Here is a 115,343-nt window from a genome sequence, read left to right on the forward strand (position 1 = left end):
GACAAGCTGAATTGATCTGACAATCGGGCGCCGTCAAAACGGGAGACTGTCAGATAAAGTCTGAACTTCTACAAATTAAATCAAAACGACCCAATGAAACCACAAAACAAATCATTCCTTTTCTCGTGACCTCTTTTCCACCAGACGTTCTGCAATTTCGATATCAATACCTAAAGCCTGTCTTGCCTGTCTTGCCTTGATCTTTCTTCCACGAAGATAACTTTTATACTCACCCACTAGCAAAGTCCACACTATGCCTACTCCAGAGAGAAGCAACAAAATGAGCATCATATTTCCATATACAGCACTGGCATGCTCATTCCAAAAATAGCCATAACCTCTCAAACCAGCAAAAAAAGCCCCAAGCTCAACAAATATCAAAAAGCAGTAGAGCACAGAAAAATGCACACCCGGTGCTCGCCCCATTAACTTAAAAGCCAGCCCTCCCCCTATCAAAGCAAGGAGCCCTATACATGATCGCATCAGAACGCTTTCAAATTTAGAGCACACCCAACCATTTCGTATGGCTGAGTAACTTTCACAATAAAGCCCCTCAGGCATATTAAGCGCCCAAGCACGAGGTATCGAAATCAATTGCTCCTGAAAAACCAAAAAAGCCAACAACCACAAAGCACACAACAAAATTATAAAAATATTTCTTTTCATAGATTAGCCAGGCAAACTTATTAACCACATGGACAAAAAATGACCTTCGCACTCGCTACCAAACCACAAAAGCCCAAGCATTAAGTACTAGCTCACGAATACATCTACGGAGAGCTTTAGTGACAACCAACCAGTTTGCATGACACATCAATCATCACATCCAAGCTGATACCGCATTTATAAAAATAGCATTAATCCATAATCAAACACAGCACACATAGCCTTACAACAACCATCAAGCTACTCTACAGCACTCCCTGACCTGCCATCAAAGCTTCGCTCCATTGGCAGATGAACTCGCCACGAGGTATAGGAGTGTAGTTCGACTAGCCGCCAACTAACGTCGAGGGCTTCAAGTTCTCTGCCTCCAACACCCACCCCTTTTTATTTCCGCACACCACCGCCGTATACGCATCGGCTTTGCCGAATGAGGTATTGCCCACTCGGCAAGATGTTCCCACTTGAATCATGAAGGCCGGCCTGTCTCTTGCATCGTTTACGGCAGCGTAAGCGAGGGTGTCACGGCTTGCGATGGCTGCCACCAGCGGATCAGAGCAGCCAGTCAGAGCGGCGATGACTGTCATAAAAAGAGGTCGTTTGATCATCAGGCTTATTTCAGCTCCCGTAGCGCTTCCGGGTGCTGCACCGCCACCCGCAGCAAGGTCTGCGCCGCGCCGGTGGGCATGCGCCGGCCTTGTTCCCACTCCTGCAGCGTGCGCTTGCTAACATACGGTAACTCCATAAACTCCGCTTGGGCTATTTATCTTGCGACTCTATCTGCGCGCTAGGCATAGAGAAGACTGCTTTTCGGCCATTGCGTTGCAGCCATCCACTCCTTAGTCCTACGCATCCGCTCAGGGCCACATTCCTGCCATTTTCCTTAGACGCAGCCAAGGAGCAGCTTTCTAGCAAGGTAAACTCCTACTTATAACAAGCTAGCCTCTGCAAGCCAGCCTCTCTTCCGTTTTAGCGAACTAATTGACAGGTTGGCTCAAGACCACGCCACTGATTAGGTTGCAAACCATCGCAATTCAAAGGACACACACATATGATATAGGCATGCAACGGAAACTAGTATAGCCTATACACCAGACCTAAGAGCCTCGATGGTACTTTTCTATGCATTTGCAGCCACAGTTCTGCTGATGGGTGCCACCGTCACTAAAACACAGCATTTAATTGGAACTCGCAATGAAAATCATTGAGACCCTTGAACTCTCGAATTTTGCTTCACAACCTATCGAAGGAAAATGTCGAAAGAATGTGGCAGGAAATATTGTTTGGTCGGATATATCTGGGCCGCTTAGTGGGACTCTAGGTAACGATAAAATTTGGATAAAGGCCGTTCCTCAGGATCACACATACAGAATTGCAAATGAGGCACTTGCGGTTCTACTGGGTCACGCCTTCGGCGCGCCGGTTTTAAATAGAGCAGCCATAGTAAAAATACAGAGCAACAGCAATCTCTATCGTTTTATTGAGGAAAGAAGATTAGAGCCTTTCATTTGGGTTTCTCCGGACGCAGGCAACACTCTAGACGGAAACCTTTTAAAATACAAAATTAGCACTCTCGCAATGAAAGATTGCGGCATTATTCTCACTTTACTAAATTCACTTCTTAATAATTGCGACAGAATCAATATTCTGACCAAAGGCTCAACATCAGAAACCGTCATTGACTTTGACAAATCATTTATTCATCAGAATTGGATTACTAATCTTGAAATTAAAAAATCAGAAGACTCTAACTGGATAGCCCCATTAGCACTAGGAGGGCAGAGTGCACTTAATTTATTTAATGAGAACTCACCAAAATATTCAAAACCAATAATAGATCACATCGACTCTATTAAAGATGATTTTTTACAATGCACTTCGTTTCTTAAAATACACCCCCATCGTGCAGAGAAATTAATCGAGCACTTAAAGGACCGAGCCATTAATCTTCATTTAAATTGTTCTAATGCCATCAAATCCCACCCCTATTTTCAAGAGTAAAGTCACTTACAAGCGGATGAATTGCTCTGTTACAGTGCTCGTTTTATTTAGAATACCAGGCACTACCTTGATTGGACTCGAAAGCCTGCTTTAGCTGCGAAGCAGACTCCATCACCCGAGCCATCATCCAAACTGCAGCCTCCCCACCCCCTCAAAAAACCCCAGCGCCCGCGCATCGCCGGCATAAGCAACATTGATCCGCAGCCAGTCATTGTCCTCGCCGCCGGGCATGAAGCCGCTGCCCGGCGACAGCAGGATGCCTCGCTTGGCGGCTTCCGCCTGCATTTCCTCAAAGCTATGGCGGCCGGTGCGCGCCCAGACGAACATGCCGCCCTGCGGCTCCGCGAACACTTGCCAGCCGTTGGCCTCCAGCGTTTGCAGCGTGGCGGCCATTTGCCGGTTCAGCCGCAGCCGCAGCCTTTGCGTCAGCTTGCGGTAAGCGCCGCTGGACAAGAGCTGGGCCACCACGCATTCGGCAAAGCGCTGGGTGCCGATGCCGGTGTACATCTTGATATTGGCCAGCTGGCGGATCAGCTCCGGCTGGGCCAGCACATAGCCGACGCGCAGCGAGCAGCTGAGGGTTTTGGAGAAGCTGGACACGTAGATCACCCGCCGCAGCGAATCCAGCGCCGCCAGGCGCACGCCGGGGTGGCTCTGGAAATCCGCGTAGATGTCGTCTTCCACAATCAGAAAGTCATGGGCCTCGGCCAGTTGCAGCAGGCGATGCGCCACCGCTGGCGCCAAACAGGTGCCGGTAGGGTTGTGGAACAGGCTGTTGATGAACAGGCATTTGGGCCGCTGCCGGGCGAGGATGGCTTCCAGCGCCGCCAGGTCCGGCCCGTTGCCGGCACGCGGCACCGCCAGCATGTCTATGCCGTGGAATTTCAGCAGATTGAACAGATTGTAGTAGCCAGGGCTTTCCACCAGCACGGTGTCGCCGGGCTTGAGCAATGCGCGCGCCAGCAGGTCCAGCGCGTGGCTGCCGCCGTTGGTGGTGAGGATTTGCTCTTGCTCCACATGGATATCGATCTGGCGCAGCCGCTGTTGCAGTTGCCGGCGCAAGGCCGGCAGGCCCAGCGGGGTGCTGTAGTCGAACAGGTCCGCCGGCTGACAGCGGGTGATGTGGCGGATGGCGTAGCCCAGTTCCTCCTGGTCCCGCCAGCTGTCCGGCACCCAGCCGCAGCCCAGTTTCAGTTGCTCGCCGCTGTCGCTGAACTGGCCCCAGGCCGGTTCCATGGTTTCCCGCCATTCGCTTTCCTCGCGGCCCGGCGGCGCGGCCACGAAGAAGCCGGCGCCGTGGCGCGATTCCAGCAGGCCCAGCGCCACCAGCCGGTCGTAGGCGTCGATCACGCAGGACTGGCTGAGCTGCTGCTCCTTGGCCAGTTGACGGATGGAGGGCAGCCGGGTACCGGGGCGGACGCGGCTGCGCCGTATCCAGGCGCGCAGTTGATCTGCGATTTGCTGCGCCAGCGGCTGCCGGCTGGCGCGGTCGAGTTCTAGCCGCATGGCGGGCTCACTGTTTGCTGATAACGAGCAAACAGTTAAGCGCAAATGGCCGCCGCTGTCACTTGTTGCCGTCATGGAGCGGCCGGATAGTGGCGTGTCGCGCCCTTTTCATCGCCAGGCCATAGCTTATGACTGTTCCACTGTTCGCCCATACTGTTTGTCCCGCCGTGTCTCTTTTATTCCCGGAGGCGGCATGAACACACGCCACCCTGCCCGACTGGCCTTCGGCCTGTGCCTGATCACGTGCGCGGTGAATCTGCAAGCGCCGTTGTACACCGCTTACGCGCAGTTGGCCGGCCAGGGCGCGGCGGCTACCGCCACCGCGTTTTCCGCCTATGTACTGGGGGTGTTGCCGGTGCTGCTGGCGCTGGGCGGCCTGCCGGACCGGCTGGGGCGCAAGCCCTTGATCCTGGCGGCGCTGACTCTGGCGATGCTGGCCACCGCCGTCATGGCCTTGTGGCCGCGGCTGGAGGCCTTGGCCGTGGCGCGCTTTCTGCTGGGCGCCGGCACCGCGCTGGCTTCCGCCGCCGGCGCCGCTTATATGGGGGAATTGATGGCGGAGCAGGATACGCGCCGCGCCACGCTGTGGGTGACGGCCAGCACCTCGCTGGGCTTTGGCCTGGGCGCGGCGCTGACCAGTGTGTGCTTGCTGTGGCAGAGCACGCTGACGCCGGCCAGCTTTTGGCTGCATCTGGCGCTGGCCGGCGCGGCGCTGCTGGCGGTGGCCGGGCTGCCGGACCCGGCGCCGCGCGCTCGTCACGCCTCCATGCTGCGCCCGCCCTATTTCCCCGCCGGCAGCCTGCCCTTCGGCTTGGCCATTCTGCTGGCCTGGGCGGCGGTGGGGCTGGTGATCGCGGTATTGCCGTCGGTGCTGGCCGCGCATGGGCTGGCGCGTTGGTCCGGGTTTTCCACTTTCACCGTGATCAGCTGCGGCCTGCTGTTCCAGCCGCTGGCCCGCGCGATGCCGCCAGGCCGCGCGGTGCGCTTGGGCTTGCTGGTGCTGCCGCTCAGCTATGCGCTGCTGGCCTGGGGCGCGACTCAGGGTTCGCTGGCGGCGGTGTTGTTGGGCGCGCTGGGCGCGAGCAGTTCTTGCTACGGCTTCACTTATCTGGGCGGTTTGTCCGCGGTGAACGCGCTGGCCGGCGCGGAGAAGCCGCGCGCCAGTGCTGGCTTCTTTCTATTGGCTTATATCGGCTTCAGCCTGCCGGTGATTTTCACCGGTCTGCTGGTGGACCGCCTGGGCGCGCCCACCGCCCTGCTGCTGTTCGGCCTGGCGCTGGCCGCCGGCGCGGCCATGGTGGCGCCGGCGATTGGACGGGGAACGGCGATGACGGGCTTGCCCGCCATCGCCGCCGCCAGCCGGCGCGATTAGCCGACTAGCCCAGCCAGACTACTCAATTCACCGGATAGGCGGTCAGCAAAATCCAGTTGCCTTTCACCACTTCAAAATCCAGCTGCACGCTGGAGAACTGCGAGCGGGTCTGCGCATTACATCTGCCCGCTGCGTCCGCCCCGGTGCAGCTGTAGCCGCCGATCTTGTCTTTCTTCAGCACGCTGTAGACGGTGACGCTCTGGCGAGCGTGGTTGCCGGAGCACTGAACCGCGACGCCAGTGTATTTCTTGGGGTCCACGTAGTTGTTCCAGAAGCCAGTGTATTCCTCCACGCTGGTGAACAGGGTCTTGCCCACCTGGCTGGTGCCGGCCGGCGGCGTCGCGCCGTAGATATGCTGGTTGAGGTGACCGCCCGCCGCGTTGTTGCTAGCGGATACGCCGCTGCTCTTGACGCTGGGGATGGCGCGGCACTCAACGGCGTGGGCCAGGCTGGCGGCCATCAGCAGAGCAAGCGCGGCGGACAGGCGGACGAGGGGTTTGCAGATGCTTTGACGCATGGAGTTTCTCCTGTTGGTAGATGAGGCGCTTGAAGTCAGGGCCGCCAGACACGCGGCTCAGGCAGCATGGCTGATGTGCATTCGGCGCATAAAAATGCTTTATGCATTTTTATAGACCACAAAAAAACAATGTCAAATCATGAGATGAAATGACGTGACATCAGCATCAATATCAAGCCTTGCAGCCTAAGAATCTGTTCAAGGTCTGCCGCGCTTCGTAAAGCCTTGCATGGCGAGTACAAGCTCAAAATGCTCATGTACCACCGGTACACTCCTCTTTTTCGCTCGTCTTCACCTTGTCTTGCTCTTGCTCGCGAGACTTGAAACAGGCTCTTACCCCCAAGCCATGCATCTCAAAAACCAGCCCACCGAAATCATTCCAACCAGCTTCCTTCCATAAAAACCCAAGTCCAGATCAAATCCAGCAAAACAGATAAACGCCACTCTTTGAAATCCAGTTCCAAACAAAACTGAAACAGTTCACATCGTCAATTAATAACGCCTTATTTAAAATCATCCTGTCTTAACCAAGACAGCAGTCTCCAAGCAACAATTTAGATAAGAGAAAATAATGCAAGACGATTTGATCACCCCACCCATATTGATTTTAGACTCAGTGGATTTCGGAGCTGCCGCCCCTGCCTCTTCATATGGCTACACCATTCCGGCATGCTTCGCCGACTATGTCCGTGACTATCAGGACAATCAAGGCGTTTGCCCAGAGTGCGGCAAAGTACGGTGCGTGATATTCAGCAACGCCGCCAAGCATCTCAATCAAGGTCGAGATGAAAGAAAATTATTGGCCTTGAGCGGACCCAACTTCCCCAGAATTGCAAAAGACAATTACGATAGCTTTGATCAATTCTCCAAGCTTATTTTGAAAAACTACGAAATAAATGGCAATCAAATCACCCGCGGTTTGATCTCAAAAGTCTACCGGGATGATCTAGCCATCAATAGACAGCTCATAGACCCAACCCCCAACCGTACCTCGCGACAACCGCCTCCTCAAGACATCAATGTCACCAACAAACTTGAGCACGACTTAAGAATGTGCCTACACGCGCTAAATGCGGACAACTCTTCAAAGGGCCTGAAGAGCAACCCCGACATCGCAACGCACTGCAAGAACAAACGCTATGACCTTGCCGCACTGGCGTTTTCAAAACAGATGGACCTCTCCGAGCGGGATCTGAAAATATTTAACACCTTTTACGCCGCACAATCTCGAATCGGTCAAGTATCGCCGGATGCGCAAGAACTCAAGGCCTCATTGCAGTACATTGCCACCGCCGGCGACATTACTTCCAGAGAGTTTGGAAAGCACTTCAACGGCTTATCAAAAATCCTGCGTAGCAATATTAAAAATGCAAACGCAATTCCATTTGATCAAGCGATGAAAACGCTGGGCAAAATGCAAAACCACCCGCAGATGAAAATTGCGCCTCATGAAATCGACGCCATCAAGAAGGCGGCACGTTCCATTGACTACAAGGACATTGGCGATAGAATGCAAAAAATGTCCAAAGGTTTTGGCTACGCCGGCAAGGCATTGCAAATAGATTCCATTCATGACAAAATTCTAAGCGGCATTGATACCGGTGATTGGAAGCCGTTGCTATTGGAATTTGAAAGCATGGCCGCTAGCGCCGCCGCCGCGTACGCACTCTCATTTGCTTACTCTCTGGCGGCAGGAGCTTTTGCCCTTTCAGGCGCCGGCACCATCGCCCTTATAGCCGCTTACGTGGCTGCCGCCACTTACTTCACTCCTGAGAGGATGGACAGCATCAATAATGTTGTTTTCAAGTGAGAACGCTCAGGATTAGATTTAAAAAACACCAGAGCCAAATTTAACCCACGCGTGCCTTAGACAAAACGAAATTCAGCTCTGGCTTGCACATTGGCTTTTACCAAAAGGAGGGCATGCCCTCCTTTTTTCAGCACCCACCCGTATCATCAATCACACCGCACTCAAGCAAACACAATGACGATTAAGCAAAACTCCATTCACTCCTGTAGAGGAACCTTCTTTTAACCTTACGGTTCAACCCTCAGGAAAATCATGCAAGACTTGGAAAGCAAAACCCCAAACATTCCCATGCTTCACCCTTTAATTATTTTCAGCTTAGCCCCCATAGTGCTTATAGGCATCATTTCCCAACACATGGGCGATGCTTTCTTGGCTCCGGCTCGAGCTTGGCTGTTTGATATCGGCTTAGTCAGCCAGGGCGGCATGCAATCCAGAACGCTCGCCAATACCGCCGCGGTCATTTTTTCTTATATCCGGCTTAGCACTCCATTCTATTTTCTTGGTTTTATTTATACATTCAAAAAAGACTTCCACTTTTATATAAAAAACCTAAACACCCCCAATTGGAAACGATTTTCGCTTTCTCTGGCGCTCATCAGCGGAATGCTCGCTTTTATGGTATATATCACCTATTTTGACGGTTCCAATCTTGAGTCCGGCAGGCATATCATTCGAGCAGCAGCCACCAACCCGATACTTTATTCAATCTTGGCGTCATGTCATGTAATGATGTTCTATTTCATTGCGCATTTGACTTTCATCAGCCTCATTGTTCAGCCGATTTACTTGATAAAAACCCGCTAATTTCCCAACGGCGGGGGTCATCCTGAAACCTCCGCCAACACCATTCACCCGGCATGCCCTCGCCACCCGCTCGCCCTCTTCGACCGCTCCCATTCTTCCACCAGCAAAAAATTTAAGTGCTTGATTAAGCATGGTTTGATCTAGCCCAATCCGGCAACTATGTTTCAGCAAGAGGCCGCCGCCCTGGCAGGCGCGCCGCTGCACAAGACACAATCCGTTCGGGGGAGCGCTCCATGCTGCACCAGTTGACCGTCAAGCAAAAACTCTTGGCCGGCTTTGGCCTGCTGATTCTGTTGATCGCCATCATCGTGGCGGTGGCGATGATGAAGTTGAACACCATAGACGCCAAGATCCGCGATGTGACCGAGGACCGCTATCCCAAGATTGTGTTGGCCAACAAGATCAGCGTCACCACGCTGGATATCGGCCGCTTCATCCGCAACGCCATCATCGTGCAGACGCCGGAGGAGACCGAGACCAATATCAAGAAGGTGGAGGATCTGCGCGCCGCCAACGCCGTCAATATGGACCAGATGGAAAAGCTGCTGTCCACGCCCAAGGGGAAGGAGCTGTTCGACAAGCTCAAGACGGCCAGCTCCAATCTGGGCGCTCAGTTTGAACCCTTGTACGCCTTGGCGCGCGCCAACAAGAACGAGGAAGCCAAAACCTTTCTGATGAAGACTTTCGCACCGGCCAATAATAATTTCATCAAGTCGCTGAAGGAGATGTCGGATTTCCAGGAAGACTTGATGCAAAAATCGATTGCGGACAGCAAGACCGCTCAGAGCGAAGCGGTGACGGTGTTGATCACCGTGGCGGTGATCGCCCTGCTTGTGGCGGTGGCGGTGGCGATGTTCATCGCCAATCTGGTGACGGTGCCGCTGAAGAAATCCGCACAGTTGGTGCGCAATATCAAGCAGGGCGATTTGTCCGGCCATGATGAGCCGATTCCGGAGGCGCGCGACGAGGCCATCGCCATGGCCAAGGATATTCAGGAAATGCGCCAGGGCCTGCGCGAGGTGGTGGCCAATATCCAGAAAAACGCCAACGAGGTGTCGGACTCCGCCCATGAGCTGGCCAGCATGTCCGAGCAGGTGGCCCATGGCGCGCAGCGCCAGTCCGAGGCCACTTCCGAGGCTGCCGCCACCATCGAAGAGCTGACGGTGAGCATCAACCATGTGGCGGACAATTCCAACGAGGCTTCACGCCAGGCGGCAATGGCCGGCGACTTGGCCAGCCGCGGCGGCCATGCGGTGAAGGCTTCGGTGGGCAATATCGAATCGGTGTCCACCTCGGTGGCGGCCACTTCGGATCAAATGAAGGGCCTGACCCAGGAAGTGCAGAAGATAGGCAATATCGTCACGGTGATCCGCGACGTGGCGGACCAGACCAATCTGCTGGCCTTGAACGCGGCGATCGAGGCCGCGCGCGCCGGCGAAATGGGCCGCGGCTTCGCGGTGGTGGCGGACGAGGTGCGCAAGTTGGCGGAACGCACCACCAGTTCCGCCCAGGAGATCACCCAGATGATAGGTTCGATCCAGGGCAGCGCCAACCGGGTGGTGGGCAGCATGGAGCAGAGCCTGAGCAGCGTGGGCACGGTGTCCGACGGCGCCGGCCAGGCCACGGATTCCATGCAGGAGATCGAAGGCAGCACCCACTCCATCGTGCAGTCCATCGGCAATATCACCAGCGCGCTGAGCGAGCAGCGCACCGCCAGCCTGAACCTGGCGCAGAGCATGGAGCGGGTGTCGCAGATGGCGGAGGAAAACAGCGCCACGGTGGAAGAGCTGGCCACCACCTCCAGCCAGCTCAACGCGCTGGCGCAGAATCTGCAGGGCGTAACCGCGCGCTTCCGCTTGTAACCGCCTCCGCAAGGATGCCGGCCGCCGTCAGGCGGCTTTTTCGCGTCGGCTACTCGCGCCGGCGGCTTTGGTGCAGAATGCCGGTTTCCCTCTCTCACCGCCGGCCATGACCTATCCGCGCGCGCTGTCGCTGCTGTCCATCCTGTTGCTGCTGCCGCAGACCTGCCTGGCCGATATGGCCGGGCTGGGCTTGTTCCTCATCAATCTGCTGCTGATAGGCGCGGCGGTGTGGCTGCTGCTGAGCGGCCTGCTGTTTTACGCGCTGCGCCGGCACAAACCCCGCGCCCGCTTCGGGCTGAGCTTATTGTTCTTGCTGGCGCCTTTGCTGTGGCTGGGCTTGCAGCTGGCGGCCGGCTTCTTCATCGAGCGGCTGAACCCCGTCGGCGGAGAAACCGCCGATAGTCCGGTGACGCTGGCCGGGGTGTCCTTCCCGGCGGGCAGCCATATCGTTTACGAGCAAGACAATGGAAGCCGCCAGCCGGTCAAGGCGGAAAGCAGCGCGCCGCTGGCGCTGGGGCCGCTGAGCATCGTCAGCCTGAAGCAGGAACCTGGCTCACGAATGCTGGAAGCCGGCTTGAGCGGCGCTCAGGAGATAGAAGGCTGGCCCTGCGCTTCCGCCGAGGTGATGCCGACCACGCTGGAGCCGACCCCGCAGGGGCCACGGCTGCAAGGCTGCTGGCTGGGCAGGCCGCGCGAACTAGGCGCGGTGCGCTGGCCGCCCGGCAGTGTGCTGAGCCGGGATGGCCAGGGCAATTGGTCCTTGTTCTGGCAGGCGGATCAGGCGGGCGAGGCCTTCGGCCTGCCAGTGGACAATATGACTGCCAGCTACAGCCAGCGGCTGAGCCTGCTCGGCTGGGAGGGCTCGGTGTATGGCATTGAGTTCACGCTGGGCGATTACCGCTTTTCCGGGCTGCAAAGCTCCGTCAAAGCCAAATGGCAAAGCGATGGCAGCCTGCGGCTGAGCGGCGACATCCATCGCCGCGGCCAGCCGGTGTCTTGCGTGATCTGGCGGCCGGAGCGCGGCCAGGCGCGCGCCTGCTGACGCACCCTGCCCGGCCACATTCCGCTCAAGCGGAGCAAAAAGTCTCCTGCAAATGCCGCCAGCGCAGCGTGCCGGCCGCGTCGCGCTCAAACACCACGGTGGCCAGCCGCAGATTGCTCGGTTGGCCACCCAGGTATTGCGCTTCACGATACGCCACCGTCGCGCCGCCAGCATGCTGGTCCAGCAGCGTCAGTTGATCCACCACAATCTCCAAACCCGGCTTGCCGCCGCCGGCCTTGGCGAACAGCCGCCGCACGGCGTCCAGGTCCAGCTGCGCGCCGCTGGGCACCACCATGGTGAAGCGCGGCGAGAAGCGCGCCATCAGCTCTTTCAGCACGGCGGCGTCCGCCGGGCCGGAAAACCATTGCTGGATGGCGATATGCGCGGATATCACTTCGTCGAAATAAGGCTTGTTGTCAGTCATGAGTTTCTCTCTGAGTGGCTGGGCCGCAGCAGGGCCAGCACCGTTGGGGTGTGGATGCGCAGCACCGATAAGGCCGGCACCAGGGTCAGGCCGGCGGCGATGAAGAAACAGGCTTGATAGGCCTCGGCGGCCGCGGACACGCCGCCGCCCAGGATGTTGAGCAGCATGCTAAGCGCGGCCACACCCAGGCCAAAACTGAATTGGCGGTTGATATTCCACAACGCGCTGGCCTGCCGCAGCTCGGTCTCGGCCACGTCCAGGAAGGCCGCGCTTTGCGCGGTGCTGCTGCACAGGCTGCCGCCAAAGCCCATCAAGCCGTAAACGGCCATCAGCGCATCATAGCGGCTAACGCCCAAGGCCAGCAGCAGGATGCCGGCGCTCTGCGCCGCCATGCCCAGCAAGAACAGGGCTTTGGGGCCGTGGCGATTGAAGCCGCGCCGAGTCAGGCCTATGGCCAGCGCGGAAGCCAGCGCCCAGGGCAGCATCAAGGCGCCGGTCCGCGCCGCGCCGAGGCGGAGCACATCCTGCAGATACAGCATCGCCGCCAGGCTGACGCCCATGAACACGCCGGGCACAAACAGATAAACCAGCATGGCGGCGCGCAGCAAGCGCCCGCGCAGCAGCGCCAGTTGCAGCACCGGCTCGGCCTTGCCGGCGGCGCCGCGCGCATAGGCCGCCAGGGCTAGCGCCGCCACCGCCAGCGCGGCCAGGCCGCGCGGCCAATGCCCGCGCTCGCCCAGCCAGCCCAGGGCCAGCAGCAGCGCGCTCATGCCAAGCGCCACCAGGATCAGGCCGGAGCCGTCCAGCGCGCCAGGCCGCGCCGCCGTGTCCTCGCGCGGCAGCCAGGCCGCCGCCAGCAGCAAGGTCAGCAGCGCCAGCGGCAGGCTGGCCAGCAACACCCAGCGCCAGGACAGCGCATCCACCAGCACGCCGCCCAATGCCGGCGACAACGCCGGCACGATCAAGGCCACGCCCATGATCCAGGCGGTGAGCCGCGCGCGCTGCGCCGGCGGGTAGTGCCGGTAGACCATGGCCTGGCCGATGGGGATCAGCAGGCCGCCGCCCAGGCCCTGCAAGGCGCGCCAGGCGATCAGCGTTTCAATGGATGGAGCCGTGCCCGCCAGCGCGGCGCCGGCGAGAAACAGCGCCAGCGATCCCAGCAGCACCCGCCGCTCGCCGTAAGCGCCGGCCAGCCAGACGCTGAGCGGAATCACCAGGGTCAGCCCCAGCATATAGGCGTTGCCCACCCAGGCCAGTTGCGTCAGCGAGGCGCCCAGGTCGTGGCCGATGTCGGGATAGGCGACGCTGACGATGAACATATTGATCAGGTCCAGCGCAAAGCCCAACAGGTACACCAGGGGCAGTTTCAAACGGAGCGGCATCGGCGCTCTCCACGGTAAAGCGGCCGAGTATAGTCAGCGCCTGACGATGGAAAAACCACGCAGCCACGACTAAACTGTCAAACCATTTTTGACAATGACGGGCAATGCCATGGTCAGTCTGGATCGCTTTGAAACCTTCAAGGCCGTGGTGGATGCCGGCTCCTTCACCGCCGCCGCCGCCGCGCTGGGCCAAACCCGCGCCGTGGTCAGCTTCAATATCAAGCGCCTGGAGCAGGAAATCGGCGTCGCGCTGTTGATCCGCAATACCCGCAGCCTGGCGCTGACCGACGCCGGCGCGCGTTTCTACCAGCGCTGCGCCGACATGCTGGAACAGGCGCGGCTGGCGATAGACGACGCCCGCGCCGAACATGGGGAATTAAGCGGCGCGCTACGCGTGACCGCCACGCTGGAATACGGCCTGGCCAGGATTGCGCCGGCAATCGAGATCTTCGCCCAACGCCACCCGGCGCTGCGGCTGCAGTTGTCCACCTCCTCGCTGCACGCCGATCTGATCGCAGAGCGCTTCGACGTCGCCATTCGCCTGGGCCGCCTGCCGGAAACCGATCTGCACGCGGTGCCGCTGGCCCAGTTCGATATTTTCCCGGTGGCGGCGCCGGCCCTGCTGGCGCAGCGGCCGGACGGAGACGTCCGCGACCTGGCCGCGCTGAGCCGGCTGCCCTGGCTGGGACATAGCCGGCTCAAGCACGCCCAGCCCTGGCTGGTGGACACGCCGGACGGCGGCCAAGAAGCCTGGCGCCAGCATGGCCAGCCGCGACTGAGCTCGGACAGCGCATCCATCCTGCGCGCCTACGCGCTGGCCGGTCTCGGCGTCGCCCTGCTGCCGGATTGGCTGGTCAAGGCCGATCTGCGGTCCGGCCGGCTTTGCCGATTGCTGCCTGATCACGGCTTCCCGCAGCAGGGCATCCACGCGCTTTACCCGCGCACCCGCCATGTGCCGGCCAAGGTGCGCGCCTTCATCGATTTTTTGCGCGAGCGCGAGACGGAGAACTAGGCCGCCCTCAACGCATTTCGTCGCGACCCAATGACATAAAGTAGGCAAGGCGACGGCCATCATGCAGAATGCCAGCTTCACTCAAGAAGAAAACACTCATGTCCTATTTGCGCGCCATGCCGCTCTTGTCCGTCCTCTTGCTGCTACCCCAACTTTGCTTGGCCGATATGGGTAGCATGGGCGCCTTCATGGTCAATCTGGCGCTGTTCGGCATCGTATTCTGGCTGGCGCTGACTTGCTTGGTGTTCTGGAAGCTGCGCCGGCGCACGGCCGGAGCCCAGTTCGGCTTCACTCTATTGTTTCTGCTGCTTCCCCTTTTGTGGGTGGTGAGCATGGGGCGCTGATCCGCCTGCTACGGGCAAAGAAAGGACGGCGCCGCAAAGCGCCGTCCTAGCCTATCGTTTCACTCCCGGCCACAAGCCGTTCAGAAGCCCACCGCCAGCAACAGCCCCGCCGCCGCCAGCGTACCCAGCGCCGCCACCCCATAGGTGCAGGCCTTGGCCAGCGGCCCGCCGTGGATGCCGACATCGTGCAGGCTGTGGTAGATGCGGTGCGCCGCGTGCCACAGCAGCAGGGCGATCAGGCCGAACAGCAGCGCCTTGCCGATCAGGCTTTGCGCCAGCGCCTGCAGCGTGGCGTAATCGGCGGCGCCGTCCGGCAGCCAGCCCAGCGGCGCGGCGATGCCGGTGATGAACACCAGCATCGGCCCGAACAGGGCGGCCAGCATGCCGCCGGCGCCGAACAAGCCCCAGAAAATGGGCGCGTGAGAACGTTTCAATCCCGGTTTCATGCCGTCATCCCCCATACCAGCATCAAGAGCGCGGCGCTGCACACCACGGCGGCGGCCAGGCCGCCGGCGGTGATGGCCAGGGCGGACACTCGCCGTCCGGCCAGGGTCAGCGGCGGCAGCGTGCGCGGCATGATCTTGAACCAGGTGTAGCTGTGGTAGGCGATCATCGCCAGCGCCGCCGCGTGCAGCAGCAAGGCCGGCGCGCTTTGCAGCGCGGAGATGTAGCCGCTCCAGGCCGCCTCGCCCTGGCTCAACCGCCACAGCCCGCACAGCAGGGTCAGCGCGTAGCCGGCGACGAACAGCGCCGTGCCTTCGTGGATCATGTACTCGATGAAGTAAGGATTCTTGCGCCACCAGCCTTCCATTGGCCGGACATACGGTTTGCGCTTGCTCATTTGCACTTCCCCTTGGGCCGGGCGAAGCGCAGGAAGTAATCCCTGGCCACCGCCGTCTTGTTGAGGTTGACCGCATTGGCCGGGTCCACCATCTTGGGGCAGACCTCGGAGCAATAACCCACCGCGGTGCAGTTGAACACGCCTTCCTGCGCGGCCAGCAGTTCCATCCGTTCTTCGGCCGCGCCGTCGCGGCTGTCCATGTTGTAGCGGTGCAGCAGCGCGATGGCGCCCGGCCCCAGGAACTTGTCGTCCAAGCCGTACTGCGGGCAGGCGGCATAGCACAGCAGGCAGTTGATGCAGCTGCTGAACTGGGCGTACCAGTCCATCTGCGCCGGGGTTTGCAGGTATTCGCCGTCGGACAGCGGCTTGTCTTCCTTGGGCACGATATAGGGCTGGATGCTTTCCAGCTTGGCGATGAAGTCGTCCAGCACCACCACCAGATCGCGTTCTATCGGGAAGTGGTTCAGCGCCTCGATGCGCACCACGCCGGGGTAGTCGCGCAGAAAGGTCTTGCAGGCCAGCTTGGGCACGCCGTCCACCATCATGCCGCAGCTGCCGCAAATCGCCTGGCGACAGGACCAGCGGAAGGCCAGGCCGCCATCCAGGTAGTCGCGAATGTATTGCAGCGCCTGCAGCACCGACATGTCGTCGCGGTACGGCACTTCAAAGTGTTGCAGCCACGGCTCGCTGTCCTGCTCCGGCCGGTAGCGCATCACCGCTATGGTCTTGGTCTGTTCCGTCATAGTCTGTTCGCTCATGCCTTGCCCTCCTTGGCCGCGGCTTCCGCCGCCAGGCCGGCGGCGCCGTAGGCGCGCACCGCCGGCTGCGATTTGGTGATCTTCACCGCGCCGTAGTCTATGCGCGGCGCGTCCGCGCCCTGGTAGACGGCGAGGCTGTGCTTGAGGAAGTTGACGTCGTCGCGCTGCTCGCAGCCGTCCAGCCGCTGGTGGGCGCCGCGCGATTCGCGACGTTGCAGCGCGGAATGCGCCATCGCCTCGGCCACGTCCAGCTGGTAGCCCAGTTCGATGGCCAGCAGCCAGTCGCTGTTCCAGACGCTGGATTTGTCTTCCACGTGCACATTGCGGAAGCGCTGCTTCAGCTCCGCCAGCTTGTCGCAGGTAGCGCGCATCGAGGCTTCCAAGCGGTAGATGCCGCAGCCGGCTTCCATGGTTTCCGCCATTTCGCGACGCAGTTCGGCGATGCGTTCACCGCCTTCGCGCGCGCGCAGCGCGTGCAGGCGCGCCTCGGCGGCCTCGGCCTGCTGTTTCAAGGCCTCGCGCCGCGCCGGACGGCGCGATCGCGCGCAGCGGGCGGCTTCTTCGCCGGCCACCTTGCCGAACACCGACAGTTCCGCCAGCGAGTTGGAGCCCAGGCGGTTGGCGCCGTGGATGCCGACGCTGGAGCATTCGCCGGCGGCGAACAGGCCGGGCATGGGCGCGGCGCAGCGGCCGTCCACCAGGATGCCGCCCATGGTGTAGTGCACCGCCGGCCGCACCGGAATCGGCGCCTTGGCCGGATCTATGCCCAGAAATTCCTCGGCCAGCTCGCAGATTTGCGGCAGCCGTTCGCGCAACTTGGCATGGCCCAGGTGGCGCAGGTCCAGATACACGGCGGAGCCCCACGGGCCTTCCACGGTGCGGCCCTGTTGCTGTTCGTACCAGAAGGCCTGGCTCAGGCGGTCGCGCGGGCCCAGTTCCATGAATTTATTGCGCGGCTTGTCCTCGGCCGGCCCCAGGCCGTAGTCCTGCAGATAGCGGTAGCCGTCCTTGTTGACCAACAGGCCGCCTTCGCCGCGGCAGGCCTCGGTGAACAACAGGCCGGTGCCGGGCATGCAAGTGGGGTGGTATTGCACGAATTCCATATCGCGCAGCGGCACGCCGTGGCGGTAGGCCAGCGCCATGCCGTCGCCGGTGACGATGCCGCCGTTGGTGTTCTCGCGGAACACCCGGCCGGCGCCGCCGGTGGCCATCACCACCGCGCCGGCCTCGATCAGCAGGCTGTCGCCGCTGGCGATGTCTATCGCCAGCACGCCGCGCGCCTCGCCGTCTTCCACGATCAGGTCGGCGCAGAAGTATTCGTCGAAGCGGTGGATGGACGGGAAGCGGATCGAGGTCTGAAACAGGGTGTGCAGCATGTGGAAGCCGGTCTTGTCGGCGGCGAACCAGGTGCGCTCTATCTTCATGCCGCCAAAGGCGCGCACATTGACACTGCCGTCCTCCTTGCGGCTCCACGGGCAGCCCCAGTGTTCCAGCTGCACCATTTCCTCCGGGCACTGGCTAACGAAGTATTCCACCACGTCCTGCTCGCACAACCAGTCGCCGCCGGACACGGTGTCGTTGAAATGGGCGTCGAAGCTATCGTGAGCCTGTTTGACCCCGGCGGAGCCGCCCTCGGCCGCCACGGTGTGGCTGCGCATCGGGTAGACCTTGGACACCAGCGCGATGCGCAAGGCCGGGTCCGCCTGGGCGGCGGCGATGGCGGCGCGCAAGCCCGCCCCCCCCGCTCCCACGATCACGATGTCTGCTTGGTAAGTTTCCACAAGCTTTCCTCACTTAGAAGTACAAATGCGTCAATCCGTACGCCGCCAGCGTGGACACTCCCACCCCTATCAGCCCCGGCATCATGAAGCTGTGGTTGAGCAGGTATTTGCCGATGCGGGTGGTGCCGCTGCGGTCCATATTGATGGCCGCCAGGTCGCTGGGATAAAAGGCGAAGAAGAAATAGGCGTAGCAGGAGGGCATGATGGCCAGCAGCTGATGCGGGCTCAGGCCCAGCGCCAGGCCGAAGGGCACCATGATGGTGAGCGTGGCGGCCTGGCTCTTGACGAAGGCGGATACGGCGAACATCGCCAGCGCGAAGGTCCACGGCGCGTAGGCCACCATGGCCTTGATATTGGCCACCAGCAGCGGCTCGTTGGCCTTGACGAAGGTGTCGCTCATCCAGGCGATGCCGAAGATGGACACCACGGCGATCATGCCGGCGGTGAACACCTCGGAACGGGCGATCACCGCCGCCTTGGCATTGGAACGGAACAGGATGAAGGCGCCGAAGGCCAGCATCACGAACTGCACCACCGTGGTCATCGGCACCGGCTTACCCTGGCTGACCGGCAGCCATTGCGGAAACAAGGCCAGCAGCACGATGACGAGGATGCCGGAGAAGAACAGCGCCACCGATTGCCGCGCCGCCGCCGGCAGGGTCTTGTCCAGGGTGGTGACGGATTTTTCCACCGAGGCGCGGAAGTCCGGGTCTTGCATCCGGGCCAGGAATTCCGGATCGCGGTCCAGCTCCACGCCGCGGCGCAGGCTCCAGCAGGCGGCGGCCAGCACGCCCAGCAGGCCGGACGGCGCGGTCACCATCAGGATTTGCCACAGGGTCAGCGGCTGACCGCTGTGGGCGGTCATCGCCAGCAGCGAGGTCACCGCCGCCGCCGCCGGGCTGGCGGTGATGCCCATCTGCGAGGCCACGCTGGCCATGGCCATAGGCCGTTCCGGGCGGATGCGGGTTTTCAGCGACACGTCGGCGATCACCGGCAGCAGCGAATACACCGCATGACCGGTGCCCACGCACATGGTGAGCAGGAAGGTGGACAGCGGCGCCAGGAAGGTGATTTGCTGCGGATGGCGGCGCATCAGCCGCTCCGCCTGCTGCACCAGGAAGTCCAGGCCGCCAGCCACTTGCAGCGTGGCCGAGGCGGTGACCACCGCCAGGATGATCAGCATCACGGTGATGGGCGGCTCCGCCGGCGCCACGCGGAACACGAAGCACAGCACCGCCACGCCCAGCCCGCCTATCATGCCCAGGGCCACGCCGCCGCGGCGTATGCCCATCAGTATCGCCGTCAGCAGCAGCGCGAATTGTATCCAGAAAACCCACATGATCTTGTCCCTATTAGCCATTGTTTTCCGCTGTTATAGGGGATTAACAGCATCTGCTAATAGACCTTGATCAAGTCTGGATCACAACGATTTCAAAACAGACCATTGGCATTGAAAAGCGGCTGTTTTCAAGCCCTCCAGCCTGCTCCACTGACCTTAATAATGGCTAACCATGATATTCCGTATGGCTATAACTGGGCAGCATGCGGCTTGCGCATGCCGAATTGACGCCAACACCAGGGCAGAGGCCAGCGGCCTCCCCGCCCAGTTGAAGACCCCGTTTGGAGATCTCGTGATGAAACGCCATGAATTGTCCCTGCTCGCCGGCCTGCTGCTGACAGGCTACGCCGCCGCGCAGCCGGTGCCGCTGCCCAATCCCGGCATCCCCGGCTACCAGTTCCCGGAACCGGAGTCCACGCTGATGCAGTGGATCAATCAGCCCAGCGCCGCCCATGCCCGCAATATCCACCGCCACGGCTGGGGCTTGTGGGCCGCGCTGACCACGCCCAGCGGCCAGACCGAGTACGGGCTCGCCAACGCGCCGGTCTACCTGACCTGGCTGACGCCGGACGAGGTGGCCGCCCTGCCCGCGGACGCGGCGGCCAACGCGACATCGGCCGTGGCGGCGGCTCCGCGCCAGATGCGGCTGCGCGTGCCGCGCCAGTTCATGCGCATTCCAGGCTTCATGGAGAAGTTACAGGCGCGGCTGGCGGCGCTGAGCCAAAGCCAGGACCAATCCGCCCGCGGCGTGCGCGACACCTCCTCGTTTGAAATGGTGGGCTACGATCCGAGCGCCGCCGCCTTCGCCAGCAAGAACCAGCTGTTTTCCAAGACGGCGCTGACCAAGCTCTACCAGGCCGGCAACGCGTCGATTCCGGCCTTCCCAAGCACCGCCGTCACCGTCAAGCCGGTATACAAGCTGGTCAGCAAGGCCAATATGATTCCGGGCACCTCCTTGTATGTGATGCCGGCCTGGCCCGGCACGCCCAAGCCGACGCCGGCGATGCAAGGCGGCGGCTTTCCGGAGGAGGCCTGGCCCGGCTGCGTCTACATCGACGCCAAGAACCCAGGCCGCTCCGCGGCTCAGAGCGTGGATGCTTCCTGTAGCAGCCCCAGCGCCGCCAATACCTTCGGCCTGGGCGACTTCATCCGCATCCCGATCACCGCCGCCAACGCCGCCCTGTTTTCCAGCCTGGCGCAAAACCAGTTGAAACAGCCGGTGGAGCCCGGCGACACCCTGATCCTGATAGCGATGCACGTCACCTCGCGCGAGATGACGGAATGGACCTGGCAAACCTTCTTCTGGACGCCGGCCCCGGCCAAGCCGCCGCTGCCCAGCTCCGTCGCCGTGGCCCAGGCGCGTCCGGCGCAACTGCCCTGGCCGGCGGCGCATTACGCGATGTCCATCGGCTACCAGATGGTGGCGCCCAACCAGCCGGTGAACGGCGGCAAGAGCGTCGGCTCGCCGGTCACGGTGTACAACCCCTATCTGGAGGCCGGCTTCGACAGCAGCGTCTTCCAGCCCCCGCCGCCGCTGAACGTGGGCATTTACAACCCCAAGACCAAGGCCACTTTCAGGGGCACCCTGGGCATACAGAGCAATTGCATGACCTGCCACTCCGGCGCCTCGGTGAAGATGGACAGCGCGGTCAAGCGGATAGGCTACGCCACCAATTTCTACATCCCGCGCAATGCGCCCATGTTCAAGGGCAATCTGCAAACCGACTTCCTGTGGTCCATCGCGGACGGCGTGGAATAAGCGGCATGGCCTGAAAGACGAACGCCCATCCTCCTGGCGGGGGATGGGCGCAGGCCGCGGCTTCGAGCCAGTTTTTAAGGCGTTTTCTGCGCCTGCACCGCGGAAAAATGGCTGACCACCTCGCTCAGCTGGGCGGTGCTGCTGCGGATCTGGTCGATGGAGGTGCTGGCCACGCCGGCGTGCTCCTCGCCCATCCTCGCCTTGATCTGCATTTCATGGATGCTCTCGCTGGCGGAGGAGGTGCCGTTGCGGATGTCGTCTATCATGCCGGCCACTTCCTTGGTGGACGCATTGGTGCGCTCCGCCAGCTTGCGCACTTCGTCGGCCACCACCGCGAAGCCGCGGCCCTGCTCGCCGGCGCGCGCCGCTTCTATCGCCGCGTTCAGCGCCAACAGATTGGTCTGGTCGGCAATCTCGTGAATGGTGTTGACGATGGAGGTGATGCGCAGGGTCTTGGCGTCCAGGTCCTCGATGATCTTGACCGAGCGCTCGGCGCTGTCGGCGATCAGGCTCATCTCGCCTATGGTGTCCTTGATCACCGCCAGGCCGTCCGACGAGGCCGCGTCGGAGGCGGCGGACAAGCGGTGCGCTTCTTTGACCAGGCCCAGATCGCGCTGCGCCGCTTCTTCTTCCTCGGTGATGTCCAGCGCGAACTTGATCACCTTGTAGACCTCGCCCTCGTCATTGACGATGGGGTTGTAGCTGGCCTCCAGCCAGATGGGCCTGCCCTGCTTGTCGCGGCGCTCGAACTTGCCGGCGATGAAGATGCCCTGGTTCAAACGCTGCCACAGTTCGGCATAAGCCGGGCTGTTGACGAATTCCGGCGCGCAGAAGATGCGATGGTGCTGGCCGATGATTTCCTGCTCGCCATAGCCCACCGTGTTCAGGAAATTGCTGTTGGCGCGCAGCACGATGCCGTCGATGGAGAACTCGATCACCGCCATGGAACGGCTGACCGCCTTCATGGTGTTGCGCGCTTCCAGTTCGGTCTGCACCGACTTGGTCACGTCCAAGGCGAACTTGACCACCGCCACCACTTGGCCGGTTTCGTCGCGCACCGGGTTGTAGCTGGCTTCCAGCCACACGATGTCCCCATTCTTGGTCACCCGCTTGAAGCGGTCGCTGACGAAATGCCCCTGTTTCAAGCGGCTCCAGAAATTGGCGTACTCGGCGCTGCTCACATAGTCCGCCGGGCAAAACAGGCGGTGATGCTGGCCAACCACTTCATTGGCGCGATAGCCCATCGCCTGCTCGAAGTTGGCATTGACCGAGCGGACCACGCCGTCCGGCGAAAACTCGATCACCGCCATCGAGCGGTCTATCGCCTGCAGCACGCCCTGCTGCTTATGTAGTTCCGCCACCGTATCCTGCAATTTACGTTTCAACGCCATATTGAACATGCAGCAACCTTTCCACTCGTGTCATCCACTTGCCATCGGCGCGCCCGCCCCCTAATTATTTATGGAGGCCGTCATACCCATGTCAAACCGTAGAAATACCTAGCGCGCGCAAGCAGATACATTCACAACCCGCGCGGGCATGGCCCGAAAAAAGACAAGGCCGCCTTGCGGCGGCCAGTGGCGAGCGGCTTCGAGCTCCTGGTCTGGTTCAGGATTGCTTGGCATCCGGCGCAGGATCGCTGGCCAAGCGCGAGAACATCAGGAAATCGCCCGGCTTGTCTCCAAGCTGGCGGTAAGCGCGCAGCAGGCCTTCTTGTTGAAAGCCGCAGGCGCGCAGCACCTGTTGCGCACGCGGATTACCGTCCCATGCCACCGCTTGCAGCCGGAACAGACCGCAGGTGCTCAAGGCCCAGCCGGCCACGGCCCGGCACGCTGCCGCGGCCAAGCCGCGCCCGCGGTAGGCCGGCGCCAGATCAAAGTCCAGCTCCGCGCTGCGATTGCGCTGTGAAACCGCCCCCAGGCCTATGGTGCCGGCCAGGCGGCCAAGTTCATCATCGACGATGGCCAGGCGCAGCGGCGCGTCGGGCGCCTCGGAACGACATGCCTGTATCATCGGCGCCAGGTCTGCCGCCGAGCACACTTGCCAGCCCTGATATGCCATCATCTCGGGCGAACGCAGATATTCGTACCAGTCCGGGATGTCCAATACTTCGATTGGCCGCAGGCTAAAACCCTGCTGCCCAAAAAACGGCGGGTTTATCACATTCATCACGAGTACCAGAATCAGGCTGCCGGCTGTGAGTGCCGCGCAGAGTGTCAACGGGTGGAGTCTGTACTCATTCTAGAAGAAAGTCCGTCAATAAAAAGCGAATAAGCGACGCCGCGACGCGGCCGTTGCGGCCTGCGTTCACCGTCATCGCCTTTCAACGCCAACACCCTGCCAAACACGCCTCCATCGTCAAACCATGTGCTTTCCTCGCTCCGAATATCGCCAGCGCAAACCCCGGACAGCGCCGACAGTTGCGATATAGCGCGGCAGCTTACATTCAGCAAAACCGGAAAATACTTAGCAGCCATTCAAAATCCGGGGCTCGTCGATTATCTCCCACGTCAACGCGGGCATTTTTGGCGGGCCATTTTTATGCACCCTCGATATTGCTATTAAGTAGTTGGCCTTTTTGAAATCCATATCTAAAAATGAATCAGTGACTGGCCGCATCCGCCTTGGGCGCGAGCGCAGTGAGGAAGCCATGCCGACGACCAAAAAACCCGCCGCCGTAAGCGGAAGCGCCGCAGGCAAACACCAGCGCCGTCTCCGCGATTTGCTGAAACGCTACGATGCCGCTTTCGCCGCCGGCGCGTCGCTGGACAGCCTGCTGCGGCAACTGGAACAGCTGCGCGAATACGCATTGCGCCACGCCATCGACGAGACGCAAATGCTGTCCGCGCTGTCCGCGCGGCCGGAACCGCCGCTGGATTCGGCGGCCGGGCGGCAGGCGCGGCAGTGGCTGACCGACATGACCCGCGGCCTGGGCACGCAGTTGAGCCAGGCCTCCGCTCCGCCGCAAGCGCAGGCGATGCTGGAGCAGTTGGAAGACGCGGTGCTGCTGCTGGACCACGCCAGCCAGCAAGTCTTGTACGTGAACGCCTCGCTGATGGAACTGCTGGGCGGCGGCAGCGCGCCGCCCTGCCCGCTGCCGCTGGCGGCGCTGGCCCCGGACAGCGGGTTGACCGAGGCGCTGCGGCCGCTGCTGACGCTGCCCGCCGACAAGCCCAGCCAAATCTCCGCCACCCCGCTGCGCCGTCCGTCCGGCGACGCCGGCCATATCGACATCCGCTCACGGCCGCTGCGCATCGACGCGCGGAACTGCCTGCTGCTGACCCTGCGCGACGCCACCGACCGGCTGGCCTCGGAACGGATGCTGACCCGCCATCTGGACATCCTGGCGCAGCTGGCCGGCCTGTCCACCGAATTGGCCAGCCAGCCGGCGGAAACATTGTGGTCGCGCATGAGCGCCCTGCTGGAACGAGTGGGACGCTTCCTGGACGCGGATCGCTGCCTGCTGGCCCTGGTCGACGCCGATGGCCGGCAGTTGAATATTGTCCGCGAATGGCGGCGCGACGCGCAGCCCGCCGGCCCTCCCGCCGCCATCGCCCGCACCCGGCTGTGCTGGCTGGAACAGCAGTTGGGACAGCAGCGCACCCTGTTGCTGAACGACGGCGCCGAGTCCCCGGAAGCCGCCGACGCGCTGGAGCGATTACTGGGCGTCGACGGCCACAGCGCGCTATTGGCCACGCTACGGCCGCGGCAATGCTGGCGCGGCGTGCTGGCGGTCAGCGCGCCGGCGCCGCACAGCTGGCTATGGATAGAGCAGCATATGCTGCAGTCGGTGGCGGACATGCTGTCCAACTTCCTGGAGCGCAGCCAATTCCACGACGACGCCCAACGTCGTCAACGCGAGGCCTTGGCCCTGGCGCGGATTGGCTATTGGGAATGGCGGCGCGGTGACGCCGCGCCGCACTGGTCGGCGGAACTGTACCAGCTGTGCCAGCGTGAACCGGCGCAATTCCAACCCGTGGCCGCGCAGTTGCCTGCGCTGCTGCCGCCCACGGACTGGCCGCTGCTGCGTCGGGCCCTGCGTCAGGCGCTGCGCCTCCGCGCGGCCGCGCAACTGGATCACCGCCTGCTGCTGCCCGACGGCCGCGAGCGCTTCGTCCGCCATCACATCGCGCAGGAACGGGACGCCGGCGGCCGCCTGCTCCGGCTGAGCGGCACGCTGCAGGACATCAATGAATTCAAACGGCGCGAGCAAGCGTTGCAACAGGCCGCCGTCGTCTACGAACACACGCTGGAAGGCGTGGTGATCGCCGATGCCGACAAACGCATTCTCGACGTCAACCAGGCCTTCTGCGCCATTACCGGCTACCCGCGCGCCGAGCTGCTGGGCCAGATGCCCCGTCTGCTGCATTCCGGCCATCACGATGCCGGCTTCTACCGCCAGCTGTGGCAGAGCGTGGAAGAAAGCGGCCGCTGGCAAGGCGAAATCTGGAACCGCCACAAAGATGGCAGCGCGGCGCCGGCCTGGCTCACCGTCACCGTGGTGCGCGACGAGAACGGCGCGGTGCGCAACTACGTCGGCGTGTTCTCCGACATCGCCCAAATCAAGAAATCGGCCGCCGAGATGGCTCAGCTGGCGCATTACGACTCCTTGACCACCCTGCCCAACAGGCTGCTGTTCCTGTCGCGGCTGGAACACGCGATCGAAACCGCCAAGCGCGAGCGCCGCCGCGTGGCGGTGCTGTTCATCGACCTGGATAATTTCAAGCAGATCAACGACACCCAAGGCCACGGCGCCGGCGACCACTTGCTGGTGGAAGTGGCCGCCCGGCTCAAGGACTGCCTGCGCGCCAACGACACCGTGGCGCGCATCGGCGGCGACGAATTCCTGATCCTGCTGGAGAACCAGAAGGCCGACAATCCCGTCATCGATATCGCCAACAAGATCGTCAAGGCCTGCGCCCGGCCGTTCCAGCTAGAGGGCCAACCGGTGACGGTGGGTTGCAGCGTGGGCATCAGCATCTACCCGCGCGACGGCCAGGATGCCGAAAGCCTGATGCGCAACGCCGACGCCGCCATGTACCAGGCCAAGAACGAGGGCAAGGGCGCCTTCCGCTTTTACACCGAAGAGCTGACCCAGCGCGCGCGGCTGCGCGTGGAGCAGGAACAGGAGCTGCGCCTGGCGCTGGAGCGGCGCGAGCTGTTCCTGGTGTTCCAGCCCAAATACCGCCTGCAAGATGGCGTGCTCACCGGCGCCGAAGCGCTGCTGCGCTGGCAGCACCCGACGCAAGGCCTGATCGGGCCGGACGCCTTCATCCCGCTGGCGGAGGAAACCGGCCTGATCATTCCCATAGGCAGTTGGCTGATCCGCCACGCCTGCGGCGTTCTGCGCCGCTGGCTGGACGCCGGCCTGTCCCCCGGCGTGCTCAGCCTCAATATCGCCGGCGCGCAGATCCAGCGCGCGCCCATTCTGCAAACCCTGAAGCAGGCGCTGCGCGACTGCCGCATCCCGGCGCGGCAGATCGAACTGGAAATCACCGAGCGCTTCGTGATGAGCAATCCGGACGCTCATCTGAAAGTGCTGCGCGAGCTGCGCCAGCTGGGCGTCAGCCTGTCGATAGACGACTTCGGCACCGGCTACTCCTCGCTCAGTTATCTGCGGCAATTGCCGGTGCAAACGCTGAAGATAGACCAATCGCTGGTGCAGGGCCTGCCCGACCGCGAACACGAAACCAGCATCAGCCTGGCCATCATCTCGCTGGCCAAGACCTTGCGGCTGGATCTGGTGGCCGAGGGCGTGGAAACCGAGGCCCAGCGCCGCTTCCTGCTGGACGCCGGCTGCGAGCACGGCCAGGGCTATCTTTATGCCAGGCCGATGCCGGAGGACAAACTGGCCGAATTGATGCGTAGCAGCCGCGCCAGCGCCGCCGACAGCTGAGTTTCCGCCGCGAAAAACCCGCTTGCCGATGAGATTTTCGACACAGCGGCCAGCCTGGCCGGCCAATCCATCTCCCTGATTTTTTTGTGAAAACCGCCACGCCATGCTGGCTTATGAGCGCCCTGGCCGAGATATTCTTGTATTTTTCTGACAAATCAGTGCGTTAGATATATAATACCGTTCGCCTCAGATTTTCTGATCGTTCCGGCAGCTGCCTGCTGGACGCTCCGCCTTGCCTGAGGGCTGCCTGTGAAGCCAGCCCCTCCCTAGCTTGGTTACCGAATAGACGCGCCAATAGCTCCTGCTCGCGGCAGTCCATGTGACTGTCGCTGTGGCTGTTGGCCTACCGCATTAGAAAGGAATCGTAATGTCCAAAGAAGACATGATCGAACTGGAAGGTGTTGTCATTGAAATGTTGCCCGAGTCCCGCTTCCGCGTGCGCCTGGACAACAACGTCGAAATCCTGGCCTATGGCTCGGGCAAGATGAAGATGCACCGTATTCGCGTACTGGTAGGCGACCGCGTCACTGTAGAGATGTCGCCCTACGACTTGACCAAGGGCCGCATCAATTTCCGTCATCCGACGGCGCCGGCCGGCGGCGGCACGCCTCGCCCCCATCACAACCGACGCCGTTGATCTGCCGGCATGGCCCGCTATCGCGGTCATGCCCAGGAGCAACACTTGCGAGTCAATGAACTCAAACCTGGCGATTACATCGCCGAGCAGCACGATAGCGCCGCAATTACCTTTACCGTAATTGCGGTCAGCGCGGTGGGACGACACTGCCACGTTACTTTCTCGTCCGAGCTGGGCCTGGATTCCGCCAGTTACCCGCACGACGCCTGGATCAACGCCAACCGTCCCTGAAGCCTCTCGTCCAGCAGTTCCGGACCCTTAAAGCCGCACCCGCCCGGGATCTCACCCCGGCGCCTAGCGCGGCCTCTCCCCAGTACTGCCCGACCCCGACCCCGACCTTGCCGTGCCCGGCATTGGCGCGCCGTCGCTTCGCGGCGAAAAAGTCATTTGACATATCAAAAATTGGTTCCATAGTGGTATCTATGCCGCGCGTTGCGCGTGGCAGAAAACCACGTAAGGGAGCCTCGAAAAACCATCGCGAGCCGTTCGAGAGCTAGACGCGTCCATCAGGACCGAGATAGCGCACACGCTATAGCGAGGAAACCCGTGGCCAAGCGAGGCTGTCGGACCGCGCGGCGGGTTTATCGAGGCCCCTATAAATGGCTGCCATGATTGCGCGCGGCTTATATCCCGCAGGCAGCCTGACAACAGGAGCCAACATGCACAAACCCCTTTCCGCCCTGCTGCTGGGCCTGGCCTGCCAGGCCGTCCTGGCCGCGCCCTGGAATGCCGCTACCGTCTATCAAGCCGGACAGAAGGTCCAATGGCAAGGCCAGGACTGGCAAGCCAAATGGCGTACCCGCGCCGAGACGCCGGCCGCCAATCCCAGGGGCAGCTGGACACCGGCCGCGGCCAAGGCCGCCGCGCAGACCGCCACCGCCCAGGCACAGCCGCCCACGCTGCAACAGGCACTGCAATACGAGGCCAGTCTGACCGACACCCCCTTCTTCCGCAGCGTCAAGGCCTCGATCCGCACCCTGCCCAACGCCCAAGTGGAACAGGTGGCGCCCGGCCGCGCCGCCAACCCGCTGAACGTGCGTCGGGTGGAACGCCTGCTGCCGGCGGCCAAATGGGAGTATTACTTCTCGCGCCGCGACGCCAGCTACAGCTACCAGCGTTTCCTGCAAGCCATCGCCAAGTTTCCTGCCATCTGCGACGACTACGGCGACGGCCGCGACGGCGACGCCATCTGCCGCCACAGCCTGGCCACCATGTTCGCCCACTTCGCCCAGGAAACCGGCGATCACAACCGCAGCGACACGGTGCCGGAATGGCGGCAGGGCCTGAAATACCTGCGCGAGATGGGCTGCGCCGAAACCGGCCCCGGCTGCGGCTACAACACCGAGTGCGCCGATCCGGTATTCAACAAGGTATGGACCTGCGGCAAGAACGCCGACGGCAGCTGGAAAAAATACTTCGGCCGCGGCGCCAAGCAGCTGTCCTACAACTACAACTACGGCCCCTTCTCCCAGGCCATGCACGACGGCGACCAATCGGTGCTGCTGCAGAACCCGGACCTGGTGGCCTCCACCTGGCTGAATCTGACCTCGGCCACCTTCTTCTTCGTCTACCCGCAGCCGCCCAAACCGTCGATGCTGCACGTGCTGGACGGCACCTGGGTGCCCAATGCCGCGGACAAGGCGGCCGGCGCCGGCAACAACTTCGCCACCACCATCCAGATCATCAACGCGGAATGCGGCGGCGGCACCGAGCGCCAGGCGGCGCAGAACCGCATCGACTACTACCGCCAGTTCGCCAACGATCTGGGCTGGGACTACGGCAACGAGCAATTGTCCTGCGCCAATATGCAGCGCTTCAGCGCCGCCAGCTCCGCCGCTTACAATATTTACTGGGAGCAGGACTGGAAATGGGGCAATGACTACAAGTGTCAGTTGGTGAGCTATCAGACCCCGTACAGCGCGCTGCAAGCCGGCAACTACCAGCGCTGCGTCGAGGACAACTGGAAGATCAAGCTGAAATGAAATTGGCCGGCCCCGCGTGAGCGGGGCCGGCCTCGCCAACGACTCTTGTTCACCCGTGCGTCACCTCCCCGTCCATTGGCCTTGTCTCCGCTCAACGATAAGCCATCGCGGCTAAACACCGCGTCAATCCGGCGACGTCCTCGCTAAAAATCGCATCAAGATTTCCCTTGGGCACGGCGCTTGCTTCAGCGAATCCATCCCTTTCCATCGGCATTGCAATGTCCGCCCCTCCGCCGCTGCGCCTGCTGCTGGTCAACGACCACGCCAAAACCATCGCCTCGCTGCGCCAGGCGCTGGCGCGCGCCGGCTACGCCGTCATCGCCGAAGTGGATAGCGCCGCGGCGCTGCTGCAGGCGGTGGAGCGGCTGCGACCGGACGTGGTGATCGTGGACACCGAATCGCCGTCGCGCGACACCCTGGAACAACTGGCGCTGCTGGGCGAGATCGCGCCGCACCCGGTGGTGATGTTCGCCGATCAGGGCGATCTGCCCACCATAGAAGCCGCGGTCCACGCCGGCGTGGCGGCCTATGTGGTGGATCAGGCCGACGCGGCGCGGCTGGCGCCCATCATCGACCTGGCCCGCGCCCGCTTCGCCGAGGACGCCCGGCTGCGACAGCGGCTGGCGGCGGCGGAACAGCAACTGGCCGAGCGCAAGCTGATCGAGCGCGCCAAGGGCATTCTGATGGACAAGCGCCGGCTCAGCGAAAACGACGCCTACCAGGCGCTGCGCCGCCAGGCGATGCGCGAGGGCCTGCGCATCGCCGACCTCGCCCGGCAACTGATCCAGGCCGCCGAACTGCTAGGTTGAACCGCAAGGAAACCCTCATGACCATTCCGCACCGCCTGCGCCTGGGCTATCTGCCGCTGACCGACAGCGCGCCGCTGATCGTCGCGCGCCAGCTTGGGCTGGACCGCCGCCACGGCCTGGAACTGGAATTGCTGCGCCAGCCTTCGTGGAGCGCGGTGCGCGACAAGCTGCTGGACGGCCGCCTGCACGCCGCCGCGGCGCTTTACGGCCTGGCCTACGGCATGCAGCTGGGTCTGGCCGGCCCGCAAGCGGACATGGCGCTGCTGATGACGCTGAACCAGAACGGCCAGGCCATCACCCTCAGCCATCCGCTGGCCGACGCTCTGGCCGCAGCGCCGCAGCAGGCCTTGCCGCGCCGCGTGCGCCAGGGCGGCGCGCCGCTGACGCTGGCGCACACCTTTCCCGCCGGCACCCATGCGCTATGGCTCAACTACTGGCTGGCGGCTCAAGGCCTGGACCCGCTGCGCGACGCGCGCCTGGTGGTGATTCCTCCGCCGCAGATGGGCGCGGCGCTGGAGGCCGGCCAACTGGACGGCTTTTGCGCCGGCGAGCCCTGGCACCAGCAGGCGGCGGCGCGCCAGGCCGGCCGCATCGCCGTTTCCAGCGGCGACATCTGGCCCGGCCACCCGGAAAAAGCCCTGCTCTGCCGCCGTGAGTTCGCGCACAAAGAAGCCGCCGCCGCCCATGCGCTGATCATGGTGCTGTTGGAGGCCTGCCGCTGGCTGGAACACAGCGATCACCGCCGCCAGGCGGCGCGCTGGCTGGCGCGGCCGGAACACATCGCCCTGCCGGAAACGCTGATCGCCGCCACCCTGCCCTCGGCCGCCGCCGGCGCGTCGGCGCTGCGCTTCTTCGATCAGGGCCGGGTCAACTACCCCTATCCGTCCGACGGCGTCTGGTTCATCGACCAGTTCCGGCGCTGGGGCTGGCTGCGCGGCGACGAGGACGCGCAAGCAGTCGCAGCCACGGTGAGCCAGACCCGGCTCTACCGGCAGGCGGCGGACGCGCTGGGCCTGCCGGTGCCGGCACGGCAGCTGCGCCATGGCCGGCTGTGCGACGGCGTGGAATGGGACGGACGGCCGCGCTACCAAACGGCCGTGAAGCAGCCAGGCTGAACCATCTCATGCTGCAACGCACAAACTCAGTGCGCGGCCGGCTATTTTCGCACCAGCGCGGTGCGTTTTCTTCGCCGCAAACCTAGATAAAACCAGGCTTTCAGCCGCCGCGCGGCTGGCACGGCGTTTGCATATGTCAAGCCGGGCCTGGCACAAAGACGTGCCGCGCCCGCCTCAAATGCTTGTCCGGCCAATGGCGGCCGGGACGGCAACGGACAACGGCGTCCGCTCCTGCTATCACCGAGGAGCGAACGCCGTTTTTATTTTGGCCGGCCCCCGGCCGCTCGCGGCACAGGAGTTTCGCATGGACCGTTCCTTCTGGCAGACCGGGCACAAGCCCACCTTGCTGTCCGCCTTCCTCTATTTCGACCTCAGCTTCATGGTCTGGTATCTATTGGGCCCGCTGCAGGTGCCCATCGCCGCCGCGCTGGGCCTGGACACCCGCGAGCGCGCGCTGATGGTGGCCACCCCCATCCTGGCCGGCGCGCTGCTGCGGCTGGCCGCCGGCATGCTGGCGGACCGCATCGGCGCCAAGCGCACCGGGCTGATCGCCCAGATCGTCGTCATCGCCGCCCTGTTCCTCGCTTGGCGCGCCGGCCTGTCCAGCCTGGGCGGCGCGTTGCTGCTGGGCCTGTTCCTGGGCGTGGCCGGCGCCTCCTTCGCCGTGGCGCTGCCGCTGGCCTCGCGCTGGTATCCGCCGGCGCATCAGGGCACGGCGCTGGGCATCGCCGGCGCCGGCAACTCCGGCACCGTGCTGGCGGCGCTGTTCGCGCCGGCGCTGGCGCTGCAGTTCGGCTGGCAGAACGTGTTCGGCCTCGCCTGCCTGCCGCTGTTGCTGGTGCTGCTGCTGTTCGCCCGGCTGGCCAAGGAGGCGCCGGGCGCGCCGCCGCCCAAGCGCTGGGCCGATTACCTGGCGGTGCTGGCCCAGCGCGACGCCTGGTGGCTGATGCTGTTCTACGCCATCACCTTCGGCGGTTTCGCCGGCTTCGCCAGCGCGCTGCCCGGCTATTTCCACGATCAATTCGGCTTCGACGCCAAGACCGCCGGGCTCTACACCGCCGCCTGCGTGTTCGCCGGCTCGATGATGCGGCCGCTGGGCGGCGTGCTGGCGGACCGCATCGGCGGCACCCGCGCGCTGCTGGGCGTCTACCTAGCGGTGGCGGCACTGCTGTTCGCCGCCGGCCTGGAACCGGGCGGCGCCGGCGGCGCGCTGCTGTTGTTCATGCTGGCCATGCTCTGTCTAGGGGCCGGCAACGGCGCGGTATTCCAACTGGTGCCGCAGCGCTTTGGCGGCGAGATCGGCGCGGTCACTGGCTTGATCGGCATGGCCGGCGGCGTCGGCGGCTTTCTGCTGGCGGCCGGCCTGGGCGTGATCAAGCAGGCCAGCGGCGGCTACGCCATCGGCCTGTGGCTGTACGCCGCGCTGGCGCTGACGGCCTGGGCGGGCCTGGCCGGCTTGCGCCAGCGCTGGCGCGCCGGCTGGAACCTGGCCAGCACCCGAGTCTGACACGCGAGGACATCCATCATGACGAAACCCAAACTGGTGGTGGTCGGCAACGGCATGGCCGGCATCCGCACCGTGGAAGAGCTGCTGGCGCTGGCGCCGGACCTATACGACATCACCGTGTTCGGCACCGAGCCGCACCCCAATTACAACCGCATCCAGCTGTCGCCGGTATTGGCCGGCGAACAGACTTTCGACGACATCGTGCTCAATCCGCGCGCCTGGTACGCCGAACACGGCATCAGCCTTCACACCGGTAAGACCGTGGTGGAGCTGGACCGCGTGCGTCGTCTAGTGCGCGCCGACGACGGCAGCGTCGCCCATTACGACCGGCTGCTGCTCGCCACCGGCTCGCTGCCGGTGATGCTGCCGCTGCCGGGGCGCGATCTCACCGGCGTCATCGGCTACCGCGACATCCGCGATACCGAAACCATGCTGGCCGCCAGCGTCGGCGGCGGCCAGGCGGTGGTGATAGGCGGCGGCCTGCTCGGCCTGGAAGCCGCCTACGGCCTGAAGCAGCGCGGCATGGAAGTCACCGTGGTCCATCTGGCGGACTGGCTGCTGGAAAGACAACTAGACCCCGCGGCCGCCCATTTGCTGCAAGCCTCGCTGGAAGCGCGCGGCCTGCGCATGCTGCTGGGCCGCCAAACCGCCGCGCTGCTGGACGATGGCCATGGCGCGGTGACGGCGGCGAAGCTCGCCGATGGCGAAACCCTGCCGGCCAAGCTGGTGGTGATGGCGGTGGGCATACGTCCCAATATCGCGCTGGCCGCCAGCGCCGGCCTGCACTGCGAGCGCGGCGTGGTGGTCAGCGACGCGTTGCAGACCTTCGACCCGCGCATCTACGCGGTGGGCGAATGCGTCAGCCACCGCGGCGTCTGCTACGGGCTGGTGGCGCCGCTGTTCGAACAGGCCAAGGTCTGCGCCAACCACCTGGCGCAGCTGGGCAGCAGCCGCTATCAGGGTTCGGTGATGGCCACCAAGCTCAAGGTCACCGGCATCGATCTGTTCTCCGCCGGCGACTTCATCGGCGGCGGCGATTGCGAAGAGATCGTGCTGTCCGACCCGGCCGGCGGCCTGTACAAGAAATTGGTGTTGCGCGAGGACAAGCTGGTCGGCGTCTGCCTGTACGGCGACACCGCCGACGGCGCCTGGTACTTCAAGCTGCTGCGCGAACAGCGCGCGATAGGCGATCTGCGCGAGCGGCTGATTTTCGGCGAAACCGCCATCGGCGACGTCGGCGTCCAAGGTCAGAGCCGCGCCGCCGGCATGCGGGACGGCGACGAAGTCTGCGGCTGCAACGGCGTCAGCAAGGGCGCCATCGTCAAGGCGATCAAGGAAAACGGCCTGTTCACCCTGGACGAGGTCAAGCGATGCACCAAGGCCGGCAGCTCTTGCGGCTCCTGCAGCGGCCTGGTGGAGCAGATCCTGATGAACACGGTGGGTTCCAGCTTCCAGGAGACCCCCAAGACCAAGGCGGTCTGCGGCTGCACCGAGCACAGCCACGCCGAGGTGCGCAAGGCCATACGCGACCACCACCTGCTGGACCACGCCGCGGTCTACCACTTCCTGGAATGGCGCACGCCCAACGGCTGCGCCAGCTGCCGTCCGGCGATCAACTACTACCTGCTGTCCACCTGGCCGCGCGAGGCGGTGGACGATCCGCAAAGCCGCTTCGTCAACGAGCGGGCGCACGCCAATATCCAGAAGGACGGCACCTTCTCGGTGATCCCGCAGATGAAGGGCGGCGTCACCAACGCCGCCGAGCTGCGCCGCATCGCCGACGTGGCCGACAAATACCAGGTGCCCATGCTCAAGGTCACCGGCGGCCAGCGCATCGACCTGCTGGGCATCCGCAAGGAAGACCTGATCGATGTCTGGAAAGACCTGGGCATGCAATCCGGCCACGCCTACGGCAAATCCATCCGCACCGTGAAAACCTGCGTCGGCAGCGAATTCTGCCGTTTCGGCACCCAGAACAGCACCCAGATGGGCATAGACCTGGAAACCATGCTGGCCAATATGTGGGCGCCGCACAAGGTCAAGCTGGCGGTGTCCGGCTGCCCGCGCAACTGCGCCGAAGCCGGCATCAAGGACGTGGGCGTGATCGCGGTGGATTCCGGCTGGGAGCTGTACGTGGGCGGCAACGGCGGCATCAAGACCGAGGTGGCGCAATTCCTGTGCAAGGTGAAGACCGCCGAGGAAGTGAAGGAATACAGCGGCGCCTTCCTGCAGCTCTACCGCGAGGAGGGCTATTACCTGGACCGCACCGTCCGCTACATCGCCCGCGTCGGCCTGGACTACGTCAAGGCGCGGGTGGTGGACGACGCCGCCAACCGCCAGGCCTTGTACCAGCGGCTGCTGTTCGCGCTGGAAGGCCTGCCCGACCCCTGGGCCGCCCGCATCGCCGGCGCGCAGCGCCAGGAATACATCCCCTTGAAAGTCATCGCCTGAGGCCGCCATGGAACCCATCCTGCCCCCCTCCTCCCGCTGGCTGCGCATCTGCGCGCTGGACGATATCCCGCTGCTGGGCAGCCGCGTGCTGGCGCGCGACGGCGGCGACATCGCCCTGTTCCGGCCACAACCGCAGCAAGTGTTCGCGCTGTTGGACCGCTGCCCGCACAAGGGCGGCCCGCTGAGCCAGGGCCTGGTGCACGGCAATGTGGTCACCTGTCCGCTGCACGGCTGGAACATCCAGCTGGCCAACGGCGAGGCGCTGGCGCCTGACCGCGGCTGCGCGCGCCGCTTCCCGGTCAGCCTGCGCGACGGCGACGTCTACCTGCAACTGTGAACCCGGGAGCGGACGCCATGGCCATCACCCCCTCCACCTGCTGTTACTGCGGCGTCGGCTGCGGCGTGCTGATCCACAGCGACGGCGCGCGCGTCACCGGCGTGGAAGGCGACCCGGCCCACCCGGCCAACCACGGCCGGCTGTGCAGCAAGGGCCTGGCGCTGGCGGACAGCTGCGCCAGCCAGTCCGGCCGCGCGCTGCACCCCGAACTGCGGCTGACCCGCGACGCCGCGCGCCGGCGCGTGGACTGGGACAGCGCGCTGGACACCGTGGCCGAGCGCTTGGCCGACGTGATCCGCCGCCACGGGCCGGACGCGGTGGCGGTCTACGCCTCCGGCCAATTGCTGACCGAGGACTACTATCTGTTCAACAAGCTGACCAAGGGCCTGATCGGCAGCAACAACATCGACACTAATTCCCGGCTGTGCATGTCCAGCGCGGTCAGCGGCTACAAGCTGGCGCTGGGCGCCGACGGCCCGCCCACCTGCTACCAGGACCTGGACCTGGCCGATTGCGTGCTGCTGGCCGGCAGCAATATGGCCTATGCCCATCCGGTGCTGTTCCGCCGGCTGGAAACGGCCAAGGCGGCGCGGCCGGACCGCAAGTGGATCGTGGTCGATCCGCGCCGCACCGACACCGCCGCGCTGGCGGACCTGCATCTGCAGATCCAGCCCGGCAGCGATGTGGCGCTGTTCAACGGCATGCTGCACCACCTGATCTGGGAAGGGCTGATCGACGAGAGCTATATCGCCGCCCACACCGAGGGCTTCGACGCGCTCAAGCGCCTGCTGCGCGACTATTCGCCGCGCCAGGCCGCCGGTCTGTGCGGCATCGCCGAGGCCGATCTGACCGCCGCCGCCGAATGGTTCGGCCGCAGCCCGGCCAGCCTGTCGCTGTACTGCATGGGCCTGAACCAGTCCAGCCACGGCACCGCCAAGAACCTGGCGCTGATCAATCTGCACCTGGCCGCCGGCCAGATCGGCCGCCCCGGCGCCGGCCCGTTCTCGCTCACCGGCCAGCCCAACGCCATGGGCGGCCGCGAAGTGGGCGGCATGGCCACGATGCTGGCCGCCCACCGCGACATCGCCAATCCGCAACACCGCGCCGAAGTGGCCGCCCACTGGGGCGTGCCGCCGGAACGGCTCTCCGACCGCCCCGGCCTGCCCGCCATCGCGCTGTTCGACGCGCTCAAGAGCGGCCGGGTCAAGGCGGTGTGGATAGTCTGCACCAACCCGGCTCACTCGCTGCCGGACCTGGAACAGGTGCGCCAGGCGCTGGCCCAGGCCGAATTCGTCATCGTCCAGGACGCCTATGCGGACACCGATACCGCCGCCTGCGCCGACGCGCTGCTGCCCGCCGCCAGCTGGGGCGAAAAAGAAGGCACGGTCACCAACTCCGAACGCCGCATCAGCCGGGTGCGCGCCGCCGTGCCGCCGCCGGGCGAGGCGCGCGCCGACGGCTGGATCGCCGCCGAAGTGGGCCGCCGGCTGGAACGGCTGCTCTACCCGGACGCGCCCAGCCTGTTCGAACACAGCGAACCGGCGGCGGTGTTCGCCGAACACGCGGCGCTGACCGCCGGCCGCGATCTGGACCTCAGCGGCCTCAGCCACGCGCGGCTGGAGCGGGACGGCCCGCAGCAATGGCCGTTCCCGGCCGGCGCGGCCGCCGGCCAGGCGCGCCGCTACCAGGACGGCCGCTTTGCCACCGCCAACGGCCGCGCGCTGTTCCAGGCCACGCCCTACCGGCCGCCGGCGGACGCGGTCAACGCCCACTATCCCTTCCGCCTGCTCACCGGCCGGCTGCGCGATCAATGGCACGGCATGAGCCGCAGCGGCCGGGTGGCGCGGCTGTTCTCCCACGCGCCGGAACCGACGCTGGACATGCATCCGGCCGACGCCGCCCGCCGCGGCCTACAGGCCGGCGAGCTGGTCAAGGTGGAAAGCCGGCGCGGCGGCCTGGTGCTGCCGCTGGCGCTTTGCGAGGACCTGCCCGGCGGCTGCGTGTTCGCCGCCATGCACTGGAGCGGCCAGCATCTGGACAGCGGCGGCGTCAACCAGGCCTGCTCGCCGACGGTGGACCCGCAATCGTTCCAGCCCGAACTCAAGCACGCCGCGGTGCGGGTGGAACGCGCCGAACTGCCGTGGCGGGTGCGCGCCGCCAGCCGCCACTCGGATCTGCCGGCTCTGCGCGCGCGGCTGCAGCCCTTGCTGGCCGGCTGCGGCTACGCCGCGCTCAGCCTGCGCGCGCCGGACATCCTGGTGCTGAACGCCGCCCACGCCCAAGCGCGGCCGGACTGGCTGGCCGAGCTGACTTGGCTGCTGGACCTGAACGGCGGCCCGCAGTTGCAAGTGTTCAGCGACGCGCGCCGCGGCCTGGAACAACGCATCGCCTGGCGCGACGACGCGCCCTGGGCCTTCGTCTTCGCCGGCGGCCAGGACGACGGCGCGCGGCTGCTGGCCGCGATGCAAAGCGGCCAGCCCTGGCCCGGCAGCCGGCTCAGCGCGCTGGTTCCCGGCAGCGCGGCCGCGCCGGCCGCCGCGCGCATCGTCTGCAACTGCCTGCAAGTGGACGCGGCGCGCATCCAGGCGGCCATCGCCGATGGCGCGGACCTGGCCGGGCTCAAGGCGCGGCTGGGCTGCGGCGGCGTCTGCGGTTCCTGCGTGCCTGAGTTGCAGCGCATGCTGGCGCGACAGACGGAACGGGAATATTGAAACCCCGGCGCGGAACTCTATGCTAAGGAGGTCCGGCGCTGTTACCCTCTGCGCAGGCGATAGCGATGGATGCGTGGATTGAGCTTGAAACAAATAGGACTGCTGGCCGCGGCGCTGAGCGCGCAAGCCGCGGCGGCCGCGCCGACGCTGGACATGGTCTATGGCGCGGTGGCATCGGACCCCTATATGAGTGGCGAGGGCGCCGACATGCCGCCCCACCCCGGCGCGGTGGTGGAGATGGCGCGAGCGGCGGCCAAGGCTTGCGGCGTGACGCTGAAGCTGTCGCGCCTGCCCGGCAAGCGCCTGCTCACCGAGATGCAGCACGACCAGCACGACGCCGCCTTCATGTTCTCCCACAGCAAGGAGCGCGAAGCCTATTTCGACTATCCGCTGCGCGGCGGCGCGCCGGACCCACACTACCGTCTGACCACGCTGGCCTATTCCTTGTACGCGCTGAAAAACACACCGCCGGCCTGGAACGGCGGCAATCTGCCCGCGCTGGGGGCGATAGGCGTCAACGCCGGCTGGTCCATCGCCGACGATCTGCGCGCCAAGGGCGCCAAGGTGGAAACCGCCAAGGACAGCGAGATGAATTTCCGCAAGCTGCAAGCGCGCCACATCGTCGCCTTCGCCACGCAAAACCATATCGGCGACCGCTATCTGGAAGACCACCCGCAAGCCGGCATCGTCCGCCTGCAGCCGCCGCTGTCGCGCAAGGACTACTACCTGGTGTTCGGCAAGCGCTGGCACCGTGACAATCCGGCGCTCGCCAGCTGCCTGTGGCAGCAAGTCGGCGTCTTGCGCGAGAGCCTGCTGCCCACGTTGCTGCGCCGGCCCTGGTACCGTCAGCCTTGAAACAGCCTTCACAGACCAAGCCGGTTCAATCACTTGCGAGCAAGGCCGAGGCAAGACCTTGCAGCGGGAAAAACGGAATGCGCCAATAGCGCGCCTCATTCCAAATGTGGTTTTCACCGCCCCTTTCTATCGTCCGCCACCGTATGGCAGATCATGAAGAGGTTCTAAACGCCCCTTGATCACATTAGGATGCTCATGAGTGTCCAAGCTGCGGTGGCTTAACTCTGCTGCCATGAGCGTCCAGTCATTCCACCTAGTCTTTCCAACCAACAAGGCTACAAACCAGCCAGTAGCACCGGCTTGGAATTCGCTTCGAGCACCACGGATAGCCGTGCGCGCCTCATGTTCCCGCTTGGCTGAGCTCGCATCCAACTCCGCACGGTGTTTCTCCTACACGACCCCAGCTTCCCGCGCTTTGGGCTCGGAATGCCACACGCTCCCCACCGATACGCTCAGCTCATGAGCCTGAACTCGCGCAGAGCCTCGTCACCTCCCTCATCTATTTCGGAGCTTAGCCATGTTTATGATTCGCCTCTCCAAAACCAGCATGGTGCTCGCCATGGCTTTGTTCGCCACCCTGGCGGCCTTTGGCAATATCACTGACTATGCGAGCAATTTCGCTTTCGTCCAGCATGTGTTCATGATGGATACCACCACCCCTGGCAACGGCATCATGTATCGTGCCATTGCCTCCCCCTGGGTCCACCATGCCGGCTATATCGGCATCATCGGTTTGGAAATCGCTACGGCCTTCCTGTGCTGGGTCGGCGGCGTCCAGTTACTGAGGGCGCTAAAATCCGACAATCTTGGCTTTCAGCTTGCCAAGCGCTGGGCGGTGGCCGGCCTGAGCTTGGGATTTCTGACTTGGCAAGTCGCTTTCATGTCGGTGGGTGGCGAATGGTTTGGCATGTGGATGTCCAAGCAATGGAACGGAATGCCGGATGCCTTCCGCTTTTTCATCACCTTGCTGAGCGTATTGATCTACCTGACCCTGCCCGATGACAGGCTAATCGAACGCGACTGACCCCTTCTCCTCCAAGCTGGCAACACGCTGGCCAGATTGGCTGCCGTTTTCCGGCAACCCGTCACGGCCATGCTTTCAAGCAGCCAATTCTTGCAAATTCTGATTTTTGTCATAATTGATAGAATTTATTAAAGACAAATGATTGCGAATTCATGACAGCATTCGGATAATGCTAAACGTTTATTTAAAATCACCCGGCCACATGCAAGCGCAAGCCATGCCTGCCTGTGCCGGCCCAGCTTCAAGAGGAGAATGGAATGTGGTTCCGGAACAAGGACAAGGCCGCGCGCGAGCAGGCGGAACGCTTGAAACTCGGCCAGGAGGCGGAGCAGTTGCGCCAGGAGCTGCAACACACCCGCAGCCGCGCCGATGAAGCCGAACGCCAGCTTGCCGCCAGCCAGGCCAAGATTCAGGAACTGCGCGGGCTGATCGCCAACCTGTCCGCCTTCGCCCAATCGATGACCGACACCCAGCAGTCGCTGGCCACGCTTTCCAGCGTGATGAGCCGGGAAAAAGATCGCGCCGTCGCCGCGCAAGGCATCTCACAGCAAAGCCGCCATTCCATAGATCAGATCGCCGCCGATCTGTCCAAGCTGGCCGACGCCTCCCAGGGCGCGGCGGAAAAAGTGGGACAGTTGGACGCGCGCGCGCAAGAGGTGGGCGGCATCGTGCAATTGATCCGCGACATCGCCGATCAGACCAATCTCTTGGCCTTGAACGCGGCCATCGAGGCGGCGCGCGCCGGCGAGCAGGGCCGCGGCTTCGCCGTGGTGGCCGACGAAGTGCGCAAGCTGGCCGAACGCACCGCCACCGCCACCGCCGACATCGCCAAGCTGGTGGAGCAGATCCGCGGCGACAGCGCCGGCAGCCGCAGCCAGATGGGCCAATTGGCCGAGCAGGCCGCCAGTTTCAGCCAGGATGGCGAGGCCGCCGCCGGCACCATGAAGCAATTGCTGGACATGTCCACCAGCATGGAAGGCAGCATCGCCGCCTCCGCGCTGCGCGGTTTCTGCGAACTGGCCAAGATGGATCACCTGATCTACAAATTCCGTGTCTACCAAGTGATGTTCGGTCTGTCGGACGAAGACATCGGCCATTTCGGCTCGCATCAGCACTGCCGCTTCGGCAAGTGGTATTACGAAGGCGAAGGCCGCGCCGGCTTCTCCCACCTGCCCGGCTTCCGCGAAATCGAAGCGCCGCACGCCAAGGTGCACACCGCGGCGCTGGACGCCTTGCGCGCCCACGCCGACGGCGATAGCCAGGCCGCGGTGGAGCATGTCGCGCTGATGGAAGCCGCCAGCCTGCAAGTGCTGGCTGGCCTCGAACACATGGCCAGCGCCGGCGAGACGGAAGCGCGCCATGGCTGAGGCCGCCTTCGCCATCCGTTTGCTGCAAGCCGACGATTACGCCGGCTGGCTGCCCTTATGGCGCGACTACAACGCCTTCTACGGCCGCGCCGGCGTCAGCGCCCTGCCCGAGGAAGTGGACCGGGAAACCTGGCGCCGCCTGCTCGCGCCGGCGGAACCGGTGCACGGGCTGGCCGCGGTAGCCGACGGCGCGCTACTGGGCATCGCCCACCTGCTCTACCACCGCAGCACCATCCAGATCCAGGACAGCGCCTATCTGCAGGATCTATACGTTGCGCCGACGGCCAGGGGCGGCGGCATCGCCCGCGCGCTGCTGCTGGCGGCGGCGCAACGAGCGCGCGGCGACGGCGCCGCCATGCTGTACTGGCGCACCGCCAGCGACAACCACACCGCGCGCCGCTTGTACGACCAGGTGGCGGAGCTGGCGGACGCGGTGATCTACCGCCAAGTCTTGTGAACCGACTGAATCAGCGCAACACGTCCAGCAAGATATCCGCGATCAAGCCGCTGGCCGCCACCAGCACCAGGTCCGCGCCCACCGCCCGCCACTCATAGCCGGGGTGGCGCGGCAATTGGTTTAGCAGGGGCGCCGGCAACACCTGTTTGGCGATGCCGGGCGGCAAGGGCTTGCCACGAGCCAGGCGCTTGCGCATGCCCGGCGGCAAGGATTTATAGCCGGTCACCCCTGAGTCCAGCGCCAAGCGCCGCGCGGCGGCGACGCTGATGCCCGCCGCCACCAAGTCCTTGTCCGTCGCCTCCCTATCCTTATCCATGTGCTTGCCCTGGCCATGCCCCTGGCCCTTGCCTTCCGGCGGATTGGCCAGCGCCGGCGCCGCCAGCGCCGCCGCCAACAACAACACAGACCATTGCTGCCATCGCTTCATCTTCGTCTCCCGTCTTCATCAGCCCGATTTAGATTATCGACCACGCGCCGGCCAAGCTTGAGTCCAACTTCGCCATGCGCCCCAACAAATACATATTGATCACTACATAATTGTAGAATACGCTACAAAAAAAATGGAGCGCATCATGGACTGGTTGCTGCTGATCACTTCTTTGCCCACCGAGAACGCCACCGCGCGCATGCGCGCCTGGCGCGCCTTGAAAGCCTGCGGCTCCGCCGCGCTGCGCGACGGCGCCTACCTATTGCCCGGCAGCAACGCCCGCCTGCAGCAATTGGAGAATATCGCCTCCGACATCCAACAACACGGGGGCGTCGCGCGGCTGCTGGCCTGCCGGCCGCTGGACGGCAGCGATTTCCCGCCGCTGTTTCAGCGCGACGCCGACTATCAGCAGCTGCGGCAGGACATCCAGGAACAACTGAGCGGGCTGGACCCCGACAATGCCGCCGAGCGCCTGAAACAATGGCGGCGGCTGGGCAAGGCCCTGGCCGGCATCGCCGCCATCGACTTCTTCCCCGGCGCCGCCCAGCAACAGGCGCAGGCCGCGCTGCAACAACTGGAAGCCGCCATCCAGCAGCAATTGTCGCCGGGCGAGCCCCATAGCCGGGACATGCAGATTCCGCGCCGCGCCATCGCCGACCACCAGGGCCGGATCTGGGCCACCCGCCGCCGCCCCTGGGTGGACCGCCTGGCCTCGGCCTGGCTGATCCGCCGCTTCATCGATCCGCAGGCGCGCATCCTGTGGCTGGCCGCGCCCGGCGACTGCCCGCCGGAGGCGCTGGGCTTCGATTTCGACGGCGCCGCCTTCACCCATGTCGGCGACAAGGTCAGTTTCGAGGTGCTGCTGACCAGCTTCGGCCTGGACGCGCCGCCGCTGCGGCGGCTGGCCGCGCTAGTGCATTATCTGGATGTGGGCGGCGCTGCGCCGCCGGAAGCCAGCGGCGTGGAAACCGTGCTGGCCGGCTTGCGCGCCGCGCTGAGCGACGACGACCAATTGCTGACCGCCGCTTCCAACATCTGGGACGGGCTGTACCAGCAATTCGCCAAGGAGACCTGAACATGCCGCCCAGCCCCCGCGACGCCGCGCCCGCCCCCGTCGGCTTCCGGCAAGCGCTCCGTTTCTGGCTCAAGCTGGGCCTGATCAGCTTCGGCGGCCCAGCCGGCCAGATCGCCATCATGCACCAGGAGCTGGTGGAGCGCCGGCGCTGGATTTCCGAACGCCGCTTCCTGCACGCCCTGAATTACTGCATGCTGCTGCCCGGGCCGGAAGCGCAGCAACTGGCCACCTATATCGGCTGGCTGCTGCACCGCGGCTGGGGCGGCGTCGCCGCCGGCGCGCTGTTCGTGCTGCCGTCCTTCTTCCTGCTGGTGCTGCTGTCCTGGGTCTATATCGCCTACGGCCACCTGACCTGGATCGCCGGCCTGTTCTACGGCATCAAGCCCGCGGTGGTCGCCATCGTGGCCCAGGCGGCCTGGCGCATCGGCACGCGCACGCTGAAACGGCCCTGGCTGTGGGGCGTGGCGCTGGCCTCGCTGTGCGCCATCGCGTGGTGGCAAACGCCCTTCCCGCTGATCGTGCTGGCGGCGGCCTTGATCGGCGCGCTGGCCGGACGGCTGCGGCCACATTGGTTCCAGGCCGGCGGCCATGGCGGCGCGGACGCGCATTACGGCCCGGCGCTGATCGACGATCACACCCCGCCGCCGGCGCACGCCCGCTTCTCCTGGCTCCGGCTCGGCCGCGCCGTGCTGGCCGGCCTGCTGCTGTGGTCCTTGCCGATGGCGCTGCTCGCCGCCGTCTACGGCTGGCACGGCGGCTTCACCCAGATGGGCTGGTTCTTCACCAAGGCCGCGCTGCTGACCTTCGGCGGCGCCTACGCGGTGCTGCCCTATGTTTACCAGGGCGCGGTGGCGCATTACGGCTGGCTAAGCGCCGGCCAGATGCTGGACGGCCTGGCGCTGGGCGAAACCACGCCGGGGCCGCTGATCATGGTGGTCGCCTTCGTCGGCTTCGTCGGCGGCTACGCCAAGGCGCTGCTGGGCCCGGAGCACCTGTTCCTGGCCGGCGCGCTGGCCGCGGCGCTGGTGACCTGGTTCACCTTCCTGCCCTCCTTCGTCTTCATCCTGGCCGGCGGCCCGCTGATCGAACACAGTCATGGACAGATCCGGCTGACCGCGCCGCTGACCGCCGTCACCGCCGCCGTGGTCGGGGTGATCGCCAACCTCGCCCTGTTCTTTGGCTGGCATGTGCTGTGGCCGCAAGGCTGGCGCGGCGGCGTGGACTGGGCCGCCGCCGCCATCGCCGCGCTGGCGGCCTGGGCGCTGCTGAAACGACAAGTCAAGGCGATGCCGGTGATAGCCGGCGCGGCGCTGGCCGGCCTGCTGCTCAGCCTGTGGCGCCTACCGTGAACGCATTCCCTCATCGAGAAAGGCCTCCCGCATGCAGCCCCGCATCCCCGCCACCATCTGGGCCCTGGGCCTGGTCAGCCTGTGCATGGACATGTCCTCCGAGATCATCCACGCGCTGCTGCCGGTATTCCTGGTGTCCACCTTGGGCGTCAGCGCGCTGACCCTGGGCCTGATAGAAGGCCTGGCCGAATCCACCGCGCTGATCCTACGCGTGTTCTCCGGCGCCATCAGCGATTACTGGGGCCGGCGCAAGGGCTTGCTGCTGCTGGGCTACGGCCTGGCGGCGCTGAGCAAGCCGCTGTTTCCGCTGGCGCACAGCGCCGAAACCGTGCTGGCCGCACGGCTGATGGACCGGGTGGGCAAGGGCATACGCGGCGCGCCGCGCGATGCGCTGGTGGCCGACGTCGCGCCTCCGGAAATCCGCGGCGCCTGCTTCGGCCTGCGCCAGTCCATGGACACCATAGGCGCTTTCGCCGGCCCGCTGTTGGGCATCGCGCTGATGTTCTGGCTGGCGAACGACATCCAGCAAGTGCTGTGGTGGGCCTGTTTGCCGGCCTTGCTGGCGGTGCTGCTGATCGTCGCCGGCGTGCGCGAACCGACCGGCGCCGAGCGCAAGCCCTTCCGCTCGCCGCTGCGGCTGGCGCTGCTGCGCCAGTTCTCCAAGCGCTACTGGTGGGTGGTCGCCATCGGCGCGCTATTCACCCTGGCCCGCTTCAGCGAGGCCTTCCTGGTGCTGCTGGCGCAGCGCCATGGCCTGCCGCTGAGCTGGCTGCCGCTGGTGATGGTGGTGATGAGCCTGGTCTACGCGCTCACCGCCTACCCGGTGGGCGTGCTGGCAGACCGCTGCAGCAAAAGCGCGCTGCTGGCGCTAGGCCTGATGATCCTGATCCTGGCCGACGCCACGCTGGCGCTGTCCAGCTCCATCGCCGCCACCCTGGCCGGCATCGCCCTGTGGGGCCTGCACCTGGGCTTTACCCAGGGCCTGCTGGCCACGCTGGTGGCCGAGGAAACGCCTGCCGACATGAAGGGCACCGCCTTCGGCCTGTTCAATCTGGTCAGCGGCCTGTGCCTGCTGCTGGCCAGCGTGCTGGCCGGCTGGATGTGGGACCGCCACGGCAGCGCCAGCACCTTCGTCGCCGGCGGCGCGCTGGCGCTGTTGGCGCTGGCCGCCACCCTGCTGTGGCGCCAGCGGGAACGCGCGGCGCTCGCCGGCCTCAATCCTTGATCGCAGCGGACACCGCGGCGATCAAGCCGTCCGTGGCCGCGCCCCGCTGCCGCCGCCAGATGCACAGGGTCTCGGAATAAGCCTCCGCGCCGGCCAAGGGCAGCAGCACCGCGCCGCCGGCCGCGGCCCGACCCAGCGAGGCCGGCGCCAGCGTCACCCCCATGCCGCCCGCCACCATCTGCACGATGCCGCCCCACTGCCGCAGCTCGTGCCGCACCCGCGGGCTGAAACCGGCCTGCGCGCACAGCGCGACGATACGGTCGTAGTAATGGGCGGACACCTCGCGCGGAAACAGGATGAAGCTCTCCTCGCGCAGACGATCCAGCGCCACCGCCGCGCCGCGCGACAAGGCATGGCCGCGCGGCAGGCAGCATAGAAAAGGCTCCCGCAGCAGCAACTGCCGCTCCACCCGTGCTGGCAGATTGCCGGCGTGGATGAAGCCGACATCGATCTGCTCGAATTCCAGCGCGCGGATCTGTTCATCGGTATTCATCTCGCACAACTCCACCTCCACGCCCGGCGCCTGGCGCTGAAACGCCCGCACCCCGTCCAGCAGCCCACGGAACAACATCGCGCCGACAAAACCCACCCGGATGCGGCCGGCCAGACCCTGGCCGGCGCGCCTGGCGGTGTCGGCCACTTCCTCGGCCAGCTTGAGCAGGCGGCCTGCCTGCTGGTACAGCACCGCGCCGGCCGCGGTCAGCGCCACCGTCTTGTTGCCGCGTTCCAGCAGCAAGGCGCCGATTTCCTGCTCCAGCTGCCGTATGGTCAGGCTCAGCGGCGGCTGGGAAATATGCAGGCGCCGCGCGGCGCGGCCGAAGTGCAACTCCTCCGCCACCGCCGCGAAATAACGCAGTTGCCGTAAATCCATAGCCGCCTCCTCTCTTGGCCGCCTCCCGGCGGCGATAGGTTTTCGATATCGCGCGAGCCAAAAACGGTACTTCCGCTCCCAGGCCATTATGCCAACAATGGGCTTCGCCCCATCGCGCAGGAGAAGCACCATGCATCCGGATCAGCCGACAGCGATTCCCGACCGCCACGGCGACAACCTCTTTCTTAACGACCCCAGCCTGGCCCGCCTGTTGCGGATTTACCTGCCGGACGCGCTATACCGCCATCTGGAGCCGCGGCTGAGCGCGCTGGGCGCGGCGGCTGGCGGCCGCCTCGACGAACTGGCGCGCGCCGCCGATCGTCACCCGCCCACGCTGAACCCGCGCACCCGCACCGGGCAGGATCGCCAAAGCATAGACAAGCACCCGGCTTTTATCGAGCTGGAGCGGCTGGCCTTCTCCGAATACGGCCTGGCGGCGCAGGGCCACCGCCCAGGCGTGCTGGATTGGCCGGAACGCCTGCCGCGGCTGGCCAAGTACGCGTTCACCTATCTGCTGGTGCAGGCCGAGTTCGGGCTGTGCTGCCCGCTGAGCATGACCGACTCGCTGAGCAGCACGCTGACGCAACACGGCGACGCGGCGCTGATAGAACGCTATCTGCCCGCGCTGCTGAGCCAGGATTTCGAGCAGCTGTGCCAGGGCGCGATGTTCATCACCGAACAAGGCGCCGGCTCCGATGTGTCCCAGGTGGAAACCCGCGCCTACCGGCAGGACGGCGAGTGGCGGCTGGAAGGCGAAAAATGGTTCTGCTCCAATCCGGACGCCGGCCTGGCCATGGTGCTGGCCCATGTCGACGGCGCGCCGGACGGTTTCAAGGGCCTTGGCCTGTTCCTGCTGCCGCGCCTGCTGCCCGACGGCGAGCCCAACCGCTACCGCATCGTCCGCCTGAAAGACAAGCTGGGTAGCCGCTCCATCGCCAGCGGCGAGATCCGCCTGGAAGGCGCCAGCGCCCATCTGGTGGGCGAAGTGGGCCGCGGCTTCCAGCAGATGGCCACCATGATCAATTTGTCGCGCCTGTCCAATGGCGTGCGCTCCGCCGGCCTGATGCGCCGCGCCGTGGCCGAGGCGCTGCACACCGCCCGCCATCGCCAGGCCTTTGGCCGGCATTTGATCGACATGCCGCTGATGCAGCGCTCCTTGCTGAAAATGCTGCTGCCCACGGAGCAGGCGCGCTCGATGTTCCTGCACCTGGCCGTCTGCATGGATCGCGCCGCGGCCGGCGACGCCGAAGCGGCGCAGCTGACGCGCATCCTCACCCCGCTGATCAAGTTCCGCGCCTGCCGCGACGCGCGCCAGGTCACCCAGGACGCGATGGAAGTCCGTGGCGGCTGCGGTTACATCGAGGAATGGTCCGACCCGCGCATCGTGCGCGACGCGCTGCTCGGCTCGATCTGGGAAGGCACCAGCAATATCGTGGCACTGGACGTGGCGCGCTCGGCGCGGCGCGAAGCCACGCTGCCGCCGTTGCGCGCCTACCTGGCCAGGCTGCTGGCTGACGCCGGCGTCCCCACGCCGTCGCGCGCCGCCTTGCGGCTGGCGCTGGACCGCGCCGTCGACTTCGCCGCCGTCAGTTTCGACCAGGCCGACGGCGTGGAAGCGCGACGCGCCGCCAGCGCGCTCTACCACTGCGCCAGCGCCGTGTTCATGGCCTGGGAAGCCGCCCAGGACCCGGACGGCGATTACCGCCGCCTGGCGCTGGCCCACCTGGTGCTCAAGCACCGGCTGCTGCCGCAAAACCCGCTGGCGGCTGACGATGCGCCGCTGAGCCGGACGCGCCCGCTGCTGGATGAAACCCCGCTGCGCCTGGAGCAAGCACTGGCGCTGCTGCCAGCCTAAGAGCCTGTTCAAAATCTCGCGAGCAAGGGCGAGACAAGGCGAAAACGAGCGAAAAAGCGGAATGTACACGTGGTACATGAGCATTTTGAGCTTGTTTTCAACGCCGTATCGCCGCAGCGCAGCAGACTTTGAACAGGTTCTGAGACTGTGTTTACAATCTACCGCGCTTGCGGAAGGCACAGGCAAGCAGGACTCTTTCCGCCGCGCTGCCCAAGCCCAGGCAAATGACATATCATGCTGGTCTGTTTACCGAAACACCTAAAATCGGCCACGCATGCACGACATCACGCAACACCAGGCCATTATCTGGCAAAGGCTGGACGCTTCCGGCCACGACTACGCGGCGTTGGAGACTAGCGAACACGGCCCGCGTCTCAGCGGCTGCGCCATCTTCGTCGAAGACGGCGTCAACTGCCTGCTGCATTATCAGGTGGACTGCGCGCCCGACTGGAGCACTCGGCGCGCGACGGTACAAGGCTATCGCGGCGGCCAGCATATTGAACTGCTGCTGGAAGCCGACGCCGAGCGCCGCTGGCTGCTCAACGGCGTGGAGCAGCCGCAGGTGCAAGGCTGCATCGACATCGATCTGGCCTTCACCCCCGCCACCAATCTGCTACCCATCCGCCGCGGCCGGCTCGAGATCGGCGCGGCGCTGGAACTGAGCGCCGCCTGGCTGCAATTTCCGGCGCTGACCTTGGCTCCCTTGCCTCAGCGTTACACCCGCCTGTCGGAGTTAGGCTACCGCTACGAGTCGCGGCAAGGCGCGTTCCAGGCCGAGATCAGCGTCACCCCGGACGGACTGCCGCGCGACTACCAGGGCCTGTGGCGGGAAGCGCGCTGACATGGAACGCATGCGCATCCGGCCGGCCACGCCGGAAGACTTCGTCCGGCTAGCCGCTATCGAGCGCGCCGCCGCCGCCCGCTTCGATCCGCAAGATCTACCGCCGGCGCTGTCCGCCGACACCCTGCCCACGGAGGAGCTGAGCGCCGCCTGCGCCGCCGGCCTGCTATGGGCGGCGGCCGATGCCGATGGCGTCCACGGTTTCCTGTTGGCGCGCCGTCACGACGACAGCCTGCACCTGCAGGAAATGGATGTCTGCCCCAGCCGCCAGGGGCAGGGTCTGGGCTCGGCGCTGATCGCGCACGCGGAAGCCGTCGCGCGCGGCCTGGGCCTGCGCCGGCTGATGCTGACCACCTTCGAGCACCTGGCCTGGAACGCCCCCTTCTATCAAGGGCGCGGCTTTCGGACCATCGCCGCCGCCGATTGCCCGCCCTGGCTGCGCGCCGTGCTGCGTGCCGAGGCCGAACACGGTCTGCGCCGGAGGGTGGCGATGTTCAAGCCGCTGGCCTGAGCGTCTGTTTACGATCTGCTGCGCGTCGTGGATGCGTTACACGGTGAGTACGCCTTGTCTCGCTCTAGCTCGCGAGATCGCCAACACGCTCCAAGCCGGCGCGGCAATAACGCAAGATCGGTCAGGCGCGCCGCGCCACCACCGCGCTAGACTGGCGGCGCCAAGGAGGAAATGCATGCCGAACACCCTCGAACCACGGCTGAGCAAAGCGCTGGCCTATATCGACGCCCACCTGGACGCCGACCTCAGCCTGGAGCAACTCAGCCGGGTGGCGGCCTGCTCGCGCTTTCACTTCCACCGCCTGTTCCGCGCCCGTTTCGGCATCAGCCTGCACCGCTATGTGCAGCTCTGCCGGCTGCGGCGCGCCGGCGAGCGGCTGGCTTTCCGCCGCTGCCCGGTGCTGGACATCGCGCTGGACAGCGGCTACCGCAGCCCGGAGGCCTTCGCCCGCTCCTTCCGGCAAACGGTGGGCCAGAGCCCGTCCGCCTTCCGGCGGCAGCCGCGCTGGCTGCCTTGGCACAGTCATCTGCAAACCCTGCGCCAACTGAGGAGCCGCGCCATGCCGTCCGTCCATGCCCCCTTTGTCGTCGACATCGTCGATTTTCCCGCCACCCCAATAGCGCTGCTGGAACACCGCGGCCATCCCGCTCTGCTGGGAGACAGCCTGCGCGACTTCATCGCCTGGCGGCGGCAGCAACAACTGCCGCCCAGCGTCAGCGCCACTTACAACCTGCTGTACACCGATCCGGACGACTGCGCGCCGGACGCGTTTCGCATCGGCTTGTGCGCGGCCACCGATCGTGCCATCGCCGCCAACCCTCAGGGCGTGCGCGCCGCGCTGATTCCGGCCGGACGCTGCGCCCGGCTGCGCCATCTGGGCTCCGATGCCGAACTGGGCGCCAAGGCGCGCTGGCTGTACACCGAGTGGCTGCCCGCCAGCGGCGAACAGCCGCGCGACTTTCCGCTATTTTTGCAGCGCCTGCGCTTTTACCCGGACGTGGCCGAAGCCGACGCCGTCAGCGAACTGTTCCTGCCCTTGCAGGATCGCGCCGCCAACGCTTGACGCCCGCGCCCGGCGCCGGCCGGAACGGAATATCGGCCGTGATCCAATCAGATCACGGCCGATATTTTCGTCACTAATATATTAACCATGTAAATATTCCAAAAACATTTCTTCAAGCATCCAATACCGGCTTTGGGTAAACTAAGCGCGTTTAACGCAGGGGGTCATGCACGATGCGCGCTCTTTCTCTGGCTCAAATAAAAAAATGGATCATCAGCGTGTTCAACCCGCCATACCAATTGGCGCTATGCGACAGGCTGCCCAAGAAAAACTCCAAGGAGTTTCTCTACCTGTTCAAGGTTTACGGCAGCCACGATTTTGTGAAACTGTCCCATGCGGATATTCTGGCCAGCAATCAAATCATGTCCGCGATCAATCCGCGCGACCTGATCAAGATCGCGCTGCTGGAAAACAATCTGCAAGCCCAGCGCAAGCGCTGCAAAGTCGAGGCCGAACTGCGCGGCAATCAATACCGCATCCACATCCACGGCAATAGCGAAACCTGTTCCGGCGAAAGCATCTGCCAGAATATCGATTATTTTTCGGATTTGAGCGCGCAAGATATTTGCAAGATCGCCTATACCACCGGCTTTCTGAAAGGCCGCAACTTCAGCCGCCAGTTCAGCGCGGCGGCGGTGGAGGCCCGGCGCCGGAACACCGCGGCGCCAGACGCCGCCAGCAAGGTGCTTGAGCTGCGCGCGGTCAAGCGATAACGAATAAGCGACCTGACCCGCGCAGCCGCCGCTAGAACATCACCGTCTCGCTGCGGAAGCCCGCCGCGTCGAATTCCAGCAACTTGTAGCCGCGCCGGTCCTCGGTATCCAGCTCCGATGTGCCCTTGCGCCACTGGAAGCAGGTGGCCGGACACACTTCCAGCGGCACTTCGCCGGCGCGCAGACGGTAATCTCCATGCACATGGCCACACAGCAATAGCTGAAGATTGGGCACTTCCGCCATCAAGGCCCAGAAACGCTCGGTATTCTGCAGCATGCAGCTGTCCAGTAGCGGCGTGCCCACCGCCGCCGGATGATGGTGCAGCAAGACCACGCAGCGTTTGGCCGGATTCTGCGCCGCCGCCAGACTGCGCCTGAACGCCTCCGCCGCCTGCTCGCTGATATGGCCGTCGTCTATCCCCGGCTGCACCGAGTCCAAGGCCAGTATCAGCCAGTCCGCGGTTTCCAGCCGCTGCAACGGCCGCATCCAGCCATACGCGCTCAATACCTCGGTCGCCAGCGGCGCGGCGTCGTGGTTGCCGGGCAGCCAGTGCACCGGCAGGCCGGTCTGCTCCAGTCTCTCGGCGAACCATTGATAGGACTCCCGGCTCTCGTCCTGCGAGATATCGCCGGTCACCCAGATAGCGTCCAGTTCCGCCGCGTGCCGCTGCTCCAGCCGGGACAATACCCGGTCGAACTCGCGGTAAGTGTCGTAGCCCTGCAGCCGGCCGTCGCGGTCGGCGAACAAGTGCACATCAGATATTTGCGCGACTCTCATGCGCTTCCTCCATCGCGTAGTGGTTTCTCTTCACCGCCTCGTCGTCGTCCTTGAACACGGTCAGCGGGTTGTACGACACGCTCCAATCGAAGTAATCGGTTTTTTCGATACGCTTCACCACGCCCACCAGGTAATACCCCACCGGTAGCAGGATGATGGAAACCAGCACCTTGTAAGACCAGGTGGTGGCGATGATGTTGACCAGCTCCTGCCCGCTGTAGCGCGACGACAGGCTGATGGGATAAGCGGTCATCAGCAACACCGCCTGCGCCAGCATGGACGCGATCACATAGCGGACGAAGAACAGGCGTCCGGCAAAAAACACCTTCATCCGCGACACGACGAAGCCATTGCAGAAGTAAGACGCCGGCACCGAAATCCAGGTGCCCACCATCACCCGCCAGAACTCGTTGAACAGCAGGTAATACTGTTTCGAGATCTCGTTATTGTCCGGCTGCAGCAGCGCAAAAGCGTTGATTATCAACACGAAGAATGTCTGGCACGCCACCAGTATCCATACCGTGCGGCCGCCCAGCTTATAGCCGTACACCTCGGTGGACACCGTGGACAATAGATAGCACAGCGAAAACACGATGCCGCTGGCGGTGATCTTCAAGCCATGAATATCCAAAGTCTTGTACACCAGCGAATCGCACACCACCATGATGGTCACCGACAAGCCGACGATCAGACCGTAAACCCTGAATTGCTCCACTCTACTCATCCCGCGCTGAAAGTTTTGATTGCCTTGACCGCGACGCCCAGTACCTCGAACTCGCGGCAGATGGACGGCTGCAGATCATGCATCAAGGAAATGCTTGAAAACAGGCAATGCTCGCCGTCGATGAACACGCGGCGGAAGCATGGAGGTTGGCCGGCAATGCGGACCAGCACCACGTCCCCATCCGCCGGGCTTTCCTTGCGCGCCACAATGAAAACGCTGCCTTGGGAAAAGCTGGGAAACAGCGCATCGTTGTTCAGCACCACGGCGAACGCGTCATCGGCGTCGAAACCGGCGGCGTCGACGAAATAACGGTCCGGCTCTATCGCCATGCCATCACAAAACAGGCCCACCTCAGTGAACTTGACCAGAGGCACCGCCCGTGCGGCACGGCTTTCTCGAGCGCCCCGCCCCAGCTCGCCTTCGATGAAATCACTGAGCTTGACGTCAAAAAACCGGGCCAATTCCATCAGGGTCAGCAAAGTAGGATTGCCCACCCCGCGTTTGATATTGTTGATCGTCGCCACGCCAAGGCCGATCGCCTCGCTCAAATGCGCGGCATCGACACCTGCGCGCTCCATCAGATAAGCCAGGTTTTTCGATGCATTGCGCAGCAATGCCGCGCTTTCGCCCTCTTCTTTCCACGCCGCCCTGCTCATTCAGCCCCTCCATGAAAAACAAACCAATAGCGAAAATCATTATTTTAATTTAACACGAAACCATGGCCGCCCTATTTTAACCATCATGAATCAGGGAAACAGCCAAATGAAACATACTGTTTGCATTCAGATATTTCACCCACCCCAACTGCTATTATTTTAAATAGAAAGACAATATAATAAAACCGCAACACTATAACATTCATGGCACCGGCAAGATACTCGCAGGCAAAAATTAAATAACTAAAAAAGTATTAATCAAAACAATTAAAGGCAGCACAATGCCACGCGTAAAACGGCGAATATCCAGAGCAAGCCAGTCACGCGCGGCACCAGACAGAGGAAACCGCAAAATGAGAATCTCGGAAGACGAATTCGCGCTGGATGTGATTGATGGCGAACCCGCCATCATCACCCAACCCTGCATGATCGGACAGCCGGGCAGCGAGTGGGAAGGCTCCCCGGTATTCAAGAAAACCTATTTGCTGGAATTGATCAGCCGCAGCCTGGAACACGATGTCATCAAACTGGAAGACATCCAAAGCCTGATCCAGAAAACCGGCCAACGCCGCTAGACCGCGCAAGCTCCCGCGAATCCGAGCGGGAACTGGCGAAAACGGCGGAACACGCGAAATGCCCATGCGGCGCATGCGCATTTCAAAGCCACCCGCACTCGGCACGACCGCGCCGCAGCGCGATGGGCAGTGAGCGGCTTCCCGACGCTCGGCCGTGCCCCGCGCGGCCATCCCCCTGTTCTCCCGCCCTGGGCTTGCGCTAAACTGGGCAGCATCCAAGACAATGGCGTATAGCAATACGCAAAACCATTCCAGGCGCCCATGGCGCGCGGAAGCGATCCCACAGGCCCAGACATGCCCCATCTGACACTCGAATACAGCAAGAACCTCGACACCTTTTCCGCCAGCGCGGCGTTGCTGGACATCAACCGCGCGCTACTGGCCAGCGGTCAGTTCGAGGAAGCCGACATCAAGAGCCGCGCCATCGCGCTGGACTGCTGCCAGATCGGCGTCCAGGACCTGCCGCGCGCCTTTATCCACGCCAAGCTGGCCATACTCAGCGGCCGCAGCCCGGAGGAAAAACAGCGCTTGTCAGAACTGAGCCTGCAAGCGCTGGCCGACAGCGCCGCGCTGCCGCCGGACGTGGAAGTGCAGCTGTGCGTGGAAATCCAGGAAATCGACCGCGCCAGCTACGGCAAACGCTTTATCGCCCGCTAACGGAGGGACACACCATGACAGCGCTCAAACTCGCATCCCGCGGCCTGCTCGCCGCCGCCCTGATCGCCGGCCTGTCCGGCGTGGCCCGCGCCGCCGACGACATCGACCGCGTCAGCCTGGAAGGCACGCTGGGCCAGGAACGCATCGGCATGACCCTGCTGATCAAAAACGGCAAGACGCTGAGCGGCGGCCATTATTTTTATGGCCGCTACCTCAAGGACATTCCGCTACGCGGCAAGCTGCAGGGCGAGACCCTGCGCCTGAGCGAGGCCGGCGGCGGCGAGTTCCAGCTGCGCTTCAAGAATAACGGCGGCGGCGACGGCCAGCCGCTGGGCTTCGACAACAGCGTGGGCCTGGACGGCAGCTGGACGCTGAAAGCCAAGACCCTGCCGGTGGCGCTGAGCATAGGCGACATGGCTCCCGCCGCCGACGGCCGCTGGTACCAGGATGTCACCGAGGAAAGCGACGCCGCCTTCGAGGCCAGGGTGCAAGGCTTCCAGCGCGCCGCGCTGGCCGGCCAGGCGCAGCAGGCCAGCCGCTATGTGCATTTCCCGTTGCGGATCAACCACAAGGGCAATAGCCGCCAGATCGCCGATGCGCGCCAACTGCAGGCGGAATGGAGCGGCATTTTCACCCCGGCCTATCTGGAGCAGCTGCAACTGGCGATGGCGCACGATCTGTTCGTGCGCAATGGCCAGGCGATGCTGGGCAGCGGCGTGGCCTGGTTCGACGCCAAGGGCGCGGTGGCGCTGAATCTGCCCGACTGAACCCGGCGCGGACCGGAAAAGGCGGCCAAGGCCGCCTTTTTATTTTGGCTGAAACAATACCGGATCAAAATATGCTGCAGTGCAATATGATCCGCGTTATGCTGAAACCGCCACCCGCCACCGGAGCCCGCCATGCATGCCGACCTCTCCGATCCCACCCTGCTGCGCCTCAACGAACACCCGCAACGCCGGCAATTGAACAGCGAAGCCCATGCCCGGCCAGCGCTGCAGATCGCCGCCGATAACCGTCTCAGCTACCTCGCCTATCTGCATCGCCACATCAGCCATGAGCAGGAACTCTGGCTATACCGCGAGCTGGCGCAACAGCTGGAACTGCCCGCCCCGGACCCCAAGGCCAGCCAGTTTCAATTGCAAGCGCCGTTTGGCCGCGTGCGCTGGGAGCGCCACGGCGAGTTCTCCACCCTCAGCGTGCAGGCCCATGGCGCGGAAACCAGCCCCTTCGCCCAACCCGCGCTGCAGGCGCTGCCCGCCGGCTGGCTGCCGCTGCTGCCCGGCAATATGCTGGTGGCCGCCCACGCCGCGCTGCTGCCGCCCGGCGCGCTGCCGCTGCGCATCGAAGACCTGGCCGCGCAATGCTTCAACGGCCACGAACTGGTGGGCGCGGAAATAGGCGATGGCGCCGGCCGCGCCTACACCGACTTCCGCATCCACGCAGATGGTTTCTCCCGCTATCTGCTGGCGGACTTCTACATGGGCCGCCGCCAGGCCGGCCGCATGCTGCAGCGGCTGCTGGAGCTGGAAACCTACCGCATGCTGGCCCTGCTGGCCTTGCCGGTGGCCAAGAGCATCGCCCCGGAACTGGCCAAGGTGGACGAAGAACTGGCCGAACTCACCGGCGCCATGGGCGATGCCGGCGCCGACAGCGAACCGCAGCTGCTGCATCGGCTCACCGAGCTGGCCGGCGCCACCGAAAACGCGCTGTCCCGCACCGATCACCGTTTCAACGCCTCGCTGGCCTATTACGACATCGCCCGCTGCCGCATCGCCGAACTGCGCGAACGCCGCATCCAGGGCCTGCAGCCCTTCCAGCAATTCCTGCAACGGCGGCTGACCCCGGCCATAGACACCTGCCGCGCGGTGGCCGCGCGGCAGCGCGCCCTGGCCGAGCGCGTCAATCGCGCCACCGCGCTGCTGCGCACCCGCGTCGACATCCGCCGCGAACGGCAGAACCAGGCCTTGCTCACCTCGATGGAACGCCGCGCCGCGATGCAGCTGCACCTGCAGCAAACCGTGGAAGGCCTGTCCATCGCCGCCATCACCTATTACAGCGCCGGCCTGATCGGCTACCTGCTCAAGGGCGCCAAGGCCGCCGGCCTGGCGCTCAATGTGGAACTGGCCACCGCCGCCGCGGTGCCCTTGCTGGCGCTGGCCATCGCCCTGGGCCTGCGCCGCGCGCGCGCCGCCTTGCGCCGCCATGGCGCGGTCGCCGGCATGGAACACGGCTGACACCTGTCACTTCAGCTATCCCTCCACCTGCCCGATATTAGCTATACAGGTAGCAAACTCCGGACAGCGAACTTGGCGGAGCCGGACTGGTCAGTTCATCATGCCGCCCCAGAACGGCATGGTGGACAAGCCACTACTCATTACGCCCGCCCCTCGCGCCGGCGCTCAAGACAAAGGAGAACACCATGCATGACCCGCTCTGTCTGGACATGCCTCCAGTGGCGATCAGCCCCAGCCTCACCGCCTCGCTACGCCAGTTGGACAGCTATCAAGCGCCTCTTTCTCTGGAGCAAATCCATCGTTTCCACAATGCCTTGCAACTTGGCCTAGAAGATCTGCAGCCCTTCCTCCAGTTCAGCAATGAGCGCTACCGCCGCAACCAGATCTACCTCAGCCCTCACTGCGAGCTCTTGCTGCTGTGCTGGCGCAGCACCCAGCGCAGCCGCATCCACAATCACCGCGGCAGCCTGTGCGGCCTGCGCGTGCTGCAAGGCTGCGCCACCGAAACCATCTTCGAGCGCACCGAGCATGGCCTGGTGTACGCGGTGGAATCCCATCGCCTGGCCACCGGCAGCCTCACCATCAACGGTAATCTGGACATTCACCAGATTTCCAATCTGCAGCCCTACGGCGAAGACCTGATCACCCTGCACCTGTATTCGCCGCCGCTGCGCAAGATGGAACTGTTCAGCCTGGAATCCACTCAGGTGGAACAGCCGGGCGATTCGCTGAGCTGGGTATACGAAATCTAAGCCATGCCCTCCAATCTCGCCGCCGAACTGTTTCCCGACCTGCTCACCCACTTTCCCTGGCTGGAAGGCGGCCAGCCTCCGTGGCTCTGGCTGAACCGGCTGCCGGACAGCCTGAGCCGCGTGCACGCCGCGCTGGATCCGGCCGAATGGACGCTGGACGGCGATATCGCCATCCACCACAGCGCCATGATAGAAGCCGGCGCCATCCTCAAGGGCCCGCTGCTGATCGGCCCCGGCTGCCGCATCGCCGCCCACGCCTATCTGCGCGGCGGCGTGGCGCTGGCCAATGATGTGACGGTGGGGCCAGGCTGCGAGCTCAAAACCTGCGTCATCGGTCCTTACTCGCGGCTGGCCCATTTCAACTTCGTCGGCGACGCCGTGCTGGGCGCGGACGTCAATATGGAAGCCGGCGCCGTCATCGCCAATCACTGGAACGAGCGCCGCGACAAGACCATCACCGTGCGCTGCCGCCAGCAGGCGTGGACCTTGCCGACGCAGAAGTTCGGCGCGCTGGTGGGCGATCACAGCCGCATCGGCGCCAACGCCGTGCTCTCCCCCGGCACCTTGCTGCCGCCGCACGCGGTGGTGGCGCGGCTGGCCTTGGTGGAACAGGACCCGATCCTGGATTGACAAGCAGCCGCAGGGCCCGCGGCCCCTCCAAGCCCGGCCTCAACCCGGCTGTTTCCAACGCTGCGCCGGCACCAAGGCGGCCATCTTGTCCGGATGGCCGCTCAGCGTCGGCGTCTGCTGATAGCCCAAGGCCTGCAGCTCCTGCCGCACCTCGGCGATCAGCGCGGCAAAACTGAGCGGCTGCGCCGCCGCCCGCAGCCGCTTGGCCAGGGTGAAGGTGAACGCGCCGTAAGCCGCCGCGCCGTGGTTGTACTCGGACGCCAGCTCCGCCTGCCCGGCGGCGAACAACAGCAAGGGCACATACGGCCCGGCGTGGCCGTAAGCGGCGGTGGCGGCCTTGAACGCCGGCTCAGAATCCGTCCACAAGGCCTTGGCCTCGCCCAGGCCATGCCGGCGCAGCTGGATCGCGTCCGCCGGCGCGACCCGGTCCGGCAGAAAGGCCCTGCCCGCCTGCGCCGCCTGCTCGGCGAAATCCCTGGGCACCCACATCTGATGCCGCGGCTCCCAGCGCAGCATGCGGTGACGCACATCGTCCGGCGGATCGATGCCGCGCACCGTCCGCCCGCCGCGCGCCATTCCCCCGGCATAACAGCAATCGAAGATGGCGACGAAATTGGCATCGTACGGCAACTGGCTGTAATAGCGGTAAAACTCCTTGTCGGTGAAGGCGTGCTCCGGCTGCCAATCGAAATCCACCGGCACCAGGGTTTCATCGCTGCGGTCCGGCTGACCGTCGGCGCCGTAGTGCGGCAGCTCCGCGCCGTGGCCGGAATAGAAAAACACCCGCTCATCGCCCGGCCCCACGCCGTCGGCCAGCCAGTCCAGCCGCTCCAGCAGCGCGTCGCGCGTCGCGCGCTCATCGCTCAGCACCCGGATATCGTCGGCGGCGAAGCCGCATTCCTGCAGCACCGAACTCATCAGATAGACATCGTTGACGCAGCCGTTCAGCCGCATTTCCGGCTTGGGATAGGCGTTGATGCCCACCAGCAGCGCGCGGCGCCGGGTGCGCGCCGCCGCCGGCAGCAAGGCCTGGACCAAGCGCGGCGCCGGCGCCGCCAGCGGCAGCAACTGCGGCAGCGCCTCGCCGCTCAGCCGCGACTGCGCCAGGTAGACCGCGCCGTCGTGGTTCAGCGGCGGGTCGGAGAAGGACTGAGTCAGCACATGACTGCGGGCGTCCTGCCAAGGCAAGGGCCAGGTGAACACCCGATCCAGCGGGTTGTATAGCTGAAACCATTGGCTGATGCCCTGGCCGTCGGCGTCGTATAAGGGCTCCAGCCGGCCGCCCAGCGCCTGGCGCACCGCCGGATTGGCCAGCTGCGAGCCGAAAGTCAGCAAGCCGCGGCCATTCAACGCCGCCGCCTCGCCGCCGGCCACCATGCGCCGGAACAACTCGTAACAGGCCATGCTGCCCAGGCTGTGGGCACAGACCAAGTCCGGCTGGAAGGCATCGAACTGCTGGCGCAGCGTCGCCGCCAGCGCTGCCCGCAAGTCCGCGTTCTCCACCCATTGCAAGGTCATGCCCGCGGTCCAGCGCAACACGCTCTCCATCTGGTCCAGGCCATCCAGCAGGCCCTTGTCGTCCTGCGGCGTCAACGCTCCGGCCGCCAGCGCGGCCAAGCCGCGGGCGATGGTCCAGGCGTCCAGCGGATACTGCTGGAACATCGCGTCGTAATCCGCGTACTGGAACTGGAAGGCCCGGCTACAGCCCGCCTGGCGCGCGCTGGCGCTGAACGCCTTTTCCCAGCGCTCCTTCCACGCCTGCTGCTCCGCCGCGTCCTGATGGCCGACCCCATGCACCATCCACACCTTGATCGGGCCGGCCGCCTCCCGCGGCGCCGGCGCCGCTTGCAGCAAGGCCGAGGCCCTGGCCTGATCGCTCAGCCGCGCCTCGATCTTGTCCACCTTGCGCAGCAGCCCGTCCGCGCTGGCGGCCTGCGGCGACAGCAAGGCGCGCGCGCCCGGCTCGGTATCGCCGACGCCCAGATAGTCCGCCAAAAAATCCACCATATAGGCCAGGGCCAACTGATTGCCATTGGGCTGCGCCGGCGCGGCGGCTTCCTGCGTCAGCGCCCGCTCCGCGCCCATCGCGCGCGCGGTCAGCACCGGCGACGCGGCGCGCGGGCTGGCCTGGAACAAGCCCGAGAACGGCTGCTTGAGCATCTCCGCCTGGCAGCGCGCGCCCAGCGCCGGCAGCTGCCATTTATTGCAGACATAGGCCAGCAAGCTGCTGTGGTCGTACACCGCATGATCGATGCCCGGCTGCAGCCATGGCGACGCCAGCACCGCCGGCACCCTCACGCCTAGGCGATCGAAGCCGAAGCCCAGATCGCCGTCCGGCCCCTTGGGCGCGACCCAGTCATCCGGCGGCAGCGCCGGCGGCGGCGCCACATGATCGAAAAAGCCGCCGTGCTCGTCATAGACCACCACCAGCAAGGTCTCCCGCCACAAGGCCTGGTTGCCGCTGAGCGCGGCGTAGACATCCGCGATCAGTTGATCGCCCAGGCCGATATCGTGCGGCGGATGTTGATCATTGGGCTTGTCGGCAAAGGGCAGTTGGAAGAAGCGCGGCTCGATGAACACGAACTCGGGAAAATCATTCGGCTGCGCTTGCGCCACATCCGCGGCGAAGCCGGAAAAGCGCTGGCGCAGGTCCGGGATATCCCAGGTCTGCCGCAGCAGCAGCGACAGCGAGATATCGTGGTAATAAATGCGCGAGCGTTTGCCGGCATCGTGCAGCCGGTTGAAAATGGTGTCCATGTCGTAGTGGCGGAACAGCGTGGGGATTGTCGCCACCCCCTCCGGCATGCGCAGATTGCCCTTGGTGGTGCCAGCCACCGCGAAAAAGCGGTTGGGCCAGGTGGGGCCGGGAATCGACGCGAACCAGTGGTCGCACACCACAAACTCCCGCGCCAGCGACTGCAACACCGGAATCGCGCCCGTGGCGCTGGTATTCAGCGGGAAATACGCCATCGCCTGGCTGATGCTGTCGCGCAGCGTTTCGGGCTTGAACTTGGTCTTGAACACCCCGTAGGCATTGGCGGCGAAGCCGTTCATCACCGGCGCGGCCAGATCGCCGCCCAGTTGCGCCTTCACGTCCAGAAACTCATGGCTCGGATCAAAATCCGCCGCCTCCCCCAGCGACTTGGCGTCCAGGCTGGCCTTGGCATTGCCGCTGAACGGCAGCGGCGCCGGATCGTCGGGAATATGGCTGGGATGCCGGGCCACATAGGCCTGGGCATTCTTCACGCCTTCCAGCCCCAACAGCTTTTGGTCCAGATCGCCCAGCAGATGATCGAAGGACCGGTTTTCCAGCATCAGCACCACGACGTGGCGGATTGGATCGTTCATTGCGTGTCTCCCGGCATTGCAGCAAGTCCGCGTTCTAGCCCATGGCGACGCCCGCCGCGCCATTCCGCGCGGCGGACTTTGGACTGGTTCTAACTATATTTGCCAGCCAACGACAGCGCTGCCCGGCAAACTACCTAGTCGCCGCCTTGACCGCCCCGCTGCCGCTGGGCACAATCCCCCCCATGCCGCCACAACCGCGGCATCCAGATTGGCGTCTGGTATTACCTCGGCCGCGCCGAAGCCTTGGCTTCCGCTCGCATCTTCATGGCAAGCAGCATCCTCCATGGCGATGAATTGCTAGACGTCGATCCTGCGCCCCTTAACGGGTTCAGGTGTCTTGATCTTGTAAACGACAGGAGAAGCACCATGTCCCAAACCTTTCCAAGCCGCCGCCACTACCGTCCCGGCACCCAGCCCGTACCCCATCAGGAACTACCCTTCGCCGCCCTCGTGCCGGACCGTCCGCGCGTGCACTGCTGGCAAGTGCCGCCCGCCGACGACTATCACAAGGCCTATCGCATCGGCCGCGAATTCGCCGGCCACTACATCCAGTATCTGCAGGACAATCCCAACAACCTGGGCAATATCCTGCTGGGGCGCATCGCCGGCGACGTCGACTTCGAGGTCCAGGGCGCGAGCAAGGGTTATTGGGCCGGCTTCTTCGCGCTGATCGAGCAAGTGCTGCTGTTCCCGATCGACATCTTCGACTACATCGACCGTCTCAACACTCAGGAGGACGCGCTGCGCGAGATGATGGCCAAACGTCCGGGAAATAGTAAATAACTTAAGCAGCGCCTAAAAAAGAAACACCCCGCCCGCGGGGTGCTTCTTTTGGCGGCCAGCAGCGCCGTGGCGCTACACCAAAGTTGGCGGCAGGCTGGCCTCGGGGTTCTGCGCCCTGACGAATTCCACCACCAGGCTGAACAAGGGCGAGGGCCGCCGCTTGAACAGCGGGCTGACGCGAGAATCCAGCAGCCGCAAGCCCCCGCGCGGATGGGTATCGGCTTTCAGCCACAGGCGATCCACCACCCCTCTATTGCCCTGGCCGTACGTCAGAAAACGGACGGCATCAATGGCGGCGACATCGACCTCGCGCCAGCGATATTCTGTTTCCACATTCACATAAGCGATCTTGCGGCCCAGCCAGTCCAGCCGCACCCGCTGCAAAAACACGCCGCAACCGGCAACAAAGGCCATCAGATTGATGCCCAGCAGCAGCACGCAGCTCCCGATCAAATCCTGATGCATGCCGCCATCCGGGTCGTGGTACAGGACCCAGCTCATGGCGATGGATACCGCCAGCACCATGAGCTGGGTATGGAATACGATGCGAAACCCGGTCAGCAGGGTTTGGCTGGAAGAATGTAAATCGGTCATTGCTCAACATTGCCATTACGGAATATTCACGCCCGGCCGGCATCACGCAGCGGCGGGAGCATGGGGTGGAATATAGTGCCCTAGTTCTGTGCCTATCTTCAATCCGCAAGCAAGCCGCCGCGGGATGAAATCAGCCCAGGCTGGGCGCTGCCGGGGCAAAACGTTAGAATCCCGCAAACCGCCTGCTCTCATTGCCGCCGCAACCTCATGATATTTTCCATCTACGATCTCATTTTCCTGCTCAGTTCCGACTGCTTCAGCCCATATTTGTTCGAGAAGCCGCACAGGCCATCCATGGAAGAGATACGGCGTATCGCCAGGGAGACGAGCCTGGCCATCATGGCCGATAGCGTCTGTTATTTCGAAACGGCGGACTTCTCCGCGGAAGGGATCGCTGGCGTTCAGCAACGCTTTCTGGCACAGCTGGAAACTAGTATCGACGACACCGACGCCATCAAGAAAACCAAGCGGCTGATACGAATCCTGGAAAATGTCGATGAGCAACGAACCCTTGCCGAAAACTTCCTCGCCAGCACTTGCGCGCACCTTTACTGGCTGAACACCGCCTGTCTGACGCAAGCCCTGGACGACATTCTGCTCGGCATCGCCGCCAAGGTGGAGCCCGTTGGCCTGACGACGCCCGCCGCCCACTCGCTGGACTGGTCGGCCATCAAGGTCCTGTGGCAAAACGCCCGTTCCGAATGGGATGGCTATTTGAAAAGCATCACCGCCGAAGTGCCAGACGGCCTCTGCTCCGCGTTCAAGCATTTGTTAGAGGATGGCCAGGCATTGGACTTTATTCATCATTGGCAGCAGGTGTTGAATCCTGACGAACGCCGCTACTTGATGGCATTCCTGAGCCGGGAGGGGGAACAAGGCCTTGCCATCAACCCGCGAGCCCGCGATGAATATCGGGCCATGATTCATGCCTTATGAGCCAGGCGGGCAAAGCCCGCAACTCACGACAGATGACACCGCAATGGATGACAGCGACTTTATCAAGCTATTCGAAGCTGAAGAAGAACTTGCCCAAGGCAGGGATCACGCCATCAAAGACCTCATCCCCCTCATGGAGTCCAAACAGGATATCGATGGCACTCCGGTGCTGTTCATCGTGGCGGGAGGGGAACACGCCCTGGACTACCTGATGGCCAAGCACCCTCATCTGCTCGCGCAAGAGGACCGGAACGGGTTCAGCTTATTGCACACGGCCACCGCCGGCGGCTCCGATGTCTGTTTTGAGAAAGTGCTGGCTTTTTTCGCTCAGGCTCGGCGTTTGAACGCAAAAGACAGGAATGGACTGAGCCCGCTAGCCATTGCCGCCAAACTAGGCAACGCTCATAGAACCGGCCGCCTCATCGCCCAGGGCGCCGAGGTAGCAAGCCCGCTGCTCAAATCCAGCCCGTGGTATCAGGCCGTGATCAATATCCACGGCGAGGATGCGGCCATGGATTGCCTGCGCGTCATCCGCGACAGCGGCAACACCATCACCGCAGATGAACAGCAGGTGCTGCTCGCGGTGGCCCGCTCTCTTGGCAACAGCCAGCTGGAACACTGGCTCCAGCACCACCTAGACACTCAGTAAAGCAGGCTCAATGAAAAACAAGCTCCAGCTATCCCGCTCCATTATCAGCTACGACGCGCTCAGCGATGTCGCTGAAACCTTCGACCTTGGCGATGAGGAGTTCCTGTTTTCCTTGAAAGAAGACATGCTGCAGATCAGTTGCCCGTCGCTAGACACCCTGGTCGATGTCGGCTGGTATCCGGAATTCAATCCGCGCGGCCGCTTCCGCATTTATGTGATCCAGCATGAAAACTGGGATCAGCCGCTGGAGGAAAGCACGGCCCAGAATCTGCCGCAGCTATTCGACGCGCTGGCCGCCATCATTGAACGACATGCGCTGTAAGAACCTGTTTACGATCCGCCGCGCGTCGTGAGACCTCACACGGTGAGTACGTCTTCGAAATGCTCATGTACCACCTGTACATTCCGCTTTTTCGCTCGTTTCCGCCTGGCCTCGCCTTGGCTCGCGAGATCGTAAACACGTTCTAACGCTGCGCCGAGGCTCGGCTAGTAACGCGGTTTCTCGAATAGCATCTTCAGCGCCAGCCCACCTAGCACCGAACCCATGATCCAGCGTTGCGCCACGCCCCAGGCCGGGCGCTTGACGAGAAACGCGGCCATGGAGCCAGCGCTCAGCGCGATGATGGCATTGACGCTGACGCTGATCAGGATTTGGGTGAAGCCAAGCAGCAGCGACTGGGACAAGACATTGCCGCCGGCCGGGGATAGGAATTGCGGCAGCAGCGCCAGATACATCACGGCGATCTTTGGATTCAGCAGATTGGTCAGAAAGCCCATCATGAACAGCTTGCGGCTGCTGTCCGGCGCCAGCTCGCGCAGCTGGAACGGCGAACGGCCGCCGGGTTTCAAGGCCTGCCACGCCAGGTACAGCAGGTAAGCCGCGCCGCCAATGCGCAGAGCGTCGTAGGCATAGGGGATCGCCAATAGCAGGGTGGTGATGCCCAAGGCCGCGCACAGCATGTAGAACACGAAGCCCAAGGCCACGCCCGCCAGCGAAATCAGCCCGGCCCGCTTGCCCTGGCAGATGGAGCGCGAGATCAGATACATCATATTGGGGCCGGGGGTGATGACCATGCCCAATGAGACCAGCGCAAAAGCAAGCAGATTCGAGTATTCCGGCATTGTCGCTCCCAATGATAGGTTTGCATTTCACCCCGTTCCCGCGCGCCCTTGCGGCGGCGGGGAGCGCTTATGCTACACGACTCCAGCCCCGGCCGTGTTCACTTCTCGCGCCCCCGCCGCTGCTCAGCCGCTCAGGCCCAGCGCTTTCCGCAGCTGGCCGCCGGCGATGTCGAACAACGCGCCCGCGGCCGGCGTCAGTCCCAGCATGTGGATGCAGCCATGGACCATGCCGTCCAGCTGCCGCAGCGTCGCCTTGACGCCGGCCGCGTTCAGCCGCGCGGCGTAGTCCTCCGCCTCGCTGCGCAAGGGATCGAACTCGGCGGTCAGAATGGTCGCGCTCGGCAGGCCGGCCAGGCTAGGCGCCAGCAGCGGCGACACATAGGGCAACGCCCCCTCCGCCTCTTCGGAGAGATAGGTATCGAAGCAGAAACGCATCAGCTCCCGCGTCAGGTAATAGCCATCGCCGTAAGCCTGATAGGAGGCGCTGTCCATCTGGTGGCTCAAGGCCGGGTAGATCAGCAGTTGATGGGCGATGGCCGGGCCCGCCAGATCGCGCGCCAGCAGGCAGGCCGCGGCGGCGAGGTTGCCGCCGGCGCTGTCCCCGGCCACGCCCAGCCGCTTGGGGTCCAGACCTAGCGCTTGCGCGTTTTCAAAGGCCCAGCACAGCGCGTCGTACACATCGTGCAGCGGCACCGGATAGCGGTGCTCGGGCGCCAGCCGGTAATCGACGGACAACACCACGCAGCCCGTGGCCTGGGCCAGCGCGCGGCAGGGGTTGTCGTAGACCTCGGCCGAACCCAGGCACCAGCCGCCGCCATGGGCGAACACCAGCGCCGGCTGCGCCGCGTCGCGCGCCGCGCAGGCCTCGGGCCAATAGCCGATCACGCGCAGCGGGTGGCCGTCCCGCGCCCTCAGCTGGAACACCTCCACCCGCGCGACGCGCGCCAGCGGGCCATGCTGTTGACGCAGCCCGGCGTCGGTGTCGGCGCGCAGCCGCGCCATGTCCATCGGCGCGCCGGCCTCGCCCGCCGCCGCCTGTTCCAGCCAGTGTTGAATCTTGCTATCCAAGGGCATCTCAGGCCTCGCTTTCGAGGAAGGGCAGCAGTTCGGCGATGAACGCCTCGGCCGCCTCCTCCATGATGAAATGGCCGCAATCCGGGATCACCACGCCGCGCAAGTCGTCGGCCCGGCCGCGCATCGTGTCCAGCGGCGCGTTGCCGGTGGCGTGCTCGGCGCCGATGGCGAGCACCGGCATGGCCAGCTTGCTTTGCGCGCGCAGCTGGTTCTGACGGATGGTTTCGGGAATCGCCCGGTAATAGGCGAAGCCGCCGCGCAGGCCGCCCGGCGAGGAGTAGGCGTCGATATACACCTCCGCCGCCACCCGGTCGCGCCGCCATGACCAGCGCTGGAACATGAAGTCCAGGTAGGCGCGCTCGCGCCCGGCGATCAGCGTTTCCGGCAGATCGGCCAACTGGTTGAACATGAAATGCCACAGGAAGATGTTTTCTTCCGGCGGCGCGAAAATCGACGGCGCCGGCGCCAGGCCAGGGATCACCGCCTCAGTCAGCGCCAGCCGGCTGACCACGCCGGGGTGATCGCTGGCCAGCGCGTAAGCCAGCCACATGCCCACATCGTGGCCCACCACTTGGTAACGCTCGTGGCCCAGCCGGCTCATCACCCGGTGCAATGTGGCGGCGGCGGCGCCGGTGTCGTAGCCGCTGTCCGGCCGGCTGGAAAATCCAGTGCCCGGCGGGTCCACGGCGATGGCCAGGAAGCCATGCGCGGCCAAGGCGCGCATCACATGGCGCCAGGCATACCAGGTTTGCGGCCAGCCGGGGATCAGCAGCACCGGCCGGCCCACGCCGGCGGTGACCACATGGACGCGCAGGCCGTCCAGCCGCACGTAGTCGTGAATGAAATCGGATTCGGTGTCGATAAGAGGAAGTGCCGACATCTGTAGTCTCGCTGAGAAAGTGGATGGAAAGTCAGGCGATGCCCAGCATCGCGCGGATTTGAGACTGATCGACCGCGGCGCCGGCGAAGTCGTCGAACACGCGTTCGGTCACATGGATGATGTGGCGATTGATGAAGTCCACGCCCTCGCGCGCGCCGTCCTCCTGGTCCTTGAGGCAGCATTCCCACTCCAGCGTGGCCCAGCCCTCGTAGTCGTACTGCGCCAGCTTGGAGAAGATCGCCTTGAAGTCCACCTGGCCGTCGCCGAGGGAACGGAAACGACCGGCGCGCTCCGTCCAGCCGCTGTAACCGCCGTAGATGCCTTGCCGGCCATTGGGTCGGAACTCGGCGTCCTTCACATGGAACATGCGGATGTGCTCGTGATAGATGTCCAGGTAGGCCAGATAATCCAGTTGCTGCAGCACCAGGTGGCTGGGGTCGAACAGCATCTTGCAGCGCGCGTGCTGGTCCACCTGCTCGTAAAAGCGTTCGAAGCTGGTGCCGTCATGCAGGTCTTCGCTGGGGTGGATTTCGTAGCACAGATTGACGCCGTGTTCGTCGCAAGCGTCGAGAATCGGCCGCCAGCGCCGCGCCAGTTCTTCGAAGGCGGTTTCGATCAGCCCTTCCGGCCGTTGCGGAAACGGGAACAGATACGGCCAGACAAAGGAGCCGGAAAAGGTGCCCATCTCGCTCAGGCCCAGCCGCCGCGAGGCCTGGGCCGCCTGCCGCAGCCGTTGCAGCGCCCAGGCGGTGCGCTCCGCCGGCTTGCCGCGCAGGCTGGGCGGCGCGAAGTTGTCGCACATCGCGTCGTAGGCCGGATGCACGGCGACCAATTGCCCGAAGATATGCGTGGTCAGCTCGCTGATCCGCAAGCCGTGCGCGGCCAGCGTGCCGGTGATTTCATCGCAATAGTCCTGGCTGGCGGCGGCCCGCTCCACATCGATGAAGCGGCTGTCCCAGGCCGGGATCTGCAAGGCCTTGAAACCGGTGCGCGCCGCCCAGCCGGCAATGCCGTCCAGGGTGTTGAACGGGGCTTGATCCGCGCCGAATTGCGCCAGATGCAGGCTGGGTCCTTTGAGGGTTTTCATGTATCGTCCTTAATTGTTTGTCAATCGACAAATAATAGACAAGGCCAGGACTACACGTCAACAGCCGGCCGCGATAAAATTCTGCCCGGCAAGATGAAAGCGAGAGGAAAAGATGGCAGGCAGGCCTAGGGAGTTTGACCGGGACCAGGCGTTGAAACAGGCGATGCTGGCCTTTTGGCGGCGCGGCTACGAGGGCACCTCGATGTCGGATCTGGTCGCGGCGCTGGGCATCGCCTCGGCGCGGATCTACGCGGCATTCGGCAGCAAGGAGGACTTGTTCCGCGAGGCGGTGGCGCTCTACACCGCCGGGGACGGCGGCTTCGCCGATCTGGCGCTGCGCCAGGAGGCGGATGTGGCCGCCGCCATCGAGCGCATGCTGCGCGACGCGGTCATGCTCTACACCCAGCCGGATTCGCCGCAGGGCTGCATGGTGGTGTCGGCGGCCACCAATTGCTCGGAGCAGAACGACGGGGTGCTGGAATGGCTGCGCGCGCAGCGCCATGAACGCACGCAATCGGTGATGGACCGGCTGCGGCGCGGCGTCGCCGACGGCCAGCTGGGGCCGGATACCGATGTGGATGCCCTGGGCGATTTCTACGCCGCGCAATTGCACGGCATCTCGGTACAGGCGCGCGACGGCGTGCCGCGCGAGCGGCTCTTGGCGGCGGTGCGCGTCGCGATGACGCCGCTGCTGCAGGCGGCCATCAAGCGTTGAAGCCCGGCCGCCTGCGCCGGTTCAAACCTTACCGGCCCGCGGCCACTCCGGAAACAAGGCCTCGGCCAAATGCATCGCGCGTATCGGCAAGCGGTGCGCCCAGGGGCGCACCTGGGCGGCGCAGCGGCTCCAGTGCTCGTGGCTGAAGATCCGGCTGGGCGCGCCGGCCACCCATACCGCCAGCGCCAACGCGGCGCGCAGCGTGTCCGGGTCCGAGTTCAGGCCGGCATGAGCCTGGGCCGCGGCGAGGATGGCTTCGCCTGACGGCAGCGGCGCGCCGGCGGGAAACCCCAGCCGCGCCAGCGCTTTATCTATGCCCGGGCTGCGCACGGTTTCCGACGCGGCGGCGGCGGCCAGCAGCAGGCCGGCCGCCTGCGCCGCATTGCCCATGCACCATTCCGCCAGCAACGCTTGCGCCGCGCGCGGCGCCGGCCAGTTTGCAGGGCCCTCCTCTTCCAGACGGGCGACATCCGGCAGCAGCGTCGCCAGCGCCTGCCGCACCCGGCGCGCCACCACCGGGCTGTTGCCCTGATGCCAGAAGTTGAAGATCAGCGCGGCGCGCGGCTGGCGCGTCGGCGGCGTGACCGAATGATAGGACTGAGCGCCCATTTCGAAGCCGACGGCCAGATTGGGATACGGGCGTATGCTCTGACAGATGGCCTCCGGATCGTCGCCGGCATGGATATTGAACAGGCCGCCGTCTTCGGGACTCAGATCATGGGTGAATTGCAGCACCACGCGATAGCCTTCATCGCCAAGGCCGGGGCTGTCGTTGTGCACGCCGATGCGCTGGCCGGGCAATTGGCGGCGGCCTTGCACCTGGATGTCGTCCGCCGACAGCGGCGCCTGGAACAGCGTCTGGACACGGCCGCGCATTTCGTTCAGAAAACCGCTGTGCAAAAAAGCCGGCGCCTCCGCCCGCTGCGCATAGTGCCGGCGCAGATCCAGCCGGCTGGCGACGCTGACTGCGCTCTGCTCCCACGGCAAGGGACCGCCGAGCACGGCGGCGGCTTGCGCCGCCACGGCCTGGTCCAGGCTGTCCACACAGAGGAAATGGCGGTACGGTCGTTCGAAGAACAGGATGTTGTCCAGCATGGCGGGCCTCCGTGCCCAGTAGAGTGCGCCTTGCGGGCACAGGCCAATGCTGCGAGCGCCACCGGCAAGACCCCTGAATGCGTTAAGACCCGCTAACAAAACCCCTGATCCTGCGTTGCGCCTCCTTGTCGTACTACTTGTACTGCCTGCGTCGGCGCGCCTTGGCTCAGGTGCGCTGCGCGGTTTTGTTAGCGGCTCTTAGAGCCTGTTTACGATCTGCTGCGCGTCGGCGGGATGGATAGAAATGGGCGTTGAAACCGAGCTCAGTGCTCATGTACCATCTGTACATTCCGCTTTCTCGCTCGTTTTCGCCTTGTCTCGCCTTAGCTCGCGAGATCGTAAACAGGTTCTAAGCCTCTTGGCCGTGGTCGCTTTACAGGGGTTTTGTTGGCCGCTCTAAATCTCCCGCATCAAAAAGCAGCGCCGATTTACACCAACGCTTTAACTATATTCATGCGTCCGCCATAGTTCTGTACGTTAAATTACCTACCCCGAACATCAGTCTTTCCCGCCTTGCGGCCCCGCGCCATCCCGCAGCCGCCAGCCTTCGGGGCCCGCTTCCAGCCAGCCGTCCAGTTCCAGCGCATCCAGGAAGGCATCGTCGTGCGACACCACCAACAGCCCGCCGCGATAGCCGCGCAGCATCGCTTCCAATGCTTGCAGGGATGGCAGATCCAGATGATTGCTGGGTTCGTCCAGCAGCAAGAGCTGCGGTGGCGGGTCGGCATAGAGCGCGCAGGCGAGCGCGGCCTTCAGCCGCTCGCCGCCGCTGAGCTGACCGCTGGGCCGCGAGGCCTGTTCAGCGTCCAAGCCCAGCTGGGCCAGCAACATGCGCAGCCGGCCTTCCCCGGCGGCGGGATTGACCGCCAGCAGCTGTTCCGCCGCGCCGCGCGCCGGGTCCAGCCCGGCCAGGTTCTGATCCAGATAGGCGCAGACCGCCTGGACGCGGACCTGGCCGGCGCGCGGCGGCAATTGCCCGGCCAGCACCTTGAGCAAGGTGGATTTGCCGCAGCCGTTGGCGCCGATGACGCCGATGCGCCGGCCGGCGCCCAGACTGAGGCTGATGCGGCGCGTGGCCTGCGGCGCGAACGGCAATTCCACCGCGTCCAGCGTGAACAGCGCGCGCGGCGCGGCGCGCGGCTGTGGCACGGCGTGCACGGTGATCTCGGCGGCGCGCTCCACTTGGCCGGCGGCGTCGCGCACCGCCTGCGCCAGGCGTTCGCGCGCGGCGTCCTGCTGCTGACGCAGCTTGCCGGCGCTGCCTTCGCTGCGCTCCTGCTGGCGGCCCAGCAGGATCTTGGCCTGGTTGGCCTCGCGCCGGCCCCGCTCGCCGCTCGCCTGTCTGCGCTCCAGCCGCTCGCGCTGTTCGTGCAATGCCCGTTCTTCGCGCTGGCGTTCATGCTTGCGCTGTTCCAGCAGCGACTGCGCTCGGGCCTGCTGCTGCGCCTTCTGCGCGGCGTAAAAGGCATAAGCGCCGCCGTAGCTGGCCAGGCCTTGCGGCGACAGTTCCACGATGTTGTCCATCTCTGCCAGCAATTGGCGGTCGTGGCTGATCAGCAGCAGGCCGCGCGGCCAGCGCCGCAGCTGCTCGATCAGCGCCAGGCGCTGGGGCCGGTCCAGGTGGTTGCTGGGTTCATCCAGGATCAGGAAATCGGCGCCGGAGAGCATGGCGCCGCACAGCGCCACCCGGCTGGCCTCGCCGCCGCTGAGCGTCTGGGCCGGTGTATCCACGCGCACATGCTCCAGGCCGCTGCGCCGCCATTCGCTTTCCAGCCGCTGCCGGAGGTCCCAGCGCTCGGCCAGCAGTTCGAAATCCCGCGCCTCCACGCTGCCGGCCTCGATGCGCGCCAGCGCGTCCAGCGGCGCTTGCAAGCCGGCCAGGCCGGCGGCGGTGGTCTGCGGCGACGCGGCCACTTGCTGCGCCAGATAATGCACCGGCCCGCTGCGCAGGCAGCGGCCGGCGCTGGCTTGCAGCTGGCCGACCAGCAGGCGCGCCAGCACGGTCTTGCCCACGCCGTTGCGGCCCACCAGGCCGGTGCGCTGGGGCTGGAACACCATATTGAGATGGCTGAACAGAATCCTGCCGTCGGGCAGCAGATAGGACACGTCGTCCAAAGTGAGATGGGTGTGCGTCATGAAGCTTCCAGGGATGCCGAACATTCCCCTGCGCGCAGGGGGCGGAGAACGTGGCCGTCCAGGAGGACGGCGGCATCAATGGCGCATCGGACGAAAACCTCGGGGCAAGATTGGGTCGCGCAACGGGGCGGTCGCGCGCGAAACCAGTATGGTAGCGCGCGCCGGGCCGCGCGCCAAGCGGGACAGGCAGGCCCTGTCCCGCTTCCGGAAGCGCTTCAATCCTCCTGTCTCATCGCTCGCCAACGCGCGGCGGGCTTTGAACAGGCGCTCACACCAGCTTGGCCAACATCATGTCCGCGGTCTGCAAAGCGCCCTCCACCCAGCCCTGGGCGTCGGAATAGGCTTCGCCGCACACATACAGCGGCTGGCCGTCCAGCGGCTGGATGATCTGCCGTTTCACTTCCCAGCTTTTCACCCCGATGTTCCAGCTGTTCCAGCCGCCGCCGAACGGATCGTCGCCCCAGTCGCGGAAGGCGGCGTTGCGCACTTTGGGCGTGTAGGACAGGCTGTGCATCACCGTCAGCTGGCGGGAAACTTCCTCGGTCATCATGCGCGGAGCCTTGTAGCGGTGCCAGCTCAGTTCATTAACGCGCACATGGTCGTCCGCGCCGATGAAGGGATCGGCCAGCTCGGCCACCTCCTTCCCCTCCTTCCAGGCGCTGTGACGACGGCCGCGCAAGCCGTCCCAAAAGCCGGTGTTGTCGCCGTCGTCGTAGCTGGCCAGCAACATGGCGTGGCCGTGCAAGGCGGGCTGGCCGTTGCTGCGTGGCCAGTAATAGGTCTGACGTATCGGCAAATCGGTGACGGAACGGCCGGACTTGACCGGCACGTAGTCGCCGTCGGCCGTGTTATAGCCGGTATTGAGCCACCAGGGGCTGTTGTAGGTGGTGAACAGCTTGAACAGCGGCCGCGGGGTGACGCTGGCGATCAATTCCTTGAAGCGCGCCGACTCCTGCAGCCAGGGGCTGGTGGCGGACAAGAGCTCCAGCGCGCGGCGCGGCATCGCCAGGATCAGGGTTTTGGCAGACACGGTCCGGCCCTGCGCCTGGAACTGGAAGCCCAACTCGCTGCGCGTCACGCCGCTGACCGGCGCTTCCAGGCGCACCTCGCCGCCGGCTTGTTCAAACAGCTGGGCCAACACCAGCGGCACTTGCTGAAAGCCGTTGCAAAACCCCTTGTATTGGGCCGATACGCCGAAATCCGACAGAAACCAGGGGATGGCGTCGGCGGCGTTCCAGTTGCACAGCGTGGTGTCGTAACCGCCGGTGTCTTCGGCGTATTGATAGGCTTCGCCGGTGATCACGCGGAACAACACGTTCCAGAAACCCTGCTGGTACAGCGGCACGCCGCCGAAGCTGGCGCTCTGCGCCATCAGCCGGCGCTCTTCCTCGGTCAGCGATTTATTGGTGATGCCGGGCACGATTTGCTCGATGGCGTCGATGATGACGGCGCCGCCGGTTTGGCCCCGGTCCAGGAAGTTGAGCCGGTACGGCACTTTGTCCGGTTCGGTGGTGAAGTCCTTCAAGCGCAGGTAAACCCCGCGCAGATAGGCGATGTTTTGCAACTCGTCCACCGGGAAGCAGTAGAGTTCGATCTGCTCCGGCTCCGGCAACAGCGCGTTCAACTCCTGGATCAGGTCGTAAATCAGCGGCTGTACTGTCGGCAGGATGCGCATGCCGCCCAGTTCCGCCACCATGTCCGGGATGTCCGGCGGTCGCACCGACAGCAGGCGGCCGCCGATGTGATCGCTGGCCTCGAACACCGCGATCTTGCTCTGGGGATAATGCTGCTGCAGCCGCCAGGCGCTGTACACGCCGGACACGCCGCCGCCGACAATGGCGATGTCGATGTTTTCGCTAGCCATGTTTGCTCGTCCTCGCTGAGTGAAGCCGGGATCAGAAAATCACCGGCACATTGGCCGGCTGGCCGTTGTCCGTGTTGCGCTGGGCATCCCCATCCGGAACGTGGAAGCAGTCCAGCCGCGGCTGGTTGCGATAGCGGGCGTTGGCCTGCTGCGGCGTGGGCGGCGGCTGGTCCAGGCCCACGGTCTGCATATCCAGCACATAGGCGCGGCCGGCCAGCGCGTGGTCCAGCCCACGCCGCACCGCGGCGCGCACCTCCTCCGGATGCGCCACCACTTCGCCCTCCATGCCGCCAAAGGCCTTGGCCAGGGCGACGAAGTCCGGTTTGGGCCGATGGATGCGCAGGTATTCCGGGTCCTGGGTGCGCGCCTGCCAGCCGTAGCCGGGCGCGTCGCCGTACATTGCCTCCACTTGCTGCAGCCCCATTTGCAGGGTGTGGTATTCGTGATTGTTGGTGATGATGTAGAGCACGCCCAGCTGACGGTGCTGCGCGGTCCACCAGGTTTGCGGGTAGAACAGCGAGGAGCCGTCGCCGGTGGCCGCCACCACGAAGCGGGTGTCTATGCCTTGGCAGCCTTGTTCTTCCAGCTTGATGCCCAGGGTGGCGGGCATGGACCAGCCCAAGGAGCCGCCGCCAACGCAGTAGTAACTGATCGGCGCGGCGGCCTCTTCGGTGAACGGCAGCAGATACTGGAACGGCGCCGGGTCCGACACCGCCTCATGCACGTAGACGAATTGCTTTTCCAGCCGGCGTTCGCTGATTTCCAGGCGCAGCGCGTCGGCGATCACCACCCCCCAGATTTCCGGCTGCCGCATCGCCTCGCGCAGATAGGCATCCCATTGCGAGCGCCGCGCTTCGGCCTTTTGCCGCAACAGCTCATTGCGTTGCCGCGCGGCCGCCGACGGCTGCTCGCCGATCTCCCGGTTCAGCAGCGGCAAAGTGGCCTTGATGTCGCCGAACAGCGCGCACTCGCCGTAGTAGTTCTTGCCGATGTCCCAGCTATTGTTGCTCAGGTAAACCTGACGCACCGAGGGCGGGATCAGCGGGCCGTCGCTGTACTTGAACACCGTGACCTGGGCCTGATTGCTGAAGCCGCACAAGAAGGCGACGTCATGGCCGGCGAAAACCTTCTGCAAGTCTTTCTGCCCGCCGGGCAGCTCGCCCTGCCAGTGGTAATCGCCGTTGGGAAAGTTGGCCAGGCTGCTGAAGGTTTGCAGCGACACCGGCGCGCCGATCAACTCCGCCAGCGCCTGCAATTCCGGCCAGGCTTCGGCGTAGCCGGCGGCGTCGCCCACCACGATCAGCGGGTTGGCCGCCTCGCGCAGCATGACGGCCGCCTGGCGGATGGCGGCGGCGTCGGCGAGGAAATGCGGGGAGATGCGGGTAATGCCCGGCAGGCGGTCGGCGTCGCCGATGCGACGCATGGTGAACTCCCAGGGAATGGCGACGAACACCGGCCCGTTGGGCGGCGCCATCGCCTCCTTGAAGGCGCGCTGCAGCACCATCGGCAGCTCTTGCTCGGTGCGCACCTCATGCGCCCACTTGGTGTATTGCCGCGCCAGGTCCACCAGATTGGAGGCCAGCAGCGGCTCCTGGGTGACCAGCTCGTTCTGCTGCTGACAGCACAGAATCACCAGCGGCGCCTGCGAACGCCAGGCGTTGAACAGGTTGCCGATGCCGTGGGCGATGCCCGGAGTGACATGCACCACCACCACGCCGGGCTTGCCGGTCATCCGCGCCGACCCCATCGCCGCGCCCATGGCGATGTTCTCGTGCAGGCACTCGATGTACTCCACCTGATTTTCCGGGTAGGAGGTGCCATCGATGATGGGTATTTCATTGGTGCCCGGCACACCGAAAATGCGGTGGATGCCCAACTGGCTCAATGCGTCGAACACATAGTCCCGGGCCCAGCGTTGCCGGCCGTTGCGCTGTTGACTATTCATACCGTCCCGCCCCTCTCCATAAGTTGCCGGTCTTATGTGAGTGGTAATCCAGGCGGGAGGAAATTCAATCCGGATAATTTCTGTGTCGAAAACACCAATGCGCTAGCCTGGAACGGCGGCCTTCGCCGCCGTTCCCTGCGCGGCAAGGCCCGCGCCGGCGCAGCAAAGCGTCGCCGCGCCATGCCCACCCCCATCCCAAAGGACAGCAAGATCCGCTATGGCCAGCCGCCGACATTGACTTTGCATGCCTGCCAAATTAAGGACTTTCCGCGTCAAGCCCTGAACAGGTAAGGGTTTCTACTAGGAGTCACGGCGGCGGATGCGCTCCGGCGCTTGTGCTAACATGGAGCGTTCCTGTCGCATCGGCCAGGCGCCACTCCGCCGTCCGCTGAACGGCGGCCTCGCCGCCCGCGCCACACATCAAAGGATAGAGCCGCCGGCCCTTGGCGGCGCCAAAATGATAACTAAGCCTCCGAAACTGACAACACAATGAACAAGACCAATACCGTTGACCATCTGCCGGTCTCGCAGCGCATCCGCAGCCGTCTGCAGCAAGCCGGCGCCCGTTTCCACGCCAACGACAATATCGCCGCCCATATCGAGGACGGCGAGCTGGATCTGCTTCAGGCGGAAGTGCAGGACAAGCTGAAAGCCGTGTTGGAAAGCCTGGTCATCGACACCGAGCACGACCACAACACCCAGGACACCGCCAAGCGGGTGGCCAAGATGTTCATCAAGGAAGTGTTCCGCGGCCGTTATGTGCAGATGCCGGCCAGCACCGAGTTTCCCAATGTGGAGCAGTTGAACGAGCTGATGATCGTCGGCCCCATCACCGTGCGCAGCGCCTGCTCCCACCATCTGTGCCCCATCATCGGCCGCGTCTGGGTGGGGGTGATGCCCAATGAGCATTCCAATCTGATCGGCCTGTCCAAGTACGCGCGGCTGATCGACTGGGTGATGACCCGGCCGCAAATCCAGGAGGAGGCGGTGTCGCAGATCGCCAACCTGCTGATGAAGAAGCTGCAGCCGGACGGCCTGGCCATCGTGATGGAAGCGGACCACTTCTGCATGCACTGGCGCGGGGTGAAGGACAGCAATAGCAAGATGACCAATAGCGTGATGCGCGGCTCCTTCCTCAGCGACGCCAATCTGCGCCGCGAATTCCTGTCCTTGATGCATAAATAAGGCCCTCGTCGCCGGCAAGACGGCGCACAACAACTAAGATGAAACGAGGCCGCGCCGGTCTGGCGCGGCCTCTTTGCATCCAAGGATGCGCTCACCGTCGCTTGCGCTGGCGCGAAACCAGGCCAACACCGCTGAAGAAATGGAATGCCGGTTCGAGGCATGAGCATTCCGCACGCCGTGCCCTCCAAGCCACGTTTCAGCCAGCGCGACGGATCGTGAACCGATTCTTAAGGGGAGAATCATGCTGGTACGTCTGACCTACTGCAGCCGCGCGCACAAATCCATAGACAGCGATCTGGTGGACGACATCATGATCGCCGCGCGCAAATACAATCCGGCCCAGGGCATCACCGGGGTGCTGTGCTACAGCAAGGACGTGTTCGTGCAGTCGCTGGAGGGCGGCCGCGCCGAGGTCAATCTGCTGTACCAGAAACTGGCGCACGATCCGCGCCACCACGCTCTGACGCTGCTGGACTACCAGGAAATCAGCCAGCGCCGCTTCGCCAACTGGAGCATGGCCGAGGTGATGATGGACAAGCTCAACACCTCCTTGCTGCTGCGCTACTCGGCCCAGCCGCGGCTGGATCCGTTCGAGCAGCCCGGCGCCAGCACCGCGCTATTGCTGGAGGCGCTGGCGGAGGCCGGCAGCACCCAGATCCGTCACTGAGCAGCGGTTACGCTCTGCTGCGCGTCGCTAGGCCGCGCCCGCCGCCTGCGCGCGCAGGCCCGCGCTCGAGGTCTGCAGCACGTAGGCAATGGCGATGCACAGCAGCGACAGGCCGGCGAGGACCAGCCAGAACTGGCTGGCGTGGCCGTGATTGGCCATCCAGCGGTAGATCGCGACCCCCATGCCTCCGCCCATCGATTCCCCCAGCGCGGTGCTGATGGACAGCACGCTGTAGCCGACCGCGCGGCTTTCCTTGCCGATCAGGGACAGCAGCAGCACATCCATACTGGGCGCGAACATCATCTCGGCGAAGGTGAACAGCAACACGAAGGCCAGCGCGCCGATATAGCCCGGCAGAATGAAGGGCATGATGAAAGCCAGCGCGAACGTGGCGTAAGAGGAGTGGACGATGCCCAGCGGCTTGCCGCCGCTCCAGCGGTGGGCGTAATGGGTGACCAGCAGTTGCAGCCCGATCACCAAGAGCGCGTTCAATGAATACAGCCAGCCCAGCTTGCCGGGCAACGCCAGCGTTTCCGAGACATAGAGCGCCAGCACATTGAAGAGCTGGCCGTACAGCAGCCAGCAAAAGAAGTTGATCAGCAAGAAGGGCGCGATGCCGGGCAGATAGAGCAGCTTCCAGTAAGCGAGAAAGGACGGCGCGCCGCCGCCGGGATGTTTCATGCCCAGCTGCTTGAAATTGAGGAAGGTCACGATGCCGGCGATGCAATAGGACACCGCGATGCCGATCAACACCAGCTGGTACTGCCCCTTGGCCACCAGGTACAGGGCCAGCGGCGCCGCCGCCGCCGCCGCGATATTGATGCCGATATAGGTGATGGAAAACAGCTTGGCGCGGTTCTCCATCATGTCGCTGGTCGCCGCGGCCAGTTGCTTGCTCGCCAGCGCGTTGATGGAGATGCCGGTGCCGGACAGGGTCAGCGCACAGGCGGTCAGATAAAAGTCCTTGGCGGCGCACAACAGGACAAAGCCGGCCGCAGCCATCACACAGCCTATCAGCACCGAGCTCGTCGCCGCCATCCGGTCCAGCCACGGCGCCAGCGGTATCTTCGCCGCCTTGGTCGTCAAGGTGAACAGGATGACGAGCATGGCGATCTGCTCGGCGCTGAACGCGGCCTTGCTGAGCGTGACCACCAGGGTGGAGACCAGGCCGTAGTAGCCCAGATAGGTCATGATGTAATGCGCGGTGATATACAGCACACTGCGCCGGACCGGATGCGAGTTCATGCTTGCCTGTCTTTATTTCGGATTAATCCAAGAAACGGTTTACGATCTGCCGCGCGCCGCCCCTGCCCGACAGCCGTGGGCAGGGACTGGCGTTCAGCCGAGGCCGCCGCTCTGCGCGGTCAGCGGCTCCCAGGCCACTTGCACCGCGTCGCGCGCCGCCTCGGCGTTGGCGACGGCCTGCTCTATCGTGTCGCCCACGCACAGCACATAACCCTGGCGGGAGTTGGACGATTTGAGCGTCTCATAACGCTGGCCGGCTTGCAGCTGACATTCCAGCCGGATCACGCCCGGCGCGCCCTGCGCCCGCTCGATGCCGCGCACGTCAAGGATTCTGGCGTTTTCATAGGAGAAGAAGCGGATGGCGGCGGCCTTGGCCACCGGCTTGCGCTCCGGACGCGGGATATCGGTGAGCACCGCCACGGTTTCGCCGGTGAGATTGACGCCGCTGACCATTTCACACATTTCCCAGATTTGGTCGCCGCCCACCCGGGTCTGCGATTCGATGATGCGGGGGCCGGACGGGGTCAGGCGGATCTCGGTGTGCGCGGGCCCGGTTTTCTGGCCGATGATGTCCAGGAAACGGCTAACCAGCTCCTTGACCGCAGCTTGCTGCGCCTCGTCCAGCCGCGCCGGCACCTGGTGGCCAAGCTCGATGAAACGCGGCAGCGCCGTGGTTTCCTTTTCGGTGATCATCGCGATCAGATGCTGGCCGTTGATGGAGAGGGATTCGACGCTGAATTCCGGACCGTGCAGGAATTCCTCGGCCAGGATGGGACCGTCCATCACCTCGCGGGAGCCGTTCCAGCGCGCTTCCAGGTCTTCCTCGGCGTCGACGAAGAACACGCCTTCGCTGAGGCCGCCGGCAAAAGGCTTCAGCACCATGCCCTCGCCCTCCAGCGAGCGGAAGAAACGCTTGGCGTCGTCCACGGTTTGGCATACCTGGTAGCGCACCGGGCTCAGGCCATGGCGGCCGAGCAGTTCGCGCATATCGATTTTGTCGCGGGTATGCAGCACCGCTTCCAGGTTGTCGCCCGGGATGCCGAGATCGATCGCGCATTGCGAGGCCGGGTGCAGGCCGTATTCTGTGAAGGACACCACCGCGTCGAACGGGTCCCTGGCGTGCCAGGCCCGCGCCAGCAGCAGCACCTCCTCCATGTCCTCGTAATCCATCACCGCATAGCGCGTGGCCGCGCGGTACTGCCTTTCGTTGACGCGCGCCAGCGTTTGCATCATCGAATAACGTATGCCCAGCTGATCCAGTTTATCGAGCGTGTGATCCAGTCCTCCGACGACCAGCACGTGCGCTTGCTTCATTTTCATCTCCCATGCAATATCCGCGGCCTGCGTGGCCGGCGCCGAATCAAGGGCGCAGTTTCGACAAATCGATGCCCATGCGCTTGGCCCAGACCCGATTGCGCATCATCACCACATTGAACAGTTCCGGATGGGTGAGCTTGACCTCTTCCGGATTGAGCGCCAGCGCCAGCAATTCCGCCATCCGCTGCCGGATGTGGGCTTGCAGATTGGCCTGGTCCAGGCACTTCCGTCCCAGGCCTATCGAATTGCTCAGCAATTTGATGCGGTGGAACCACAGCGCCGGCAGATACAGCACGTCGCCGGGCTGCAGCGTGCATTGCATCAGCCGGGTGGCCGGGTCCTCGGCCAGCGCGTGCAGGTCCGCGTCCCCCGCCGCCGTTTCCGCCAGGTTCGCGTCCGGACCCATGACGATCCAGTGCTTTTCGCCCACCAACTGCACATGCATGACATCGATGGTGTAGGAGTCCTGGTGCAGGCGGGTGACGCCGCCGCGCTGGCCCAGCCACAGCTGGTGGTTGGTGGAAATCACCTCGCCGTACAAGTCGCGGCGGAAGTCGTACTGGGCGATGTCCAACTCGGGCAGGTCCGCCGCCAGTTCCGGGCGGGAAGCCTTGTAATACCATTCCTGCAGATAGATGGGCTGGGTGTCCGGCCCTTCGTTGTTTTTCATCATCGCGACGAATTCGGCGAAGCTGGCCTGGGCGGAGCGCTGGCTGCTGTAGCTGTTCACCACCACCGGCGTGTCGCCGCAGCGCTGGGCCAAGTGCTCGAAGCTCCAGTCGCGCACCGCCGGCCAGTCGGCGGCGTAGCCTTCCAGAATCACCGGCCGCTGTTGATGGCGGTATTCCCGGTCGAAGGCCTCCTTGTTCAGGCCCTTGCGGCGCTCTATCAGCGGCGCCTGCCGCAAAACGTCGGCGACGGGACCGCTGGAGAACGCGTTTTCCACGGTATCGATGCTGGCGACATCGCGCCGTTTCAGGATATTCGCTTCAATCAGAATGGGAGCGTTTTGCATGACTTCCTCCAATAGACTCATTGGCGCGCGCGCGCCAGCAGGATGGTGTCCCGTATCGTCTTCAGCACTTGCGGCCGCAGCGTGTCCTGATGCGGCAGCCAGCGATGGATGAAATGCTCGCAGTCGTCCAGCCAGACGATGTGCTTGCTGCGGGCACTCCGGGCCGCCGCCAGATAACCGTCCAGCACCGCGGCCGGCACCACGTCATCTTTTCTGGCGCCTATGATCAGCAGATCGCCGTCGAAAGCGCTGATGCCGGCATAAGCAGGGGAATCCGCATAGGGACCCGGCCGGGCCAGGCTGCCGTCGAACCGGGACTCGACGGCATCGGCCGGATAGCAGGCCGGGCAGAACAGCACCAGGCAGGCCGGTTTCAGTATCGGCGCCAGCCAGGCGGCGAGATGGCCGCCCATGCTGGTGCCTATCAGGGTCAGCGGCTCGCGCTTGTCCAGATGCTCGGCCGCGGCCAGCACTTCGCCGTAGCGGCGCTGCAGGCAGGACTCCTCCATCACCCCGCTGCTGTCGCCGTTGCCGGAGAACTCGAAGCACACCGAACCCAGGCCGTGTTCGGCCAGGTGGTTCAGCACATAGCGTATGGTATGCCGGTTCGAGGTATGACCCAGTCCATGCAGGGTCAGTATGCTGCTGGCCGCGCCGGCTTCCGGCTGCACGCGGGTGGCGGCCAAGCGCTGCCCGTCGGCGTTGAAGGTGAAGTCTTCCGCTTTCATGTTCAAACCTCCCGGGAAGGTCGGACCTTCCTGTTCCGATTGCTGGTGACGATGGCTCAAGGCCTGGCCGCGGCGGCCAGTTCCGCGAAGCGCTCGTCGCGGACCCGCTCCCATTCCCGGCGCAGCACGCTGTAATAGATCACATCGCGGCGGCGGCCGCCGGGCATGAAGTTGAAGCTGCGCAGCACCCCTTCCTCCGCCGCGCCTATGCCGGCCAGGCCGGCGCGCGCGCCGGCGTTGAGGATGTCGGTCTTGAACTCCACCCGCTCGCATTCCAGCGTCTCGAACGCGTGCTTGAGCAGCTCGAACTTGACCGCGCGGTTGATGCCGGTGCGGCGCGCGTCCCGGCACAGCCAGGACCAGCCTATTTCCAGCCGCCGCTCGCCCTCGGCCAGATTGCCGTAGGCGGTGCTGCCGACGATGCGATCGGTCCGGCGGTCTATGATGGCGAACACGATGCGCGTGCCGTTGAGGGTGTCCTGTATCGCCTGCTCGATGAAGCGGCTCAGATCGTCCGGCGCCTGGATGCGGGCGACGAAGTATTCCCAGATCTCGGGCTCGAACACGATGCGCTCGAAGGCGGCGTAGTCGTCGATCCGGATCCGGCGCAAGCGCACGCGCTCGTTTTCCAGGGTAAGGTCCTTCAGGTTCCGCCAAGTCATTTCTCGCTCCTCGAATAAGTTTGGGCTGGGTCGCGTCTCAGAGTGTGTTTACGATCTGCGGCGATGCGGCGTTGAAAACGCCTTGTCTCGCTCTTGCCCGCTAGAGCATGAACAGACTCTCAGACTGAAGGCTGCGTGGCCCGGCCATCCCACATCAGCACCGCGTCGGCGGCAAACGCCGTCGGCGCGCGCGCGTGGCGCGCATAGATGTCCTCCAACTGCGCCGCGTAACGCTGGTGAATCAGCTTGCGCTTGGGCTTGAACTGGGAACTCAGCAAGCCGTTCTCCATCGAAAACGGCTCATCGGCGATCAGCGCCGCCAGGATGCGCTCCTCCGGAAACAGCCGTTGATTCATCGTCTCGATGTGCCGCCGCAGCGCATCGGCCTCCGCATCCGCCGCCGCAGCGGAAAGGATCGCCGTGACGAAGGGCTTGCCGGTGCCGTAGAGCACGCACTCCTGTACGCCCGGGTGCTGGCGCAGCCCCTCCTCTATCGCCCGCACCAGCACATTGCGGCCATTGGTCACCGTCACGATGTCGTCGACGCGGCCGTGGATGTAGAGGAAGCCGTCCTCGTCCAGGTGGCCGACATCCCAGGTCTTGACCTCGGCGCTGGGCAGAAAGCTCTTCTCGTTGATGCCGGGGTCGCACCAGGTATAGCGGCAATTGATCGGGTGACGGCTGGCCACGATCAGGATGCCGTCCTCGTCGAAGCGCACCGCCTTGTTCGGCAGCACCTTGCCCACGCTGCCCAGACGGAAGGCGCCCGGATGGTTTTTGGCGACGATGCAGGCTTCATTGCTGCCATAGCCTTCATACAGCGGCACCCCGGCCTCGTTGAAGAATTCCAGGACGGCGCGGCTGGCCGGCGCCGAGCCGGTCCACAGGTAGCGGACGCGGCCGCCGAGCGCGGCCTGGATCTGCGCGCCGCGCGCGGCGGGTTCGCTGTCGCCGTGGCGCTGCCGCAGCCGCGCGCGCAGCTCTTCGTAAAAGCCCGGCACCCCCATCACCACGGTGGGCGGGCTGGCCTGCGCCATGTCCAGCGCGCCGTCCAGATCGGACAGGGCGATATCGTGTCCAAACACCAGCGCCGAGTAGATCCAGTAACGCTGTTGCAGCAACACCAGGCGCAGGAACACCAGCAGATTGTCGCCGTCGCGGTGCGCGAACATCGCCTGCACCTCATTGATGGAGCTATTGGCGCTGGCGACGGTGGCTTCCAGGCCCTTGGGCGCGCCGGTGCTGCCCGAGGTGAACTTGATCGCGAAGATGTCGGCCGGATCATAAGCGGCGTGCAACGGACGCCAGGCCGCGTCCGCCTCGGCGTTGTCCGCCCAGGCGGCGATGTCGGCGATGTCGAAGCATGGACCTTGGCCGCTGAGGCCTTCGCCGAACAGCGCCTTCAGGCCGTAGATGTCGACGATCTGCCCGGGTTCGTAGCGGCCGGCCTCGAAGCCGGCGCTGACCCCGCCCAGTTTCAGGATGGCGAGATCCAGCAACACGAACTCGATACGGTTGCGGGACAGGATGCCCACCCGGTCGCGCGGCCGCACGCCCAACGCTTGCAGGCGCACGGCCACGCGCGCCGCCTTGCGGTCCAGTTCGGCCAGGGTCCAGCTCCGCAGCGCGCCGTCTTGCTGGAAACGGATCACATGCCGCTCATCGTCGCAGCGGCGCAGCGCTATCGTGTTGATCAGGTCAGCGTCTTCACGCGACGCACGCAGCAGGGCGTCGCTCATGGCCGCGCCTCCGCCGAACCGTCCTGCCGGCGCAGCGGCGTGAAGAACGCCTGCTCCGCCAAGGCCAGCAGCGTGCCAGCCGGCGTCAGTTCCACCGCTTCCGGCCAACGGTCTACGCGCTCCATGCCCAAGGCCTCGCCCAGGCGCTGAGCAAAGCGCGGCAGCAAGGGGCTGGCGGCCTGAGCCAATAGGCGGGCCGTGGCCAGTTCCAGCGCGATCGCGGTGCGGTATTCATCGCGCAACGCCGGATTCTGGCTGATACGCTGATTCGATTTGGCGAAACGCAGCGCGCCGGCCACCAGCCCGTCCAATTCTTCCACCACGCGGTTGAGGGCGAAGCCGTCGGCGCCGTAATGGGTTTTCAGGCTGGCCAGCCGCTGGTTCAGGCCGTCGAGATAGGCGGTGTGCAAGGCGGTCCAGCAACCGGCATCGGGCGCCCGCTGCCGGAACTCGCGCCGCAGGCGCTCGCCCAGGCCGGACAGCCAGGTCTGCCATTGACCCAGCAAGATTTCTTCCACGCAGTCATGGAAGTCGTCCAGCGTGAAATTGCTGCGCTCCTGCTCGCCGCGCGTGCGCGCCAGGTAGTAGCGCACCGCGTCGACGCTGTCCGGGTTCAGAATGTCCTTGCCCCACACCGCGTGCCGGCGGCTGGTGGAAAACTTCAGGCCGTCCAGCAGATAGAACTCGTTTTCGTTGTAATCGATGTCGCACCGCCAGTCCGGAAAGGCCATGCGGTACAAGGCCGGATACAGGATGGAGTGGTAATAGCTGTTGTCATAGCCGAAGAAGTGAACGATCTTCCAGTCCGGCTGCGGCTGGTCCGCCTTCCAGGGCTTGCCCAGCCGGCCGCCCAGCTCGGCGATGCCGTGCAGGAAGCCGTAAGCCATTTCCGGCCACACCCAGATCACCTGTTCGCCCTCGACCTCCTCCGCCGGCGGCACGCCCCATTGCGCCGGATGGGTGATGGGCACCCAGTAATCCTTGCGCGCCAGCACCCGCTCCGCCAGTTGCTGCAGCCGCGGCGACACCTTGCCCAGGAGCTGATGCTGCTCCACCGCGTCCTTGAAGGCGGACAGATTGATCATGTAGCGGCGGATGGCGCCGGTGACCGGCGTCGCGTCCGACAAGCGCGAACGCGGCGTGTCCAGGTCCACGCAATTGTTCGGCTCGCCGCACTCCTCGCAGATATTGCCGCCGCAGGGCGAGCCGCAGCTCGGGCACTTGGCGGAGACGTCCACCTCGTACAGATAGTCGCCGGTCTCGGCGTCGAACAGCGCAGCGTCGGAGCGCAATTGCGCGCCGCCGCGCACCAGGCGCGAGAAGAAATCGCGCAAGCCTTCCGCATAGCCCTCCGCGCGGGTGGTGACGGTGTATTGATCGAGATGGATGTCCATCAGATCCAGCGTGGACTTGATCGCCGCCGAGTAATGGCTGGCCACTTGTTGCGGACTGCTCTCTTCCTGGCGGGCGCGGCCCACCACATAGCTCTGGTAGTCGTCGCTGCCGGTCAGGTGGTAAGCCTCGTGACCGCTGGCGCGCAGGAAGCGCACATAGACGTCGGCGCCCAGATAGGGGCCGGACAGATGGCCCAGGTGCAAGTCGCCGTTGGGGGTGGGCGGCGTGGAGAACACGAATACCGGACGCTCCCGCAGCCGCGAGGCGCCATTGTCCTGCGCGGCGGCGTCGCGCTTGGCGGCGTCGCGCCAGTAGAAATCGCAGAAGCTCAGCGCTTGCTGGCCGACATTGCGCAGCACGTGTTTCTCGAAAGGTTTGAACAGCACCAGGCTTCCGGCGCGCACCGGCTGGGAATGACCATCGGCGTCGATCACGCCTTCCCCGCTCAGAATCAGGAAGGCTTCCAGCTCATCGTGCTTGTGCGGCTTGCTTTCCTGGCCCGGCGCGATGACGCCGTAGGCCAGCCGCACGTGTTCCTGCTCGCCCAGGCCGGCAATGGACGCCATATCGATACCGAAAGCGGGCGCCAGCTGCGCCTCCTGCAAGTCAATGATGTGCATGGTCTCAACTATCCTGTGGTAAGAGCGTGGTTGAGCAAGGCGAGCGCTTCCGCGGCGATGCCGGGCGCCAGCCGGTATCCGGAGCCATTGCCCGCTCCGGCAAACAGAATGCGTTGATGACGGCCGACGAATTGCACCAGCGGCTCCCGGCTTGGGCTGTAGGCATCGCAGAACACCCGACCGGAGCCCAGCTGCTGCGCCAGCGCCGGCGCGATGCCGCGCAGCGCCTCGCGGGCTTCGTCGATCTCGCGCGCCTCCACCCTGGCCTGCCGGCATCTGTCCGGCGTCACATCCCACTGCTGGCAGGTGTAGCTGAACAGCCAGTGTCCGCGCTGCGGCAGCGGCGCCAGGAAAGCGTCCTCGACAGGGAAAAACAGCGCATGCCCATGTTCCGGCGGGCGTTGCAGATGCAGGGCCACCACTTTCTTGACGCGGATATCGAGCGCGGCGGTCAGCTCGCGCCAACAGCCCTCATTCGCCCACGGTCCGGGACAGAGCACCACGGCGTCGGCGGCGAGGCTGCGGCCGCTGGACAGCAGCACGCTGACGCCGTCGACATGCTCGCGGATGGCTTCGACGCCGACGCCTTCCAGCAACTCGGCGCGCTCGCGCAAACGCCGCGCATACCATTGCGCCAGCCCCTGCACATCCATCGCGTGGCAGTCCGGCATCCGCCATACTTCCTGGCCATAGGGCAGCTCCGGCATCACCTGCCGCCTCTCCTCCGCCGACAAGGGCCGCAGGCCGGCGCAACGAGCGCGCACCTGCTCGGCGTCGGCCGCGCCGGCGGCGACGAAGAAGTCGAAGCCGTGCATGGGCAGCTGCGGATGACGCGCATGCAGCGTCTGGTAGTAATCCGCGCTCGCGCCGCTCAATCTGCGCACCCGCTCGGAGCGGCCCACCGGAAAATGCACGCCGGCGGAATACATCGACGCCCCGCCGCCGATCAAGCCCTGGTCCACCAGGCTGAGCCGCGCCCGCGGCTCGCATTCCAGCAGCCGTGCCGCCACGGTGCAGCCCAGGATGCCGCCGCCGATGATGACGATGCGGGGCCCGGTCATGCCCATTCCCTCCTCGGCTGGCGGCTGGTCGCGCGCGCCGCCGCCAGCGGTGCCCAGGACACGAAGGCGGCGTCCAGATGAGCGACGCGCGGCACATCCAGCATGCGCTGGATCACGATCTGGCTGCGCCACGCGGTCAGGCTGAGATTGGGATCGGCCAGGCCGCGCTGCTGGCGGATGCCGTTCAGGATGAACAGGCTGCGATTGCGCGGCAGTTTGCCCAGCGCCGCGTAATCGCGGTCGACGGCGATTTCCTCGCCCTCCAGCTCCAGACGCTCCCGCAGCGGCTGCAGGAAGGGCGTCGGCGCCGGCTTGAAACCGCTGGCCCAGATCACCACGTCGGCTGCCAGCGTCTCGGGCTTGTTGGCGCCCAGATGGCTGGCGGCGATGGACCAGCGCTCGCCGTCCTGAGTAATGGCGCGCACTTCGCGGAAGGGCAGCAGGCTGATTTCGATCGGGGCGCGCTCAATGAAGCGCAGCGAATAGATCTGCTGGTAGATGCTGCGCAGGGTGCACTCGGAAATGCCGTCGCTGCTGAGCAGATTGCGCTTGATGAATGCGCGGCGGAAGCCCTCGTCCTGCTCGTAAAAATAGTTGGAGTGCGTGGGCGTGTACAAATCGTTGGTGAAGGGGGAATCGTCGAGCGGGAAATAATTCTCCCGGCGCGACAACCAACTCAGCGCCGCCGGCGCCTGGCCGCCGCCACGGCGCAGCATCTCCAGCACCACTTCGGCGCCGGACTGCCCGCCGCCGATGACCAGCACGCGCTTGCCCGCGGTGACACCGGCCTTGGCGGCGAACTCATTGACGTGGAAATGCGTGCTGTCGTTGAGGCAGGCGCGCGCGAAGTCCGGCACATCCGGCACGATGCCGACGCCGACGACCACGTTGTCGCTCAGCACGCGCCGCTTCGTGGTTTGCACCACGAAGGCGCCGCCGTCGAAATCGACCTCCAGCACCCGCTCGCCAAAGCAGATATTGGCATTGTTCTCCGCCGCCCATTTCAAGTAATCGCGGAATTCAAGCCGCGAAACCTGATCGAAACGCGCGTTGAGAAACTGCAGCAATCTGCCATGTTGATGCAGATAGGACACAAAAGAGAATCGATTGGTGGGATCGGCCAGCGTGACCAAATCCTTGAACAAGGAAACCTGCAGCCCCGCGCCTGGAATCATCATGCCGTCATGCCAGGAGAACGCCGGTTTCTGCTCGAAGAAAATGCTCTTGATGTCATGCTGACCATGCAAGAGCGAGGCCACGCTGAGATTGGATGGCCCGCTGCCGATGCCGATGCAGTGATATTTCATGATGTATTGGCACTTGAAGTGTACTTGCAAGATAAAAGGAGCCGCGATGAACCGCGTATCGCAGCAGCGGAAAAGCCAACCGACACTCTCATTCGCAATGAACAGCAACCACAAAACCGCCAAAGCATCGCCGAGGCCGGGCCTGTGCCCGCGCCGGCATGAAATCCACCGCCCTGAGTCCGGCCAGTACTAAAGGACAGGCCGCATTCAGTTGCAAAAACGCCGCAGGCGGCGCCCCTTCGTCACACACTCAAGATTCAAGCGCCGGCCCTGCCCGCTTCGCCGGCGGCGCCAGGCTGGCGGCAGCGCCGAAAACCCGGTTCCACCATGGTTTTCATGCTGCGCCAAACCAGCTGTAGCTATTGATATATTCCAATGTCATTCAAGCTATCATGTGATTTTTATCATGTCAAATGACATTAAAAATCAAAAATAGTTGATCTTAGACAAACTGATGCCAGCAATCAGGACAGTTAATGGCAGAAGGCAAGGTGTCTGCATGACGCCAATGAGGCAAGCGCCTGGACGGCGCCCAGGGCGGAAAATGCGAAACAGGCCGGGAATCCCGGCCTGTGTTGCTAGAGCACCTGACTTGTAATCAGGCAGTCGCGATACTGGCTCAAGCCAGCTGGAAGGGGTACACCGAACCCAGGCCCAGGATGCCGCTCAACTCGTCCAGCGCGGTGCGGCTTTCGATCAGCAGCTGCGGATCGGCCAGGTCTTCGCTGCTCAGGCGGTCGCGATAATGGCGATCCACCCAGCCGTTGAGCGTGGCGAACAGCGCGTCGCTCATCAGCACCTTGGGGTTGACCGCGGCGATTTCCGCCGCCGACAGCGCCACGCGCAGCCGCAGGCAGGCGGGACCGCCGCCGTTCTGCATGCTTTGCTTGAGATCGAACACCTTGACCTCGTCGATGGGACCGCCGCTGGCGGCCAGCTTGCCAAGGTAGGCCCAGACGCGCGGCTGATTGCGGCACTCTTCCGGCACCACGATGATCATCTTGCCGTCCGGCTTGGACAGTAGCTGGCTGTTGAACAGATAGCTCTTCACCGCCTCCTCGACGCTGACCTCCGCCGCCGGCACCTCCACCGAGACGAAGCGGCCGCCTGCGGCTGCCAGCTTGGCGCTCAGCTCGGCCAGTACCTTGTGCTGGTCGACAAAGGATTTCTCGTGATGGAACAGCACTTGGCGGTTACCCACCGAGATCACGTCGTTGTGGAACACGCCGGCGTCTATGGTGTCCGGGTCCTGCTGCGCGTAAACCACGCGCTCCGCGCTCAGGCCGTGCAGCCGCGCCACCGCCTGGCAGGCTTCCAGGGTCTGGCGCGCCGGGAACTTGGCCGGCTTGGGATAGCGCGCGTCGAAAGCCGCCGCGCCGAACACGAAGAACTCCACCCCCGCGCCGTCGTACTCGGCGCAGAAACGGGTGTGGTTAGCCGCGCCCTCGTCGCCGAAGTGCATCTGCGCCGGCAGCGCCGGATGCACGGCGAAGCGGGACTCGTCGGCGAACATCGCCCGCAGCAGCCGGCCCGTGGTCGGATGCTCGATCGAACGGTGGAATTTATTGTTCAGATTGGCCGGGGTGAAATGCACGCGGCCGTCGGCGGTGTCGCCGGACGGGCTGACGGTGGCGGCGTTGGCGGTCCACATGCAGGAGGCCGAGCTGGCCGCGGCCAGGATGGCCGGCGCTTCCTTGGCTGCGCGCGCCACCACCTCGGCGTCGCTGCCGCCAAAGCCCAGCAGACGCAGGCTGGCCACGTCCGGACGCTCGTGCGGGGCCAGCACGCCCTGCTTGAAGCCCAGATCATGCAAGGCCTTCATCTTGGCCAGGCCCTGCTTGGCGGCCAGCTTGGGGTTGGACGCGGCGCTGACATTGCTGGTGGACGCCACATTGCCGAAGGACAGGCCGCTGTAATTGTGCGTCGGGCCGACCAAGCCGTCGAAATTCACTTCATAGGCGTTCATTTGGAGAATGCTCCCTTGCCTCAATCCATCTGAATGGCGGGACGGCCATCTGGCCCCTTCTCGCCACCTAACTCTTTTGCGTTGACTACACGCCCCCTCTCCCCCGCCCCTCTCCCACGAGGGGAGAGGGGAGAAAACCGCACCGCCCGCGCTTACTGCACGAATGAACTGGCGTCGCACTCAGCCTTCAGTCCCTCCCCCCTTGCGGGAGAGGGGTTGGGGAGAGGGGGTGCTCTTAAAAAACCATGCCGGGAGACAGCTGCGCCGGCACGGTCAGGCTGTCGCATTCCAGCGAGGCCACCGGGTAGGCGCAGTAGTCGGCGGCGTAATAGGCGCTGGCGCGATGGTTGCCGGAGGCGCCGACGCCGCCGAAGGGCGCGGCGCTGGACGCGCCGGTCAGCGGCTTGTTCCAGTTCACCACGCCGGCGCGGCTTTCCAGCAGATAGCGTTCGTACAACGTGCGCTCGTCGGACAGCACGCCGCCGGCCAGACCGAAGCGGGTGTCGTTGGCGATGGCGATGGCCTGGTCGAAATCGGCGTAGCGTATCACTTGCAGCAGCGGGCCGAAGTATTCCTCGTCCGGCCGCGCGGCGGCGGTGGTGTCGATGATGCCCGGGCTCAACAGCGCCGCGTCCGGCGTCAAGCGGCGCATTTCCAGCAGCGCCTTGCCGCCGGCCGCCAGCATCGCGGCCTGGGCTTGCAGCAACGCCTCGGCGGCGGCGCTGGAAATCACCGCGCCCATGAAGGGCGCCGGCTCGGCGTCGTATTTGCCGACGCGCAGCTTGGCCGTCACCTCCACCAGCCGCGCCAGCAGCGCGTCGCCCCAGGCGCCCTGCGGCAGCAGCAGCCGGCGCGCGCAGGTGCAGCGCTGGCCGGCGGAGACGAAGGCGGACTGGACGATGTGGTGGACGGCGGCGTCGATGTCCTGGACGCCTTCCACGATCAGCGGGTTGTTGCCGCCCATTTCCAGCGCCAGGATCTTGTCTGGATGGCCGGCGAAGTTCTTGTGCAGCAGCGCGCCGGTGGCGGAGCTGCCGGTGAAGAACAGGCCGTCGATGCCGGCGTGGCCGGCCAGCGCCGCGCCAGTATCGCGCGCGCCTTGCAGCAGCGCGATCACGCCGGCCGGCAGGCCGGCTTCGGCCCACAAGCGCACGGTTTCCTGCGCCGTCCACGGCGTCAGTTCGGACGGTTTGAAGATCACCGCGTTGCCGGCCAAGAGCGCCGGCACGATGTGGCCGTTGGGCAGGTGGCCGGGGAAGTTGTAGGGGCCGAACACCGCCACCACGCCGTGCGGCTTGTGGCGCAACACCGCCTGGGCGTCGCCCATGGCGGCGGCGCGCTCACCGGTGCGCTCGTGATAGGACTTCAGCGAGATGTCCACCTTGTTGACCATGGTGGTGACTTCGGTCTGCGCCTCCCACAGCGGCTTGCCGGTTTCCTGGGCGATCACGCGGGCCAGCGCGTCCTTGTTGGCGCTCAAGAGTTCGCCGAAGCGCTTGGCCACCGCCACGCGCGCGTCCAGCGGCGTGCGCGCCCAGTGCTTGAACGCGGCGCGGCCGGCGGCCACGGCGGCGTCCACCTGGGCGGCGTCGGCGGCGCGGCCCTGCCACAGCGGGCTATTGTCGGCCGGATTGGTTTTGCTCAGCGCCGCGCCGGCGCCTTCCTGCCATTGTCCATTGATGAATAAGCTGCTCACTATGCATTCTCCTTGGGGTAGAGCGCGACGCAGCGCAGATGGCCGCCCTCTTCCACGTTCAGCGCCTGCGCCTGTTCCGGCGTCAGCAGGATTTCATGGGTGGGCGCCAGCGTCTCGGCCAGGATGGCGCGGAAGCCGGCCAGCGAGTCGTTGGATACCAGGTAGAAGTTTTTGTCGCCTTCCGGCAGCGGGTCCGCCAGCCGCGCCACGACCGCCGCGCTTTCCTTCACCGCGCGGATTTCGCTGGTATAGGTCTGCACCGTCGGACCGGCGTCGAAGATGTCGACATAGCCCTCGTAGCGGAAGCCTTCGGACTCCAGCATCGCCACCGCCGGGCGGGTGTTTTCATGAGTCTGGCCGATCACCGCCTGCGCCTCCGGCGGCAGGAAATCGATATAGACCGGGTGCTTGGGCATCAGCTCGGCGACGAAGGCCTTCTGACCGACGCCGGTCAGGTAATCGGCGTGGGCGAAGTCTATGGAGAAGAAGTGGCGGCCCAGACCTTCCCAGAACGGCGAGCGGCCTTCTTCGTCGGACACGCCGCGCATCTCGGCCACCACCAGCTTGCCGAACAGCTGCGGGAACTGCGCCAGGAACAGGAAGCGGCTCTTGGACAACAGGCCTCCGTTGCGGTTGGCGCGGTAGTCCGGGTGCAGGAACAGCGTGCACAGCTCGGAATAGCCGGTGTGGTCGTTGGACAGGAACAAGGTGTCGTGACGCGAATAGACGCCCAGTTCCTCCGAGGCGTGGACGATGGTGCCGACGCGGTAGTTGTACCACGGCTCCTTCAGACCCACCGCGGCTTCCAGCGCGCAAATGCCGGCGATGGCGCCGCTGGCGCCGTCTTCCATCACGAAGACATAGCCTTGGTCGGCCTTGTCCAGCTCGCCGGCGAAAGACAGCACCGAGCGAGCGATGCGGCGCGACAGCCGCTCTTCGTTGACCGGCAGCGAGGTCAGGCCGACGCCGGCGCTGCGCGCCAGATTCATCAGGCCGTCCAGGTCCTTGTGGGCTACGGGGCGGATGAACATCATGCTGCGGACTCCTTCTGCTGCAAACCAACCACTTGAACCTGGCCGCCGCTGGCGAGACCCAGCGCGCGGGCGGCGTCGGGATTGATGAAGGCGACGCCGTCCACCACCGCCACGCGGCACACCGCGGCGGCGAATTCGCTGGATTCCAGATTGCTCAACAACTGCGGCTGCGCCTGCTCCGGCAGGCTGGCCAACACTTCCACCGGGTAGCAGCGGCTGTTTTCCAGCGTTTTCAGCCGGTCCACCTCGGCGGTGAGCACCGCGCCGCCGTCGAAGATGTCGATATAGTTGTCGGCTTCGAAACCCTCGTTGCACAGCAACTGGCAAGAGCGCTCGAAGCTGGCGTGGATCTGGCCGATCGCGTGCTGCGCCTCGTCCGGCAGCAGCGGCACATAGATCGGGTAGCTGGGCATCAGTTCGGCGATGAAGGTCTTGCTGTGGCTGACGAAGGCCTGTTCCACCTGCAGGAAATCCATATTGAAGAAACGGCGGCCGATGGCGTTCCAGAACGGTGATTGGCCGGCGTCGTCGTGAATGCCCTGCATCTCCGCGATCACGCGGCGGCCGAAGCGCTCGCGTTTGCTGGCGATGAACAGCAGCCGCGCGCGCGACAGCAGCTCGGCGGCCTGTGGTTCCAGGTGGCCGTCCACGTAGAAGCCGCACAGCTGCACCATGCCGGTCAGGTCGTGGCACATATTCAGCACATGCACGCGGTTGTTGACCTTCAGCGCGCGCGAGGCGTGCACGAAGATTTCGCTGCGGTAGCTGTAGAAGGGCTCGTCGAAGCCGGCGGAAGCATTGATGGACGCGGTGCCCAGCACCTGGCCGTCTTCCTCCAGCACGAACATATAGTATTCGCAGCCGGAATCGCCGATGGCTTCATGCTCGAAGGCGGACACGGACTGCTGGATGCGCTCGAACAGCTTTTCCCGGTTATTGGGCAAGCTGGTGACGCCGATGCCGCTGGCCACCGCCATGCGTTCGATGGCGGGCAGATCGGAGGTGCGGACGGGACGCACGGTAAGCATGGGACATCTCCCCTATCGCTGAAATCCGGCCGGGCCGCGGCGGGACCGCGGCGCAGCAATACCCGCGTGCCTGCCTGCGGCAGGAACGTGGGCGGATAACGGTATTGTGTCTTGGAGCACGGACGGCCGACGGCCGCCCGGAATCAGTGCCGCGGCCCTTATTGAGCGGAGGTCAGTTCGGCGATGGCCGCGTCGAAACGCGCCAGGCCTTCGTCGATGTCCTTATCCTCGATCACCAGCGACGGCGCCAGGCGCACCACGCTCAAACCGGCCACCAGCAACATCAGGCCCTGCTTTTCAGCGGCTTTCAGGAACTCCTTGGCGCGGCCGGCGTAAGCGTCGGTCAGCACGCAGCCCAGCAGCAGGCCCATGCCGCGCACGGTCTTGAACACCTGGTATTTGGCGTTGATCGCGTTCAGGCCGTCGACGAAGCGCTGGTGCTTGGCGCGCACGCCGTCCAGCACCGCCGGTTCGTTGACCAGTTCCAGCACCTTGTGCGCCACCGCGCAGGCCAGCGGGTTGCCGCCGTAGGTGGAGCCATGGGTGCCGATGCCGAAGCTCTTGGCCACTTTCTCGGTGGTCAGCATCGCGCCGATCGGGAAACCGCCGCCTATGCCCTTGGCGGAGCTGAGGATGTCCGGGGTCACGCCGTATTCCTGATAGGCGAACAGCGAGCCGGTGCGGCCGACGCCGCTTTGCACTTCATCGAACACCAACAACGCATTGTGCTGGTCGCACAACTGGCGCGCGGCTTCCAGGAAGGCCTTGTCGGCCGGCATCACGCCGCCCTCGCCCTGGATGGGTTCGATCACCACCGCACAGGTCTGGTCGGAGATGGCCGCTTTCAGCGATGCGATGTCGTTGTAGTCGAAGTGGGCGATGCCGCCCGGCACCGGGCCGAAGCCTTCGGTGTACTTGGGCTGACCGCCGACGCTGACGGTGAACAGGGTGCGGCCGTGGAAGGAGTTCTTGCAGGCCAGGATCTGGTTCTTTTCCGGGCCGAAGTGATCGGAGCCGTATTTGCGCGCCAGCTTGAACGCGGCTTCATTGGCTTCCGCGCCGGAGTTGCAGAAGAACACGCGCTCGGCGAAGGTGGTCTCGGTCAGCAGCTTGCCCAGCTTCAAGGCCGGCTCGTTGGTGAACACATTGGACACGTGCCACAGCTTGGAAGCCTGCTCGGTCAAGGCCGCCACCAGCTGCGGGTGGCAATGGCCCAGCGAATTGACGGCGATGCCGCCGGCGAAATCGATGAATTCGCGGCCGCTCTGGTCCCATACGCGGGAACCCAGGCCCTTGACCGGGATGAAGCCGGCCGGGCCGTAATTGGGGACCATGACCTGGTCGAAATCGGCGCGCGTTACAGTATTGCTCATCTTGATGGTTCCCTTCCTGCTCTATCGTTGTTTCTTATCCGTCTCATAAAATCCAGGACCAGTCGTGATGCCGGCTTTATCGACGATTTCATGAAGTTTCAATGATTCTAAGGTAAGCCCGTCGCAAATCCATATCCGGTTTGCGACACCGGCGTATACATTCCTTGATACAGCGCAATAAATTTTGTCAGACAACATCCATTACAGCCGCCAGCTGTGCCCAAACCGGCTGTAAGCGCCGCCCTCCGGCGCGCTTCGAGATCAGCAAGATAGATCAATATTATTGTCCTATCAACGTCGAAACCGCGATCCGCGATGAAAAACGCCCGGGCTAGCGGCCCGGGCGTCCTTGCCTTGCTCGCATCGGCGCTCAGTCGCCGCCGCGCGCCTCCTGCCGGCTAAAACGCGCGCCATCGCCGCTGACGCCGCGCCAATAAGGCGCTTCCGCGCCCAGGCCCGGCCGGTATGGCGTCCAATTGCGCCCGTCCGGCGAGAACTGCAGCGCCTGGCCGGGGAATTCCGTCAGCACCGCGGCCGACCCGCTAGCCAGGCCCGGCGGCGCGATGCGCAGACCGATGCCGGCGCGCTCCAGCTTGGCCGCCTCGCGCCAGCCCAGCACCGCGGCGAACTGCTGCCAATCCCGGTTCAAGGCCGCGCGATCCACCAGATGACTGACGCCTAGCTGATAACGCTCGCCCTGGCGATAAGGCCGTTCCCAGCCCGCGCGGTGCCAGGCGCGCTCGGCCAATGCCAGCAGCCGCGGATAGGCCATGTATTCAAACTGGGCATCGCTACGCATCACCTCGCTCCAGGCCTGGCCCTGGATGCCGGCGAAGCGCGCCGGCGCCGCCTCGCTGGGCACTTCGAAGGCCTTGCCCTGGCGATCCGTCATCACCTCGGCGTTCTGCGGCAAATTGTCCGGCGCGAAGCTGAACACCTTATAGCTGTCGGTTGCGCGCGAGGCCCAGTAATAGCCGCGTTCCTTGGGGTTCAGCTCATAGGGGAAGTCGAAGTACAAATAATCAGGCATTGCCAGCACGGTCTGGAAACCCTTGTTGGCGAACTCATGCGCCTCCTTGGCCGCGCCCCAGAACAAGGCGTCCCATTCGGTGACCATCACCTTGGAAGTGGCGAAGTCCTTGGGCGATTTGGCGCCCTTCAAACCGTCCTGCCAAGCGCCCATCGTGGCAATGCCGTGCCGCGCCAGGATGCGGCTGACGTCCTCGGCGAACTGCAAGGGCAGATCGGCCGTGGTTTTCCCCGGCCGCTCCGCCAGCAACGCGCGGCAGGCCGGCGAGCGCGCCCAGGGCTTGTCCTGCTCCGCCAGCTTGATCTTGCCCTTGGCCGGGTCCTGGCCGGACAGGTCCTGGAAGCCGCCGCCCAGCAGTATGTTCTTGGCCTCGTCGCCGCCGAAATGCCAGACCGCCAGCGGCGCGCCGGCCTCGCGATGCATGGCGGCCACTTCCGAAACCACTTTGTCGATGAAGCGCGGCACGCCTGGCACGCAGGGATTGACATAGGTGTGGCGGTCGTAGAATTGCACCGACAAGGTGTTGGAACGGTCTTGCGGATCGATCAGCCGGTAGGCGGAGGCCGCTTCCGGCTGGCCCAGTTGCTGGAGATGGCGGTAGCGCCGCTCCATCGCCATCACCGCCGCGCGCGCATGCGCCGGCATGTCGATTTCCGGAATCACTTCGATGAAGCGCGCCTTGGCGTAACGCAGCAATTCCACATATTGCTCGCGGCTCAAATAGCCGCCGCCGGAGCGATTGTCCGGGCCGGAACCCAGTTGCGGCAGCAGGCAGCTATCCTCGTTCAGGTCGTGACAGCGGCGCGCGCCGACCTCGGTCAATTCCGGCAGGCCGTTGATCTGCAAGCGCCAGCCTTCGTCGTCGGACAGATGCAGATGCAGCTTGTTGAGCTTGTAGGCGGCCATCTGCTCGATCAGGCGCTTGAGCGTGGCCGGCTGGCGAAAATTGCGCGCCACGTCCACCATGAAGCCGCGGTGCTCGTAGCGCGGCGCGTCCTCCAGCGTCAGCGTCGGGATCTCGCCGCCACCCTGCGGTATCAGGCCCAGCAGGGTCTGCGCGCCGTAGAACAGGCCGGCGGCGTCATGCGCGTCCACGCGCGCGCCGCCGCGCGTCACTCGCAGGCGGTAACCGCCGGCGACGGCGATATCGGCCGGCAAGTCCTTGACCACGGCGCCGCTGACCGGCAGGCCCTGATCGGCCAGGCCCAATTGATGGCCGCGCTGCGCCAGCGCCGCGCGCGCGTCCGGAGCCAGCGCCGGCAGCCGCCAGTTCAGCCCGTTCACCGCCGCCTTGCCGCCGTCCGGCTTGACGCGCAGCGCGGCGGGAATCACACGCGCGGCCACATCGGCGGCGGCCAGTTGCGGGCCGCGGCGCGCGAATTCGCGATAGCGCTCGGCGGTGTCCATCAAGGGCCGCGCCTCGCCCGCCGGCGACTTCCATTCATCGCCCGGCAGCGGCAGCAGATAGCTGGCGTCGTCGTCGTCATTGCGCGCCAGCACCGCCGGCGCCTGGCCATCGGCCACCAGATAAGGCCGCGGCAGCACGTCGCTGTTGTGCAACATCCAGTACTCGGCCACCAAGGGCAGTTCCAGCTTGGCGCCGGCGGCGATGCCGGCGAAGCCGGGCTTGGGCGTCAGCCGATACAAGTCTCCGGTCAGATGGCTCAGCTCGAAGTCCGGGCTGTCCAGCTGCAGCAAACGTCGGATGCTGTGCAGGTACAAGGTCCAATCCTTGGCCGGGACCGCGGACTGACCATGGTTTTGCAGGATCAGCCGCCCTTGCAGGCAACTGCCCCAGTCCGCGCCCAGTTCCACGCAGCGCGCGCCGGCGGCCGCGCCCTTATTGCTGTCCACCGCCACCGCCAGAGACAGGTCCCGCGCCAGCGCCGCGACATCCGGCTGCGCCCAAGCCAGCGCGCTGGCCGACAACAGGCCCGCCGCCAATAGTTGTTTCGTCCTCATGCTCACCTCTGCGATTTGCGTGGCGCGCCTCGCGACGGAGCCTCCCCCGCCGCGTCTCCCATTCGTCATCCGCATGCCACCGTGGGCACAGGCTAACTGGTATTAATGTGGTATTCAATGCTCAAGATCAAAATCGCGCGCCGCCGCTGCCGGCTGCTAGCATGATGATGGTGGAATGCAAAGATCTGTGAAGCCGGGGAACGCCTGCGCGATGCCGGCGGTCTAGCCGCGGTTGCCGCCAGATCCGCCGCTGCGCGGATGGCGCGCCCGCACAACCTCTAACAGGAGCGCATCATGCGCAAAACCCTCACGCTTGGCCTGCTATTACTGGCCGCCCTGCCCGCCCTGGCCCAGGACGCCGCGGCCCCGCAAACCTTGTTCAGCTTGCCGCTGACCGCGTTCAAGGCCTCTGAGCGCAACGCCTCGCAACGGCTGTACCGCGCGCCGGACGCGCAACTAAGCGCTTACAAATCCATCGTGGTGGAGCCGCTGTATTTCATGCGCCACCAGGCTGACGGCGATTGGCAATTACTGCAGAGCGGCGAGGAAAACCGCATCGCCGCCTATTTCCAGCGGCGGATGACCGAGGAGTTGCACAAGGTCGGCATCCCGGTCAGCCGCGAGGCGCTGCCGGACAGCGCCCGCCTGCGCGTGGCCGTCACCGGCATGGCTCAGGAACGGCCGGGGGTGGAGCCGCTGGACATCCTGCCGATCAAGGCGGTGTTCAATCTGGGCCGGCTGGCCGCCGGCAAGGAGCCCTATCTGACCAAGGTGGGCAGCATGGCGCAGCTGGAAGACGCCAATAGCGGCAAGCTGCTGGCCGGCAGCGTCAATCTGCGCAAGAGCGACAAGAGCCTCCAGCGCGGCGAGGCGGTCAAGCTGGAGAGCCTGGAAAGCCTGATCGACGACTGGTGTCGCGACAGCGCCAGGCTGCTGGCGCGCGGCATGGCGATCAAGCCGGCCCAGCCCTGAACGCTGACCATGAAAAATGCCGGCCCCTTCCGCGGGTACCGGCATTTTTATATCCAAGCCCTCTTTAGAAGCTAGAACATCACGATTTGCACACGCTCTTGGCAAAAGCATCAAAGCCCATATTCTTCCGCTTGGCCAGGCACATTGAACGGCAAGCCTTGTCGAATGCCGCCGGCTTGTAGCTATCGTCAAGCTCGGCGATACCGCGTGCGCTCCAGCCGGGAAAATCATCGCGCAGCTTCGCATTACAATCATTTCCGTTTTGACCGGCGTCCACACATGAATCGGCGTACTTATAGACCCACTGACAGTTTTCCTTGCTGAGTTCCGCTTTGGACTTGACGCGCTTAACCGCCTTCGTCGGCTTTTCACCATCAAAAACCACGGTTTCCTGTTTACCGTTTTCCGGGCTGAAAACCACTTTCAAGCGCTCGCCTTCAACACGGGCGGTCGCCTCGACACCCATGGAGAAATCCCCCAGCTTGAATTTTTTGCTGGCACCTCCCTTGCTTACTGTCAGCAGATAAAAGCTTTGCTCCACACAGCCGCTGCCACCGCAATGGCTGTTGAACAAGACCACATCCTTGTCCTTGAGCTGAAAGCTTCCATGCAGATAAATATTATTACCATCCGCGTCATGCAGTAGTTTCTTACCTAAGTGCAGTTGGCCAGCGCCATCCTCGGAAACCGTGCCATAGCGGGTTTTCAAACTTTCGGCGTTACCGACATTGGCTAGCAATAGATTGAACACCAAGGCGCAAAACAATAATTTTCTCATCATCAACCCATTCCTAATATTCAAAAGCCTCTCATTTTGTCATTTTCATGCATAAAATTCCAATCAAAAGACATGCAAGTAAGCACGAAAAACATAAAGACCCTACATGACGGCAATAAGCAAGCGCTAAAAGCGGACGTAAAAAACCCCCTGCCTTGGCAGGGGGTGATGCTAGCCGGTAGCCGCTCCGGAGTGGAGCGGCACTCAGGCTGATTTACTGGGCCTTCAGGCCGAAGGAATCGGCAGTCGCTTGCGCGGTTTTCGCTTCTTCTTCCAGCAGGGCCTTGATGGACAGGCGGATGCGGCCGCGATCGTCCATTTCGATGGCCTTGACCTTCACAACCTGGCCTTCTTTCAGATAGTCGGCCACGTTCTTGATGCGCTCGTTGGCGATCTGGGAAATGTGGACCAGGCCATCCTTGCCCGGCAGGATGGAGACGATGGCGCCGACATTGTTGTCGAGGATCTTGACCACGGTGCCTTCGTACACCTTGCCCACTTCCACTTCAACAGTGATCTCTTCGATGCGCTTCTTGGCGGCTTCCGCGCCTTCGTTGCTGACCGAAGCGATGGTGATGGTGCCGTCTTCCTCGATATTGATCTCGCAGCCGGTGTCCTTGGTGATGGAGCGGATGGTTTCGCCGCCCTTGCCGATCACTTCGCGGATCTTGTCCGGGTTGATCTTCATCACGTACAGACGCGGAGCGTGGGCGGACAGCTCTTGCGGGCCTTCCACGGCTTCCTTCATCAGACCCAGGATGTGCATGCGGCCTTCTTTGGCCTGATCCAGCGCCACCTGCATGATTTCCTTGGTGATGCCCTGGATCTTGATGTCCATCTGCAGCGCGGTCACGCCTGCGGCGGTACCGGCCACTTTGAAGTCCATGTCGCCCAGATGATCTTCATCGCCCAGGATGTCGGTCAGCACCGCGAAGCGGTTGCCTTCCAGGATCAGACCCATGGCGATGCCGGCCACGTGCGCCTTCAGCGGCACGCCAGCGGACAGCAGCGACAGGCAGCCGCCACATACCGAAGCCATGGAGGAAGAACCGTTGGACTCGGTGATTTCCGACACCACGCGCATCGAGTAACCGAATTCCGATTCCGGCGGCAGCACGGCAACCAGCGCGCGCTTGGCCAGACGGCCGTGGCCGATTTCACGGCGCTTCGGCGGGCCCATGCGGCCGGCTTCACCGGTGGAATACGGCGGGAAGTTGTAGTGCAGCATGAAGCGCTCGGTGTATTCACCGGCCAGCGCGTCGATGATCTGCTCGTCCTGCTTGGTGCCCAGCGTGGTCACCACCATGGCCTGGGTTTCGCCACGGGTGAACAGCGCGGAACCGTGGGTGCGCGGCAGCACGTTGTTGCGGATGCTGATCGGGCGCACGGTGCGGGTGTCGCGACCGTCGATGCGCGCGTCGCCGGCCAGGATCTGACCGCGAACGATCTCGGCTTCCAGACCCTTGAAGATGCCCTTGATCTCATTGGCCTTCAGGGTGTCGGTGTTTTCGTTGATCAGGCCGGACTTGACCGCGTCCCAGGCTTCGTTGATCGCCACGGTGCGGGCTTGCTTCTGGCGCAGGCGGAAGGCGTTGGCCAGTTGCTCGCCGGCGATGGCGCGCACTTGGGCGATCAGTTCTTCATTGGCGACCGGAGCGGCCCAGTCGAACATCACCGGGTTCACTTCGTCGGCCAGTTCGTTGATGGCCTTGATCGCGGCTTGCATTTGCTCGTGACCGAACACCACGGCGCCCAGCATCACGGCTTCCGGCAGTTCCTTGGCTTCGGATTCCACCATCAGCACCGCGCGCTCGGTACCGGCAACCACCAGATCCATTTCGGAGGTGGCCAGTTCGGTGCGAGTCGGGTTCAGGATGTATTCGCCATTGGCGTAGCCCACGCGGGCGGCGCCGATCGGGCCGGCGAACGGCAGGCCGGAGATGGCCAGAGCGGCGGAAGCGCCGATCATCGCCGGAATGTCGGAATCCACTTCCGGGTTCAGCGACATCACGGTGGCGACGATTTGCACGTCATGGAAGAAGCCTTCCGGGAACAGCGGACGGATCGGACGGTCGATCAGGCGGCTGGTCAGCACTTCCTTCTCGGACTGCTTGCCTTCGCGCTTGAAGAAGCCGCCCGGGATCTTGCCGGCGGCGTAGGTGCGCTCCAGGTAGTCCACGGTCAGCGGGAAGAAGTCCTGGCCCGGCTTGACGTTCTTGCCGCCAACCACGGAGACCAGCACCACGGTGTCCTCAACGGAGACGATGACGGAGCCGGACGCCTGACGCGCGACTTCGCCGGTTTCCACGGTCACGGTGTGACGGCCGTATTGGAAAGACTTGGTGATTTTATTGAACACAGGGTTTCCCTAATCTTTTGTGTGTGACAAATAATCGCAAGCTAAAAAAACAACGGGAACCCCTAAAAATTCTGACCAAAGCATATCGATCCGAATTTTTAGAGGCTCCCCCCGTTGTTACAGCAGTAATGCTCGCGATCTTGATGTGGCATGAAAAAGTCGCAGCACGCTGCGACTTTTCCAAAACCCAACCTTACTTGCGCAGACCCAGACGGGCGATCAATGCGCGATAGCTATCGGCATCGGTGCGCTTCAGGTAGTCCAGCAGACGACGACGACGGCTAACCAGCTTCAACAGACCACGACGGCTGTGGTGATCCTTGGTGTTGGCTTTGAAGTGCGGGGTCAGGTCGTTGATGCGAGCGGTCAACAGAGCCACTTGCACTTCGGACGAACCGGTGTCGCCTTCGCTGCGCTGGAAGTCTTTAACGATGTCTGCTTTTTGAGCGGCGGTCATTGCCATTTGGGGTAACTCCAAATTATCAGTAGGGGTTTTTCAACCCGACAAGTGCAGCGAGCAGCCAAGGCCGAAACCCTCGCAACCCATCAACACTCCGGTACGCGGCCCTAGGGCCGCCGGCGTTCAAGACGTCTCCGCCTTGCTCGCCAGGAGCCGGATCGGATGCAGGCGACCATCGTCGCGCGCCTCGCCCAGCCCCAAGAATTCCCGGCTTCCCTCGCGGTAAATCCGGAAACGCTGCATTTTCGCACATTTTTCGGTAAAACGCACGGGCTGTCCGTGCATGAAACGCCCGGCCTCGTCGGCCGCCAATTCCGCCTCGGGCAGGTGACGCACCAAGATGTCGGCCGGCAGCAGCAAGGCCTCGCGCTGCGGCATCTCCAGCGCTTCGATATCCGCCAGTTGCAAGGCCTCGTCCAGCGTGAAGCCGCCGGTGGCGGTACGGCGCAAACCGGTCAGATGCGCGCCACAGCCCAAGGCTTCGCCGATGTCGCAGGCCAGGGTGCGAATATAAGTGCCCTTGCTGCACAGCACCTCGATCACCGCGCTGCCTCCATCCAGGCTGATCAACTCCAACTTGCGGATATGCACCCGCCGCGCTTCGCGCTCGATCTCGATGCCGGCGCGCGCGTACTCGTACAGCGGCTTGCCCTGATGCTTGAGCGCCGAATACATCGGCGGCACCTGGGAGATTTCGCCGCGGAACGCCTCCATCGCCGCCAGCAGGCCCTCGCGGTCGAACACGACCGGGCGCTCGGACACCACCTCGCCCTCGACATCGCCGGTGGTGGTGACCACGCCGAACTTCACCGTGGCGCGATAACCCTTGTCCGCGTCCAGCAGATAAGACGAAAACTTGGTGGCCTCGCCCAGGCACACCGGCAGCAGGCCTGTGGCCAGCGGGTCCAGCACGCCGGTATGGCCGGCCTTGGCGGCGTTCAGCAGCCAGCGCGCCTTCTGCAGCGCGCCGTTGCTGGAGATGTCGTAGGGCTTGTCTATCAGCAGCACGCCATCTATCGGGCGGCGATTGCTGCGCGGCTTGCTCATTCCTTGCCCTCGGCGCCATCCTCGCCGGATGCGGCTTCCTGAACGCCGAACTTCTCGGCGTCCTCGCGCGCCACCTGATTGATCAGGCTGGTCATATGCATGCCGCGCTCCACCGATTCGTCGTAGACGAAGTGCAGCTGCGGCGTGGTGAAGATCTTGATGCTGCGGCCCAGTTCGGAGCGCAGATAGCCGGCGGAGCTTTCCAGCGCTTCCTGCGTCGCTTCGCGGGTTTTCTCGTCCATCACGGTGTAGAACACCTTGGCGTGCGAATAATCGCGGGTCACTTGCACCAGGGTGATGGTGATCCAACCGGCGCGCGGGTCCTTCAGGCCCTTGCGGGTCAGTTCCGCCAGCTCGCGCTGAATCTGCTCGGCGATGCGGTCGGAACGGGAGAAACCTTTTTTGGCTTTTGCCATATCACTTCCAATCAACTTTACGCGGCGTCGCCGCCGCTCAGACCACGAAATCCACGAAATGGCACGGCCCGGGCCGCCATGTCATTTCGTGGTTTTCGCGGCAAAATTAAAAAAGGCGAGCGCCCGCCGACCTCACGGTCAGACCGGCACCCGCCCCTGGCGTCCCGCTTACAGGGAACGCGCCACTTCCACGATTTCGAACGCTTCCAGCTGGTCGCCTTCCTGGATGTCGTTGAAGTTTTTCAGCATCAGGCCGCATTCGTAGCCCTGCTTCACTTCCTTCACGTCGTCCTTGAAGCGCTTCAAGGAGTCCAGTTCGCCGGTATGCACCACCACGTGGTTGCGGATCAGACGGATCGAAGCGGTACGCTTGATCATGCCGTCGGTCACCATGCAACCCGCGATATTGCCCACCTTGGACACCGGAATCACCTGACGGATTTCCACCGTGCCCAGGATCTGTTCTTTCTTCTCCGGAGCCAGCATGCCGGACAACGCCGCTTTCACTTCGTCCACAGCATCATAGATGATGTTGTAGTAGCGGATGTCCACGCCTTCGCTCTCCGCCAGCTTGCGGGCGGCGGCGTCGGCACGGGTGTTGAAGCCGATCACGATGGCCTTGGAAGCGATCGCCAGGTTGACGTCGGATTCCGAGATGCCACCCACGCCGGAGTGCAGGATGCCCACGCGTACTTCGTCGGTGGACAGCTTTTGCAAGCTGCCGGCCAGCGCTTCGTAGGAACCTTGCATGTCGGCCTTGATGATGATGGACAGGGTTTGCACCTCGCCCTCCGCCATCTGCGCGAACATATTCTCCAGCTTGGCCGCTTGCTGCTTGGCCAGACGCACGTCGCGGAACTTGCCGGCGCGGAACAGGGCGATTTCACGCGCCTTCTTCTCGTCGGTCAGCACCATCGCGTCTTCACCGGCTTGCGGCACGTCGGACAGACCCAGGATTTCCACCGGAATCGCCGGACCGGCGGATTCGATGGCCTTGCCGTTTTCGTCCATCATCGCGCGGACACGGCCAAAAGCGGTGCCAGCCAGTACCACGTCGCCCTTCTTCAGGGTGCCGGACTGTACCAGCAGCGTGGCCACCGGGCCGCGACCCTTGTCGAGGCGGGCCTCGACGATGATGCCCTTGGCCGGCGCATCCACCGGAGCCTTCAGCTCAAGCACTTCGGCTTGCAGCAGAATGGCTTCCAGCAGCGCGTCGATGTTCAGACCCATCTTGGCCGACACTTCGACGAACTGGGTGTCGCCGCCCCAGTCTTCCGGCACCACTTCATGCGATACCAGTTCCTGGCGGATGCGCTCTACGTTGGCGCCCTGCTTGTCGATCTTGTTGACCGCCACCACCATCGGCACCTTGGCCGCTTTGGCATGGTGAATGGCTTCGATGGTCTGCGGCATCACGCCGTCGTCGGCCGCCACCACCAGCACCACGATGTCGGTGGCCTTGGCGCCACGGGCACGCATCGCGGTAAACGCTTCGTGACCCGGGGTATCCAGGAAGGTGATCATGCCGCGCGGGGTTTCCACGTGGTAAGCACCGATATGCTGGGTAATGCCGCCGGCTTCGCCCGCGGCGACCTTGGCGCGGCGGATGTAGTCCAGCAACGAGGTCTTGCCGTGGTCGACGTGACCCATCACGGTCACCACCGGGGAGCGCGGCAGTTCCACCGCTTCCACCGCGGATTCGCCGCCGCTCAGTTCCAGATAGGCTTCCGGATCGTCGGCCTGAGCCGCCTTCGGCACGTGGCCCATCTCTTCCACCACGATCATCGCGGTTTCCTGATCCAGCACCTGGTTGATGGTCACCATCATGCCCATCTTCATCAGCGCCTTGATCACCTCGACGGCCTTGACGGCCATCTTGTGCGCCAGGTCGGCGACGGAAATGGTTTCCGGCACCAGCACTTCATGCACGATGGGCTCGGTCGGCGCCTGGAAGGCGTGCTGATTGTTCTGCTTGTGACGGTTCTTGCCGCCACGGGATTTCCAATCATTGCCGGCGTCGCCGCCCTTGGTCTTCAGACCGCGGCCACCCTTCTTGTTGTCATCCCAGCGATCGCCACCCTTCTTGTTACCGCTGCCGCCCTTCTTGGCGTCGGGACGGCCGGCCACGGTGGCCGGCACCGCCGGCGCGCCGGGCGCGCCAGCCGTAGCCGGACGCGGACCGCGGTTGTCGCCAGCCGGGCGCGGGCCACGGTTGTCGCCAGCCGGACGCGGACCACGGTTGTCGCCTGCCGGGCGCGGGCCACGGTTGTCGCCAGCCGGACGCGGACCACGGTTGTCGCCTGCCGGACGCGGGCCACGGTTGTCGCCGGCCGGACGACGGTCGTCGCGGCGCGGCTCATCGCGGCGGGCCGGTTCAGCGGCGCGCACCGGCTCGGGAGCCGGCGGCGGCGGCTGCAGCGCGGCCTGGCGCGCGGCCTGACGGCGCTCTTCGCGCTCGATCTTTTCGCGCATCAGCGCTTCTTGACGCGCGCGGAAAGCGGCTTGACGCTTTTCCTCGGCTTCGCGAGCGGCGATTTCTTCCGGGCTCAGGATGGAGGCCACGGTCGGGCGCGGCGCCGGAGCGGCCGGCTTGGCCGCTTCCTGGCGCGGAGCTTCCGCCGCAGGCTTCGCTTCCGGCTTGGCGGCCGCGGCTTGCGGCTTGGGCTCGGGTTTCGGCTCAGGCTTGGCTTCCACCACCGGCGGCTTAGGCTCGGGCTTGGCTTCCACGACTTGCGGAGCAGGCGCGGGCGCCGGTTCCGGCGCCTTCACCGGCTCGGCCGGGCGGGATTCCGCTGCGGCCGGCTGAGCGGCTGCGGCGTCTTCCGGACGCACCACGAAGCGCTTCTTGCGGGTCTCAACCTTGACGGTGCTGCCGTCGGCGGTCTTGATCTCGCTGGTGGACTTGCGCGTCAGCGCAATGCGCGACTCTTCGTCGCGCGCGCCATGGGAGCGCTTCAGATAGTCAAGAAGCTGGGACTTGTCTTGCGCGGATAGCGCGTCATCCGGCGAGCGCTTGCTCACGCCGGCCGCGCCCAGCTGTTCCAGCAGGCGTTCCGGTGTGAGGTTCAGCTCACTGGCAAATTGTTTTACGTTTGTCAAAACCATGCGTCTTCCCAAATTCTGTAAATTCTTTCCGGACAGGCCTTACTGGTCGAACCAGTGCTCGCGCGCCTTCATGATGACGGCGCGGGCGGTCTCGGCCTCCATGCCGGTCATGTCCACCAGATCGTCCACGGCCAGGTCGGCCAGGTCGTCGCGGGTGATCACGCCGCCATCGGCCAGCTTGCGAACCAGCTCGGCGTCCAGGCCCTCGATATCGCGCAGGCCATCGGAAACGCTTTCCACTTTTTCTTCGGACGCAATAGCCTGTGTCAAAAGAGCGTCACGCGCGCGGCTGCGCAGGTCGTTGACCAGCTCCTCATCAAACCCTTCAATTTCCAGCATTTCCGCAATCGGCACATACGCCACTTCTTCCAAAGCGGCGAAGCCTTCTTGCACCAGTACGGCGGCGACATCCTCGCTCACGCCCAGGGCGTTCACGAACAGATCGCGCACAGCGGCATCTTCCGCCTGGTGTTTTTCTTCTGCCTCGGCAACGGTCATGATGTTGAGGTACCAGCCGGTCAACTCGGCGGCCAGCTTGACGTTCTGGCCGCTACGGCCGATGGCCAGCGCCAGCTGTTCCTCTTCCACCACCACGTCCATGCTGTGGTTGTCTTCGTCCACCATGATGCGGCTGACTTCAGCCGGCGACAGCGCGTTGATCACGAACTGAGCCGGTTCCGGCGCCCACAGCACGATGTCGATGCGCTCGCCGCCCAACTCCTGGCTGACCGACTGCACGCGCGAACCGCGCATGCCGATGCAGGTGCCTTGCGGATCGATGCGGGCGTCATTGGCCTTGACGGCGATCTTGGCGCGCATCCCCGAATCACGCACGGCGGCCTTGATTTCCAGCAGGCCTTCGTCGATTTCCGGCACTTCCAGTTCGAACAGCTTGGTCAGGAACTCCGGAGAGGTGCGCGACAGCACCAGCTGCGGGCCGCGGCCCAGGCGATCGATGCGCAACAGGAAAGCCTTGACGCGGTCGCCCACGCGCAGGTTTTCCTTGGGGATCATCTGATCGCGCGGCAGCACCGCTTCCAGCTTGCCGCATTCGACGATGGCGTTGCCGCGTTCGATGCGCTTGATGGTGCCGGTCACCAGGTGCTCGCGGCGCTGCAGGAACTCGTTCAGCAACTGTTCGCGCTCGGCGTCGCGAATGCGCTGCAGAATCACTTGCTTGGCGGTTTGCGCGCCGATGCGGCCAAACTCCACGGCCTCCATCGACTCTTCGATGTAAGCGCCCAGCTCTATGCGCGGATCGCGCTCACGAGCGTCGACCAAGCCGATTTCCTTGCTTTCCGATTCCAGCAGCTCGTCTTCCACCACCAGCCAGCGGCGGAAGGTCTGGTACTGACCGCTGTGACGATCGATTTCGACGCGCACGTCCATCTCGTCATCGGTAAATTTTTTCTTGGTTGCCGAGGCAAGCGCCATTTCAAGGGCGGAGAACACCACATCCTTGCTGACATTCTTTTCGCTCGCCAGGGCATCCACCAGCAACAAAATCTCGCGACTCATTCATTCCTCTCCGATTTTTGTCCTTTTGCGTGGCTTTATGGCCGTCCAGACATCAAAACTCAGGCTCTAGCCTGGCCTTGTCGATATTGGCAAACGGAATCGCCACGATGCGGCCATCCACATCCAGCTTCACAGAGTCTTCCTCGACCCCGGCAAGACGACCGGTAAATTTCTTCTGCTGCTCGATCGGCATGCGCGTCTTGATCTTGGCAAGCTTTCCAGCGAAGCGGACGAAATCAGCCTCTTTCTTCAGCGGACGGTCCAAGCCCGGCGAAGACACTTCGAGTCGCTCGTAGTCGATGTTCTCGACCATGAAAAGGCGGGTAAAGTGATTGCTCACCTGGACGCAGTCTTCCACGGTGATGCCACCCGGCTTGTCGATAAAAACGCGAAAACCGCCCCCTGGGGTCATTTCAAAGTCGACCAACTCATAGCCGAGACCCGGCAGGGTGTTTTCCAGCAGCAAACGAACATCCATTGCTTTTTCCACAAATAAAAAATGGGCGAAACGCCCATCCCTAACCGACGCGATTGTAACCTATTCCATTGAAAAAGAAAACCGGCGCGCCGCCTTCCCCACTCCGGCGACGGCGGCAGTTTGCAGCGGACTTCTTTGCGAGCGGTTCCAGTTACGGTACATTACCGAGCACTCAAACAGCAGTTTGACGTCAGAACCTGTTTACGATCTGCTGCGCATCGGCGATACGGCGTTGAAAACGGCTTCGAAATGCTCATGTACCAACCGTACATTCCGCTTTCTCAGCCGTTTTCGCCTTGTCTCGCTCTAGCTCGCGAGATCGTGAACACGTTCTCAGTGGCGCCCAAGCCGCCACGACATAACAAATATATAGTCACCAAATAGGTACGACGCCCGCCGGCGCGCGACACGCTGGCGCGACTCTCGTTAACCAGCACGATGGAGAAACCGGGATTTATGGAAAAGGTGTGGCTCAAAAACTACCAGCCGGGCGTAGCTCACGAAATCGACATCAATCAGTTCCAGTCCGTGGTCGAGGTCTTCGACCGCAGCGTCAAGAAATTCCATGACCGCCCGGCGCTGGCCTGCATGGGCAAGGAGCTCAGCTATAGCGAAATGGATCAGCTCTCCGGCCGCTTCGCCTCCTTCCTGCAGCACAAGCTGGGGCTGAAAAAGGGCGACCGCGTGGCGGTGATGATGCCCAATCTGCTGCAATACCCGATCGCGGTGTTCGGCACGCTGCGCGCCGGCGGCACCGTGGTCAACGTCAACCCGCTGTACACCCCGCGCGAGCTGGAACACCAGTTGAAGGATTCCGGCGCGGAAACCATCGTGATCCTGGAAAACTTCGCCAGCGTGCTGGAGCAGGTGCTGCCGCGCACCCAGGTCAAGAACGTGGTGATCGCCTCCATCGGCGAGATGCTGGGCTTCGCCAAGGGCATGCTGGTCGATTTCGTGGTGCGCAAGGTCAAGAAGATGGTGCCGCCGTGGCGCCTGCCCGGCCACATCCGCTTCAAGGACGCGCTGGCGCAAGGCGCGAGCGCGCCATACCAGCCGGTGGCGCTGAGTCACGACGACATCGCCTTCCTGCAATACACCGGTGGCACCACCGGCGTGTCCAAGGGCGCGATGCTGGTGCACCGCAATATCGTCGCCAATATGCTGCAGGCCGGCGAATGGGTGAAGCCGGCGATCCGCCCGGGACAGGAAATCATCGTCACCGCGCTGCCGCTGTATCACATCTTCTCGCTGACCGCGAATCTGATGGTGTTCACCGAGATGGGCGCGCTCAACATCCTGATCACCAATCCGCGCGACATCCCAGGCTTCATCAAGGAGATGAGCAAATACCCGATTACCTGCATGACCGGGGTCAACACCCTGTTCAACGCGCTGCTGAACAATCCGGAATTCGCCAAGCTGGACTTCTCCACCTGGCGCCTGGCGCTGGGCGGCGGCATGGCGGTGCAAAAGGCGGTGGCCGACAAGTGGAAGCAGGTCACCGGCGTGACCCTGGTGGAAGCCTATGGCCTGACCGAGGCCAGCCCGGCGGTATGCATGAACCCGCTGGACCTGGCGGCCTACAACGGCACCATCGGCGTGCCGGTGCCCTCCACCGAGATGCAGTTGCGCGGCCCCGAGGGCGAGGAAGTCGCCCCCGGCGAGCAGGGCGAGTTGTGCATCCGCGGCCCGCAGGTGATGACAGGCTATTGGAACCGTCCGGACGAAACCGCCAAGGTGCTGAGCCCGGACGGCTTCCTCGCCACCGGCGACATGGCCATGCTGACGCCGGACGGCTTCGTCAAGCTGGTGGACCGCAAGAAGGACATGATCCTGGTGTCCGGCTTCAACGTCTATCCGAATGAGATCGAGGACGTGGTGGCCAGCCACCCGGGCGTGCTGGAAGTGGCTTGCATCGGCGTGCCGGACGACAAGTCCGGCGAAGTGGTCAAGGTGTTCGTGGTGCGCAAGGACCGCGCGCTGAGCGAGAAGGACATCGTCCAGCACTGCCGCGACAATCTGACCGGCTACAAGGTGCCCAAGCTGGTAGAGTTCCGCGACGAATTGCCCAAGACCAATGTCGGCAAGATCCTGCGCCGCGCGCTGCGCGACGAGAGCGGCGCCGCCAAGCCGGCCTGACCATGCCACGCAGATGAAATCGCCGCCGCCCGCTCCTGGGCGGCGTTTTTTTTGAGCGTGGGCGGCTACACTTGAAGCCTGACAGCCGCTCCTATCCAAATAACAGTTGTTTGTTCCGGGTGCACGATTATGTTGATGCTGCCGTTTTTCAAACTGATGGCCGAACGCCGCGCCAGCGACCTGTTCTTCACCAGCTTCTCCCCGCCGATGATCAAGCAGAACGGCGAACTGCTGCCGCTGAACGAAAAACCGCTGACCGCGGACATGGTCAAGCAGTTGGCCTACAGCCTGATGAGCGAGGAGGAGATCAGCTCGTTCGAACAAGAGCGCGAAATGAATCTGGGCCATCCCGTCCCCGGCCTCGGCAGTTTCCGCATCAATATCTTCTGGCAGCGCGGCTCGGTGGGCATGGTGGTGCGCTACATCCTGCCCAACATCCCCTCGCTGGAGCAGTTGCAGTTGCCGCCGGTGCTCAGCGAGCTGATCAAGCTCAAGCGCGGCCTGATCCTGGTGGTCGGCTCCACCGGTTCCGGCAAGAGCTCCACCGTGGCCGCGATGCTGCAAACCCGCAACCAGAGCATGAGCGGCCACATCCTCACCGTGGAGGATCCGATCGAGTTCCTGTTCCGCCACGACAAATCCATCGTCAACCAGCGCGAAGTCGGCTTCGACACCCTCTCCTACGCCCGCGCGCTGAAAAACGCGATGCGCGAAGCGCCGGACGTGCTGATGATAGGCGAGATCCGCGACCCGGAAACGCTGACCCAGGCGGTGACCTACGCCCAGTCCGGCCATTTGTGCATTTCCACGCTGCACGGCAACAACAGCTACCACATGCTGAGCCGGGTCATCAATTTCTTCCCGGCGGAAAGCCGCGCCGCGCTGCTGATGGACCTGTCCGCCGCGCTCAAAGCGGTGGTTTCGCAACGGCTGATCCCCACTCTGGACGGCGGACGGGTGCCGGCGATCGAGATTCTGATCAACAGCGCGCGCATTTCGGAGTTGATCCGCAACGGAGAGATAGACAAAATCAAGGAAGCCATCGAAAACAGCATGAGCGATGGTTCGCAAACCTTCGAACAGGCGTTGTACCGGCTGTATAGCGCGGGCCGCATCAGCCTGGACGAGGCACTGAGAAACGCCGACTCGCCCACCAATCTGTACTGGCTGATCAATCAGACCAAGGAAAAACCGGCGAGCGGCGACAACAAGAAACCCGATGGCGGCGAGCCGCCAAGCTTCGACAGCATCAAACTGGACCTGTAACCCACCCATGATCACTCTTTACGGCATCCCCAACTGCAGCACTGTCAAGAAAGCCCGCCAATGGCTGAGCGACAACGGCCTCGATTACCATTTCCATGATTTCAAGAAACAAGGCGTGGACGCCGCCAGCCTGGAGCAATGGGCGAGCGCGGTCGGCCTCGCCAAGCTGATCAATCGCCAGGGCACCACCTGGCGCGCATTACCGGACGAAGTCAAGGCCGGCGCCGAGCAATTGCCGGCCGCGCT

Annotated in this window: 98 protein-coding genes and 1 pseudogene (1 of these 99 running past the window's edge); 48 read left to right on the plus strand and 51 right to left on the minus strand. The window is 64.2% G+C overall.

Annotated elements, in window-relative coordinates:
- Positions 1–111: 111 nt before the first annotated feature.
- Positions 112–666, minus strand: coding sequence for a hypothetical protein (locus ACE3QM_RS09050; protein WP_374421459.1), 555 nt, complete (start codon positions 664–666; stop codon positions 112–114).
- A gap of 610 nt (positions 667–1,276) precedes the next feature.
- Complete coding sequence (locus ACE3QM_RS09055; RefSeq protein ID WP_374421460.1) at positions 1,277–1,408, minus strand: helix-turn-helix domain-containing protein; 132 nt, start codon at positions 1,406–1,408, stop codon at positions 1,277–1,279.
- A 449-nt stretch (positions 1,409–1,857) separates the two neighbouring features.
- Here ACE3QM_RS09055 and ACE3QM_RS09060 point away from each other — a divergent pair, with 449 nt between their 5' ends.
- Positions 1,858–2,664, plus strand: a complete 807-nt coding sequence (locus ACE3QM_RS09060; protein WP_374421461.1) for a hypothetical protein — start codon at positions 1,858–1,860, stop codon at positions 2,662–2,664.
- 123 nt (positions 2,665–2,787) lie between these two features.
- On the opposite strand, the gene ACE3QM_RS09065 is transcribed toward ACE3QM_RS09060, so the two are convergent.
- A complete protein-coding gene (locus ACE3QM_RS09065) occupies positions 2,788–4,170 on the minus strand; it encodes a PLP-dependent aminotransferase family protein (protein ID WP_374421463.1) in 1,383 nt (460 codons plus the stop codon).
- 193 nt (positions 4,171–4,363) lie between these two features.
- Here ACE3QM_RS09065 and ACE3QM_RS09070 point away from each other — a divergent pair, with 193 nt between their 5' ends.
- Positions 4,364–5,542 (plus strand): MFS transporter, encoded by a 1,179-nt coding sequence (locus tag ACE3QM_RS09070; RefSeq protein ID WP_374421465.1) that lies wholly within the window; start codon positions 4,364–4,366, stop codon positions 5,540–5,542.
- Between the two features lie 22 nt (positions 5,543–5,564).
- On the opposite strand, the gene ACE3QM_RS09075 is transcribed toward ACE3QM_RS09070, so the two are convergent.
- The gene (locus ACE3QM_RS09075; protein ID WP_231464851.1) at positions 5,565–6,059 is read right to left on the minus strand and encodes a hypothetical protein; all 495 of its coding nucleotides are present in this window, start codon (positions 6,057–6,059) and stop codon (positions 5,565–5,567) included.
- A 571-nt stretch (positions 6,060–6,630) separates the two neighbouring features.
- Between ACE3QM_RS09075 and ACE3QM_RS09080 the strand changes: the two genes are divergently transcribed.
- The 4 genes from ACE3QM_RS09080 (at position 6,631) to ACE3QM_RS09095 (ending at position 11,577) form a co-directional block, all read left to right on the plus strand.
- Complete coding sequence (locus ACE3QM_RS09080) at positions 6,631–7,869, plus strand: colicin-like pore-forming protein (protein WP_374421466.1); 1,239 nt, start codon at positions 6,631–6,633, stop codon at positions 7,867–7,869.
- A gap of 252 nt (positions 7,870–8,121) precedes the next feature.
- Positions 8,122–8,673 carry a hypothetical protein gene (locus ACE3QM_RS09085; protein ID WP_374421467.1) on the plus strand — a complete coding sequence of 184 codons (552 nt, stop codon included), beginning with the start codon at positions 8,122–8,124 and terminating at the stop codon, positions 8,671–8,673.
- Positions 8,674–8,906: 233 nt separating this feature from the next.
- Positions 8,907–10,535, plus strand: coding sequence for a methyl-accepting chemotaxis protein (locus ACE3QM_RS09090; RefSeq protein WP_374421468.1), 1,629 nt, complete (start codon positions 8,907–8,909; stop codon positions 10,533–10,535).
- A 106-nt stretch (positions 10,536–10,641) separates the two neighbouring features.
- Entirely contained in the window at positions 10,642–11,577 is a 936-nt protein-coding gene (locus tag ACE3QM_RS09095; protein ID WP_374421469.1) for a hypothetical protein, read from the plus strand.
- 25 nt (positions 11,578–11,602) lie between these two features.
- Here the strand turns inward: ACE3QM_RS09095 and ACE3QM_RS09100 are convergent, their stop codons facing one another.
- Both ACE3QM_RS09100 and ACE3QM_RS09105 read right to left on the minus strand, forming a co-directional pair.
- Positions 11,603–12,001, minus strand: coding sequence for a DUF4440 domain-containing protein (locus ACE3QM_RS09100; protein WP_374421470.1), 399 nt, complete (start codon positions 11,999–12,001; stop codon positions 11,603–11,605).
- A complete protein-coding gene (locus tag ACE3QM_RS09105) occupies positions 11,998–13,383 on the minus strand; it encodes an MFS transporter (RefSeq protein ID WP_374421471.1) in 1,386 nt (461 codons plus the stop codon). Before ACE3QM_RS09105 ends, ACE3QM_RS09100 begins: the two co-directional genes overlap by 4 nt.
- 109 nt (positions 13,384–13,492) lie before the next feature.
- Here ACE3QM_RS09105 and ACE3QM_RS09110 point away from each other — a divergent pair, with 109 nt between their 5' ends.
- Together ACE3QM_RS09110 and ACE3QM_RS09115 are read left to right on the plus strand one after the other, a co-directional pair.
- Positions 13,493–14,395 (plus strand): LysR substrate-binding domain-containing protein, encoded by a 903-nt coding sequence (locus ACE3QM_RS09110; protein WP_374421472.1) that lies wholly within the window; start codon positions 13,493–13,495, stop codon positions 14,393–14,395.
- 98 nt (positions 14,396–14,493) lie between these two features.
- Entirely contained in the window at positions 14,494–14,739 is a 246-nt protein-coding gene (locus ACE3QM_RS09115) for a hypothetical protein (RefSeq protein WP_231461707.1), read from the plus strand.
- A gap of 80 nt (positions 14,740–14,819) precedes the next feature.
- On the opposite strand, the gene frdD is transcribed toward ACE3QM_RS09115, so the two are convergent.
- From frdD to ACE3QM_RS09140, 5 genes are read right to left on the minus strand one after another with little or no spacing between them, the layout of a single operon-like run.
- Entirely contained in the window at positions 14,820–15,173 is a 354-nt protein-coding gene (gene frdD, locus ACE3QM_RS09120; RefSeq protein ID WP_048409180.1) for a fumarate reductase subunit FrdD, read from the minus strand.
- An 8-nt stretch (positions 15,174–15,181) separates the two neighbouring features.
- Positions 15,182–15,580, minus strand: coding sequence for a fumarate reductase (locus tag ACE3QM_RS09125; RefSeq protein WP_048409179.1), 399 nt, complete (start codon positions 15,578–15,580; stop codon positions 15,182–15,184).
- A complete protein-coding gene (locus ACE3QM_RS09130; protein WP_331282530.1) occupies positions 15,577–16,338 on the minus strand; it encodes a succinate dehydrogenase/fumarate reductase iron-sulfur subunit in 762 nt (253 codons plus the stop codon). The genes ACE3QM_RS09125 and ACE3QM_RS09130 overlap by 4 nt, the downstream gene beginning before the upstream one ends.
- Positions 16,335–18,119 (minus strand): fumarate reductase (quinol) flavoprotein subunit, encoded by a 1,785-nt coding sequence (gene frdA, locus ACE3QM_RS09135; protein ID WP_374421474.1) that lies wholly within the window; start codon positions 18,117–18,119, stop codon positions 16,335–16,337. The genes ACE3QM_RS09130 and frdA overlap by 4 nt, the downstream gene beginning before the upstream one ends.
- Before the next feature lie 13 nt (positions 18,120–18,132).
- Positions 18,133–19,458 carry an anaerobic C4-dicarboxylate transporter gene (locus tag ACE3QM_RS09140; RefSeq protein ID WP_107799876.1) on the minus strand — a complete coding sequence of 442 codons (1,326 nt, stop codon included), beginning with the start codon at positions 19,456–19,458 and terminating at the stop codon, positions 18,133–18,135.
- A gap of 295 nt (positions 19,459–19,753) precedes the next feature.
- Here ACE3QM_RS09140 and ACE3QM_RS09145 point away from each other — a divergent pair, with 295 nt between their 5' ends.
- The gene (locus ACE3QM_RS09145; protein ID WP_374421476.1) at positions 19,754–21,217 is read left to right on the plus strand and encodes a hypothetical protein; all 1,464 of its coding nucleotides are present in this window, start codon (positions 19,754–19,756) and stop codon (positions 21,215–21,217) included.
- 74 nt (positions 21,218–21,291) lie between these two features.
- On the opposite strand, the gene ACE3QM_RS09150 is transcribed toward ACE3QM_RS09145, so the two are convergent.
- Entirely contained in the window at positions 21,292–22,617 is a 1,326-nt protein-coding gene (locus tag ACE3QM_RS09150; RefSeq protein WP_374421477.1) for a PAS domain-containing methyl-accepting chemotaxis protein, read from the minus strand.
- 208 nt (positions 22,618–22,825) lie between these two features.
- Positions 22,826–23,386 (minus strand): GNAT family N-acetyltransferase, encoded by a 561-nt coding sequence (locus ACE3QM_RS09155; protein ID WP_374421478.1) that lies wholly within the window; start codon positions 23,384–23,386, stop codon positions 22,826–22,828.
- A gap of 481 nt (positions 23,387–23,867) precedes the next feature.
- On the opposite strand from ACE3QM_RS09155, the gene ACE3QM_RS09160 reads away from it, so the two are divergent.
- The 14 genes and pseudogenes from ACE3QM_RS09160 (at position 23,868) to ACE3QM_RS09225 (ending at position 42,365) form a co-directional block, all read left to right on the plus strand.
- Entirely contained in the window at positions 23,868–27,113 is a 3,246-nt protein-coding gene (locus ACE3QM_RS09160; RefSeq protein ID WP_374421479.1) for an EAL domain-containing protein, read from the plus strand.
- Positions 27,114–27,480: 367 nt separating this feature from the next.
- Positions 27,481–27,693: pseudogene (gene infA / locus ACE3QM_RS09165) on the plus strand (translation initiation factor IF-1); the annotation flags it as partial.
- 102 nt (positions 27,694–27,795) lie between these two features.
- Entirely contained in the window at positions 27,796–27,981 is a 186-nt protein-coding gene (locus ACE3QM_RS09170) for a hypothetical protein (protein ID WP_231461716.1), read from the plus strand.
- 428 nt (positions 27,982–28,409) lie between these two features.
- On the plus strand, positions 28,410–29,732 hold the full coding sequence (locus tag ACE3QM_RS09175) for a glycoside hydrolase family 19 protein (protein WP_374421481.1): 1,323 nt from the start codon (positions 28,410–28,412) through the stop codon (positions 29,730–29,732).
- Between the two features lie 218 nt (positions 29,733–29,950).
- Positions 29,951–30,541: an ANTAR domain-containing response regulator gene (locus ACE3QM_RS09180; protein ID WP_374421482.1), complete on the plus strand. Its 591-nt coding sequence runs from the start codon at positions 29,951–29,953 to the stop codon at positions 30,539–30,541.
- Between the two features lie 17 nt (positions 30,542–30,558).
- On the plus strand, positions 30,559–31,656 hold the full coding sequence (locus tag ACE3QM_RS09185; protein WP_374421483.1) for a CmpA/NrtA family ABC transporter substrate-binding protein: 1,098 nt from the start codon (positions 30,559–30,561) through the stop codon (positions 31,654–31,656).
- 304 nt (positions 31,657–31,960) lie between these two features.
- Positions 31,961–33,163, plus strand: a complete 1,203-nt coding sequence (locus tag ACE3QM_RS09190; RefSeq protein WP_374421484.1) for an MFS transporter — start codon at positions 31,961–31,963, stop codon at positions 33,161–33,163.
- Between the two features lie 18 nt (positions 33,164–33,181).
- Entirely contained in the window at positions 33,182–35,614 is a 2,433-nt protein-coding gene (gene nirB / locus ACE3QM_RS09195; RefSeq protein WP_374421485.1) for a nitrite reductase large subunit NirB, read from the plus strand.
- A 7-nt stretch (positions 35,615–35,621) separates the two neighbouring features.
- Entirely contained in the window at positions 35,622–35,951 is a 330-nt protein-coding gene (nirD, locus tag ACE3QM_RS09200) for a nitrite reductase small subunit NirD (protein WP_374421486.1), read from the plus strand.
- A 17-nt stretch (positions 35,952–35,968) separates the two neighbouring features.
- On the plus strand, positions 35,969–38,662 hold the full coding sequence (locus ACE3QM_RS09205) for a molybdopterin-dependent oxidoreductase (RefSeq protein WP_374421487.1): 2,694 nt from the start codon (positions 35,969–35,971) through the stop codon (positions 38,660–38,662).
- Positions 38,663–38,746: 84 nt separating this feature from the next.
- Positions 38,747–39,517 carry a substrate-binding periplasmic protein gene (locus ACE3QM_RS09210; protein WP_374421488.1) on the plus strand — a complete coding sequence of 257 codons (771 nt, stop codon included), beginning with the start codon at positions 38,747–38,749 and terminating at the stop codon, positions 39,515–39,517.
- Positions 39,518–40,034: 517 nt separating this feature from the next.
- Positions 40,035–40,541: a DUF2165 family protein gene (locus ACE3QM_RS09215; protein WP_197081417.1), complete on the plus strand. Its 507-nt coding sequence runs from the start codon at positions 40,035–40,037 to the stop codon at positions 40,539–40,541.
- 257 nt (positions 40,542–40,798) lie between these two features.
- Entirely contained in the window at positions 40,799–41,908 is a 1,110-nt protein-coding gene (locus ACE3QM_RS09220; protein ID WP_269326131.1) for a methyl-accepting chemotaxis protein, read from the plus strand.
- A complete protein-coding gene (locus ACE3QM_RS09225) occupies positions 41,901–42,365 on the plus strand; it encodes an N-acetyltransferase family protein (RefSeq protein WP_374421489.1) in 465 nt (154 codons plus the stop codon). The genes ACE3QM_RS09220 and ACE3QM_RS09225 overlap by 8 nt, the downstream gene beginning before the upstream one ends.
- Positions 42,366–42,375: 10 nt before the next feature.
- On the opposite strand, the gene ACE3QM_RS09230 is transcribed toward ACE3QM_RS09225, so the two are convergent.
- Entirely contained in the window at positions 42,376–42,792 is a 417-nt protein-coding gene (locus ACE3QM_RS09230) for an anti-virulence regulator CigR family protein (RefSeq protein WP_231465391.1), read from the minus strand.
- A gap of 145 nt (positions 42,793–42,937) precedes the next feature.
- Between ACE3QM_RS09230 and ACE3QM_RS09235 the strand changes: the two genes are divergently transcribed.
- From ACE3QM_RS09235 to ACE3QM_RS09245, 3 genes are read left to right on the plus strand one after another with little or no spacing between them, the layout of a single operon-like run.
- Entirely contained in the window at positions 42,938–43,867 is a 930-nt protein-coding gene (locus ACE3QM_RS09235; RefSeq protein WP_374421490.1) for a chromate resistance protein ChrB domain-containing protein, read from the plus strand.
- 2 nt (positions 43,868–43,869) lie between these two features.
- On the plus strand, positions 43,870–45,216 hold the full coding sequence (gene chrA, locus ACE3QM_RS09240) for a chromate efflux transporter (protein ID WP_231465394.1): 1,347 nt from the start codon (positions 43,870–43,872) through the stop codon (positions 45,214–45,216).
- Positions 45,217–45,247: 31 nt separating this feature from the next.
- Positions 45,248–46,441: an MFS transporter gene (locus ACE3QM_RS09245; RefSeq protein WP_048409159.1), complete on the plus strand. Its 1,194-nt coding sequence runs from the start codon at positions 45,248–45,250 to the stop codon at positions 46,439–46,441.
- On the opposite strand, the gene ACE3QM_RS09250 is transcribed toward ACE3QM_RS09245, so the two are convergent.
- A complete protein-coding gene (locus tag ACE3QM_RS09250) occupies positions 46,431–47,312 on the minus strand; it encodes a LysR family transcriptional regulator (RefSeq protein WP_374421491.1) in 882 nt (293 codons plus the stop codon). The genes ACE3QM_RS09245 and ACE3QM_RS09250 overlap by 11 nt on opposite strands.
- Before the next feature lie 130 nt (positions 47,313–47,442).
- Between ACE3QM_RS09250 and ACE3QM_RS09255 the strand changes: the two genes are divergently transcribed.
- The 5 genes from ACE3QM_RS09255 (at position 47,443) to ACE3QM_RS09275 (ending at position 52,295) form a co-directional block, all read left to right on the plus strand.
- Complete coding sequence (locus ACE3QM_RS09255; protein WP_374421493.1) at positions 47,443–49,167, plus strand: acyl-CoA dehydrogenase family protein; 1,725 nt, start codon at positions 47,443–47,445, stop codon at positions 49,165–49,167.
- A 274-nt stretch (positions 49,168–49,441) separates the two neighbouring features.
- Entirely contained in the window at positions 49,442–50,008 is a 567-nt protein-coding gene (locus tag ACE3QM_RS09260) for a putative glycolipid-binding domain-containing protein (protein ID WP_374421494.1), read from the plus strand.
- 1 nt (position 50,009) lies between these two features.
- Positions 50,010–50,519 carry a GNAT family N-acetyltransferase gene (locus ACE3QM_RS09265; protein WP_374421495.1) on the plus strand — a complete coding sequence of 170 codons (510 nt, stop codon included), beginning with the start codon at positions 50,010–50,012 and terminating at the stop codon, positions 50,517–50,519.
- 175 nt (positions 50,520–50,694) lie between these two features.
- On the plus strand, positions 50,695–51,582 hold the full coding sequence (locus ACE3QM_RS09270; RefSeq protein ID WP_374421496.1) for a GyrI-like domain-containing protein: 888 nt from the start codon (positions 50,695–50,697) through the stop codon (positions 51,580–51,582).
- A 218-nt stretch (positions 51,583–51,800) separates the two neighbouring features.
- Positions 51,801–52,295, plus strand: a complete 495-nt coding sequence (locus tag ACE3QM_RS09275) for a hypothetical protein (RefSeq protein WP_156183791.1) — start codon at positions 51,801–51,803, stop codon at positions 52,293–52,295.
- Between the two features lie 31 nt (positions 52,296–52,326).
- On the opposite strand, the gene ACE3QM_RS09280 is transcribed toward ACE3QM_RS09275, so the two are convergent.
- Genes ACE3QM_RS09280 through ACE3QM_RS09290 form a run of 3 tightly spaced genes read right to left on the minus strand, consistent with a single transcriptional unit; the run spans position 52,327 to position 54,453 of the window.
- Entirely contained in the window at positions 52,327–53,073 is a 747-nt protein-coding gene (locus ACE3QM_RS09280; RefSeq protein WP_374421497.1) for a metallophosphoesterase, read from the minus strand.
- Entirely contained in the window at positions 53,051–53,788 is a 738-nt protein-coding gene (locus ACE3QM_RS09285; RefSeq protein WP_197081416.1) for a VUT family protein, read from the minus strand. Before ACE3QM_RS09285 ends, ACE3QM_RS09280 begins: the two co-directional genes overlap by 23 nt.
- 5 nt (positions 53,789–53,793) lie before the next feature.
- A complete protein-coding gene (locus ACE3QM_RS09290; protein WP_048409151.1) occupies positions 53,794–54,453 on the minus strand; it encodes an XRE family transcriptional regulator in 660 nt (219 codons plus the stop codon).
- Between the two features lie 353 nt (positions 54,454–54,806).
- On the opposite strand from ACE3QM_RS09290, the gene ACE3QM_RS09295 reads away from it, so the two are divergent.
- From ACE3QM_RS09295 to ACE3QM_RS09320, 6 genes are all read left to right on the plus strand, one after another.
- On the plus strand, positions 54,807–55,028 hold the full coding sequence (locus tag ACE3QM_RS09295; RefSeq protein ID WP_048409150.1) for a hypothetical protein: 222 nt from the start codon (positions 54,807–54,809) through the stop codon (positions 55,026–55,028).
- Between the two features lie 294 nt (positions 55,029–55,322).
- Positions 55,323–55,685 (plus strand): 5-carboxymethyl-2-hydroxymuconate Delta-isomerase, encoded by a 363-nt coding sequence (locus ACE3QM_RS09300; protein ID WP_374421498.1) that lies wholly within the window; start codon positions 55,323–55,325, stop codon positions 55,683–55,685.
- A gap of 14 nt (positions 55,686–55,699) precedes the next feature.
- Positions 55,700–56,452: a hypothetical protein gene (locus ACE3QM_RS09305; RefSeq protein ID WP_374421499.1), complete on the plus strand. Its 753-nt coding sequence runs from the start codon at positions 55,700–55,702 to the stop codon at positions 56,450–56,452.
- 132 nt (positions 56,453–56,584) lie between these two features.
- Positions 56,585–57,919 (plus strand): DUF3422 family protein, encoded by a 1,335-nt coding sequence (locus ACE3QM_RS09310; RefSeq protein ID WP_374421500.1) that lies wholly within the window; start codon positions 56,585–56,587, stop codon positions 57,917–57,919.
- Between the two features lie 185 nt (positions 57,920–58,104).
- On the plus strand, positions 58,105–58,671 hold the full coding sequence (locus tag ACE3QM_RS09315) for a cysteine dioxygenase family protein (RefSeq protein ID WP_374421501.1): 567 nt from the start codon (positions 58,105–58,107) through the stop codon (positions 58,669–58,671).
- Between the two features lie 3 nt (positions 58,672–58,674).
- Complete coding sequence (locus ACE3QM_RS09320) at positions 58,675–59,301, plus strand: LpxA family transferase (RefSeq protein WP_374421503.1); 627 nt, start codon at positions 58,675–58,677, stop codon at positions 59,299–59,301.
- Between the two features lie 39 nt (positions 59,302–59,340).
- Here the strand turns inward: ACE3QM_RS09320 and ACE3QM_RS09325 are convergent, their stop codons facing one another.
- Entirely contained in the window at positions 59,341–62,649 is a 3,309-nt protein-coding gene (locus ACE3QM_RS09325) for an alkaline phosphatase family protein (protein ID WP_374421504.1), read from the minus strand.
- 366 nt (positions 62,650–63,015) lie between these two features.
- Between ACE3QM_RS09325 and ACE3QM_RS09330 the strand changes: the two genes are divergently transcribed.
- Entirely contained in the window at positions 63,016–63,432 is a 417-nt protein-coding gene (locus ACE3QM_RS09330; protein ID WP_231465288.1) for a hypothetical protein, read from the plus strand.
- Between the two features lie 72 nt (positions 63,433–63,504).
- Here ACE3QM_RS09330 and ACE3QM_RS09335 read toward each other — a convergent pair whose 3' ends face one another.
- A complete protein-coding gene (locus tag ACE3QM_RS09335; protein ID WP_374421505.1) occupies positions 63,505–64,026 on the minus strand; it encodes a hypothetical protein in 522 nt (173 codons plus the stop codon).
- A 207-nt stretch (positions 64,027–64,233) separates the two neighbouring features.
- Between ACE3QM_RS09335 and ACE3QM_RS09340 the strand changes: the two genes are divergently transcribed.
- Genes ACE3QM_RS09340 through ACE3QM_RS09350 form a run of 3 tightly spaced genes read left to right on the plus strand, consistent with a single transcriptional unit; the run spans position 64,234 to position 65,933 of the window.
- The gene (locus tag ACE3QM_RS09340; protein ID WP_374421506.1) at positions 64,234–64,962 is read left to right on the plus strand and encodes a hypothetical protein; all 729 of its coding nucleotides are present in this window, start codon (positions 64,234–64,236) and stop codon (positions 64,960–64,962) included.
- 43 nt (positions 64,963–65,005) lie between these two features.
- Entirely contained in the window at positions 65,006–65,611 is a 606-nt protein-coding gene (locus ACE3QM_RS09345) for a hypothetical protein (RefSeq protein ID WP_374421507.1), read from the plus strand.
- 10 nt (positions 65,612–65,621) lie between these two features.
- Complete coding sequence (locus ACE3QM_RS09350) at positions 65,622–65,933, plus strand: hypothetical protein (RefSeq protein ID WP_374421508.1); 312 nt, start codon at positions 65,622–65,624, stop codon at positions 65,931–65,933.
- Positions 65,934–66,097: 164 nt separating this feature from the next.
- On the opposite strand, the gene ACE3QM_RS09355 is transcribed toward ACE3QM_RS09350, so the two are convergent.
- The 4 genes from ACE3QM_RS09355 to ACE3QM_RS09370 form a co-directional block, all read right to left on the minus strand.
- On the minus strand, positions 66,098–66,733 hold the full coding sequence (locus ACE3QM_RS09355; RefSeq protein WP_374421509.1) for a LysE family translocator: 636 nt from the start codon (positions 66,731–66,733) through the stop codon (positions 66,098–66,100).
- A gap of 123 nt (positions 66,734–66,856) precedes the next feature.
- Positions 66,857–67,801, minus strand: coding sequence for an alpha/beta hydrolase (locus tag ACE3QM_RS09360; RefSeq protein ID WP_374421510.1), 945 nt, complete (start codon positions 67,799–67,801; stop codon positions 66,857–66,859).
- 7 nt (positions 67,802–67,808) lie between these two features.
- Complete coding sequence (locus tag ACE3QM_RS09365) at positions 67,809–68,687, minus strand: alpha/beta hydrolase (RefSeq protein WP_374421511.1); 879 nt, start codon at positions 68,685–68,687, stop codon at positions 67,809–67,811.
- A 31-nt stretch (positions 68,688–68,718) separates the two neighbouring features.
- Complete coding sequence (locus tag ACE3QM_RS09370) at positions 68,719–69,774, minus strand: sugar phosphate isomerase/epimerase family protein (protein ID WP_374421512.1); 1,056 nt, start codon at positions 69,772–69,774, stop codon at positions 68,719–68,721.
- A 112-nt stretch (positions 69,775–69,886) separates the two neighbouring features.
- Here ACE3QM_RS09370 and ACE3QM_RS09375 point away from each other — a divergent pair, with 112 nt between their 5' ends.
- On the plus strand, positions 69,887–70,489 hold the full coding sequence (locus ACE3QM_RS09375) for a TetR/AcrR family transcriptional regulator (protein WP_374421513.1): 603 nt from the start codon (positions 69,887–69,889) through the stop codon (positions 70,487–70,489).
- A 21-nt stretch (positions 70,490–70,510) separates the two neighbouring features.
- Here ACE3QM_RS09375 and ACE3QM_RS09380 read toward each other — a convergent pair whose 3' ends face one another.
- The 4 genes from ACE3QM_RS09380 to ACE3QM_RS09395 all read right to left on the minus strand — a co-directional run bounded on the left by ACE3QM_RS09380 (position 70,511) and on the right by ACE3QM_RS09395 (position 77,529).
- A complete protein-coding gene (locus ACE3QM_RS09380; RefSeq protein ID WP_231460677.1) occupies positions 70,511–71,584 on the minus strand; it encodes a 2OG-Fe(II) oxygenase in 1,074 nt (357 codons plus the stop codon).
- 498 nt (positions 71,585–72,082) lie between these two features.
- Positions 72,083–73,720: an ABC-F family ATP-binding cassette domain-containing protein gene (locus ACE3QM_RS09385; protein ID WP_374421514.1), complete on the minus strand. Its 1,638-nt coding sequence runs from the start codon at positions 73,718–73,720 to the stop codon at positions 72,083–72,085.
- A 268-nt stretch (positions 73,721–73,988) separates the two neighbouring features.
- Positions 73,989–75,584 carry a flavin monoamine oxidase family protein gene (locus ACE3QM_RS09390; RefSeq protein WP_374421516.1) on the minus strand — a complete coding sequence of 532 codons (1,596 nt, stop codon included), beginning with the start codon at positions 75,582–75,584 and terminating at the stop codon, positions 73,989–73,991.
- 31 nt (positions 75,585–75,615) lie between these two features.
- Complete coding sequence (locus ACE3QM_RS09395; RefSeq protein ID WP_374421517.1) at positions 75,616–77,529, minus strand: thiamine pyrophosphate-binding protein; 1,914 nt, start codon at positions 77,527–77,529, stop codon at positions 75,616–75,618.
- Positions 77,530–78,018: 489 nt separating this feature from the next.
- On the opposite strand from ACE3QM_RS09395, the gene folE reads away from it, so the two are divergent.
- Together folE and ACE3QM_RS09405 are read left to right on the plus strand one after the other, a co-directional pair.
- Positions 78,019–78,714 (plus strand): GTP cyclohydrolase I, encoded by a 696-nt coding sequence (folE, locus tag ACE3QM_RS09400; RefSeq protein WP_048409138.1) that lies wholly within the window; start codon positions 78,019–78,021, stop codon positions 78,712–78,714.
- A 241-nt stretch (positions 78,715–78,955) separates the two neighbouring features.
- The gene (locus tag ACE3QM_RS09405; RefSeq protein ID WP_231464111.1) at positions 78,956–79,381 is read left to right on the plus strand and encodes a BLUF domain-containing protein; all 426 of its coding nucleotides are present in this window, start codon (positions 78,956–78,958) and stop codon (positions 79,379–79,381) included.
- Positions 79,382–79,408: 27 nt separating this feature from the next.
- Here the strand turns inward: ACE3QM_RS09405 and ACE3QM_RS09410 are convergent, their stop codons facing one another.
- The 15 genes from ACE3QM_RS09410 to ACE3QM_RS09480 all read right to left on the minus strand — a co-directional run bounded on the left by ACE3QM_RS09410 (position 79,409) and on the right by ACE3QM_RS09480 (position 100,559).
- Positions 79,409–80,626: an MFS transporter gene (locus tag ACE3QM_RS09410; protein ID WP_053074305.1), complete on the minus strand. Its 1,218-nt coding sequence runs from the start codon at positions 80,624–80,626 to the stop codon at positions 79,409–79,411.
- Positions 80,627–80,719: 93 nt separating this feature from the next.
- Positions 80,720–81,940, minus strand: coding sequence for an ATP-grasp domain-containing protein (locus ACE3QM_RS09415; RefSeq protein ID WP_374421518.1), 1,221 nt, complete (start codon positions 81,938–81,940; stop codon positions 80,720–80,722).
- 46 nt (positions 81,941–81,986) lie between these two features.
- Positions 81,987–82,958, minus strand: a complete 972-nt coding sequence (locus tag ACE3QM_RS09420; RefSeq protein ID WP_374421519.1) for a cupin-like domain-containing protein — start codon at positions 82,956–82,958, stop codon at positions 81,987–81,989.
- A 17-nt stretch (positions 82,959–82,975) separates the two neighbouring features.
- A complete protein-coding gene (locus ACE3QM_RS09425; RefSeq protein WP_231464117.1) occupies positions 82,976–83,686 on the minus strand; it encodes an alpha/beta hydrolase in 711 nt (236 codons plus the stop codon).
- Between the two features lie 56 nt (positions 83,687–83,742).
- A complete protein-coding gene (locus tag ACE3QM_RS09430) occupies positions 83,743–84,348 on the minus strand; it encodes a GNAT family N-acetyltransferase (protein ID WP_374421520.1) in 606 nt (201 codons plus the stop codon).
- A 119-nt stretch (positions 84,349–84,467) separates the two neighbouring features.
- Positions 84,468–86,087: an AMP-binding protein gene (locus ACE3QM_RS09435; RefSeq protein WP_374421521.1), complete on the minus strand. Its 1,620-nt coding sequence runs from the start codon at positions 86,085–86,087 to the stop codon at positions 84,468–84,470.
- Positions 86,084–88,102, minus strand: coding sequence for a class I tRNA ligase family protein (locus ACE3QM_RS09440; RefSeq protein WP_374421522.1), 2,019 nt, complete (start codon positions 88,100–88,102; stop codon positions 86,084–86,086). Before ACE3QM_RS09440 ends, ACE3QM_RS09435 begins: the two co-directional genes overlap by 4 nt.
- Positions 88,103–88,110: 8 nt before the next feature.
- Positions 88,111–89,163: an NAD(P)/FAD-dependent oxidoreductase gene (locus ACE3QM_RS09445; protein ID WP_374421523.1), complete on the minus strand. Its 1,053-nt coding sequence runs from the start codon at positions 89,161–89,163 to the stop codon at positions 88,111–88,113.
- Positions 89,160–90,470, minus strand: a complete 1,311-nt coding sequence (locus ACE3QM_RS09450; RefSeq protein WP_374421524.1) for a lysine N(6)-hydroxylase/L-ornithine N(5)-oxygenase family protein — start codon at positions 90,468–90,470, stop codon at positions 89,160–89,162. Before ACE3QM_RS09450 ends, ACE3QM_RS09445 begins: the two co-directional genes overlap by 4 nt.
- 619 nt (positions 90,471–91,089) lie before the next feature.
- A complete protein-coding gene (gene astB, locus ACE3QM_RS09455; protein ID WP_374421525.1) occupies positions 91,090–92,436 on the minus strand; it encodes an N-succinylarginine dihydrolase in 1,347 nt (448 codons plus the stop codon).
- A gap of 235 nt (positions 92,437–92,671) precedes the next feature.
- A complete protein-coding gene (gene astD, locus ACE3QM_RS09460) occupies positions 92,672–94,132 on the minus strand; it encodes a succinylglutamate-semialdehyde dehydrogenase (protein WP_374421526.1) in 1,461 nt (486 codons plus the stop codon).
- Entirely contained in the window at positions 94,132–95,166 is a 1,035-nt protein-coding gene (astA, locus tag ACE3QM_RS09465; RefSeq protein WP_048409129.1) for an arginine N-succinyltransferase, read from the minus strand. The genes astD and astA overlap by 1 nt, the downstream gene beginning before the upstream one ends.
- On the minus strand, positions 95,163–96,194 hold the full coding sequence (aruF, locus tag ACE3QM_RS09470) for an arginine/ornithine succinyltransferase subunit alpha (RefSeq protein ID WP_231463359.1): 1,032 nt from the start codon (positions 96,192–96,194) through the stop codon (positions 95,163–95,165). Before aruF ends, astA begins: the two co-directional genes overlap by 4 nt.
- A gap of 158 nt (positions 96,195–96,352) precedes the next feature.
- Positions 96,353–97,567 (minus strand): aspartate aminotransferase family protein, encoded by a 1,215-nt coding sequence (locus tag ACE3QM_RS09475; protein WP_374421527.1) that lies wholly within the window; start codon positions 97,565–97,567, stop codon positions 96,353–96,355.
- 370 nt (positions 97,568–97,937) lie between these two features.
- On the minus strand, positions 97,938–100,559 hold the full coding sequence (locus ACE3QM_RS09480) for a family 20 glycosylhydrolase (protein WP_374421528.1): 2,622 nt from the start codon (positions 100,557–100,559) through the stop codon (positions 97,938–97,940).
- A gap of 294 nt (positions 100,560–100,853) precedes the next feature.
- On the opposite strand from ACE3QM_RS09480, the gene ACE3QM_RS09485 reads away from it, so the two are divergent.
- Positions 100,854–101,531, plus strand: coding sequence for a DUF3313 domain-containing protein (locus ACE3QM_RS09485; RefSeq protein WP_053074302.1), 678 nt, complete (start codon positions 100,854–100,856; stop codon positions 101,529–101,531).
- Positions 101,532–101,610: 79 nt separating this feature from the next.
- Here ACE3QM_RS09485 and ACE3QM_RS09490 read toward each other — a convergent pair whose 3' ends face one another.
- From ACE3QM_RS09490 to rimP, 8 genes are all read right to left on the minus strand, one after another.
- Positions 101,611–102,312: a hypothetical protein gene (locus ACE3QM_RS09490; protein WP_374421529.1), complete on the minus strand. Its 702-nt coding sequence runs from the start codon at positions 102,310–102,312 to the stop codon at positions 101,611–101,613.
- A 211-nt stretch (positions 102,313–102,523) separates the two neighbouring features.
- Complete coding sequence (gene pnp, locus ACE3QM_RS09495; RefSeq protein WP_048409124.1) at positions 102,524–104,668, minus strand: polyribonucleotide nucleotidyltransferase; 2,145 nt, start codon at positions 104,666–104,668, stop codon at positions 102,524–102,526.
- A gap of 193 nt (positions 104,669–104,861) precedes the next feature.
- Positions 104,862–105,131 carry a 30S ribosomal protein S15 gene (gene rpsO, locus ACE3QM_RS09500; RefSeq protein WP_019104449.1) on the minus strand — a complete coding sequence of 90 codons (270 nt, stop codon included), beginning with the start codon at positions 105,129–105,131 and terminating at the stop codon, positions 104,862–104,864.
- A gap of 120 nt (positions 105,132–105,251) precedes the next feature.
- A complete protein-coding gene (truB, locus tag ACE3QM_RS09505; RefSeq protein ID WP_374421530.1) occupies positions 105,252–106,175 on the minus strand; it encodes a tRNA pseudouridine(55) synthase TruB in 924 nt (307 codons plus the stop codon).
- Positions 106,172–106,591, minus strand: a complete 420-nt coding sequence (gene rbfA, locus ACE3QM_RS09510) for a 30S ribosome-binding factor RbfA (RefSeq protein ID WP_048409122.1) — start codon at positions 106,589–106,591, stop codon at positions 106,172–106,174. The genes truB and rbfA overlap by 4 nt, the downstream gene beginning before the upstream one ends.
- Before the next feature lie 168 nt (positions 106,592–106,759).
- Positions 106,760–109,696, minus strand: coding sequence for a translation initiation factor IF-2 (gene infB / locus ACE3QM_RS09515; RefSeq protein WP_374421531.1), 2,937 nt, complete (start codon positions 109,694–109,696; stop codon positions 106,760–106,762).
- 39 nt (positions 109,697–109,735) lie between these two features.
- Positions 109,736–111,214 carry a transcription termination factor NusA gene (gene nusA, locus ACE3QM_RS09520; RefSeq protein WP_048409120.1) on the minus strand — a complete coding sequence of 493 codons (1,479 nt, stop codon included), beginning with the start codon at positions 111,212–111,214 and terminating at the stop codon, positions 109,736–109,738.
- A 52-nt stretch (positions 111,215–111,266) separates the two neighbouring features.
- On the minus strand, positions 111,267–111,692 hold the full coding sequence (gene rimP / locus ACE3QM_RS09525; RefSeq protein WP_048409119.1) for a ribosome maturation factor RimP: 426 nt from the start codon (positions 111,690–111,692) through the stop codon (positions 111,267–111,269).
- A gap of 456 nt (positions 111,693–112,148) precedes the next feature.
- Here rimP and ACE3QM_RS09530 point away from each other — a divergent pair, with 456 nt between their 5' ends.
- From ACE3QM_RS09530 to ACE3QM_RS09540, 3 genes are all read left to right on the plus strand, one after another.
- Positions 112,149–113,831, plus strand: coding sequence for a long-chain-fatty-acid--CoA ligase (locus tag ACE3QM_RS09530; protein WP_048409853.1), 1,683 nt, complete (start codon positions 112,149–112,151; stop codon positions 113,829–113,831).
- A 135-nt stretch (positions 113,832–113,966) separates the two neighbouring features.
- Positions 113,967–115,097, plus strand: coding sequence for a PilT/PilU family type 4a pilus ATPase (locus ACE3QM_RS09535; protein WP_231462821.1), 1,131 nt, complete (start codon positions 113,967–113,969; stop codon positions 115,095–115,097).
- A gap of 7 nt (positions 115,098–115,104) precedes the next feature.
- Positions 115,105–115,343: the 5' portion of an arsenate reductase gene (locus ACE3QM_RS09540; protein WP_048409851.1), read on the plus strand. Its footprint extends 112 nt past the window's final position; the window shows 239 of its 351 coding nt (coding positions 1–239); its start codon is at positions 115,105–115,107; its stop codon lies off the right edge, out of view.

It is taken from the genome of Chromobacterium sp. (genome assembly GCF_041912965.1).
GTDB classification, from domain to species: Bacteria; Pseudomonadota; Gammaproteobacteria; order Burkholderiales; family Chromobacteriaceae; genus Chromobacterium; species Chromobacterium aquaticum.

Excerpts from the sequence above, each read along its gene's own strand:
- ACE3QM_RS09050 (WP_374421459.1), bottom strand. The coding sequence starts at position 666 with ATGAAAAGAAATATTTTTATAATTTTGTTGTGTGCTTTGTGGTTGTTG.
- ACE3QM_RS09055 (WP_374421460.1), bottom strand. The coding sequence starts at position 1,408 with ATGGAGTTACCGTATGTTAGCAAGCGCACGCTGCAGGAGTGGGAACAA.
- ACE3QM_RS09060 (WP_374421461.1), top strand. The coding sequence starts at position 1,858 with ATGAAAATCATTGAGACCCTTGAACTCTCGAATTTTGCTTCACAACCT.
- ACE3QM_RS09065 (WP_374421463.1), bottom strand. The coding sequence starts at position 4,170 with ATGCGGCTAGAACTCGACCGCGCCAGCCGGCAGCCGCTGGCGCAGCAA.
- ACE3QM_RS09070 (WP_374421465.1), top strand. The coding sequence starts at position 4,364 with ATGAACACACGCCACCCTGCCCGACTGGCCTTCGGCCTGTGCCTGATC.
- ACE3QM_RS09075 (WP_231464851.1), bottom strand. The coding sequence starts at position 6,059 with ATGCGTCAAAGCATCTGCAAACCCCTCGTCCGCCTGTCCGCCGCGCTT.
- ACE3QM_RS09080 (WP_374421466.1), top strand. The coding sequence starts at position 6,631 with ATGCAAGACGATTTGATCACCCCACCCATATTGATTTTAGACTCAGTG.
- ACE3QM_RS09085 (WP_374421467.1), top strand. The coding sequence starts at position 8,122 with ATGCAAGACTTGGAAAGCAAAACCCCAAACATTCCCATGCTTCACCCT.
- ACE3QM_RS09090 (WP_374421468.1), top strand. The coding sequence starts at position 8,907 with ATGCTGCACCAGTTGACCGTCAAGCAAAAACTCTTGGCCGGCTTTGGC.
- ACE3QM_RS09095 (WP_374421469.1), top strand. The coding sequence starts at position 10,642 with ATGACCTATCCGCGCGCGCTGTCGCTGCTGTCCATCCTGTTGCTGCTG.
- ACE3QM_RS09100 (WP_374421470.1), bottom strand. The coding sequence starts at position 12,001 with ATGACTGACAACAAGCCTTATTTCGACGAAGTGATATCCGCGCATATC.
- ACE3QM_RS09105 (WP_374421471.1), bottom strand. The coding sequence starts at position 13,383 with ATGCCGCTCCGTTTGAAACTGCCCCTGGTGTACCTGTTGGGCTTTGCG.
- ACE3QM_RS09110 (WP_374421472.1), top strand. The coding sequence starts at position 13,493 with ATGGTCAGTCTGGATCGCTTTGAAACCTTCAAGGCCGTGGTGGATGCC.
- ACE3QM_RS09115 (WP_231461707.1), top strand. The coding sequence starts at position 14,494 with ATGTCCTATTTGCGCGCCATGCCGCTCTTGTCCGTCCTCTTGCTGCTA.
- ACE3QM_RS09125 (WP_048409179.1), bottom strand. The coding sequence starts at position 15,580 with ATGAGCAAGCGCAAACCGTATGTCCGGCCAATGGAAGGCTGGTGGCGC.
- ACE3QM_RS09130 (WP_331282530.1), bottom strand. The coding sequence starts at position 16,338 with ATGAGCGAACAGACTATGACGGAACAGACCAAGACCATAGCGGTGATG.
- ACE3QM_RS09140 (WP_107799876.1), bottom strand. The coding sequence starts at position 19,458 with ATGTGGGTTTTCTGGATACAATTCGCGCTGCTGCTGACGGCGATACTG.
- ACE3QM_RS09145 (WP_374421476.1), top strand. The coding sequence starts at position 19,754 with ATGAAACGCCATGAATTGTCCCTGCTCGCCGGCCTGCTGCTGACAGGC.
- ACE3QM_RS09150 (WP_374421477.1), bottom strand. The coding sequence starts at position 22,617 with ATGTTCAATATGGCGTTGAAACGTAAATTGCAGGATACGGTGGCGGAA.
- ACE3QM_RS09155 (WP_374421478.1), bottom strand. The coding sequence starts at position 23,386 with ATGAATGTGATAAACCCGCCGTTTTTTGGGCAGCAGGGTTTTAGCCTG.
- ACE3QM_RS09160 (WP_374421479.1), top strand. The coding sequence starts at position 23,868 with ATGCCGACGACCAAAAAACCCGCCGCCGTAAGCGGAAGCGCCGCAGGC.
- ACE3QM_RS09175 (WP_374421481.1), top strand. The coding sequence starts at position 28,410 with ATGCACAAACCCCTTTCCGCCCTGCTGCTGGGCCTGGCCTGCCAGGCC.
- ACE3QM_RS09180 (WP_374421482.1), top strand. The coding sequence starts at position 29,951 with ATGTCCGCCCCTCCGCCGCTGCGCCTGCTGCTGGTCAACGACCACGCC.
- ACE3QM_RS09185 (WP_374421483.1), top strand. The coding sequence starts at position 30,559 with ATGACCATTCCGCACCGCCTGCGCCTGGGCTATCTGCCGCTGACCGAC.
- ACE3QM_RS09190 (WP_374421484.1), top strand. The coding sequence starts at position 31,961 with ATGGACCGTTCCTTCTGGCAGACCGGGCACAAGCCCACCTTGCTGTCC.
- nirB (WP_374421485.1), top strand. The coding sequence starts at position 33,182 with ATGACGAAACCCAAACTGGTGGTGGTCGGCAACGGCATGGCCGGCATC.
- nirD (WP_374421486.1), top strand. The coding sequence starts at position 35,622 with ATGGAACCCATCCTGCCCCCCTCCTCCCGCTGGCTGCGCATCTGCGCG.
- ACE3QM_RS09205 (WP_374421487.1), top strand. The coding sequence starts at position 35,969 with ATGGCCATCACCCCCTCCACCTGCTGTTACTGCGGCGTCGGCTGCGGC.
- ACE3QM_RS09215 (WP_197081417.1), top strand. The coding sequence starts at position 40,035 with ATGTTTATGATTCGCCTCTCCAAAACCAGCATGGTGCTCGCCATGGCT.
- ACE3QM_RS09220 (WP_269326131.1), top strand. The coding sequence starts at position 40,799 with ATGTGGTTCCGGAACAAGGACAAGGCCGCGCGCGAGCAGGCGGAACGC.
- ACE3QM_RS09225 (WP_374421489.1), top strand. The coding sequence starts at position 41,901 with ATGGCTGAGGCCGCCTTCGCCATCCGTTTGCTGCAAGCCGACGATTAC.
- ACE3QM_RS09230 (WP_231465391.1), bottom strand. The coding sequence starts at position 42,792 with ATGAAGCGATGGCAGCAATGGTCTGTGTTGTTGTTGGCGGCGGCGCTG.
- ACE3QM_RS09235 (WP_374421490.1), top strand. The coding sequence starts at position 42,938 with ATGGACTGGTTGCTGCTGATCACTTCTTTGCCCACCGAGAACGCCACC.
- chrA (WP_231465394.1), top strand. The coding sequence starts at position 43,870 with ATGCCGCCCAGCCCCCGCGACGCCGCGCCCGCCCCCGTCGGCTTCCGG.
- ACE3QM_RS09245 (WP_048409159.1), top strand. The coding sequence starts at position 45,248 with ATGCAGCCCCGCATCCCCGCCACCATCTGGGCCCTGGGCCTGGTCAGC.
- ACE3QM_RS09250 (WP_374421491.1), bottom strand. The coding sequence starts at position 47,312 with ATGGATTTACGGCAACTGCGTTATTTCGCGGCGGTGGCGGAGGAGTTG.
- ACE3QM_RS09255 (WP_374421493.1), top strand. The coding sequence starts at position 47,443 with ATGCATCCGGATCAGCCGACAGCGATTCCCGACCGCCACGGCGACAAC.
- ACE3QM_RS09260 (WP_374421494.1), top strand. The coding sequence starts at position 49,442 with ATGCACGACATCACGCAACACCAGGCCATTATCTGGCAAAGGCTGGAC.
- ACE3QM_RS09265 (WP_374421495.1), top strand. The coding sequence starts at position 50,010 with ATGGAACGCATGCGCATCCGGCCGGCCACGCCGGAAGACTTCGTCCGG.
- ACE3QM_RS09270 (WP_374421496.1), top strand. The coding sequence starts at position 50,695 with ATGCCGAACACCCTCGAACCACGGCTGAGCAAAGCGCTGGCCTATATC.
- ACE3QM_RS09280 (WP_374421497.1), bottom strand. The coding sequence starts at position 53,073 with ATGAGAGTCGCGCAAATATCTGATGTGCACTTGTTCGCCGACCGCGAC.
- ACE3QM_RS09290 (WP_048409151.1), bottom strand. The coding sequence starts at position 54,453 with ATGAGCAGGGCGGCGTGGAAAGAAGAGGGCGAAAGCGCGGCATTGCTG.
- ACE3QM_RS09295 (WP_048409150.1), top strand. The coding sequence starts at position 54,807 with ATGAGAATCTCGGAAGACGAATTCGCGCTGGATGTGATTGATGGCGAA.
- ACE3QM_RS09300 (WP_374421498.1), top strand. The coding sequence starts at position 55,323 with ATGCCCCATCTGACACTCGAATACAGCAAGAACCTCGACACCTTTTCC.
- ACE3QM_RS09305 (WP_374421499.1), top strand. The coding sequence starts at position 55,700 with ATGACAGCGCTCAAACTCGCATCCCGCGGCCTGCTCGCCGCCGCCCTG.
- ACE3QM_RS09310 (WP_374421500.1), top strand. The coding sequence starts at position 56,585 with ATGCATGCCGACCTCTCCGATCCCACCCTGCTGCGCCTCAACGAACAC.
- ACE3QM_RS09315 (WP_374421501.1), top strand. The coding sequence starts at position 58,105 with ATGCATGACCCGCTCTGTCTGGACATGCCTCCAGTGGCGATCAGCCCC.
- ACE3QM_RS09320 (WP_374421503.1), top strand. The coding sequence starts at position 58,675 with ATGCCCTCCAATCTCGCCGCCGAACTGTTTCCCGACCTGCTCACCCAC.
- ACE3QM_RS09325 (WP_374421504.1), bottom strand. The coding sequence starts at position 62,649 with ATGAACGATCCAATCCGCCACGTCGTGGTGCTGATGCTGGAAAACCGG.
- ACE3QM_RS09330 (WP_231465288.1), top strand. The coding sequence starts at position 63,016 with ATGTCCCAAACCTTTCCAAGCCGCCGCCACTACCGTCCCGGCACCCAG.
- ACE3QM_RS09335 (WP_374421505.1), bottom strand. The coding sequence starts at position 64,026 with ATGACCGATTTACATTCTTCCAGCCAAACCCTGCTGACCGGGTTTCGC.
- ACE3QM_RS09340 (WP_374421506.1), top strand. The coding sequence starts at position 64,234 with ATGATATTTTCCATCTACGATCTCATTTTCCTGCTCAGTTCCGACTGC.
- ACE3QM_RS09345 (WP_374421507.1), top strand. The coding sequence starts at position 65,006 with ATGGATGACAGCGACTTTATCAAGCTATTCGAAGCTGAAGAAGAACTT.
- ACE3QM_RS09350 (WP_374421508.1), top strand. The coding sequence starts at position 65,622 with ATGAAAAACAAGCTCCAGCTATCCCGCTCCATTATCAGCTACGACGCG.
- ACE3QM_RS09355 (WP_374421509.1), bottom strand. The coding sequence starts at position 66,733 with ATGCCGGAATACTCGAATCTGCTTGCTTTTGCGCTGGTCTCATTGGGC.
- ACE3QM_RS09365 (WP_374421511.1), bottom strand. The coding sequence starts at position 68,687 with ATGTCGGCACTTCCTCTTATCGACACCGAATCCGATTTCATTCACGAC.
- ACE3QM_RS09370 (WP_374421512.1), bottom strand. The coding sequence starts at position 69,774 with ATGAAAACCCTCAAAGGACCCAGCCTGCATCTGGCGCAATTCGGCGCG.
- ACE3QM_RS09375 (WP_374421513.1), top strand. The coding sequence starts at position 69,887 with ATGGCAGGCAGGCCTAGGGAGTTTGACCGGGACCAGGCGTTGAAACAG.
- ACE3QM_RS09380 (WP_231460677.1), bottom strand. The coding sequence starts at position 71,584 with ATGCTGGACAACATCCTGTTCTTCGAACGACCGTACCGCCATTTCCTC.
- ACE3QM_RS09385 (WP_374421514.1), bottom strand. The coding sequence starts at position 73,720 with ATGACGCACACCCATCTCACTTTGGACGACGTGTCCTATCTGCTGCCC.
- ACE3QM_RS09390 (WP_374421516.1), bottom strand. The coding sequence starts at position 75,584 with ATGGCTAGCGAAAACATCGACATCGCCATTGTCGGCGGCGGCGTGTCC.
- ACE3QM_RS09395 (WP_374421517.1), bottom strand. The coding sequence starts at position 77,529 with ATGAATAGTCAACAGCGCAACGGCCGGCAACGCTGGGCCCGGGACTAT.
- folE (WP_048409138.1), top strand. The coding sequence starts at position 78,019 with ATGAACAAGACCAATACCGTTGACCATCTGCCGGTCTCGCAGCGCATC.
- ACE3QM_RS09405 (WP_231464111.1), top strand. The coding sequence starts at position 78,956 with ATGCTGGTACGTCTGACCTACTGCAGCCGCGCGCACAAATCCATAGAC.
- ACE3QM_RS09410 (WP_053074305.1), bottom strand. The coding sequence starts at position 80,626 with ATGAACTCGCATCCGGTCCGGCGCAGTGTGCTGTATATCACCGCGCAT.
- ACE3QM_RS09415 (WP_374421518.1), bottom strand. The coding sequence starts at position 81,940 with ATGAAGCAAGCGCACGTGCTGGTCGTCGGAGGACTGGATCACACGCTC.
- ACE3QM_RS09420 (WP_374421519.1), bottom strand. The coding sequence starts at position 82,958 with ATGCAAAACGCTCCCATTCTGATTGAAGCGAATATCCTGAAACGGCGC.
- ACE3QM_RS09425 (WP_231464117.1), bottom strand. The coding sequence starts at position 83,686 with ATGAAAGCGGAAGACTTCACCTTCAACGCCGACGGGCAGCGCTTGGCC.
- ACE3QM_RS09430 (WP_374421520.1), bottom strand. The coding sequence starts at position 84,348 with ATGACTTGGCGGAACCTGAAGGACCTTACCCTGGAAAACGAGCGCGTG.
- ACE3QM_RS09435 (WP_374421521.1), bottom strand. The coding sequence starts at position 86,087 with ATGAGCGACGCCCTGCTGCGTGCGTCGCGTGAAGACGCTGACCTGATC.
- ACE3QM_RS09440 (WP_374421522.1), bottom strand. The coding sequence starts at position 88,102 with ATGCACATCATTGACTTGCAGGAGGCGCAGCTGGCGCCCGCTTTCGGT.
- ACE3QM_RS09445 (WP_374421523.1), bottom strand. The coding sequence starts at position 89,163 with ATGACCGGGCCCCGCATCGTCATCATCGGCGGCGGCATCCTGGGCTGC.
- ACE3QM_RS09450 (WP_374421524.1), bottom strand. The coding sequence starts at position 90,470 with ATGAAATATCACTGCATCGGCATCGGCAGCGGGCCATCCAATCTCAGC.
- astB (WP_374421525.1), bottom strand. The coding sequence starts at position 92,436 with ATGAACGCCTATGAAGTGAATTTCGACGGCTTGGTCGGCCCGACGCAC.
- astA (WP_048409129.1), bottom strand. The coding sequence starts at position 95,166 with ATGATGTTCATCCGCCCCGTAGCCCACAAGGACCTGGACGGCCTGATG.
- aruF (WP_231463359.1), bottom strand. The coding sequence starts at position 96,194 with ATGCTTACCGTGCGTCCCGTCCGCACCTCCGATCTGCCCGCCATCGAA.
- ACE3QM_RS09475 (WP_374421527.1), bottom strand. The coding sequence starts at position 97,567 with ATGAGCAATACTGTAACGCGCGCCGATTTCGACCAGGTCATGGTCCCC.
- ACE3QM_RS09480 (WP_374421528.1), bottom strand. The coding sequence starts at position 100,559 with ATGAGGACGAAACAACTATTGGCGGCGGGCCTGTTGTCGGCCAGCGCG.
- ACE3QM_RS09485 (WP_053074302.1), top strand. The coding sequence starts at position 100,854 with ATGCGCAAAACCCTCACGCTTGGCCTGCTATTACTGGCCGCCCTGCCC.
- ACE3QM_RS09490 (WP_374421529.1), bottom strand. The coding sequence starts at position 102,312 with ATGATGAGAAAATTATTGTTTTGCGCCTTGGTGTTCAATCTATTGCTA.
- rpsO (WP_019104449.1), bottom strand. The coding sequence starts at position 105,131 with ATGGCAATGACCGCCGCTCAAAAAGCAGACATCGTTAAAGACTTCCAG.
- truB (WP_374421530.1), bottom strand. The coding sequence starts at position 106,175 with ATGAGCAAGCCGCGCAGCAATCGCCGCCCGATAGATGGCGTGCTGCTG.
- rbfA (WP_048409122.1), bottom strand. The coding sequence starts at position 106,591 with ATGGCAAAAGCCAAAAAAGGTTTCTCCCGTTCCGACCGCATCGCCGAG.
- infB (WP_374421531.1), bottom strand. The coding sequence starts at position 109,696 with ATGGTTTTGACAAACGTAAAACAATTTGCCAGTGAGCTGAACCTCACA.
- nusA (WP_048409120.1), bottom strand. The coding sequence starts at position 111,214 with ATGAGTCGCGAGATTTTGTTGCTGGTGGATGCCCTGGCGAGCGAAAAG.
- rimP (WP_048409119.1), bottom strand. The coding sequence starts at position 111,692 with ATGGATGTTCGTTTGCTGCTGGAAAACACCCTGCCGGGTCTCGGCTAT.
- ACE3QM_RS09530 (WP_048409853.1), top strand. The coding sequence starts at position 112,149 with ATGGAAAAGGTGTGGCTCAAAAACTACCAGCCGGGCGTAGCTCACGAA.
- ACE3QM_RS09535 (WP_231462821.1), top strand. The coding sequence starts at position 113,967 with ATGCTGCCGTTTTTCAAACTGATGGCCGAACGCCGCGCCAGCGACCTG.